This window comes from Kosakonia sp., assembly GCF_032104925.1.
GTDB lineage: Bacteria > Pseudomonadota > Gammaproteobacteria > Enterobacterales > Enterobacteriaceae > Kosakonia.
Window position 1 is genome coordinate 1 of sequence record NZ_DAMCGF010000017.1, and the last position, 83,714, is coordinate 83,714.

Annotated in this window: 70 protein-coding genes, 2 tRNA genes and 2 pseudogenes; 28 read left to right on the forward strand and 46 right to left on the reverse strand. The window is 55.2% G+C overall.

From position 1 onward, the window contains the following. Nucleotides 1–110 precede the first annotated feature (110 nt). Nucleotides 111–1,061 (forward strand): annotated as a pseudogene (locus RT644_RS22155) (site-specific integrase); the annotation flags it as partial. Nucleotides 1,062–1,075: 14 nt separating this feature from the next. On the opposite strand, the gene RT644_RS22160 reads toward RT644_RS22155, so the two are convergent. From RT644_RS22160 to proB, 3 genes are all read right to left on the reverse strand, one after another. Next, nucleotides 1,076–1,151, reverse strand: a tRNA-Thr gene (locus RT644_RS22160). A gap of 111 nt (nt 1,152–1,262) precedes the next feature. After that, nucleotides 1,263–2,516: a glutamate-5-semialdehyde dehydrogenase gene (gene proA, locus RT644_RS22165; RefSeq protein WP_097406347.1), complete on the reverse strand. Its 1,254-nt coding sequence runs from the start codon at nt 2,514–2,516 to the stop codon at nt 1,263–1,265. Nucleotides 2,517–2,527: 11 nt separating this feature from the next. Then, entirely contained in the window at nt 2,528–3,631 is a 1,104-nt protein-coding gene (proB, locus tag RT644_RS22170) for a glutamate 5-kinase (protein ID WP_020456691.1), read from the reverse strand. Between the two features lie 297 nt (nt 3,632–3,928). On the opposite strand from proB, the gene phoE reads away from it, so the two are divergent. Continuing rightward, entirely contained in the window at nt 3,929–5,029 is a 1,101-nt protein-coding gene (gene phoE / locus RT644_RS22175; RefSeq protein ID WP_097406348.1) for a phosphoporin PhoE, read from the forward strand. Nucleotides 5,030–5,172: 143 nt separating this feature from the next. On the opposite strand, the gene crl is transcribed toward phoE, so the two are convergent. The 3 genes from crl to gpt all read right to left on the reverse strand — a co-directional run bounded on the left by crl (nt 5,173) and on the right by gpt (nt 7,440). Beyond that, a complete protein-coding gene (crl, locus tag RT644_RS22180) occupies nt 5,173–5,571 on the reverse strand; it encodes a sigma factor-binding protein Crl (RefSeq protein ID WP_045509415.1) in 399 nt (132 codons plus the stop codon). 57 nt (nt 5,572–5,628) lie between these two features. Next, nucleotides 5,629–6,873 (reverse strand): esterase FrsA, encoded by a 1,245-nt coding sequence (gene frsA, locus RT644_RS22185; RefSeq protein WP_097406349.1) that lies wholly within the window; start codon nt 6,871–6,873, stop codon nt 5,629–5,631. 108 nt (nt 6,874–6,981) lie between these two features. Then, nucleotides 6,982–7,440, reverse strand: a complete 459-nt coding sequence (gene gpt, locus RT644_RS22190) for a xanthine phosphoribosyltransferase (RefSeq protein ID WP_003863205.1) — start codon at nt 7,438–7,440, stop codon at nt 6,982–6,984. A gap of 261 nt (nt 7,441–7,701) precedes the next feature. On the opposite strand from gpt, the gene pepD reads away from it, so the two are divergent. Then, a complete protein-coding gene (gene pepD / locus RT644_RS22195) occupies nt 7,702–9,159 on the forward strand; it encodes a cytosol nonspecific dipeptidase (protein WP_313628138.1) in 1,458 nt (485 codons plus the stop codon). Between the two features lie 42 nt (nt 9,160–9,201). On the opposite strand, the pseudogene prfH reads toward pepD, so the two are convergent. Further along, nucleotides 9,202–9,365 (reverse strand): annotated as a pseudogene (gene prfH / locus RT644_RS22200) (peptide chain release factor H); the annotation flags it as partial. Between the two features lie 195 nt (nt 9,366–9,560). After that, nucleotides 9,561–10,616, reverse strand: a complete 1,056-nt coding sequence (gene dinB, locus RT644_RS22205) for a DNA polymerase IV (RefSeq protein ID WP_020456687.1) — start codon at nt 10,614–10,616, stop codon at nt 9,561–9,563. Nucleotides 10,617–10,965: 349 nt separating this feature from the next. Here dinB and dpaA point away from each other — a divergent pair, with 349 nt between their 5' ends. Then, the gene (gene dpaA, locus RT644_RS22210) at nt 10,966–11,703 is read left to right on the forward strand and encodes a peptidoglycan meso-diaminopimelic acid protein amidase (RefSeq protein ID WP_020456686.1); all 738 of its coding nucleotides are present in this window, start codon (nt 10,966–10,968) and stop codon (nt 11,701–11,703) included. Here dpaA and RT644_RS22215 read toward each other — a convergent pair. Together RT644_RS22215 and lpcA are read right to left on the reverse strand one after the other, a co-directional pair. Continuing rightward, nucleotides 11,674–12,441: a class II glutamine amidotransferase gene (locus RT644_RS22215; protein WP_045513248.1), complete on the reverse strand. Its 768-nt coding sequence runs from the start codon at nt 12,439–12,441 to the stop codon at nt 11,674–11,676. The two genes, dpaA and RT644_RS22215, sit on opposite strands and share 30 nt — an antisense overlap. Before the next feature lie 136 nt (nt 12,442–12,577). Continuing rightward, entirely contained in the window at nt 12,578–13,159 is a 582-nt protein-coding gene (gene lpcA, locus RT644_RS22220) for a D-sedoheptulose 7-phosphate isomerase (RefSeq protein ID WP_017458774.1), read from the reverse strand. A 236-nt stretch (nt 13,160–13,395) separates the two neighbouring features. On the opposite strand from lpcA, the gene fadE reads away from it, so the two are divergent. Together fadE and RT644_RS22230 are read left to right on the forward strand one after the other, a co-directional pair. Continuing rightward, on the forward strand, nt 13,396–15,843 hold the full coding sequence (fadE, locus tag RT644_RS22225) for an acyl-CoA dehydrogenase FadE (RefSeq protein WP_313628140.1): 2,448 nt from the start codon (nt 13,396–13,398) through the stop codon (nt 15,841–15,843). Nucleotides 15,844–15,955: 112 nt separating this feature from the next. Further along, on the forward strand, nt 15,956–16,726 hold the full coding sequence (locus RT644_RS22230) for an amidohydrolase (protein ID WP_020456683.1): 771 nt from the start codon (nt 15,956–15,958) through the stop codon (nt 16,724–16,726). Nucleotides 16,727–16,761: 35 nt separating this feature from the next. On the opposite strand, the gene RT644_RS22235 is transcribed toward RT644_RS22230, so the two are convergent. The 10 genes from RT644_RS22235 to RT644_RS22280 form a co-directional block, all read right to left on the reverse strand. Then, nucleotides 16,762–18,363: a gamma-glutamyltransferase family protein gene (locus tag RT644_RS22235; protein WP_097406353.1), complete on the reverse strand. Its 1,602-nt coding sequence runs from the start codon at nt 18,361–18,363 to the stop codon at nt 16,762–16,764. Nucleotides 18,364–18,372: 9 nt separating this feature from the next. Then, a complete protein-coding gene (locus RT644_RS22240; RefSeq protein WP_313628194.1) occupies nt 18,373–19,248 on the reverse strand; it encodes an ABC transporter permease in 876 nt (291 codons plus the stop codon). Further along, nucleotides 19,248–20,192: an ABC transporter permease gene (locus RT644_RS22245; RefSeq protein WP_313628143.1), complete on the reverse strand. Its 945-nt coding sequence runs from the start codon at nt 20,190–20,192 to the stop codon at nt 19,248–19,250. The genes RT644_RS22240 and RT644_RS22245 overlap by 1 nt, the downstream gene beginning before the upstream one ends. Before the next feature lie 21 nt (nt 20,193–20,213). Beyond that, entirely contained in the window at nt 20,214–21,728 is a 1,515-nt protein-coding gene (locus RT644_RS22250) for an ABC transporter substrate-binding protein (RefSeq protein ID WP_313628145.1), read from the reverse strand. Between the two features lie 11 nt (nt 21,729–21,739). Further along, nucleotides 21,740–22,807 (reverse strand): ABC transporter ATP-binding protein, encoded by a 1,068-nt coding sequence (locus RT644_RS22255; protein ID WP_097406356.1) that lies wholly within the window; start codon nt 22,805–22,807, stop codon nt 21,740–21,742. Continuing rightward, entirely contained in the window at nt 22,804–23,817 is a 1,014-nt protein-coding gene (locus tag RT644_RS22260; RefSeq protein WP_045513264.1) for an ABC transporter ATP-binding protein, read from the reverse strand. The genes RT644_RS22255 and RT644_RS22260 overlap by 4 nt, the downstream gene beginning before the upstream one ends. Beyond that, nucleotides 23,814–24,530, reverse strand: coding sequence for a FadR/GntR family transcriptional regulator (locus tag RT644_RS22265; protein WP_017458765.1), 717 nt, complete (start codon nt 24,528–24,530; stop codon nt 23,814–23,816). The genes RT644_RS22260 and RT644_RS22265 overlap by 4 nt, the downstream gene beginning before the upstream one ends. A 503-nt stretch (nt 24,531–25,033) precedes the next feature. Further along, a complete protein-coding gene (hpxK, locus tag RT644_RS22270) occupies nt 25,034–26,284 on the reverse strand; it encodes an allantoate amidohydrolase (protein WP_313628149.1) in 1,251 nt (416 codons plus the stop codon). After that, on the reverse strand, nt 26,284–27,522 hold the full coding sequence (locus RT644_RS22275; RefSeq protein ID WP_313628151.1) for an alanine--glyoxylate aminotransferase family protein: 1,239 nt from the start codon (nt 27,520–27,522) through the stop codon (nt 26,284–26,286). Before RT644_RS22275 ends, hpxK begins: the two co-directional genes overlap by 1 nt. A 202-nt stretch (nt 27,523–27,724) precedes the next feature. Continuing rightward, nucleotides 27,725–28,564, reverse strand: coding sequence for a MurR/RpiR family transcriptional regulator (locus RT644_RS22280; RefSeq protein ID WP_020456674.1), 840 nt, complete (start codon nt 28,562–28,564; stop codon nt 27,725–27,727). Nucleotides 28,565–28,681: 117 nt separating this feature from the next. On the opposite strand from RT644_RS22280, the gene ggt reads away from it, so the two are divergent. The 4 genes from ggt (at nt 28,682) to hpxZ (ending at nt 32,415) form a co-directional block, all read left to right on the forward strand. Further along, on the forward strand, nt 28,682–30,265 hold the full coding sequence (ggt, locus tag RT644_RS22285; protein ID WP_313628153.1) for a gamma-glutamyltransferase: 1,584 nt from the start codon (nt 28,682–28,684) through the stop codon (nt 30,263–30,265). Nucleotides 30,266–30,274: 9 nt separating this feature from the next. Continuing rightward, nucleotides 30,275–30,460 carry an oxalurate catabolism protein HpxX gene (hpxX, locus tag RT644_RS22290; protein ID WP_020456672.1) on the forward strand — a complete coding sequence of 62 codons (186 nt, stop codon included), beginning with the start codon at nt 30,275–30,277 and terminating at the stop codon, nt 30,458–30,460. Nucleotides 30,461–30,658: 198 nt separating this feature from the next. Further along, a complete protein-coding gene (locus tag RT644_RS22295; protein WP_313628155.1) occupies nt 30,659–32,035 on the forward strand; it encodes an AtzE family amidohydrolase in 1,377 nt (458 codons plus the stop codon). Then, nucleotides 32,032–32,415, forward strand: a complete 384-nt coding sequence (gene hpxZ, locus RT644_RS22300) for an oxalurate catabolism protein HpxZ (RefSeq protein WP_269231627.1) — start codon at nt 32,032–32,034, stop codon at nt 32,413–32,415. The genes RT644_RS22295 and hpxZ overlap by 4 nt, the downstream gene beginning before the upstream one ends. Before the next feature lie 34 nt (nt 32,416–32,449). Here hpxZ and cysH read toward each other — a convergent pair whose 3' ends face one another. From cysH to cysJ, 3 genes are read right to left on the reverse strand one after another with little or no spacing between them, the layout of a single operon-like run. Further along, complete coding sequence (cysH, locus tag RT644_RS22305) at nt 32,450–33,184, reverse strand: phosphoadenosine phosphosulfate reductase (RefSeq protein ID WP_313628157.1); 735 nt, start codon at nt 33,182–33,184, stop codon at nt 32,450–32,452. Between the two features lie 54 nt (nt 33,185–33,238). Then, on the reverse strand, nt 33,239–34,951 hold the full coding sequence (gene cysI / locus RT644_RS22310; RefSeq protein ID WP_313628158.1) for an assimilatory sulfite reductase (NADPH) hemoprotein subunit: 1,713 nt from the start codon (nt 34,949–34,951) through the stop codon (nt 33,239–33,241). Then, nucleotides 34,951–36,756: an NADPH-dependent assimilatory sulfite reductase flavoprotein subunit gene (cysJ, locus tag RT644_RS22315; protein ID WP_313628160.1), complete on the reverse strand. Its 1,806-nt coding sequence runs from the start codon at nt 36,754–36,756 to the stop codon at nt 34,951–34,953. The genes cysI and cysJ overlap by 1 nt, the downstream gene beginning before the upstream one ends. Before the next feature lie 358 nt (nt 36,757–37,114). Here cysJ and queD point away from each other — a divergent pair, with 358 nt between their 5' ends. Continuing rightward, nucleotides 37,115–37,477 (forward strand): 6-carboxytetrahydropterin synthase QueD, encoded by a 363-nt coding sequence (queD, locus tag RT644_RS22320; protein ID WP_017458754.1) that lies wholly within the window; start codon nt 37,115–37,117, stop codon nt 37,475–37,477. 98 nt (nt 37,478–37,575) lie between these two features. Here queD and RT644_RS22325 read toward each other — a convergent pair whose 3' ends face one another. Together RT644_RS22325 and queE are read right to left on the reverse strand one after the other, a co-directional pair. After that, nucleotides 37,576–38,361: an SDR family oxidoreductase gene (locus RT644_RS22325; protein WP_045513288.1), complete on the reverse strand. Its 786-nt coding sequence runs from the start codon at nt 38,359–38,361 to the stop codon at nt 37,576–37,578. 214 nt (nt 38,362–38,575) lie between these two features. Beyond that, nucleotides 38,576–39,247, reverse strand: coding sequence for a 7-carboxy-7-deazaguanine synthase QueE (gene queE / locus RT644_RS22330; RefSeq protein ID WP_045513290.1), 672 nt, complete (start codon nt 39,245–39,247; stop codon nt 38,576–38,578). Between the two features lie 198 nt (nt 39,248–39,445). Between queE and RT644_RS22335 the strand changes: the two genes are divergently transcribed. Together RT644_RS22335 and RT644_RS22340 are read left to right on the forward strand one after the other, a co-directional pair. Further along, the gene (locus tag RT644_RS22335; RefSeq protein WP_313628162.1) at nt 39,446–40,384 is read left to right on the forward strand and encodes a TPM domain-containing protein; all 939 of its coding nucleotides are present in this window, start codon (nt 39,446–39,448) and stop codon (nt 40,382–40,384) included. Nucleotides 40,385–40,683: 299 nt separating this feature from the next. After that, complete coding sequence (locus tag RT644_RS22340; protein ID WP_097406364.1) at nt 40,684–41,793, forward strand: SDR family oxidoreductase; 1,110 nt, start codon at nt 40,684–40,686, stop codon at nt 41,791–41,793. Between the two features lie 63 nt (nt 41,794–41,856). Here the strand turns inward: RT644_RS22340 and eno are convergent, their stop codons facing one another. The 5 genes from eno to rlmD form a co-directional block, all read right to left on the reverse strand. Continuing rightward, on the reverse strand, nt 41,857–43,155 hold the full coding sequence (gene eno / locus RT644_RS22345) for a phosphopyruvate hydratase (protein WP_045513298.1): 1,299 nt from the start codon (nt 43,153–43,155) through the stop codon (nt 41,857–41,859). A gap of 81 nt (nt 43,156–43,236) precedes the next feature. Beyond that, complete coding sequence (gene pyrG, locus RT644_RS22350; protein WP_017458748.1) at nt 43,237–44,874, reverse strand: glutamine hydrolyzing CTP synthase; 1,638 nt, start codon at nt 44,872–44,874, stop codon at nt 43,237–43,239. A 352-nt stretch (nt 44,875–45,226) separates the two neighbouring features. Beyond that, nucleotides 45,227–46,018 (reverse strand): nucleoside triphosphate pyrophosphohydrolase, encoded by a 792-nt coding sequence (mazG, locus tag RT644_RS22355; RefSeq protein ID WP_045513302.1) that lies wholly within the window; start codon nt 46,016–46,018, stop codon nt 45,227–45,229. A 64-nt stretch (nt 46,019–46,082) separates the two neighbouring features. Beyond that, nucleotides 46,083–48,320 (reverse strand): GTP diphosphokinase, encoded by a 2,238-nt coding sequence (gene relA / locus RT644_RS22360; protein ID WP_017458746.1) that lies wholly within the window; start codon nt 48,318–48,320, stop codon nt 46,083–46,085. Between the two features lie 52 nt (nt 48,321–48,372). Next, a complete protein-coding gene (gene rlmD, locus RT644_RS22365; protein ID WP_313628166.1) occupies nt 48,373–49,674 on the reverse strand; it encodes a 23S rRNA (uracil(1939)-C(5))-methyltransferase RlmD in 1,302 nt (433 codons plus the stop codon). Between the two features lie 57 nt (nt 49,675–49,731). Between rlmD and barA the strand changes: the two genes are divergently transcribed. Further along, nucleotides 49,732–52,500, forward strand: coding sequence for a two-component sensor histidine kinase BarA (gene barA / locus RT644_RS22370; RefSeq protein WP_313628168.1), 2,769 nt, complete (start codon nt 49,732–49,734; stop codon nt 52,498–52,500). A 159-nt stretch (nt 52,501–52,659) separates the two neighbouring features. On the opposite strand, the gene RT644_RS22375 is transcribed toward barA, so the two are convergent. The 8 genes from RT644_RS22375 to syd all read right to left on the reverse strand — a co-directional run bounded on the left by RT644_RS22375 (nt 52,660) and on the right by syd (nt 61,081). Then, entirely contained in the window at nt 52,660–53,799 is a 1,140-nt protein-coding gene (locus RT644_RS22375; protein WP_313628170.1) for a glycerate kinase, read from the reverse strand. Between the two features lie 87 nt (nt 53,800–53,886). Continuing rightward, nucleotides 53,887–55,227, reverse strand: coding sequence for a glucarate dehydratase (gudD, locus tag RT644_RS22380; RefSeq protein WP_160271143.1), 1,341 nt, complete (start codon nt 55,225–55,227; stop codon nt 53,887–53,889). Between the two features lie 22 nt (nt 55,228–55,249). Further along, complete coding sequence (locus RT644_RS22385; protein ID WP_313628197.1) at nt 55,250–56,590, reverse strand: enolase C-terminal domain-like protein; 1,341 nt, start codon at nt 56,588–56,590, stop codon at nt 55,250–55,252. Continuing rightward, nucleotides 56,590–57,945: an MFS transporter gene (locus RT644_RS22390; RefSeq protein WP_020456655.1), complete on the reverse strand. Its 1,356-nt coding sequence runs from the start codon at nt 57,943–57,945 to the stop codon at nt 56,590–56,592. Before RT644_RS22390 ends, RT644_RS22385 begins: the two co-directional genes overlap by 1 nt. 379 nt (nt 57,946–58,324) lie before the next feature. Beyond that, the gene (locus tag RT644_RS22395; protein WP_020456654.1) at nt 58,325–58,774 is read right to left on the reverse strand and encodes a flavodoxin; all 450 of its coding nucleotides are present in this window, start codon (nt 58,772–58,774) and stop codon (nt 58,325–58,327) included. Nucleotides 58,775–58,780: 6 nt separating this feature from the next. Further along, entirely contained in the window at nt 58,781–59,575 is a 795-nt protein-coding gene (gene truC / locus RT644_RS22400) for a tRNA pseudouridine(65) synthase TruC (protein WP_097406373.1), read from the reverse strand. Next, nucleotides 59,575–59,904: a YqcC family protein gene (locus RT644_RS22405; protein ID WP_045513360.1), complete on the reverse strand. Its 330-nt coding sequence runs from the start codon at nt 59,902–59,904 to the stop codon at nt 59,575–59,577. Before RT644_RS22405 ends, truC begins: the two co-directional genes overlap by 1 nt. 631 nt (nt 59,905–60,535) lie before the next feature. Then, nucleotides 60,536–61,081 carry a SecY-interacting protein gene (gene syd / locus RT644_RS22410; protein ID WP_020456651.1) on the reverse strand — a complete coding sequence of 182 codons (546 nt, stop codon included), beginning with the start codon at nt 61,079–61,081 and terminating at the stop codon, nt 60,536–60,538. 69 nt (nt 61,082–61,150) lie between these two features. On the opposite strand from syd, the gene queF reads away from it, so the two are divergent. The 5 genes from queF (at nt 61,151) to xni (ending at nt 67,508) form a co-directional block, all read left to right on the forward strand. Next, the gene (queF, locus tag RT644_RS22415; RefSeq protein WP_160271144.1) at nt 61,151–61,996 is read left to right on the forward strand and encodes an NADPH-dependent 7-cyano-7-deazaguanine reductase QueF; all 846 of its coding nucleotides are present in this window, start codon (nt 61,151–61,153) and stop codon (nt 61,994–61,996) included. 117 nt (nt 61,997–62,113) lie between these two features. After that, entirely contained in the window at nt 62,114–63,478 is a 1,365-nt protein-coding gene (ppnN, locus tag RT644_RS22420; protein ID WP_017458733.1) for a nucleotide 5'-monophosphate nucleosidase PpnN, read from the forward strand. Between the two features lie 452 nt (nt 63,479–63,930). After that, on the forward strand, nt 63,931–65,220 hold the full coding sequence (locus RT644_RS22425; protein ID WP_020456649.1) for an HAAAP family serine/threonine permease: 1,290 nt from the start codon (nt 63,931–63,933) through the stop codon (nt 65,218–65,220). A gap of 58 nt (nt 65,221–65,278) precedes the next feature. Beyond that, a complete protein-coding gene (locus tag RT644_RS22430) occupies nt 65,279–66,646 on the forward strand; it encodes an L-serine ammonia-lyase (protein WP_020456648.1) in 1,368 nt (455 codons plus the stop codon). A gap of 73 nt (nt 66,647–66,719) precedes the next feature. Further along, nucleotides 66,720–67,508: a flap endonuclease Xni gene (gene xni, locus RT644_RS22435; RefSeq protein WP_313628175.1), complete on the forward strand. Its 789-nt coding sequence runs from the start codon at nt 66,720–66,722 to the stop codon at nt 67,506–67,508. Between the two features lie 48 nt (nt 67,509–67,556). Here the strand turns inward: xni and puuE are convergent, their stop codons facing one another. From puuE to RT644_RS22450, 3 genes are read right to left on the reverse strand one after another with little or no spacing between them, the layout of a single operon-like run. Beyond that, on the reverse strand, nt 67,557–68,498 hold the full coding sequence (gene puuE, locus RT644_RS22440; protein WP_269231637.1) for an allantoinase PuuE: 942 nt from the start codon (nt 68,496–68,498) through the stop codon (nt 67,557–67,559). Nucleotides 68,499–68,527: 29 nt separating this feature from the next. Beyond that, nucleotides 68,528–69,265, reverse strand: coding sequence for an aspartate/glutamate racemase family protein (locus tag RT644_RS22445; RefSeq protein ID WP_313628178.1), 738 nt, complete (start codon nt 69,263–69,265; stop codon nt 68,528–68,530). Next, nucleotides 69,265–69,981, reverse strand: a complete 717-nt coding sequence (locus RT644_RS22450; protein ID WP_313628180.1) for a GntR family transcriptional regulator — start codon at nt 69,979–69,981, stop codon at nt 69,265–69,267. Before RT644_RS22450 ends, RT644_RS22445 begins: the two co-directional genes overlap by 1 nt. A gap of 146 nt (nt 69,982–70,127) precedes the next feature. On the opposite strand from RT644_RS22450, the gene RT644_RS22455 reads away from it, so the two are divergent. Continuing rightward, on the forward strand, nt 70,128–71,600 hold the full coding sequence (locus tag RT644_RS22455) for an NCS1 family nucleobase:cation symporter-1 (protein WP_020456643.1): 1,473 nt from the start codon (nt 70,128–70,130) through the stop codon (nt 71,598–71,600). A 46-nt stretch (nt 71,601–71,646) separates the two neighbouring features. Here RT644_RS22455 and RT644_RS22460 read toward each other — a convergent pair. Both RT644_RS22460 and dnaQ read right to left on the reverse strand, forming a co-directional pair. Continuing rightward, nucleotides 71,647–71,723, reverse strand: a tRNA-Asp gene (locus tag RT644_RS22460). A gap of 135 nt (nt 71,724–71,858) precedes the next feature. Then, complete coding sequence (dnaQ, locus tag RT644_RS22465; RefSeq protein WP_313628182.1) at nt 71,859–72,590, reverse strand: DNA polymerase III subunit epsilon; 732 nt, start codon at nt 72,588–72,590, stop codon at nt 71,859–71,861. Between dnaQ and rnhA the strand changes: the two genes are divergently transcribed. Beyond that, a complete protein-coding gene (gene rnhA, locus RT644_RS22470; protein WP_161796289.1) occupies nt 72,544–73,110 on the forward strand; it encodes a ribonuclease HI in 567 nt (188 codons plus the stop codon). The two genes, dnaQ and rnhA, sit on opposite strands and share 47 nt — an antisense overlap. Here the strand turns inward: rnhA and RT644_RS22475 are convergent. Then, nucleotides 73,107–73,814 (reverse strand): class I SAM-dependent methyltransferase, encoded by a 708-nt coding sequence (locus tag RT644_RS22475; RefSeq protein ID WP_044489570.1) that lies wholly within the window; start codon nt 73,812–73,814, stop codon nt 73,107–73,109. The two genes, rnhA and RT644_RS22475, sit on opposite strands and share 4 nt — an antisense overlap. 33 nt (nt 73,815–73,847) lie before the next feature. On the opposite strand from RT644_RS22475, the gene gloB reads away from it, so the two are divergent. Together gloB and mltD are read left to right on the forward strand one after the other, a co-directional pair. Then, nucleotides 73,848–74,603: a hydroxyacylglutathione hydrolase gene (gene gloB / locus RT644_RS22480; protein ID WP_313628185.1), complete on the forward strand. Its 756-nt coding sequence runs from the start codon at nt 73,848–73,850 to the stop codon at nt 74,601–74,603. 74 nt (nt 74,604–74,677) lie between these two features. Then, on the forward strand, nt 74,678–76,048 hold the full coding sequence (gene mltD / locus RT644_RS22485; RefSeq protein WP_045513344.1) for a murein transglycosylase D: 1,371 nt from the start codon (nt 74,678–74,680) through the stop codon (nt 76,046–76,048). A gap of 125 nt (nt 76,049–76,173) precedes the next feature. On the opposite strand, the gene RT644_RS22490 is transcribed toward mltD, so the two are convergent. After that, nucleotides 76,174–76,971 carry an endonuclease/exonuclease/phosphatase family protein gene (locus RT644_RS22490; protein ID WP_045513363.1) on the reverse strand — a complete coding sequence of 266 codons (798 nt, stop codon included), beginning with the start codon at nt 76,969–76,971 and terminating at the stop codon, nt 76,174–76,176. 230 nt (nt 76,972–77,201) lie between these two features. On the opposite strand from RT644_RS22490, the gene yafC reads away from it, so the two are divergent. Then, nucleotides 77,202–78,089, forward strand: a complete 888-nt coding sequence (gene yafC / locus RT644_RS22495) for a DNA-binding transcriptional regulator YafC (RefSeq protein ID WP_313628187.1) — start codon at nt 77,202–77,204, stop codon at nt 78,087–78,089. Between the two features lie 37 nt (nt 78,090–78,126). Here the strand turns inward: yafC and dkgB are convergent, their stop codons facing one another. Continuing rightward, nucleotides 78,127–78,930 (reverse strand): 2,5-didehydrogluconate reductase DkgB, encoded by an 804-nt coding sequence (gene dkgB, locus RT644_RS22500; protein WP_020456636.1) that lies wholly within the window; start codon nt 78,928–78,930, stop codon nt 78,127–78,129. 202 nt (nt 78,931–79,132) lie between these two features. On the opposite strand from dkgB, the gene RT644_RS22505 reads away from it, so the two are divergent. From RT644_RS22505 to fabF, 4 genes are read left to right on the forward strand one after another with little or no spacing between them, the layout of a single operon-like run. Then, complete coding sequence (locus RT644_RS22505; protein ID WP_313628188.1) at nt 79,133–79,687, forward strand: helix-turn-helix domain-containing protein; 555 nt, start codon at nt 79,133–79,135, stop codon at nt 79,685–79,687. After that, on the forward strand, nt 79,674–80,717 hold the full coding sequence (locus RT644_RS22510; protein WP_313628190.1) for an HlyD family secretion protein: 1,044 nt from the start codon (nt 79,674–79,676) through the stop codon (nt 80,715–80,717). The genes RT644_RS22505 and RT644_RS22510 overlap by 14 nt, the downstream gene beginning before the upstream one ends. Next, nucleotides 80,714–82,276 carry a DHA2 family efflux MFS transporter permease subunit gene (locus RT644_RS22515; RefSeq protein ID WP_313628192.1) on the forward strand — a complete coding sequence of 521 codons (1,563 nt, stop codon included), beginning with the start codon at nt 80,714–80,716 and terminating at the stop codon, nt 82,274–82,276. The genes RT644_RS22510 and RT644_RS22515 overlap by 4 nt, the downstream gene beginning before the upstream one ends. Before the next feature lie 19 nt (nt 82,277–82,295). Beyond that, the gene (gene fabF / locus RT644_RS22520; RefSeq protein ID WP_313628199.1) at nt 82,296–83,570 is read left to right on the forward strand and encodes a beta-ketoacyl-ACP synthase II; all 1,275 of its coding nucleotides are present in this window, start codon (nt 82,296–82,298) and stop codon (nt 83,568–83,570) included. Nucleotides 83,571–83,714 lie beyond the last annotated feature (144 nt).

The window sequence follows — 83,714 nt, forward strand, 5'->3', positions numbered from 1 at the left end:
TCGCGTTTAAACTCTGCGCTGAAATTTCTTTTTTTCATTGAGGCACCTGTAATGTCCTGAGGTGAGCATATCACCTCTGTTCAGGTGGCCAAATTCAGTAAACCACTACACACAAGAAATCACTGGATGACGACAAAAGCCGGATCGGATTCTGGCTTCAGCATTTTTCAGGGATGCAACTGAAGGATATCACGGAGGCTAGAATTTACTCTGCCATCCAGAAAATGACGAACAGGCGGCACGAGGAAAACTGGAAGCTAATGGATGAGGCTTGCAGGAAAAAAGGGAAACCTTCGCCGGCATACAAGCCTAAGCCAGCAGCAGTGGCGACAAAGGCCACACACCTGTCTTTCATTAAGGCTTTACTAAGGGCGGCCGAGCGTGAATGGAAGATGCTTGATAAAGCTCCGATTATCAAAGTGCCTCAGCCGAAGAACAAGCGGATCAGATGGCTGGAGCCGCACGAAGCGAGAAGGTTGATTGATGAATGTCCGGAGCCGCTAAAGTCAGTCGTTGAGTTTGCGCTTTCAACTGGCCTCAGGCGTTCGAACATCATCAATCTGGAATGGCAGCAGATAGACATGCAGCGAAAGGTGGCATGGATACACCCTGAGCAGAGCAAATCAAATCAGGCCATTGGCGTGGCGCTGAATGATACTGCGTGTCGTGTGCTGAAAAAGCAAATTGGCAATCATCACAAATGGGTGTTTATATACCGTGAAAGCAGTACGAAACCAGACGGAACAAAATCACCTGTAGTCAGAAATATGCGCTATGACGCTAACACGGCATGGCGGGCAGCACTTAAACGGGCTGGGATAGAGGATTTCCGTTTCCATGATCTGAGGCATACCTGGGCAAGCTGGTTAGTTCAGGCTGGAGTTCCGATTTCGGTATTGCAGGAAATGGGGGGGTGGGAGTCTATCGAAATGGTTCGCCGTTATGCGCACCTTGCACCAAATCATCTGACCGAACATGCGCGGCAAATTGACTCGATTTTTGGGCTTTCCGTCCCAAATCTGTCCTACAGTGAAAATAAGGAAGGTACGAATGATTTGTAACTTATTGAAAGTGTTGGTGCCGATAATAGGAGTCGAACCTACGACCTTCGCATTACGAATGCGCTGCTCTACCAACTGAGCTATATCGGCCCTGCGATGTGTTCACGAGCGTGAATCACGGAGTAGAAGGTTAAAACTAAGCGGGTGATGCGTCAATGCCCTTGGGAATCAACCGGCTACTTTTGCATCACCCTTTTTCAATTAAGCACGAATCGTGTCGTCGCCGAAGCCAATCCACTTATAGGTTGTCAACGCTTCCAGCCCCATAGGGCCACGCGCGTGCAGCTTCTGCGTGCTGACAGCGACTTCTGCTCCCAGGCCAAACTGTCCGCCGTCGGTAAAACGCGTAGACGCATTCACATACACTGCGGAGGAGTCCACCTCGTTAATAAAGCGGTCTGCATTGCGCAGTGTACGGGTGAGGATGGCATCAGAGTGCTGAGTACCGTGCTGGCGAATATGATCGATGGCGTCATCCAGACCCGTCACGATTTTCACATTCAAATCCAGTGATAAAAACTCGTCGTCATACTGCTCCGCTTTTACCGCTTCCACTTTTGCCGGGCCGTTTTGCAGCAGCGCCAACGCCTGTTCATCAGCATGCAATGTCACGCCACTTTCCGCCATCTGCTTACTCAGCGCGGGCAGGAATCGCTGCGCGATACCCTGATGCACCAGCAGTGTTTCCACCGTGTTGCAGGTACTGGGGCGTTGGGTTTTCGCGTTAACGATGATTTTTAACGCCGGATCGATTTCCGCAGAGTCATCAACCACGATATGACACACGCCGATACCTCCGGTGATCACCGGGATGGTCGACTGTTCGCGGCACAGCTTATGTAAACCAGCGCCACCGCGCGGGATCAGCATGTCGATGTATTTATCCATGCGCAGCATTTCATTCACCAACGCGCGATCCGGGCTTTCGATAGCTTGCACCGCGCCGGCCGGTAAGCCGCACTCTTCCAGCGCCTGCTGGATAACTTTTACCGTGGCGGCGTTGGTGCGCCAGGTCTCTTTACCACCGCGCAGGATCGCGGCATTACCGGTTTTCAGGCACAAAGAAGCGACATCCACAGTGACGTTAGGACGCGCTTCATAAATCACACCAATCACGCCCAGCGGCACGCGCCGGCGCTCAATGCGCAATCCGCTGTCCAACAGACCACCGTCAATCACCTGGCCTACCGGATCCGCCAGTTTGCAAACCTGGCGCACATCATTGGCGATCGCGGTTAAGCGCGCCGGGTTGAGCGCCAGCCGGTCAAGCATCGCGTCACTCAGCCCGTTGCGGCGAGCTTCCAGCAGATCCTGTTCGTTCGCGAGCAGGATCTCTTGCGCCTGCGCTTCGAGATAATCAGCGATTTTTTCCAGCACGCGGTTTTTCTCGCGGCTGGAGAGCAATGCCAGCTTGTATGACGCTGCTTTGGCAGCGATGCCCATTTGTTCCAGCATACTTCTGCTCCTTAACGGGTAATCATGTCGTCGCGGTGCACCGCGACAGGGCCATATTCGTAGCCCAGAATGGCGTCAATCTGCTGCGAATGTTGCCCGGCAATGCGACGCAGCGCATCGCTGTTATAACGGCTTACACCGTGGGCGATATCGCGACCTTGCAGATTACGAATGCGGATCACTTCACCACGGGAAAAGTTGCCTGTCACGCTTTTAATGCCTTTGGGCAACAAGGAGCTGCCGCGTTCCAGAATGGCCGCCGTTGCGCCTTCATCAACGGTAATTTCACCGGCAGGCGGTGCGCCAAAGATCCAGCGTTTACGGTTTTCCAGCGGCGACTCCTGGGCGTGAAAGCGCGTGCCGACGGAAATCCCTTCCACAACATCGCCAATCACGCCTGGCTTGCTGCCCGCAGCGATAATGGTGTCGATCCCCGCGCGGCAGGCAACGTCAGCCGCTTGCAGCTTGGTGCCCATCCCGCCCGTACCGAGGCCGGAAACGCTGTCCCCGGCAATCGCGCGCAGCGCATCGTCGATGCCGTAAACGTCTTTAATCAGTTCCGCGTCCGGGTTGCTACGCGGATCGGCGGTAAACAGGCCTTGCTGATCGGTCAGCAGTAGCAGTTTGTCGGCACCGGCAAGGATAGCGGCGAGCGCGGAGAGGTTATCATTATCGCCGACTTTGATTTCCGTGGTGGCTACGGCGTCGTTTTCGTTAATCACCGGCACGATATTGTTGTCGAGCAGCGCACGCAGCGTGTCGCGCGCATTGAGGAAACGCTCCCGATCTTCCATATCGGCGCGCGTCAGCAGCATCTGCCCAATATGAATCCCGTAAATGGAAAACAGTTGTTCCCACAGTTGAATCAAACGGCTCTGCCCTACCGCCGCCAGCAGCTGTTTCGACGCGATAGTCGCGGGGAGTTCCGGGTAGCCCAGATGCTCGCGTCCGGCGGCAATCGCGCCAGACGTCACAATTACAATTCTATGCCCGGCGGCGTGTTGCTGTGCGCACTGGCGCACCAGTTCAACAATATGGGCGCGGTTCAGGCGACGGGATCCGCCCGTTAAAACACTGGTACCGAGTTTTACCACCAGCGTCTGGCTGTCACTCATGATTCTCTGCCGTTTTTTTAAGGAAATATAAGGAAAGTAAATCGTCGTCAGACGTTGTAACAGGAGTGAGAGCGATTGCCAACTGCCAGAGCTGTCAGCCCACTTTTTTGTTGCGCGGGATCAGCAAGCGTAGCGGCAGGATTTGACACTTTTATGGCAAATACAAAAAAACATAACTTTTTAAAAATATTCTTAATTTGTCATAAATCTTTAATTTCGCAGCGTTAAAACCCTTCCTGTTTTTCACGGGGCGTATGCCCAGCGAATATTAGCGCGTTAGTCAAATCAGGAATCAAAATGAAAAAGAGCACTCTGGCATTAATGGTGATGAGCGTTGTCGCTTCTGCTTCTTCTGTTCACGCAGCCGAAGTTTATAACAAGAACGGCAACAAACTGGACGTGTACGGCAAAGTAAAAGCCATGCACTACTTCAGTGACGATACCACCAACGACGGTGACAAAACTTACGTGCGTTTCGGCTTCAAAGGCGAAACACAGATTAACGATCAGCTGACCGGTTTCGGCCGTTGGGAAGCTGAATTTGCTGGTAACAACGACGAAACCAACAACAACAACTCAGCGACCAGCCAGAAAACCCGTCTGGCGTTTGCTGGTTTGAAAATCAAAGATTTTGGTTCTATCGACTACGGTCGTAACCTGGGCGTGCTGTACGACGTGGCTTCCGTAACGGATATGTTCCCGGAATTCGGTGGCGACGGCCTGACTCGTACCGATAACTTCATGACCAAGCGTACCTCTGGTGTTGCAACTTACCGCAACACCGACTTCTTCGGCATGATCGACGGTCTGAATATGACCCTGCAGTACCAGGGTAAAAACGAAAGCAACCGCGCTGTCAGCAAACAAAACGGCGACGGCTGGGGTACTTCTCTCTCCTATAACTTCGGCGGCAGCGCATTCAGCCTGATTGGCGCGTATGCGAACTCTGATCGTACCAACGCACAGAACACCGCAGCGTTTGGTCGCGGCGAGAAAGCCGAAGCCTGGGCAACCGGCGCGAAATACGATGCGAACAACCTGTATATCGCCACCATGTACGGCGTCGCTTACAACATGACACCAGTATCTGCCGCAGCGAGCACCGGGCTGGGTTCGGGTTTTGCTAACAAAACCGAGAACTTCGAAGCGGTTGTCCAGTACCAGTTCGACTTCGGTCTGCGTCCGTCTCTGGGTTATGTCCTGACTAAAGGCAAGGATCTGGAAAAAGGTGTTGGCGACGAAGATCTGGTTAACTACATCGACGTTGGAGCAACTTACTACTTCAACAAAAACTTCTCTGCGATGGTTGACTACAAAATCAACCAGTTGAAAGACGACAACAAACTGGGTCTGGCGAACGACGACGTTGTTGCGGTTGGCGTGACTTACCAGTTCTAAGTTGTAGCACCGGTAATACCCCTCGTTATATCGAATGCCCTCGCAAGAGGGCATTTATTTAACCTGATTCAGGTGGAAGGCCGGAAAACTGCGGCCAGGCCCGATAAGCGCGAGCTATCGGGCTTTTTTTTTTATGCGGGGAGTTACGCGGTGAGCTTCAACTGTTCTTTGAAGTCTTCGGCAGGTTCCAGCTTCAGCTCAAGTGAAGCCAGCAAGGTTTTAGCACGTTCGTGAAAATCGCGCAGCGTGTGCTCTAAACGATCGGTCACTTCCTGATCTTTTATCGCCGTAGGTTTCCATTGCCCTTCTTTATCAAAAAGGCCGAACTGATAACGGTAGGTAAAACGTGTCTCCTGCGCTTCCATTTCCATCCACCAGCCCCAGAACTCTCGTTTTTCCGGCGCGGGTTTAACATTCACGCAAACTGCCAGGCAATCAAAGAAAAAACGGTTCTCTTCGCATTGCTCTTCGCGGATATAAGGCCCCAGCGCAGTAAACTTTTTAATCAACCTGCTTCTCGGATGTCCACTCGGTAACGTCATTGCGATCTCCTTTTGTGAAGCAACTGTTTTACCAAACCGATAGAATTTATCAATCTATTAACGAAAATGATGGTTGATCCATCCGGTTATTTGTTGCAACGCCTTATCAAAATTTCGATAAACCGGGTTAAACGGGATTTCCAGCAGTTTGCCGTTGCCAGATGACGAGGTGATTAAACGCGACTCCTCCTCCGGGCTGAAGGGATCGTTTTGCCAGTAACCGGAAAGCATCGGCGTGGGGCAACGTCTGCCGAGCAAACCCTGGATTTTCAGCGAATAGCGATTCAGCTCCACGCGCAGCGCCTCGTCGGAAGCGTCATGCATCCCCAGACGGCTGGCGAGCACATCCAGATACATCTCCGGCACGCGTCCCTGGCGCTGCGGATCGCTTAACAGTGCATGCACCACCGGCCCAAGGCAAGCCACCGCTTTCAGGCGCGAAGATTCAAGGTATGCCAGGCGCACCGCCACATTCGCGCCAAAGCGAAAGCCAAACGCCGCCACCCGCGTGTGATCGATCCAGGGAATGTTCGGCAGCGCCTGCAGCGCATGCTGGTGTAGCAGGCTGGAATCCTGTGTCAGTTTCCACTTCGAAGAGAAGCCAACCGACGGCATATCCAGCGTCAGCATCGCGATGCCTTGCGGCGCGAAATAGCGTTCAAACAGGGTGTAATAGTCGCTTTGCAGGCTATCCAGCCCGCCGCACATTAATACCGTCGGAAACGGGCCATTGCCAGGCGGCATATGCAAAAATCCGGTGACCGGCGTACCGCCGGGAATGGCGAACTGCAGCTCTTTGATCTCGCCCGGCAGACGCTGCACCGCCTCTTCATACGCGCGGTTCGCCAGCGCTTGCGCCTGCTCAGCGAGCGAATCACCTTTAATATGAGGATAAGCGGCAATGCTGAACAAACTGGACGCATGCAGCCAGTGTTTGCCACTGATTTCTGGCGCGGGTTCCTGCATCGCTTTTTGCTGCCACGACATAGCCTGCACGGACCATTCATAGATCCAGTTGCCGTTACGGTAACCCACCACCGTGTCATACAATTCCGGGTCAGTGCGTTCAGCCTGGCTCATCACAATGCGCGCCTGTACTTCGAGGATCTCTCGCGGATCCACGCCGCGCCAAACCCACATCAGCCGGTTGAGCATGCGATACCAGTGCGGCACATTTTTGCCATCAAGGGTCGACAGGATCGGCGATTGCGCGCCACGATTAAACCGGCGTACCAGCGTGGAAGTTTCAGGGTGCTTGAAGCGGGGTTTGAATAACGTTTCGCTAAGATTGGGCTGTGACATTGCGCGCAGGCTCCATGTATCTATCACCGGCGGTTATTGTAACCTGTTGCGCACTAAAAAGAACAACGCCCGGCAAAACCGGGCGTGAGCAAATGTTTCAAAGCAGAATTAACGGCCGCTGATTGGCGGCACAAACACCACGCCCATATCCCACGGCTGTTCAATCCAGGTGTCCTGCGGGATATCGATCACGTAATCGTCAACCAGCGGGCGACCTGCCGGTTTGGCGAAAATAGTGACGAAATGCGCTTTGGGATACATTTCACGAATGGCGACAGCGGTACCACCGGTGTCCACCAGATCGTCGATCACGATAAAACCTTCGCCGTCACCTTCTGCGCGTTTCAGGACTTTCAGCTCGCGCTGGTTGTCGTGGTCGTAGCTGGAGATACATACGGTATCAACATGACGAATGCCCAGCTCACGCGCCAGCAATGCGCCTGGCACCAGACCGCCACGGCTGACGGCAATAATGCCTTTCCATTGTTCTGAAGGCATCAATCGGGCGGCCAGTTTGCGTGCGTGAATCTGCAACATGTCCCAGGTGACGACGTATTTTTCGCTCATGTGAAGTGTCCCAGCCTGTGTTTTACGGCTTAAAAATTATTCGAGGGGGAAATAGGTTGCGCGAGATTATAGAGATCTGAAGCGCTAAAAACCAGTATTACCCGGCATTACCGGCGCTTTTTCCGCGCACTGGTGCTCGCAGCGCGGCAATAAAGTGTTATTCTCAACGCCATCTCGCAAGCTGACGGCTTGCGATGTTCGTTTATTTAACCCTGTGACCTGCAAGGTATGTTGCGCAGGCTCTTCGTAAGGAGACTCATCGTGTCTGAACTGTCTCACCTATCGCCACAGCCGCTGTGGGATATTTTTGCCAAAATTTGTTCTATTCCGCACCCGTCTTACCATGAAGAACAACTCGCCGGTCACATTATGGACTGGGCGAAAGAAAAGGGGTTGCATGCGGAACGCGACCAGGTTGGCAACATTCTGATCCGTAAACCAGCCACCGCTGGCATGGAAAACCGCAAGCCGGTAGTTCTGCAAGCACACCTTGATATGGTGCCGCAGAAAAATAACGACACAGTACACGATTTCACCACCGATCCGATTCGCCCGTATGTAGACGGTGAATGGGTTAAAGCGCGCGGCACCACGCTCGGCGCGGATAACGGCATCGGCATGGCTTCCGCGCTGGCGGTGCTGGCAGATGACAGCGTTGAACACGGTCCGCTGGAAGTGCTGCTGACCATGACCGAAGAAGCAGGCATGGATGGCGCGTTTGGTCTGCAAGCGAACTGGCTGCAGGCGGACATTCTGATTAACACCGACTCTGAAGAAGAGGGTGAAATCTACATGGGGTGCGCAGGTGGTATCGATTTTATCACCACCCTGCCACTCACCCGCGAAGCCGTACCGGCCGGGTATGAAACCTTCAAGCTGACGCTGAAAGGGCTGAAAGGCGGCCACTCTGGTGCCGAAATTCATGTCGGTTTAGGTAACGCCAACAAACTGCTGGCGCGCTTCCTGGCCGGTCACGCGGCGGAGCTGGATCTGCGTCTGCTGGATTTCACTGGCGGTACGTTGCGTAACGCGATTCCGCGCGAAGCGATTGCTGTTTTCGCCATTCCGGCAGATAAAGCCGCGCAGCTGAAAACGCTGGCCAGCGAATATCAGGCAATCCTGAAAAACGAGCTGGAAGCCAAAGAGAAGAATCTGGTGGTACTGCTGGACAGCGCAAGCAGCGATAAAGCGGCGCTGACCACCGCCTCGCGCGATACGTTTGTGCGCCTGCTGAACGCGACGCCGAACGGGGTTATTCGCAACTCTGACGTCGCCAAAGGCGTGGTAGAAACCTCGCTGAACGTGGGCGTGGTAACGCTGCAAGACGACAACGCCGAGATCATCTGCCTGATCCGCTCGCTGGTAGATAGCGGGAAAGATTATGTGGTGAGCATGCTGGAGTCACTGGGTGCGCTGGCGGGAGCGAAAACCGCACCGAAAGGCGGCTACCCTGGCTGGCAGCCGGACGCGCGTTCACCGGTGATGGCGCTGGTGCGTGAAACTTATCAGCGTCTGTTCAACAAAACGCCGAACATTCAGGTGATCCACGCGGGTCTGGAGTGCGGTCTGTTCAAAAAACCGTACCCGGATATGGATATGGTATCGATTGGGCCAACCATCACCGGCCCGCACTCACCGGATGAGCAAGTGCATATCGAAAGCGTGGGCCATTACTGGACCCTGCTGACCGAATTGCTGAAAGCGATTCCGGCGAAATAAGCCTGTTGTCCGCGCCGCCCGGCGCGGACATTATCCCCGACTCTACACTGCCTTAAATGCCATCCCTTTAAACGCGCGCAGCGGGTTTCTCCCCGTTCAATCTGCGGGTGAAACAATCGACGTTCCAATTTCAGCGTCACGCGTTCAGCATCCTTTATTTGTTGCAGACGATGAGCAATCAGCAAGGTTGCCAGCCGTTTAGTAGAAATATTTTCCGAAACGAGATGGCAAAGAGAATTGCCCGTATCTCCTTTTATATATGAACAAATAAAAGGGACCGGCAGACGAAACCGGGGTTACAGGAACGACAAAGAGACATCAGGGCACGGTGAAATTCTTGTGCAGTAATGTGAAATAAACGTCGGGGATAAAGAAGCGTGTAATAGATCCGTAGCGTAATTTTATAGCCCTAACACCAGTTGCCGTTCCAGTTGAGGATCAAGCAGCGTGACATGCAACCCAACCAGCCGGACACCGCGCCCGCTGCGGCGGTCGTTCCAGGTTTTTTGCGCCGTCGCCAGTAAATCCTCTTTATTTAACCGCGGCCAGACATGCTCCTGAGTCGTAAGCTGGAAATCATTAAATTTCAGTTTTACCCCCTGGCGAGCAATTAACAGATCCGGTTTTACTTTTGCCAACCGCCGCTCAAGCTCAGGGTAGAGATGTTCGATAATCGCTTCGCACTCTTCCCAGCTGTGAATATCTTCCGCCAGCGTCCGCTCCACGCCCACCGATTTACGCAACCGTTCGCTGTTAATTTCCCGCTCGTCAATGCCCTGACTGCGCTCCCATAAAATACGGCCGAATTTACCAAAGCGTTTAAGCAGCATGGCCAGGTCGCTCTTTTGCACATCTTCACAGGTGCGCAGCCCCAGCGTTTCCAGTTTTGCCGCTGATACCTTCCCCACACCGGGGATTTTGCCGAGCGGTAGCGTGCGCAGAAACGCCGGGACATCAGCGGGAGTAATCACATATTGCCCGTTGGGTTTGTTGAGATCGGAGGCAATTTTGGCGAGAAACTTCACCGGTGCAACGCCCGCCGACGCAGTCAGTTGGGTTTCATTAAAAATGGTCTGGCGAATCTCCTGCGCCATTAGGGTCGCCGAACCGTGGCAGTGCGGGCTATCGGTAACATCAAGATAGGCTTCATCCAGCGAGAGCGGTTCAATACGCGAGGTGTAACGAGAGAAGATATCGCGGATCTGGTTAGACGCTTCTTTATAAGCGTCAAAACGGCCGGGCAATAGCGTGAGGTGCGGGCAGAGTTTAAGCGCCATCGCTGTTGGCATCGCGCTGCGTACGCCAAATTTGCGTGCCGGATAGTTCGCCGTGCTGATCACGCCGCGTTGTACCCGGCTGCCGCCGATAGCGATGGGAATATCGCGCAGGGCCGGGTTATCGCGCATCTCAACCGCCGCGAAAAAGCAGTCCATATCAACATGTATGATTTTGCGCATGCGTACGCCCTCACAGAACACTGGATAAGTATACAGCACACTTACAGCAATTGAGAAGCCAGTACGTAAATCCGACGAAAAGAGAGGAATATAAGCGGTAATTCAGGCTTTTTACTCGCATAATAGTCGCCAGCTTTCGGCCAAGCGTTTGATACATAATCCTCAATCTTATTCGCGCGAGACAAAAGCGAAGCCAATAAAGAGGCAGCGTGAAAGACGACGTAGATTGGGGCTTGCGAAAAAATGCCGTAATGCTAATGTGGGCGCTCCAAAACAGAATAGTCTGAATTTTGGGCTTCTTTTGCCGTCCTGGCAATGTGGTATTAGCTTTATCAAGGAAACAAGTAGTATGCGCAAAATCGCATTATTTATTGCGATGCTTCTGCTTCCGTGCGTCTCTTTTGCTGGCCTGGTGAGCAGCAACGGTTCAGTAACGCCGGTCAGCAAAGAATATAAGCAGCAGTTGATGGGGTCGCCGGTTTATATCCAGATCTTCAAAGAAGAGCGCACCCTTGATCTTTACGTCAAGATGGGCGAGCAATATCAGTTGCTCGACAGCTACAAGATTTGTAATTACTCCGGCGGGTTAGGCCCCAAGCAGCGCCAGGGTGATTTTAAAAGCCCGGAGGGTTTCTACTCCGTGCAGCGCAGCCAGTTGAAGCCGGATAGCCGCTTCTATAAAGCCATTAATATTGGGTTTCCGAATAACTACGATCGCGCCCACGGCTATGAAGGCAAATACCTGATGATCCACGGCGCTTGCGTGTCGATTGGTTGCTACGCAATGACGGATTCCGGTATTGATGAGATCTTCCAGTTTGTTACCGCCGCGCTGGTTTTCGGACAGCCGAACGTGCAGGTGAGTATCTATCCGTTCCGCATGACCGACGCCAATATGCAGCGCCATAAGTATTCAACGTATGCGGATTTCTGGAAGCAATTGAAGCCGGGTTATGACTACTTCGCCACCACCCACCAGCCGCCGGTTGTCTCGGTCGTGGATGGTCGCTATGTGGTTAGTAAGCCGCTGAACACCGCTGTTCAGCCGCAGCTGGCGTCAAACTACACGCTCCCCCAGGCAAAATAATGCCCATTCGCCTGGCATAATCTTTTGCCAGGTTTCATTACCGGTTAACGGCTGGGTAGCAATCACGGTAACCACATCGTTTGGTGTGGTTTCCCGCTGAAAATCAATTTCCACATCCTGATCCAGCAGCTTCGCTACGCCAAACGGCGCACGACGGGTGATCCAGAACAGGTTGGTCGAACAAAACGCCATTACATAACGCCCGTCTGACAGCAGCATATTAAAAACGCCCTTCTCGCGCAGTTCCGTTGCCAGTGCCGCAATATATTTAAACACCGCCGCCATATTGCCCGGTGTGCGCGGGTAGCGTTCGGTCAGCTTGTGCAATAGCCAGCAAAAGGCTTTCTCGCTGTCGGTTTCGCCAATTGGGCGGAAATTACCGGTCTCCAGCGATTTATAACCTGTGAGCTGCCCGTTGTGCGCATATGTCCAGTTGCGCCCCCAAAGTTCGCGGGTAAACGGATGGGTATTTTCCAGCGCCACTTCGCCACGATTCGCCTGGCGAATATGGGCAATCACCGAACGGGATTTGATCGGATAGTCCTGTACTAATTTCGCAATAGGGGAATTAAAACTCGGTTGCGGATCTTTGAACGTGCGACAGCCCTTGCCTTCGTAAAAGGTAATGCCCCAGCCATCTTTATGCGGCCCGGTTCCGCCGCCACGCTGGACGAGACCGGTAAAACTAAAGCAGATATCGGTTGGCACATTTGCGCTCATACCGAGCAGTTCGCACATACACACCCCCACACAGCGCCCTTATCAGAGAAGGCGTAATTGGTGCAGCCAGTTGGCATACGGACAGTGCGCCGATTCACTGCACGCAGACAGGATCTCGGGCACTGCCGGAGTCAAAAAGGCAAAATCGCCTTCCTTAAGCCTTAACCATCTCTTTTTCAATCAACTGAATCAGGATATGGATCACTTTAATGTGAATTTCCTGAATACGGTCAGCATAACCAAAATGCGGCACGCGAATTTCAACATCTGCGCTGCCCGCCATTTTGCCGCCGTCTTTACCGGTCAGGGTGATCACTTTCATTCCCTTCTCACGCGCCGCCGCAACCGCTTTGATCACGTTGCCGGAGTTACCGGAAGTGGAGATCCCCAGCAGCACGTCGCCTTCGCGGCCAACGGCTTCCACATAACGGGAGAAAACATAGTCGTAACCGAAGTCGTTGCTGACGCAGGAGAGATGGCTCACGTCAGAGATGGCAATCGCCGGGTAACCCGGACGGTTTTCACGGTAGCGCCCGGTTAACTCTTCTGCGAAATGCATCGCATCACAATGCGAGCCGCCGTTACCACAGGACAACACTTTGCCGCCAGCTTTAAAGCTGTCGGCCAGCAATACCGCCGCGCGCTGAATAGCGTGAATATTGGCATCATCTTTCAAGAAGTTCGCCAGCGTTTCGGCCGCTTCGTTCAGTTCGTTACGAATAAGATCCTGGTACATGAGGATATCCTTCAGCATAAATGTAAATAACACTGCGCAGTGTACCGGATACTATTCCAGGCGAGAAGTTAAAGCCGTAGCGCCCCGTCGTTTTCATTTTCCGTGCGCAAAAAGCCCTCAACAATGTGAACCAGGTTGTAATTATTTTGTAAACACATTGCTAAAAGAAATCACATCCACTACAACCAATACATCACAAGTGGTCAGACCTCCTACAAGCAAGGGAGCTTTTCTTTATGATGATTTTGAGCATTATCGCAACGGTTGTTCTGCTCGGCGCGCTGTTTTACCACCGCGTTAACCTGCTGCTCAGCAGCGTGATCCTGCTGGCGTGGACCGCCGCGCTCGGCGTTGCGGGCCTGTGGTCTATCTGGGTGCTGCTGCCGCTCGCGATTATTCTGGTGCCGTTTAACCTGCCGCCGATGCGTAAAGCGTTGATTTCCGCACCGGCATTCCGTGGTTTCCGTAAAGTGATGCCGCCAATGTCGCGTACCGAAAAAGAGGCCATCGACGCCGGGACAACCTGGTGGGAAGGCGATCTGTTTCGCGGTAACCCGGACTGGAAAAAACTGCATAACTACCCGCAGCCGCGCCTGACCGCCGAAGAGCAGGCGTTTATCGACGGCCCGGTGGAAGAAGCCTGTCGCATGGCGAATGACTTCGAGATCACCCACGAAATGGCCGATCTGCCGCCGGAACTGTGGGCGTTCTTAAAAGAGCACCGCTTCTTTGCGATGATCATCAAAAAAGAGTACGGCGGGCTGGAATTCTCTGCTTATGCCCAGTCCCGTGTGCTGCAAAAACTCGCGGGAGTCTCCGGTATTCTGGCGATCACCGTCGGCGTACCGAACTCCTTAGGCCCGGGTGAATTGCTGCAACACTACGGCACCCAGGAGCAAAAAGATCACTATTTGCCGCGCCTGGCGCGCGGTGTAGAAATCCCCTGCTTCGCACTGACCAGCCCAGAAGCTGGCTCCGATGCGGGCGCCATTCCGGATACCGGCATCGTTTGCATGGGTGACTGGCAGGGCGAACAGGTGCTCGGTATGCGCCTGACCTGGAACAAACGCTACATTACGCTCGCGCCAATCGCTACGGTTCTGGGGCTGGCGTTCAAACTCTCTGACCCGGATAAACTGCTGGGTGGCGAGGAAGAATTAGGCATTACCTGTGCGCTGATCCCCACCTCTACGCCGGGCGTGGAAATTGGCCGCCGTCACTTCCCGCTGAACGTGCCGTTCCAGAATGGCCCGACCCGCGGCGACGATATTTTTGTGCCGATTGATTACATTATTGGCGGGCCGAAGATGGCCGGTCAGGGCTGGCGTATGCTGGTGGAATGTCTGTCGGTAGGTCGCGGTATTACGCTGCCGTCCAACTCCACTGGCGGCGTTAAATCCGTCGCGATGGGGATTGGCGCGTACGCTCATATCCGCCGCCAGTTCAAAGTGTCGATTGGTAAAATGGAAGGCATCGAAGAGCCGCTGGCGCGCATTGGCGGTAACGCCTACGCCATGGATGCAGCCGCATCGCTGGTGACCTACGGCATTATGCTCGGTGAAAAACCGGCGGTGCTTTCGGCAATCGTTAAGTATCACTGTACCCACCGTGGTCAGCAGTCAATCATTGATGCGATGGATATTGCCGGCGGTAAAGGCATCATGCTCGGCGAGGGCAACTTCCTGGCGCGGAGCTACCAGGGTGCGCCGATCGCCATTACCGTTGAAGGCGCGAATATCCTCACCCGTACCATGATGATCTTCGGCCAGGGCGCTATCCGCTGCCATCCGTATGTGCTGGAAGAGATGGCCGCCACGCAGAATAACGACGTGGACGCCTTCGATAAACTGCTGTTCAAACATATCGGTCATGTCGGCAGCAATATGATGCGCAGTTTCTGGCTCGGCCTGACACGCGGTTTAACCAGCGCCACGCCAACCCGTGACGCCACCAAACGTTACTACCAGCATCTGAACCGTGTGAGTGCCAACCTCGCGCTGCTCTCGGATGTGTCTATGGCGGTGCTTGGCGGCAGCCTGAAACGCCGCGAACGCATCTCGGCACGTCTCGGCGATGTGTTAAGCCAGCTCTATCTCGCCTCGGCGGTGCTGAAACGCTATGACGACGAAGGCCGTCAGGAAGCGGATCTGCCGCTGGTACACTGGGGCGTGCAGGATGCGCTCTACCAGGCGGAACAGGCAATGCATGATTTACTGGAGAACTTCCCGAACCGCTTTGTGGCTGGCGCCCTGAGCCTGGTGATTTTCCCGACCGGTCGTCACTACCGCGCGCCGTCCGACAAACTGGATCACAAAATAGCGAAGATCCTGCAAACCCCGAGCGCAACGCGTTCACGTATTGGTCGCGGCCAGTACCTGACGCCGAGCGAGCATAACCCGGTCGGCTTGCTGGAAGAGGCGCTGGTTGATGTGATGGCAGCGGATCCGATTCATCAGCGCATCTGCAAAGAGTTAGGCAAAAACCTGCCGTTCACCCGTCTGGACGTGCTGGCTCAGCAGGCGCTGGCAAGCGGGCTGATTAATCAGGAAGAGGCCGCGCTGTTGAACAAAGCCGAGGTCAGCCGCCTGCGCAGTATCAACGTTGACGACTTTGAACCGGAGGCACTGGCGACTCAGCCGGTGGTAAAAACGCCGGAGAAAGTGCGTAAACCGGAAGCTGCCTGACGCAGCAAGCCGCTGAAAACCCTCTCCTCTTATCGAAACCCGCATCATGCGGGTTTTTTTATTTATCCTCATGCTACAGTGTGCAGATGCTGTCTTAAGGGGAGTTGCTATTGTGCCTGGTTTAAAAATTACGCTGTTACAACAACCGTTAGTCTGGATGGATGGCCCCGCTAACCTGCGCCATTTCGATATCCAGTTAGAAGACGTCACCGGGCGTGATGTGATTGTGCTGCCGGAAATGTTCACCACCGGTTTTGCCATGGAGGCGGCGAAACAATCCATGCCGCAAGATGAGGTCATCGCCTGGATGCGGGATAAAGCCCAACAGACCAAGGCGCTGATCGCCGGTAGCGCTGCGCTGCAAACCGAACGCGGGCCGGTCAACCGCTTTCTGCTCGTCGAACCGGAAGGCAAAGTGCACTTCTACGATAAACGCCATCTGTTCCGCATGGCCGATGAGCACCACCATTACGAAGCGGGTAACGAGCGCGTGGTGTTTGAGTGGCGCGGCTGGCGTATTCTGCCGCTGGTCTGTTACGACCTGCGCTTTCCGGTGTGGTCGCGCAACCGCAATGATTACGATCTGCTGCTTTATGTTGCCAACTGGCCAGCGCCGCGCTCGCTGCACTGGCAATCACTGCTGGTGGCCCGCGCGATTGAGAACCTCGCCTGGGTGGCGGGCTGCAACCGCGTCGGCACCGATGGCAACGGTCATCACTATCGTGGCGACAGCCGGGTTATCAGCCCACAGGGCGAAATCATCGCCACCGCCGAGCCGCACCAGGCGACGCGCATTGACGCCGAGCTGTCACTCAGCGCGTTACGGGAGTACCGCGAGAAGTTTCCCGCCTGGCAGGATGCCGATCCCTTTACGCTGGGGTAAGACGATCCCCTCTCCCCGCCGGGAGAGGGGGCTCATCAACTCACTAACGCCTGTCCGTCTTTGCGGCTTTCGGTCGCTGCGACATAGTGGCCTTCCGGCATCCGGTAAATGACCTGCGCGCCGCCAAAGTTATAGCCAGCCAGCGGATCTTCTACCGTTATCACATGCCCGCGCTCACGCAGCGCCGCGATCACGTTGCGATCAAAGCTTGATTCCAGCGCCACTTCGCGCCCCTGAATCACGCGCCAGCGCGGCGCATCAATCGCCGCCTGCGGGTTTTGCCCATGCAACATAATGCGCAGCGCCATCTGCATATGTCCCTGCGCCTGCATCGGCCCGCCCATCACGCCAAACGACATTAGCGGTTTACCGTCTGCCCCCATCGCAAAACCGGGAATAATGGTGTGGAACGGGCGCTTGCTGCCCGCCAGTGCATTCGGGTGTTTTGGATCAAGCACAAAACCGCAGCCCCGATTTTGCAGGCTGATGCCGGTGTCCGGCACCACAACGCCGGAGCCAAAACCCATAAAGTTGGACTGAATAAACGACACCATCATGCCGCTGGCATCAGCGGTAGAAAGATAAACCGTGCCGCTTTGCGTCGGTGCGCCATAGACAAAATCAGACGCCTTATCGGGGTCGATCAGCGCCGCACGCGACTTCAGATAGTCGTCACTGAGCAGCAGTTCGGCGGCAAACTCCAGGTGTGCGTCATCGGCAACATAGCGGTCAAGGTCGGCCAAAGCCAGCTTCATGGCTTCAATGGCAAGGTGCAGCGACTGCACAGAATCCGGGTGATAACGCCCCATATCGCACTGCTCAAGAATGCCGAGCGCAATCAGCGTGGCGATCCCCTGCCCGTTCGGCGGTAACTCCTGCACGGAACCGCCGGCGAACTCACGCGACAGCAACGTGACCCAATCGGCTTTATGGTTCGCCAGGTCAGCCTCGCTGAGGTGCGCACCGTGTGCTTTGGCGAATGCGGCAATCTTCTGGGCCAGCTCACCGCGATAGAAGGCTTCACCGTTAGTCTGCGCAATCAACTCCAGCGTGCGCGCCTGCGCCGGATTACGGAAAATTTCACCGATCTTCGGCGCGCGCCCTTCAGGTGCAAAGCAGGCGCTAAAGCCTGGCTGATCTTTGAGTTTGTTATAGCCGCGCTGCCACAAGTGACCAATCAGCGGCGAGACGGGAAAACCGTGGCGCGCATACTCAATGGCCGGTTGCGCCAGCGTGGTCAGCGGCAGTGTGGCAAAACGTTCCGCCAGCGCCACCCAACCTGATACCGCACCCGGCACGGTGACGGCATCCCAGCCCAGTTCTGGCACTGCCGTTTTCCCGGCGAACATATCCGCATGCCAGCTCGCGGGCGAACGCCCGGAAGCATTCAATCCGTGTAATTGCGTGCCATCCCAGACAATAGCAAAGGCATCGCTGCCGATCCCGCAGCCGGTCGGTTCAACGACGGTGAGCGCCATCGCGGTGGCAATCGCCGCATCCACCGCGTTACCACCGAGTGCGAGCATACGCATCCCGGCCTGCGCCGCCAGCGGCTGTGAGGTGGCAACCGCGTTGCGGCCAATCATCGGCGCGCGATGTGAGGCGTAATTTACATTGAAATCAATCGCTTTTGTCATCAGAACTCCTTAGTCGTGGCGCGGATCAAGCGCGTCGCGCAGCCCGTCGCCGAGTAAATTAAATCCCTGCACGGTCAGAAAGATGGTTACGCCGGGGAAAATAGACATCCAGGGAGCCTGTTCCAGAAAGCCTTTCGCGGTGTTCAGCATTGCCCCCCACGACGGATAGGGCGGCTGCTGGCCAAGGCCGAGAAACGACAGGCTCGCTTCGGTAATGATCGCCGAAGCGATCGCCAGCGTGGCCTGCACGAGGATCGGCGACATCACATTCGGCAACACGTAGCGCAGGATGATCCAGCGATCCGGCAGACCAATCGCCCGCGCGCCGTCGATATACTCTTCGTTGCGAATCGCGATCACCTGGCCGCGCGTCAGGCGGGCAAAGATGGGCATCGCCGACAAGCCAATGGCGATCATCGCATTGGTCAGGCTGGGGCCAAGAAACGCCCCCAGTGCAATGGCCATAATCAGAAACGGACAGGCGAGCAGCGCTTCGATAACGCGGGAAATCACCCCATCCCAGACGCCCTGGAAGTAACCTGCCAGCAAACCGAGGGGTACGCCAATCACCACGGCGATCACCACCGACACACACCCCGCCAGCAGTGAAGTGCGCGCCCCCCAGATCATGCGCGAGAAAATATCGCGCCCCAGCTCATCGGTGCCGAACCAGTAAAGCTCCGACGGCGGTTTGCGTACTGCCAGAAAGTTCGCTTTGACCGGGTCAAACGGCGCGATCCACGGCGCGAACAGCGCAATCAGCACAAACACGCCGACAATCATCGCGCCAATCACCGCGCTACGGTTAGCGAGGAATTTTTTCAGTACCCGGTTTTCCGTACGCGGCAGCGATGCCGCCACGCCGGTGGTGGACAGTTCTGCCATCATTCACTCCGCATTTTCGGGTTGATTAACACATACAGCACATCCGCCAGCTGGTTCAGCGCGAGAAAACCGATTGCCACCACCAGCACGACACCCTGCACCACCGCGTAGTCACGGTTGAACACCGAATCGACAATCATCTTGCCGAAACCGGGAATGGTAAACACCTGCTCAGTCAGCACCGCGCCCCCCAGCAGCTCGCCAAACAGCAGCGTGGTCAGGGTGATCACCGGCACCAGCGCATTACGAAACGCATGCTTCATGATCACCGCTTTTGGCAGCAACCCCTTCGCGCGTGCGGTGCGAATATAATCCGCTTTCAGCACCGCAATCATCGACGCGCGAGTATGGCGCATTAACGTCGCCGCCAGCCCCGTTCCCAGCACCAGCGCGGGCAACAACAGCGTGCGCAAGTTCTGCAATGGATCTTCACTAAATGGCACAAAACCAGACGCCGGCAGCCATTGCAGGTTGACGGAAAAGATGAGGATCAACAGGATCCCCAGCCAGAAATGCGGCACCGAAATGCCGGATATCGCCACAAAATTAGCGCCGTGATCGATCCAGCTATTCCTGTTCACCGCCGCCAGAATGCCCATGCTGATGCCGAACAGCAGCGCAATAACCATCGCCAGTAGCGACATCTCAAGCGTCACCGGCAGCTTGGTGGCAATCAGGTGCGTGACCGGCTCCTGCGTACGCAGTGAGACGCCAAGATCGCCCTGCAATGCGCGGGTTAGCCAGTGAAAATATTGCACCGGAATCGGCGCATCCAGGTTCAGCTCCGCGCGCAACTGGGCGATGACCGCCGGATCGCGCTCCTCGCCCAGCATCGCGGTGAGCGGATCGCCGGGTAGCAGCTTTTGCAGCCCGAACACCATCATGCTGACCAGCAGCAAGGTCGGAACGGCGAGCAGCAGGCGTTTGCAAATCAATTCCAGCATGGTTTCTCCAGGCGACGCCGTTTAGTTGGCGAGCGACAGACCCGCCAGACGCACAATGCCGTCCGGGTAAGGTTTAAAGCCCTGCACTTTTTTGTTCATACCAAACAGGCGCGGTTCAAAGTAGAGGTAGGCAATCGGCATATCGGTTTGCAACTGCTTCACGACCTTTTCATACAACGCCTGACGAGTTGCCGGATCGTTGTGCAAACGCGCCTGCGTCAGCCACTCATCGACCTGCGGGTTGCTGTAACGACCATCGTTAAGCGTCCCTTTGCTATTAATGAAGCCGAAGATGCTGCCATCGGGATCGGGGCGACCAGACCAGCCGGAGTAGCTAAGCTGAAAATTGCCGCTTTGCTGCCTGTCCAGCAGGGTGGCGAATTCCGTCATCTGCAGATTGACATTGAAACCGGCTTCGGCGGTCATCGCCTGCAACACCTGGCCCACTTGTTGTGACGTCGGGTTGTTCGGCACCAGCAGTGAGACGGTGATCGGCGTCTTCACCCCTGCGGCTTGCAGCAGCGCTTTGGCTTTTTCCACATCGCGCGGGGGCACCGGCAATTTGACGTGATACGGGCTGACTGGCGAAAACGCCTGGTTCGCCGGGGCGTATAACCCTTCGAATACCACCTGGTTGAGTGCATCGCGATCTATCGCCAGCGAGAACGCCTCACGCACGCGCGCATCTTTGAACGGATCGTTGGCCGGGACGTTGCCGTTATTGATATTAAACGTGATGCCCTGATACCCCAGCCCTGTCACTTTCGCCAGGTGAAGTTTGTTGTCGGCCTCTACGGTTTTCACATCGCTGGCGGCGATCCCTTCGGTCAGATCGAGATCACCCGCACGCAGGTTCGCCAGTCGCACCGAGGCATCCGGGATCGGCAGGTAGATAACTTTGTCGAAGTGGTACGCACCTTTGTTCCAGTAGTTATCAAAACGCGACAACACAATGCGGTCTTGTGAGACGCGGCTGTCGAATTTATACGGACCGGAACAGACCGGGTGGGCGGCAAAATCCGCTTTCTTCGCCGCCACGGGGGCCAGAATCGCGCCGGCGCGATCGGTTAACTGCATCAGCAACGCCGAGTCCGGCGTTTTCAAATGCAACTTAATTTGCAGCGGTCCGCTGACCTCCACCGACTCGATAGAGGAGATTTCACTTTTTCGCAGCGAACCAGGCAGCGTCAGCGCACGATCGAGACTGAATTTCGCCGCAGCGGCGTCAAACTTCTCGCCATCGTGGAAGGTCACGCCCTCACGCAGATCCATGGTCAGGGTTTTGCCATCCTCGCTCCACGACCAGGCCTTCGCCAGCCCGGGCACCACTTTCAGGTTTTCATCCACGTCCACCAGCCGATCGCACAGTGAAGCGAAGACAAAACGGCCATAGTAAGTACGCGCCAGGTGCGGATCGAGCATATCAGGATCCGCGCCAAGACCCACGCGCAGCACACTTTCAGCCTGGGCAGGTAGTGCCGCGCCCAGCAACATGACACTTCCCAGAACGGTCAAAAGCGAATTTCGCATCATCATTATTGTTTCCTTTAAGGGGAGGAGTGAGAGGCCGCGTGTTCAAACAGCGCGCGACGGCGCAAGAACGCGGCTGAGGGGGGAGCAATCTGAATCACGCTGCGGTCGCGGTTAATCTCCTGCCAGCGATGACAAGAGACCTGGCGACCGCCGTCGAGTACCTGTGTGATGGGCTCACGTTGCTGGCACTCGTCTGTCGCAAACGGGCAGCGGGTATGAAAACGGCAGCCCTGCGGCGGGCTTGCGGGATTGGGTAAATCACCCTGCAACAGCGGCGTTTCGCGCACAATGCCGGGCTGCGGTTGCGGAGCAGACGCCATCAGCGCCTGGGTGTAGGGATGCAACGGCGCATCGAAGATCTCATCCACCGTTGCCATTTCCACAATTTGCCCAAGGTACATCACCGCCACGCGGTCGCTCATATGGCGGATCACCGCCAGCCCGTGCGCGACGATGATCATGGTTAAACCAAGCTGCTGTTTCAGCGTCTCCAGCAGATTGACCACCTGCGCTTGCACCGACACATCCAGTGCGGAAACGGGTTCATCGCCAAGCAGCAATTTCGGCCCGGAAGCCAGCGCGCGGGCAATGCCAATACGCTGGCGCTGGCCGCCGGAAAACTCATGCGGGTAGCGTCTGGCCCACGCCGCAGGCAGACCCACGGTGCCAAGCAGCTCGGCAACGCGTGCCTGTCGTTCCGCTTTACCGATTTTCTGGTGCAACCACAACGGCTCACCAACAATCTGCTCTACCGTCATACGCGGGTTGAGCGAAGCAAACGGATCCTGAAAGATAATTTGCAGCTCGCGCCGAAGCTGGTTTAATCGCGCGCCGCTGGCATGGGTGATCTCCTCTCCCTGGTAGTAAACGCGCCCTTCGGACGCTGCCAGCAAACGCAATAGCAGGCGACCAAGCGTCGATTTTCCTGAACCGGACTCCCCCACAATCGCCAGCGTTTCGCCGGGATAAACCGCCAGGGAAATACGATCCACCGCCGTGACATAACGTTTTGGCGCGAACAAGCGGGTTGGCCCGGCAAAACGTTTGCTCAGGTCGAAAGCTTCGAGGATCGGCGTGCTCATGCGGTTTCTCCCAGCGCGATGTGCTGTTCAAGTGGCACACGGAAACAGGCCACCAGATGGCCTTTCCCTTGCGGTGTCAGTGGGGGTTTTTGCTGCTGGCAGCGTGCCTGGGCAAACGGGCAACGGGTGGCGAAACGGCAGCCTTGCGGCATCGCTTCCGGTAACGGCACCGCGCCGGGAATGGTCGACAGTTGCCCTTTGCGCGCCCCCAGCGAGGGAATCGATCCCATAAGACCAATAGTGTACGGGTGCTGTGGGTCGGCAAAAATCGCCTCCACGCTGCCCTGCTCCACTACTTGTCCGGCGTACATCACCGCCACCTGCTGCGCCACTTCCGCCACCACACCGAGATCGTGGGTGATCATCAATACCGCCGTGCCGGTTTCGGCTTTCAGGGTGTTGAGCAGCGCGAGGATCTGCGCCTGAATTGTTACATCCAGTGCGGTTGTCGGTTCGTCGGCAATTAACAGGCGCGGCTTGTTGATGAGTGCCATCGCGATCATCACGCGCTGGCGCATACCGCCGGAAAGCTGGTGCGGATACGCTTTCAGGCGCATTTCCGCTGCCGGGATCTGCACTTTTTCCAGAATGTGGAGCGCCGCCTCGCGCGCCGCATTCGCCGACACGTTCTGGTGGCGTATAACCGCTTCGCTGAGCTGGTCGCCGAGCGTAAATGCCGGGTTGAGCGAGGTCATCGGTTCCTGAAAAATCATCGCCAGTTCGTTACCGCGCAGGTCGGCATATTCGCGCGCAGTGAGCTGGCGCAAGTTACGCCCGCGAAACTGCATCTCACCGCCAAGGATCTGCGCACTGGCGGGCAGCAGCCCCATCAGTGCCAGCGAGGTAATGCTTTTGCCGCAGCCGGACTCACCGACCAGCGCCAGCGTTTCTCCACTTTTGACAGAGAGCGAAATCCTGTCCAGTACGCTCACCGGGCTGCCAGCAAACTGCACTTCCAGGTTATGCAGACGCAGCACCGGCGCAGCCTCTTTAAACGGGATCGTCGTCATGGGGTATCGTCCTCAAGATGAATGGCCTGGATCAGCGCATGTTGCAGATCGAGCAGGTGTTCGCGCATCGCCGTCGCCGCCTCATGCGGCTGGCGCTGGCGAATGGCAATCATGATGCGGTGGTGGTGATCGTTGTAGCGATCCACTTTCGCTGGCGTTCGCGCCAGTTCCCGCAGATGGTGCCAGGCAGGTTCGCGCCGCACCGCGTCAAGCGTGTCAAAAAGACCGAGCATCAGACGGTTTCCTGCCGCCTCGGCGATAGCCCGGTGAAAAGCGCTGTCCCACAGCTCATTCAGATCCGGATCATCCGGGTTAACGTTGTCGATGCGTTCCAGCATGCGCTGCATCAGCGCCAGATTTTCCGGGCTGGCGCGAAGTGCCGCCAGCCGCGCAAGACCGGGCTCAATTTGCAGTCGGGCTTCCATCACTTCCAGCATATTGGTTTGTTGCACCAGTCCCTGTAGTGCAAGAGGTGCAACCGGTGCCGCAGGGCCAATAAAGGTGCCTTTGCCCTGTTTGCGCCAGATCCGCCCCTCCTCTTCCAGCACGTCCAGCGCGCGCCGCACTTCGCGTCGCCCGACGCCTAAGTTTTCCGCCAGTTCACGTTCCGTGGGCAGAGGAGTCCCTGGTGTTGACTCATGCTGGTGAATTAGCCCACGAAGTTGTTCCAGCGCCGTACTGGAATTTGCCAGATAGCGTGACGGTTTTTCCATATTGGTTCATCCGCGTTTCGCGTTATCTTTTTATTTAATTACAGACAGTTAGTTATCATGTCGTCTGTACGCCTCGTTATTTACTAAGCAATTCGCGAACCAATACGGCATTGGTTCGATAAATTTTTGTTAATACTTTGATTTATTAATGTTTATTTTTTGGCTAACGCACAGGAGGTAGCAGGCACCTGCGGATGCAGGCGATGAAATGCACAGTTAGCGTGCAAACCATGCACTAAAAGGGAAGAAAGAAACCAAAGGGGGAACGACCTGAACACGACAGGGACGTAGTGATGAGGAGGCGAAATGACCCGTTCTCAATCACTACGTCGAAGACAGAAACCAGCACAACCTGCCGCGCCTGCCAGCCCGGCCTGTTATCAGCATGGCGAATTCACTATCACAACGGCCACGGTTCAGGTGCGCCCGAACAGAATGGCAGGCTGATATTTTTACCGTTAACCCCGATAACCGCACGCTGACACGGTGGTAACAGCTTGACGCTACGCCGCGTGAATAAGCCTTCCTACCGCAAGGCTCAGGGCGCGCAGCGCCTGGGCGACATCGCTACAGGCCACGCTTTCCGCCGGGTGATGGCTGATGCCTTTATAACAACGCACAAACAGCATGGCGGAAGGCCAGCGCTCCGCAATGGCGATAGCATCATGTCCTGCCCCACTCGGCAGAGATAAAACCTTCCCCTGCACGGTGTGTACCGCATCGGCCAGCTCTTCACGCAGTGGCATATCACACGGCGTGGCGGCGATGGTGTAAAAAATGTCGTGGCGGAACTCAAGCCTGCGTTGCCGGGCGATGCGGGTGGCTTCATCCAGCAAGTGGTTGAGCAACGCTTCGCGCTTATCATCGTGCGGGCTACGGATATCGAGCGTAAGCCCAACTGCGCCGGGGATCACATTCACCGCGCCGGGTTCGCATTGCAATGTGCCAACGGTGGCAACCATCTCCGGGCCAGCCTCGATCGTTGCCTGTTCGATAACCTGTATCCATTCGGCGGCAGCGGTCAGCGCATCACGGCGATGACGCATCGGCACCGTACCGGCGTGCCCGGCCTCACCGGTAAAACGGCAGCTAAGACGCCGCGCACCATTGATGGCCGTGACCACGCCGAGCGCCAGATCCGCGTCTTCCAGCACCGGTCCCTGTTCAATATGCAGCTCCAGATAGGCGGAAAAATCCCCGACCGGGCGCTGCGCCGTAGCAATCTGCGCCGCATCCAACCCGGCCTGTTCCAGCGCCTGTGCCACGCTGATACCCTGCGCATCTTCACAGGCCAGCCACGCTTGTGGCCAGCTGCCGGTCAGCCCACGGCTACCCAGCAGCGCGATGTTAAATCTTGTGCCCTCTTCGTCCGCAAAACCGACAATCTCGATCGCCTGCCTGCCGCGCAGGTTAGCCCGATTCAGGCCATCAACAACTTCAATCGCCGCCAGTACACCAAGCATACCGTCGTAACGCCCGGCATCGCGCACAGTATCAAGATGCGAACCGAGCAGCAGCGCCTGGCCTCCCGCTTCGATACCTTCGTAACGGCCAAAAATGTTGCCGACCGCATCCTGCCAGGTGCGCATCCCCGCCTGCTGCATCCACCCGGCAACCAGCGCATTTGCCTGCAAATGCTGGGGCGAGAGATAAACACGGGTAAGCTGACCCGGCGTTTCGCTGATTTGCGCCAGCGCGTCACAGCGCTGCATAACCCGGCTGGCGGCTTGTGCGGCATCGAAAGGTGTCATCATTAACTGACTCCTTCGTAAATATCCCATGCCGCCTGCATACCCGCTCCCTGGATGGTGCGAAAACCCAGCCGGTTCAACACCGCTTCCAGCGCGGTCAGCGTTTGCAGCACGCAATCTTTGCGCGCGTTATAGCCCATGGTGCCGATACGCCAGATCTTGCCCTGCAGCGGGCCAAACGAGGTGCCAATTTCAATATGGAAATCATCCAGCAGACGTTTACGCACCTCTTCGCCATGCACTTCCCGCGGGATTTGTACGCCGAGGACGTTGTTCATCTTGTGCCGGATATCGCCAAACACCTCCAGCCCCATGCCCTGGATGCCCGCCAGCAGCGCGCGCCCGTGCAGTTCGTGGCGCGCAATCAGCTTATCCATCCCCTCTTCGAGCATAATGCGCGCGCATTCGCGGGCGGCGAACAGCATGCTGGTCGCTTCCGTGTGGTGATTCAGACGTTCCGGCCCCCAGTAATCCATCACCATGCCGAGATCGAAATAGTTGGAGTAGATCATCTCCTGTGCGCCGTCCTGATGCGCCTCGGTGCGAATGCCCTGTTCTACGCATTTGCGCGCCCGCACGGCGGCTTCCATTCGTGGGCTGAGGGTAATGGGCGAACTCCCGGACGGGCCACCAAGGCACTTCTGCAACCCGGCGGAAACGGCATCCAGGCCCCACGCATCGCTTTCTAACTGGTTACCGCCGAGCGAAGCGGTGGCGTCGGTATAAAACAGCACATCGTGGCGGCGGCAAATCTCACCTAATTGCTCCAGCGGTTGCAGCATGGTGGTCGAGGTATCGCCATGTACCGTTAGCAGCAGGCGCGGCTTGATGCGAACAATAGCATCTTCAATCCGATCCGGGCTAAACACCTCGCCCCACGGCACCTCGATGGTGTGGACTTCAGCGCGGCAGCGGCGGGCAATTTCACACAGCAGATGACCAAAACGGCCAAACACCGGCACCAGCACCTTATCACCAGGGCGAATGGCGGAAACGAGGATCGCCTCAATACCCGCGCGAGAGGTGCCATCCACCAGCATCGTCCAGCGGTTTTCCGTGCGAAACACCTCGCGGTAAAGCGCCATCACTTCGTTCATGTAGCCGGTCATCACCGGATCGTATTGCCCTATCAACTGGCTCGCCATCGCCCGCAGAACACGCGGGTCGGCGTTGATTGGCCCCGGCCCCATCAACAGGCGCGAAGGTGGATTAATTTGCGGGAACTGCTGGAAATCAAACATGGGCGCGTCCTTTAGTCTGCGACAGCGTGAAATATGAAACAAAAGATTCTTTGAATTAATTTCTGCAACTAATGTGCCACAGACAAAAAAACGACACCAGCGCTGGATAGCCGCTATTTCATGCCAAAAACCATAAGAAAACGGAGCGCTTAACGCCCCGTCATAACACATCAGGATGGTGCAAAAGCACCTTTATGGTGCATTAACGGTGTTCAAGCTCATCCAGTTCATCGTACAGGGAAGCGATGTGGTGAATGCGCTGACGCCCTTCGCTCAGCGCGGTGTGCAGCACGGCATTGGACAGCAAATTAACCAGGCTCATGGCGCTGCTGTAGCTGTCGAACGCGGAGACGCTCTCCAGCGGCAAACCGATGTGCCAGCGGCACAGCGGCTTAATGCTGGCCGCCTGCGGCTCACTGATTGCCAGCAGCGGAATGCCCTGCTGATGCAACACCGCCAACAGCGGGCGCACCACGCGCGGGCGGCGGCGAAACGCCACCACCACCACCATATCCTGCGGAGTGATATCGACCACTTCTTCCGCCAGCGTCTGCCCCGGCTGCGGCATCAGCAGCACCTGACCACGGCTTTGCAGCAGCTGCTGGCGCAGGTGTAACGCCACAGGGGCGCTGTTACGCAGCCCCAAAATAAAAACCCGCTTCGCGGTATTAAGCGCGGTGACGATTTCGGCGAATTGCCCGGCATCCAGCGTATTGACCCACAGCGTCAGGTTCGCCATCTCCTGCTTGTAATGGCGCGCCAGCAGTGTGTTGCCCTGCACCGCGTCGCGGTTCTCGGTCAACGGCATACCACTCTGGCGCAGCGTGCGCAGTTCATCGCGCATCTCTTTGAAACGATCGTAGCCGAGGCGCTTAAACAAGCGGCTGACAGTCGCTTTCGATACCCCGCTCAAGCGCGCCAACTCGGCGCTGTTATAGCTCACCAGATCGTCGAAATGATCGATGATAAACGAGGCAACCCGTTGTTCCTGCGGGGATAGCTCGTCAAAGCTCGCCCGTAAACGCTCATCCAGCTGCTGCATAGCTTCTCCTGCAACTTTTGTTTCAGGCTAAGCTGACACAGTGAAACGCCTGTCGTCAATCTGGAACAGCTCTTGCTTAGTGTTCTGCACTTACCCGCAAAAACAGGAAGCGTGACGATGCAAAGTAATATGGCCCCCTCCGGCATGGCGGTGACACCGCACCATCTCGCCAGCGAATCGGCGTTGTCGGTGTTGCGCCACGGCGGCGACGCGATTGAAGCGATGGTGGCGGCAGCGGCAACCATTGCAGTGGCCTACCCGCACATGAACGGCATCGGTGGCGATGGCTTCTGGTTGATTGTGCCGCCAGAAGGCGAACCGCTCGCCATCGACGCCAGCGGCGCGGCCGGACAACACGCAACGCGCGAATTTTATGCCGGTCACGCACATATTCCCCATCGCGGTACGCTTGCTGCGCTGACTGTACCCGGCACGCTCAGCGGCTGGGATGAGGCGCTGAAGGTCTCCGCCACGCTCGGTGGCGGGCAGCTTCCGCTCTCACGGTTACTGGCCGATGCGATCCGCTACGCCGCCGACGGCATCCCGGTGACCCAGTCGCAGGCCAGCGCTACGCAAAGTAAATATGCGGAACTGGTGGATATCCCCGGTTTTGCAGACACCTTTTTACCGCAAGGCAACGCCCCACTGGCCGGCAGCCGCTTTTGCCAGCCTAAACTCGCCCGCACGCTGACCCAGCTTGCCACCGAAGGGCTGGAGAGCTTTTACCGTGGCTCGCTGGCGCAGGTGATCGCCCGTGAAATGCAGGTGTTGGGTTTGCCCGTGACCGCCCAGGATCTGGCGAACCATCGCGCCCAGCGCCGCGTGCCGTTGAAGCTCAGCCATAGCCAGGGCGAAATTTTCAATATGACGCCGCCGACGCAGGGGCTGGTATCGCTGGCCATCCTCGGCATTACCGACCATCTGGAGATGGCGCAGGCCAGCGACGTGCAGACCATTCACCGCATTGTGGAAGCGACCAAGAAAGCCTTCGCCCTGCGCGATCGCTACATCACCGATCCGCGCCACGTCACGCTGCCGGTACAGAGCCTGCTGGAACAAGCGCCGCTGGAGCAACTGGCGGCCAGCATTGATGAGCAACGCGCCGCGCCCTGGGGTCAGGGGAAAGGGCCAGGCGATACCGTGTGGATGGGAGTTATCGACAAAAACGGGCTGGCGGTGTCGTTTATCCAGAGTATTTATCACGAATTTGGCAGCGGCGTGGTGCTACCGGAAAGTGGCGTGCTGCTGCAAAACCGTGGCGCGGCCTTTAGCCTCGATCCGGCGCATCTGCTGGCGCTGATGCCTGGCAAACAGCCGTTCCATACCTTAAACCCCGCCGCCGCGCGGCTGAAAGACGGGCGCACGCTGGTTTACGGCACCATGGGCGGCGACGGGCAGCCGCAAACGCAGGCCGCTATTTTTACCCGCCATGTCATGCAGGGCATGCCGTTGCAGGAGGCGGTTTGCGCCCCGCGCTGGTTGCTGGGCCGCACGTGGGGGCAGCTTTCCGATAGCCTGAAACTGGAAGGACGCTTTAGCGAAGAGACATTTCAGGCGCTGCGCGCGCTGGGCCATGACGTTGAGTGGTTGCCGGGAATGAGCGAGGCCACCGGGCACGCAGGGGCGATTGTGCGCCACCCCAGCGGCATGCTGGAAGGGGCTTACGATCCGCGCAGTAACGGCAGCGCAGCAGGGTTTTAAGGAGCAATGATGAATACACCATTTGACTGGCCGACCTATATCCGACTGATGGAACAACTGCTTGATGTCCCGCTGGATGATGCACGCCGCGCCGAACTGGAAATCCAGCTCGCCAGAATCGCCGCGATGGCGCAACCGCTGATGGCCTTTACGCTGCCGCACCGCCAGGAAGGCGCAGGAGAGTACCGGTTATGAATTTATCGATTGCTGATATCCAACGCGGTCTGCGGGAGAAAAACTTTAGCGTCGGAGAACTGGCGCATCGCCAGCAAGGTACAGGAGAGTGCCGGTTATGAATTTATCGATTGCTGATATCCGACGCGACCTGCGGGAGAAAAACTTTAGCGTCGGAGAACTGGCGCATCGCCAGCAAGGTACAGGAGAGTGCCGGTTATGAATTTATCGATTGCTGATATCCGGCGCGGTCTGCGGGAAAAAACCTTCAGCGCCTGCGAGCTGGCGCAGCAGACGCTGGCGCACGTTGAGCGCGACAATCCGCGCATCAACGCCTTCACCGCCATCACTGCTATGCGAATGCTGGCTGAGGCCGCGCAAATCGACCGGCAAATCGCGAAGGGCGAAGCATTGCCCGCGCTAGCAGGCGTGCCGTATGGAGTAAAAAACCTCTTTGATGTAGAAGGTGTCACCACGCTTGCCGGGGCGAAACTCTTCAGCCAGCAGGCACCAGCTACGGAAGATGCCTTCGCACTTCGCCAGTTGACGCGCGCGGGCGCGATGCTCGCCGGGGCGCTGAATATGGATGCCTACGCCTATGGTTTTACCACCGAAAACAGCCACTACGGCGCAACGCGCAACCCACGCGATCCAGAGCGTATCGCGGGCGGCTCGTCCGGCGGTTCGGCGGCGGCTGTCGCCGCGGGGATGGTCAATTTTTCGCTCGGTAGTGACACCAACGGATCAATCCGCGTACCCGCCTCCCTGTGCGGTATTAACGGGCTGAAACCGACATTTGGCCGTCTGTCGCGTAGCGGTAGCCATCCGTTTGTCGCCAGCCTCGATCATATCGGCCCGCTGGCGCGTAGCGTTGAGGATTTAACGCAGGTGTATGACGCTTTGCAGGGGCCCGATCCCGACGATCGCTGGCAGTCCGATCGCGCCAGTGATGCCGCCTTGCCGCAGTTGCATGGGGAAAGCAGGCTGCGCTGCGCCGTGCTGGAGGGGTATTTCACCACCTGGTGCGATGATGATGCGCGCAAGGCCGTTGCCCGTGTCGCGCGAGCGCTGAATGCTGACAATGCGATAACGCTGCCGGAAGCGGAACTGGCGCGAACGGCGGCCTTTTTGCTGTCGGCAGCGGAAGGCGGCAACCACTATTTACCCGCCCTGCGCACCGACGCTGACGCGTTCGAACCCAACTCGCGCGAACGCCTGCTGGCGGGCGCGATGACGCCCTCGGCCTGGTACACGCAGGCACAGCGGTTTCGCGCCTGGTTTCGCGACAAAACATTGCCGCTATTCGATGACGTCGATCTGCTGTTAGCCCCGGCAACGCCTTGCTGTGCCACGCCGATTGGCGCACAGACCATGCATATCAATGGTGTCGATTTACCCATAAAAGCAAGCATGGGGATGCTGACGCAGCCAATCTCCTTTCTTGGCTTGCCGGTGGTCACCGTGGCGCTGAAAACCGCCTGCGGTTTACCGACAGGCGTACAGATTATTGGCGCGCCCTGGCAGGAAGCGCGCTGTTTACAGGCGGCATGGCGGCTGGAGCAGGCCGGTCTTCTTTTTCCACAGGATGCAGCATGAACCGAGATAATGTTGATCGCCCGGCGATCCTCAATGAAGTGACCACCGCGTTTTACCGCTATGAGCAGGCGCTTATCAGCAACGATATCAATGTGCTGGACGAGTTGTTCTGGGATGACGCACGCACCGTGCGTTACGGCGCCACCGAAAACCTGTACGGCATTGCCGCGATCCGCGATTTTCGCAACGCTCGCCCCTCAAGCGGGCTTGAGCGCGTGCTACGCAATACCACTATCACCACTTTTGGCGATGATATGGCGGTAGCGAGCACCGAGTTTACGCGGGAAAACAGCGAGAAAATTGGCCGCCAGATGCAGACCTGGGTGAAGTTCCCGTGGGGCTGGCGCATTGTGGCGGCGCATGTGAGTGTGATGGGGTAACAACAGCCCTCTCCGGTAAAGGAGAGGGAGAACATTAACCTTCATGCAGCCCGCATTCGCGTTTCAGGCCAAAGAAGCGGGTCTCTTCTTCTGCCATGCCTGGCTCCCATTTGCGGGTGGTATGCGTGTCGCCCACCGAAAGGTAGCCCTGATCCCACAGCGGGTGGTAGTTCAGCCCGTGTTTTTGCAGGTACTGGTAGACCGTGCGGTTATCCCAGTCGATGATCGGCAGCACTTTGAACACGCCGCGCTGAATTGCCAGCACCGGCAATGTGGCGCGGCTGCCGGATTGCTCGCGGCGCAGCCCGGCGAACCAGGTTTTCGCGTTCAGTTCGGCCAGCGCGCGGTTCATCGGCTCAACTTTGTTGATGTGATTGTATTTTTCAATCCCTTCAACGCCCTGCTCCCACAGCTTGCCGTAGCGCGCCTCCTGCCAGGCCGGGCTCTGCTCGGCGCGGTAGATTTTCAGGTTCAGCTTGAGCTTGTCCGTGAGCTCGTCGATAAACTGGTAGGTTTCCGGAAACAGGTAGCCGGTATCGGTGAGGATCACCGGGATATCCGGACGCACCTGGTTTACCAGATGCAGGCTCACCGCCGCCTGAATACCAAAACTTGAGGAGAGCACATATTCACCCGGCAGGTTTTCCAGCGCCCAGGCGACACGCTCTTCAGCGCTGAGTTTCTCAAGCTGCGTGTTGGTTTCAGAAAGCTGCAGTATGCGGTCTACTTTGGGCAGCTCGTTTAGCGCGTTCAGATCGAGTACGGACATATTGACCTCTCTTATCACCTCTTCCTCCCCGATCGGGGAGGAAGGAATCAGGCGTTATTCCCAGAAATCCCGCGCCGGATCGAGCACCGGGCGGATAATTCCAGCGCGGATGGTGAAGGCGCCAAAACCTTCGCCCTCTTCACGCTCGTGCGCCCAGCGTGCGACCAGTTCGTCGATAGCACCAAGGATTTCGGGTTCAGTAATGTTTTCGCGGTACATGCGCGGAATGCGTGTACCACTGCGATTACCGCCGATATGCAAGTTATAGCGTCCCGGCGCTTTACCCACCAGGCCGATCTCCGCCAGCATCGCACGACCGCAGCCGTTCGGGCAGCCGGTCACACGCAGCACAATATGGTCATCGCCCACGCCGTGTTTTTCCATCAGCGCTTCGACTTTATCGACAAACGAAGGCAGGAAACGCTCGGCTTCCGCCATCGCCAGCGGGCAGGTCGGGAATGACACACAGGCCATGGAGTTTTCGCGCTGCGGTTTTACCGCGTCCATCAGCCCGTGGCTGCGCGCCAGTTTTTCGATCTTCGCTTTCTGGCTTTCCGGCACACCGGCGATGATCAGGTTCTGGTTAGCGGTAATGCGGAACTCGCCTTTGTGGATCTTCGCAATTTCCAGCAAGCCGGTTTTCAGCGGTCGTCCCGGGTAATCCAGAATACGGCCGTTTTCAATAAACAGCGTCAGGTGCCATTTATTATCGATGCCTTTCACCCAACCGATGCGATCGCCACGACCGGTAAACTCATACGGACGGATCGGTTCAAATTTGATCCCGGCGCGGCGTTCAACTTCCGCTTTGAAGGTTTCAACGCCCACGCGCTCAAGGGTGTATTTGGTTTTGGCGTTTTTACGATCGGTACGGTTGCCCCAGTCGCGCTGCGTCGTAACCACCGCTTCCGCGACCGCCAGCGTGTGCTCCAGCGGCAGATAACCGAATTCGCTCGCCGTGCGGGCGTAAGTTTTCTTGTTACCATGCTCGATCGACAAACCGCCGCCAACCAGCAGGTTAAAGCCCACCAGCTTGCCGTTTTCCGCAATCGCCACGAAATTCATGTCGTTGGCGTGCAGATCGATGTCGTTCTGCGGCGGAATAACCACCGTAGTTTTAAACTTACGCGGCAAGTAAGTCTGGCCTAAGATCGGCTCTTCATCCGTGGTGGCCACTTTTTCCTGATCGAGCCAGATCTCGGCATAAGCTCGGGTGCGCGGCAGCAAATGTTCGGAGATCTTTTTCGCCCATTCGTAGGCTTCAGCGTGCAGTTCAGATTCGTACGGGTTCGAAGTACAAAGCACGTTACGGTTCATGTCGTTAGCGGTCGCCAGTGCGTCCAGCCCAACGGAGTGCAGCATCTGGTGCGCCGGTTTCACATTTTTCTTCAAAATGCCGTGAAACTGGAACGTCTGACGGTTGGTCAGGCGGATGCTGCCGTAAATGGTGTTGTCATGGGCGAATTGATCAATCGCCTGCCACTGTTTGGTGGTGATAACGCCGCCCGGCAGGCGGCAACGCAGCATCATCGCGTGGCGCGGCTCCAGCTTTTGCTCAGCACGCTCGGCGCGGATATCGCGATCGTCTTGCTGATACATGCCGTGAAAACGGATCAGCAGAAAGTTGTCGCCTTTGAAGCCGCCGGTCAGACCGTCATGCAAATCTTCCGCAATCGTACCGCGCAGGTAGTTGCTTTCGCGTTTCATGCGTTCGGCGTCGGTCAGTTTGCCTTCGACCACCAGTGGGCCGGGGTGTTTTTCGCTCATTAGTAGACATCTCGCTGATAACGGCGCTCAACGCGCAGCTCACTTAAAAATTCATCCGCCGCTTCGGTGTCCATGCCACCAAATTCGGCAATCACATCCAGTAAAGCCTGCTCAACGTCTTTCGCCATGCGATTGGCGTCGCCGCAGACATAAATGTGCGCGCCGTCGTTGATCCAGCGCCACAGTTCCGCGCCCTGTTCGCGCAGTTTGTCTTGTACGTAAACTTTTTCTTTTTGATCTCTGGACCAGGCCAAATCGATGCGGTTCAGCACGCCCTCTTTCACATAGCGCTGCCACTCAACCTGGTAGAGGAAATCTTCGGTAAAGTGCGGGTTGCCAAAGAACAGCCAGTTTTTGCCTGGCGCTTCATCGGCGGCGCGCTGCTGCATAAAGGCGCGGAACGGCGCAATACCGGTGCCCGGCCCAATCATAATCACCGGCGTTTGCGGGTTCGCCGGCAGACGGAAGTTATCGTTATGCTCGATAAATACGCGAACTTCGCCCTCTTCTTCTACGCGATCGGCGAGGAAGCTAGAAGCACCGCCCGCGCGGGCACGGCCTTCGACGTCATAACGCACCACGCCAACGGTGATATGTACTTCACTCTCCACTTCTGCCTGCGAAGAGGCAATAGAGTAAAGGCGCGGCGTCAGCGGGCGCAGCAGGCCAATCAGCGCGTCCGCATCCAGCTGCGCCGGAGAGAAACGCACCATGTCGACAATCGGCGTGGTCGCGGCGTAGTGCTGCAACTGCGCTTTATCACCGACCAGCGGCAGCAACGATTCGCTGCGCGTCAGGGTGGCGTAATTTTCCACGATATTGGCGGTGTTGACCGTCAACTCGAAATGCCACTGCAACGCTTCGGCAAGCGGCAGGGTTTTGCCATCGACCGTGACGGGCTCATCACCTTTCAGCCACAGCAGTTCAACCAGCTCTTTGACTAACGCAGGATCGTTCTGATACCAGACGCCGAGCGCATCGCCCGGCTGGTAACGCAGACCGGAGTCGCCCAAATCGATCTCGATGTGACGCACATCTTTTTCTGAATTACGCCCGGTGATTTTCTGGTTAACCGACAGGCTTGCACTCAGCGGTGCTTCTTTGGTGTACGGGCTGGAGACGATTTCATTCACCGCACCGCTGGCGGCAACAGCAGCTTGCACAGGCGAAGAGGCTGGCGCACGGGCTTTCAGCACTTCAACCACACGGGCGCGCCACTCTGCGGCGGCGGCCTGGTACTCCACATCGGCATCGACGCGATCCAGCAGACGTTCAGCACCCAGCTCAGCCAGTTTGCTGTCAAAATCTTTCCCGGCCTGGCAGAAAAACTCATACGAGGTGTCACCCAGACCGAAGACCGCAAAAGCGGTGCCATCCAGTTTTGGCGCTTTTTTCGAGAACAGGAACTTATGCAGCGCAACAGCTTCTTCCGGCGCTTCGCCTTCACCCTGCGTTGAAGCAACGACGATCAGCAGTTTTTCATTGGCGATCTGTTTGAATTTGTAGTCGCCTGCGTTGACCAGCGTAACATTGAGTTTCGCGGCCAATAAATCATCGCGCAGCGCTTCGGCTACACGGCGGGCGTTACCGGTCTGCGAGGCGGAAATCAGCGTAATAGAGGACGCTTCTGCGACCGACGTCGCAGCGGCAACCGCGCCAGCTGGCTGCTGATTCAGCACGCCCCAAAAATAGCCGGAAACCCAGGCGAGCTGGGTGGGTGTTAAATCAGTGGTGGCCGCCTGGAGGCGCGCCAGTTGCTCCGGGTTAAGCGGAAGCAACGCGGAAGGTGGGACCTGGGTCGTCATGCGTCGTATTGTTCCAGTAGCAATTCCCTTTCGTCTTTCGCGCAGCCTGTGAACGCGCCAACGCCGCGAAATCCATGGGGATATAATTTTAAAAAAGTGAAGTGAAACTAAGGTTAACGGTGGGGATAATAACAATTAAAGAAAGGTTGGAAATAATAAATAACCAAATGGACTAACCTGTTTTAGTTATAGTTGATAACACTAAAACAGGTTAAATAACTCATTGAATTACATTAATAAAACGAATGTATTGCGGTTCGGCTTCTGTCGTAACCGCTTTTAGTGATTTTAATTAATGCTAAAAAAGGTCATTTCCGCTACCATGCGGCGGTTTTTTTGGGAAGCCTGAGAGTTCATTATGTCGACCACGTTGTTTAAAGATTTCACTTTCGAAGCCGCGCATCACCTGCCGCATGTCCCGCAGGGGCACAAATGCGGTCGTCTGCATGGCCACTCGTTTATGGTGCGCCTGGAGATCACCGGCGAGGTGGATCCTTATACCGGCTGGATTATGGACTTCGCCGAGCTGAAAGCCGCGTTTAAACCGCTTTACGAGCGCCTGGATCACTACTATTTGAATGAGATCCCAGGGCTGGAAAACCCCACCAGCGAAGTGCTGGCGAAATGGATTTGGGATCAGATGAAACCGGTGGTGCCGCTGCTGAGCGCGGTGATGGTAAAAGAGACCTGCACGGCGGGTTGCGTTTATCGCGGCGAATAAACGACTTTCGTACCGTCAACCTGCGAGCCGGCCAGCCCTGCGGGTTGACAGCACATTTGCCCACGCTTTATCTGCTCCGCTCACCCTCTCCTGTCTATTTAACGCACCAGATAACCGCCATCAACGACCAGTAAATGACCATTTACATAATCTGAGGCGCGGCTGGCGAGAAAAATGACTGCGCCCATTAAATCCTGCGTATCTCCCCAGCGCATAGCCGGTGTGTGATCAATTCCCCATTTATATTGTTTGCGATCGTTACGAATGATCTGCGTGATATCCGTGGAGAAATATCCCGGCGCAATACCGTTTACCTGAATATTAAATTGCGCTAATTCGTCGCAATAGGCTTTTGTTAAACCGGCCAGCGCATGTTTTGTCGCGGAATAGGCGGGAGATCCCTGTTGACCTAAAAATGAACGCACCGAACAAATATTGATAATTTTTCCGCGAAGGTTTTTCGCCATCACTTTTGCCGCTTCATGACATAATTCAAAGGCGGCCGTCAAATTCACGTTAATCATCGGATCCCAATCAGTGCGATTAAACTCCCAGACATTATTCATTTTGCAGATGCCCGCGTTATTTACCAGGATATCAACCGTACCAAAACGTTCGCAGCAGGCGGCAATAATTTTTTTTGGCGCATCTTTTTCAGTGATATCAATCGCCATGAATTCAGCTTCTGCCCCCTGCTGCTTAATGGCTTCTTCTGTTTCCCCACTGTCAGCACTGATAGCGGGAATAAAAACATTTGCCCCCGCTTTCGCCAGTGCGACAGAAAATGCCTGCCCTAACCCACTATTACCACCGGTGACAATCGCAGTTTTACCCTGCAAGGAAAAAAAACTCATTGAGAAATTATTAATTGATCTTATTGACATTACTTGTTCCAAAATCCTTTTAGAAAAAGCGAAATCTCATAATAATGAGACAAACTTATTTTGAGAGATAAAACAACGAATGACTTCTATCACAGTAAAACAATGTTACATTTGATAAAGGTCAAATTTAAATTACCACCACAATTTACTTCGGAATAATCATCAATATTTAGCTTGCGTATTAATAAAAAACCCGCCAGCGGCGGGTTTTTTATTAAGCAATATTGAGATATTTGTGCGTCTGCATTGACAGCCGCCAGTTGCGGGCGATACAGGTTTCAATACACAAGCGTGTCGCATCCTCTTTCTGGCTTATCGGCTGCAAGGCGATTACCCGCTGCTTATCATCGTGCAGCTGCGCCAAAAGCTCGTCCAGCGCTTCAATATCGCGCACGCGGCCAACAGGGTGCTTAATCTCATCGGCGCGTTCCAGCGCCTGCTGGAGGACATCATAACCGCCGCGCATATTTACTTTCGGTGATACGGTGACCCAGGTGGCGTGCGACGTGCGAACGTCGTGCGTGCCGCTGGTTTCAATCTGACAGCTAAAGCCGTTGTGCTCCAGCAACGTGGTCAACGGGGTGAGATCGTGAATGCAGGGTTCACCGCCGGTAATCACCACATGGCGCGCAGTCCAGCCCTGGCGCTGGATAATGGCGAGTAGATCTTCACTGCTTGCCGCGCCCCATTTATCGCTCTCTTTGGTCTTCGCGAGAATGCTGTACAGCGAAACCTCCCGATCCGCGAGCTTATCCCAGGTGTGTTTGGTATCGCACCAGGCGCAACCAACCGGGCATCCCTGTAAACGAATAAAAATGGCGGGAACGCCGGTGAAGTAACCCTCGCCTTGCAGGGTCTGGAACATCTCGTTAATCGGGTACTGCATCGTCGCTCTTATTAGCAGGGAAAAACGCCATTATTGCAGATAACCCGCAGGGGATCATGTGCCATTTGCGCCGCGCACGGCGGGCTATTTAACCTGCTGATAATGAAAACTATCAGTTATGGCAAATTGTCATTACCTGCTATCAGCCGCTATCCTATGGCGGTTCTTTCTCTGGTTTGCCCCGCAAGGATGATGCAAATGGCGCGCATATTGGCCCTGTTGCTGGTGCTGAGTTTTACCCTTCCGGCGCTGGCTGTGCCTGTTCCACCGATGAATGGCGTGGTTAACGATCCCGAAAATCAGTTAAGCCTCTGGCAGCGTAAGGCGCTTATCCAGCAGGTGAGCGATCTCAACGCCCGCACGGGTACGCAAACCGCCGTACTGCTGATATCCACGACAAATGGCGAAACCATTGAACACTTTGCTAACGCGGTTTTTAACCGCTGGCGGCCTGGCGATGCCCGGCGTAATGATGGCGTGATGGTGCTGGTCGCCTGGCAGGACAGAAAAGTGCGTATCGAGGTAGGAAGCGGCCTTGAGGGCATGTTAACCAACGCGCTGGCGAAGCAAATCATTGATGAATATATGATTCCAGCCTTCCGGCAGAATGACCTGAATACCGGAATTGTGCGCGGCGTTGAGGGGATCAGCACCGTGCTTGCCAGCCAGCCACTGCCCAAAGCTCAACCCCCGTCATTTTTCGAGCAAATGGCTGCCTGGTTTTCCCTGTGGAAGAGTTTAATTATATTGGCGGTGGTTATCATTGCCCTGACGGTCAAAGGCAAAATCCTCACGCTGACAGGACTGTTTCTTATCGCCTGCCCTCTGGCCGTGATTTTGTTCGCTTACAGTGAACAACACCCTTTGCTGCTGCCTTTTACGATATTCTGCGCTGCCGTGCCCGCCTTTATTTTACTGATGATTTTGTGCGTATGGTTAATTTACCCGCAGCGGCTTACCGTCGCAGGCCGGCAAAAATATCGTGAGAGCAGGCAACTTACTTATTCGCGTGGAGGCGAGACCAGCACCGACACAACCACTTATACCAGCAGCGAGAGTTCCAGCCATAGCAGTAGCGACAGTTCCAGTGGTGGTGGCGGTTCGAGTGACGGCGGCGGCGCTTCGGGAAACTGGTGAGCCATAAAGCGCAAAAGAAATGGTGTAACCAGATATTATTTATTTTACATTTTGAATTGAATTTATAAATAATTTGCAGGCTAACAAAATAAAAATAATCCATTAAATATCATCGATATAAATATTTAACACAGCGTGAAGGAATCTTTTTATTTTATTGGTTGTCGTAGACAAATCCCCTGTGTTTTCTTCCTTAAAACCAGCTTAAGAAACCCCGTTTTTGTACGCCATTTTATTGATATGGCGTTTAGCTTTCTGTGCCTACAATCCGCCAGAACAACCATGATGAGAAAGCGTTGATGAATACATTATTGATTACGGGTGTCACTGGGTTTCTTGGCGGGGCGGTATTAGAAAAAATTCTTCACGACAATCTACCAATGAATTTATTGCTGCTGGTTCGTGCCGAAGATAACGAAGCCGGGCTTGCGCGCGTTAAAAGCAATATGCGCAAGTTCAACCTCAGTGATGAGGTACTGAACTCACTTTCAACGTCGCAGATCCTGCTCGGTGATTTGGGCGAACCAGAAGGTTTTATTACCGATCCACGGCTGGAAAATGTCACCCACGTACTGAACTGCGCAGCGGTGGCCTCTTTTGGTAATAATCCGCTGGTCTGGAAAGTCAACGTGGAAGGCACGCTGACATTTGCACGCCGGATGTCGCAAGTTGCCGGGTTACAGCGTTTTCTGCACGTGGGCACCGCGATGTCATGCACCCCGGAGCCGGATTCACTGGTACCGGAAAGCAGCGAGTTTCGCGAGAATGCCGAGCATCTGGTGACCTACACGCACTCCAAATCCACTATCGAACAACTGATGCGCAAAGAGTGCCCGCAGTTGCCGCTGGTGATCGCACGTCCGTCGATTGTTGTCGGCCATACCAGCCATGGCTGCACCCCGTCTACCAGTATCTTCTGGGTGTTCAGCATGGGGCTGATGCTGCAAAAATTTATGTGTTCACTGGAAGATCGCGTGGATGTGATCCCGGTGGATTACTGCGCCGACGCGCTGCTGATGCTGCTTAGCGGAGAGATTGCACAGGGTGAAGTGGTGCATATCTCGGCCGGGGAAGAGAATAGCGTCCGCTTTGCCGATATCGACCGGGCAATGGCGAAGGCACTGGAAAAAGCCCCGGTTGGCGATAAATACGCGCAGGTGAGCTATGAAACGCTGGTGAAAATGCGCCGCGAGCTGAAGGATATCTTCGGGCCGTGCAACGAGCGCCTGATGTTGAAAGCGATGCGTCTTTACGGAGCGTTTGCCACGCTTAACGTGCGTTTCAGCAATGACAAGCTGCTCAGCATGGGTATGCCGAAGCCGCCACGCTTTACCGATTATATCGCCCGCTGCGTGCAGACAACGCGCGGCCTGACGATTCCGCAGCAGATGGAAGTCGACTTTAAGTAGTCAAAAGCCCAAAAAAAATGCCAGTCAACTGACTGGCATTTTTATTTGATCAACGCTTAGCGATTACGCCTGGCCTTTGATCTCTTTACGACCGTTGAACGGCGCTTGTTCACCCAGCGCTTCTTCGATACGAATCAGCTGGTTGTATTTAGCAACGCGGTCAGAGCGGCTCATAGAACCAGTTTTGATCTGGCCTGCAGCGGTACCAACAGCCAGGTCAGCGATGGTCGCGTCTTCAGTTTCGCCAGAACGGTGAGAGATGACAGCGGTGTAGCCAGCGTCTTTCGCCATTTTGATCGCAGCCAGCGTTTCGGTCAGAGAACCGATCTGGTTGAATTTGATCAGGATGGAGTTAACGATGCCTTTTTCGATGCCTTCTTTCAGGATCTTGGTGTTGGTTACGAACAGGTCGTCGCCAACCAGCTGGATTTTGTCGCCCAGCACTTTGGTCTGGTAAGCAAAGCCAGTCCAGTCAGATTCGTCCAGTCCATCTTCGATGGAAACGATCGGATACTGTTTGGTCAGATCTTCCAGGAAGTGAGTGAACTCTTCAGAGGTGAACGCTTTGTTGCCTTCGCCAGCCAGAACGTATTTACCGTCTTTGTAGAACTCAGATGCTGCACAGTCCATCGCCAGAGTGATGTCTTTGCCCAGCTCGTAGCCCGCAGCTTTAACCGCTTCAGCGATAACAGCCAGTGCTTCTGCGTTGGAACCCAGGTTCGGCGCGTAGCCACCTTCGTCACCCACAGCGGTGTTCATGCCTTTGGATTTCAGTACTTTCGCCAGGTTATGGAACACTTCAGAACCCATACGTACAGCTTCTTTCAGGGTTTTCGCGCCAACTGGCTGAATCATGAATTCCTGAATGTCGACGTTGTTATCAGCGTGCTCACCACCGTTGATGATGTTCATCATCGGAACCGGCATGGAGTATTTACCCGGGGTGCCGTTCAGTTCAGCGATGTGTGCGTACAGCGGCAGGCCTTTAGAAGCAGCAGCAGCTTTAGCGGTAGCCAGAGAAACAGCCAGGATTGCGTTCGCGCCGAAGTTGGATTTGTTTTCGGTACCATCCAGATCGATCATGATTTTGTCGATGCCGGCCTGGTCTTTCGCGTCTTTACCCAGGATTGCCTGAGCGATCGGGCCGTTAACCGCGCCAACCGCTTTCAGTACGCCTTTACCCATGAAGCGGGATTTGTCGCCATCGCGCAGTTCCAGCGCTTCGCGGGAACCAGTGGAAGCACCTGACGGCGCAGCAGCCAGACCTACGAAACCACCTTCCAGGTGTACTTCGGCTTCAACAGTCGGGTTACCACGGGAGTCGATGATTTCACGACCGATGACTTTAACGATTTTGGACATTAGGTTTTCCTCAGTACAAGTTAAACTAAAACTCCAGACAAACAACGCGTACCGATGGTACGCGTTGCTGTTGTAACTTTTTTACTTCGCCTGGCGCTTCTGATACTCGCTGGCGGCTTTCACAAAACCGGCAAACAGCGGATGTCCATCACGCGGCGTAGAAGTAAATTCCGGGTGGAACTGACAAGCAACGAACCACGGATGATTCGGCACTTCGATGATCTCGACCAACTGATCATCCCCGGAACGGCCCGCAACACGCAGACCCGCAGCTTCGATTTGTTTCAACAGCATGTTGTTGACTTCGTAACGATGGCGATGGCGTTCAATAATGGTTGGCGCGCCATACAGCTGGCGAACCAGGCTGTCATCACCAAGCTGGCACTGCTGTGCGCCGAGGCGCATGGTGCCACCGAGATCGCTCTTCTCCGAACGCTGCTCAACGTTGCCGTCTTCGTCACGCCATTCGGTAATAAGCGCCACAACCGGGTATTTACAGTCTGGCACAAATTCCGTGGAGTTGGCGTTCTCCATTCCGACTACGTTACGAGCAAATTCAATCAACGCAACCTGCATACCCAGGCAAATACCCAGGTAAGGAATATTGTTTTCACGCGCATAGCGTGCGGTGGCGATCTTGCCTTCCACACCGCGGTAGCCGAAGCCGCCAGGGATAAGAATGGCATCAAGACCTTTCAGGATCTCTACGCCACGCGTTTCAACATCCTGCGAGTCAATCAGCTTGATGTTGACGGTTACGCGGTTTTTCAGGCCACCGTGTTTCAGTGCTTCAATAACCGATTTATATGCGTCCGGAAGTTCAATGTACTTACCGACCATACCAATGGTGACTTCGCCTGACGGATTCGCTTCTTCGTAAATAACCTGTTCCCATTCGGCCAGGTTTGCTTCCGGACAGTTCAAGCTGAATCGTTTACAAATATAATCGTCCAGCCCCTGGGATTTCAACAGGCCCGGGATTTTATAAATGGAATCGACGTCTTTCAGAGAAATCACAGCTTTTTCTGGAACGTTACAGAACAAAGCAATTTTTGCGCGTTCATTAGCAGGAACCGCGCGATCGGAACGGCAAATCAGAATATCTGGCTGAATACCGATAGAGAGCAGCTCTTTAACAGAGTGCTGCGTCGGCTTGGTTTTCACCTCACCGGAAGCCGCCATATAAGGCACCAACGTCAGGTGCATGTAGAGAGTGCGCTCGCGGCCCACTTCTACCGCCATCTGACGGATAGCTTCAAGGAACGGCAGGGATTCGATGTCACCCACCGTACCGCCGATTTCTACCAGCGCAACGTCATGGCCTTCGCCACCGGCAATAATGCGCTCTTTAATCGCGTTAGTGATGTGCGGAATAACCTGTACGGTTGCACCCAGATAGTCGCCACGACGCTCTTTACGCAAAACCTCGGAGTAGATACGACCAGTGGTGAAGTTGTTGCGACGGGTCATTTTGGTGCGGATAAAACGCTCGTAGTGACCCAAATCCAGATCGGTTTCAGCGCCGTCTTCGGTAACGAACACTTCACCATGCTGGATTGGACTCATAGTCCCTGGATCGACGTTAATGTACGGATCCAATTTCATCATGGTGACGTTGAGGCCACGGGCTTCAAGAATGGCTGCCAGGGAGGCTGCGGCAATGCCTTTACCCAGAGAGGATACGACCCCGCCGGTCACAAAAATATAGTTCGTTGTCATGCTGAACCTGAGAAGTTAGGTTTAAAAGACGATGGAATAACCAGGACGGGAAAGCAGTATACCCGATCATGGTCTACGCCACAAACTTTCATTGCCCCTCTCCTCTGTTCTTCAGGCCGCATCTGCATTGGCTTCTGTCACTCACCCCAGACGCGGCGCGTTTCGCTGCGTCTGAAGATTCGCTCGGTTGCCGCCTTGCTGCGACCCGAATTACTCGAAGAGGCGATTCTCAAGGCATTTCAACAAACTTAAGGAGTGTGAAAATAGCCACTTTTGGGTAAATGTTTTTGACGCAAATCAAGCGCTTGTTATTTAAAAAATCACACAAATCGCGCTTACTGGAACAAATGCTTTAAAGATCATGTTCCTGCCGTTTTACCTGTTGCCAGACATTTTCCATTGTTTCCAGATCTACACCGGTCATTTCCAGACCGCGTTCGCGCACAATACGCTCAACTTCGCGAAAACGCCGCTCAAATTTCAGGTTGGCTTTTTGCAACGCCACTTCCGCTTTGACGCCAAGATGACGCGAAAGGTTGACGGTCGCGAAGAGCAAATCGCCGACTTCCTCCTCCAGTTTCGCTTCATCAACCACCGCTTGTTTGGCTTCGTCCATGACTTCGTCGATCTCTTCGTACACTTTATCGAGCACCGGGCCAAGCGACGTCCAGTCAAAGCCGACGGTCGAGCAGCGTTTCTGGATTTTGTGCGCGCGCATCAGCGCAGGCAGGCTGTGGGGAATGTCGTCCAGCGCTGAGTGCTGAGATTTCTCTGCACGCTCTTCGCTTTTAATTTGCTCCCAACGCGCCAGCACTTCCGTGCTGTTTCCCGCATGTGCATCACCGAAAATATGTGGGTGACGACGCTCCAGTTTGTCGCTGATAGCGGCGCAAATGTCGTTGAAATCGAAACGCCCTTCTTCCTGCGCCATCTGCGCATAAAAAACCACCTGGAACAGCAGGTCACCGAGCTCACCGCGTAAGTCGTCAAAATCTTCGCGCGAAATAGCGTCCAGCACTTCGTACGTCTCTTCCAGCGTGTAAGGCGCAATGGTGGCGTAAGTCTGCTCTTTGTCCCACGGGCAGCCGTTTTCCGGGTCGCGCAGGCGTTGCATAATCCCGAGCAGACGATCGATTTGAGTCATGAGAAATTCCTGGTAATAAGTGTTAAGCCTCGCCCATCAAGGCGAGGCTCGGATGAGGAGAAAATCAGCCACCATGCAGGCGGCGAGCGTCGATGACGTCCGGCACCTGGTTGAGTTTGCCGAGCACGCGGCCCAGCACTTGCAGGTTGTAGATTTCGATATTCATATCGATGGTGGCCAGCTGTTCTTTGGTGTCGCTGCGACTGGCGACGCCGAGCACGTTCACCTTCTCATTGGCGAGAATTGTGGTGATGTCGCGCAGCAGACCGCTACGGTCGTTCGCCGTGACGCGCACCACCAGCGAGTAACCCGCCGAGTAGCTTTCGCCCCAGACGGCATCAACGATACGTTCCGGCGCCACGTTACGCAGCTCTTCCAGTTGATCGCAGTCGGCGCGGTGAATAGAGATCCCGCGCCCCTGAGTAATAAACCCGACGATTTCGTCACCCGGGATCGGCTGGCAGCAACGCGCAATATGGTGCATCAGATTGCCTACGCCTTCGACAACGACGCGGCCATTGTCTTTGCTGCGGCTTTGCGGCGTATACGTTTTCTGTTGCAGCTGCTTCAGCGCGGCGGCGTCCTGCTCCTCAGCACTCGGTTTATTGAACTGCGACTGCAGGAAATTCACCATCTGATTGAGACGGATATCCCCACCGCCAATCGCCGCCAGCAACTCGTCCAGTTCGTTAAAGTTGTAGCGCGGCAGCAGGAATTTTTCCGCCTCTTTCAGGCTGATACCAAGATGCGCCAGTTCGTCGTCGAGGATCTGACGCCCCGCAAGAATATTTTTGTCGCGATCCTGTTTGCGGAACCAGGCGTGGATCTTCGAGCGTCCACGGCTGGTGGTCACATAGCCCAGGTTCGGGTTCAGCCAGTCGCGACTTGGGTTCGGTTGCTTCTGGGTGATAATTTCGATCTGATCGCCCATCTGCAATTGGTAAGTGAACGGTACGATGCGCCCGCCGATCTTCGCGCCGATGCAACGGTGCCCGACATCGCTGTGAATATGGTAAGCAAAATCCAGCGGCGTCGAACCTGCAGGCAAGTCCACCACATCGCCTTTCGGGGTAAAGACATACACACGGTCGTCGAACACCTGGCTGCGAACTTCGTCGAGCATCTCGCCGGAATCGGCCATCTCTTCCTGCCAGGCGATCAGTTTACGCAGCCATGCAATGCGGTCTTCGTGCGCCGAACGCGGACCGCCAACGGTAGCGGTGCCCTCTTTGTACTTCCAGTGCGCAGCGACGCCAAGCTCTGCATCTTCATGCATCTGCCGGGTACGAATCTGGATTTCAACGGTTTTCCCGCCCGGCCCAAGCACTACCGTGTGGATAGACTGGTAACCATTCGGCTTTGGGTTAGCAACATAGTCGTCAAACTCATCCGGCAGATGGCGGTAATGGGTGTGGACAATCCCGAGCGCAGCGTAGCAGTCCTGTAAACGCTCGGCGACGATACGCACGGCGCGCACATCAAACAGCTCATCAAAGGCGAGGTGTTTTTTCTGCATTTTGCGCCAGATGCTGTAGATGTGTTTCGGGCGGCCATACACTTCCGCTTTGACGCCTTCGGTCTTCATTTCGGCACGCAAATGCCCGACAAATTCGTCGATGTAGTGTTCGCGATCGATACGGCGTTCGTGCAGCAGCTTGGCGATGCGTTTGTACTCCGCCGGATGCAGATAACGGAAGCAGTAATCTTCCAGTTCCCATTTGAGCTGCCCGATGCCCAGCCGGTTCGCCAGCGGGGCGTAGATATTAGTACACTCTTTCGCCGCCAGTACGCGCTCATCTTCCGGCGCATCTTTCACTTCGCGCAGATGGGCGATACGTTCCGCCAGCTTGATAACTACGCAGCGGAAATCATCCACCATCGCCAGCAGCATACGACGAACGTTATCGACTTGTTCGGAGGAGACGGAATCGGTGTGGGTGGCTTTCAGCTGGCGGATAGCCGCCATATCGCGTACGCCATGGATCAGGTTGACCACCGACGTGCCGACGCTTTCGCGCAGCACCTCTTCGCTGACCACTTCCGCATCGGCCAGCGGGAACAGCAGCGCCGCGCGCAGCGTGTCGGTATCCATGCTCAGCATGGAGAGGATCTCCACCATCTCGACGCCGCGCCACAGCAGTAATTCCGCGTTCGGATGTCCCTGTGTTTGTCGCAGACAATATGCCCAGGTTTCGGTTAAGCGTTCACACGACGGCTGACTGGTGATGCCCAGACTCGCGATCCATTTGGCCGGATCGAATTCACCCGCTTTGTTCAAATGCGCACTGCGTACCGCAACCATTGTCCTCTCCTTTCAGGGACCGGGCCTGCCGAACTCGACAAGCCGAAATTAATCATTTGTGATTCACAAACAACACCATCGATTCCAGGTGGCCAGTGTGCGGGAACATGTCCAGCATCGCCAGCCGCTGGATCTGGTAACCCGCATCCAATAGCGCTTCACTGTCGCGGGCAAGGGTGGCGGGGTTACAGGAAACGTACACCACTCTGCCCGGCGACAATTTTAGAATATGTTTCATCACTCCGGCAGCGCCTGCGCGTGCCGGGTCGAGTAAAACCTTGTCAAATCCACGGCTTGCCCAGGGCTGTTTCGTGACATCTTCCTCCAGATTTTCATGAAAGAATGTCACATTCTGCAAGCCATTCTGTTGCGCGTTATCCTGTGCTTTCGCCACCAAATCGGCGACGCCCTCCACACCGACCACGCTGGCCGCGCGTTTCGCCAGCGGTAGCGTGAAATTGCCCATGCCGCAGAACAGATCCAGCACCCGGTCGCCGGGCTGCACATCAAGCCACTCCAGCGCTCGCGCCACCATCTGCTGGTTAACACCATCGTTGACCTGAATAAAGTCCCGCGGGCTGAACGTTAAGCGTAGCCCGTCCGAGCTGTACCAGGGAGATTCTCCGCTAACCTGTTCCAGTATCTCGCTTTGTGGCGCGAGATACAGCGAGAGTTCCTGAGAATGCGAAAACTGTTCCAGTTTTTCTCTGTCTGTTGCACTTAATGCAACAGTGTGACGCAAAACCATTAATGGGCCATTATCGGCTTCCACCAGCTCAACATGTCCAAGCTGACGCACGGCCTGCAACCCGCTCAGGCATTCACGCAGCGGCGCCAGTAATGCCTCAAGACGGGGCACCAACACCGGGCAGCGGGTGACATTAATAATGTCGTTGCCGCCCGCTTTGCGAAAACCCATCTCCAGACACTGGCTTTTGGGCTGCCAGCTCAGGCTGAGCCGCGCGCGGCGGCGATAGCCCCAGGGTTCGCCTGCAATCACTTCATCGACGTCCCGTTTCATCAAACGCGCCAGCGCCGCACTTTTGCTGCGCTGTTGCAGGGCAATACTGGCATGCTGCTGCTGGCAGCCACCGCAGACGCCAAAATGCGGGCACAGCGGCGTAACGCGCTCGTCGCTATCATTCAGGCGACGTTTCACCTCACCGCGTGAAAACTGCCGCTTCTCCTCTTTCAGTACAATGTCCGCCGTTTCGCCAGGTAACAGCCCGGGGATGAACAGCGCTTTCCCGTTATGGCGCGCAACCCCCTGCCCAAAGGGATCAAGATCAGTTACGGTTACGGTTACTTTTTGACTAGTCGTCATACGTCGTTTTGCAGAGTAGAATTGCGCCATTGCAGGGATTTATCTCATTTACAGATTAATGGCCTAATTCTCCCATAACGGAACTCCATGACCAACTACAGCTTGCGCGCACGCATGATGATCCTGATTCTGGCGCCCACCGTGCTTATCGGTGTGCTGCTCAGCATCTTCTTTGTCGTTCACCGCTATAACGATTTGCAGCGTCAACTGGAAGACGCCGGTACCAGCATCATTGAGCCGCTGGCGGTCTCGAGCGAATACAGCATGACGTTGCAGGACAAAGATGCGATAGGCCAACTGGTGAGCGTTTTGCATCGCCGCCATTCCGATATTGTGCGGGCAATTTCCATTTACGATGGGCAGAATAACGTATTCGTTTCCTCTAATTTCCAGCTTGATGGCGATAATCTCCGGCTGTCGGAAGGGCAACCTTTTCCGCGCAGGCTCAGCGTCTCCCGGCGCGGCGATGTGATGATCCTGCGCACGCCCATTCTTTCCGAAGGATTTACGCAAACCAACACCGCGCTACCAGCGGATAAAATTACCGGCAACATGCTCGGCTATGTGGCGCTGGAGCTGGATCTCAAATCGGTTCGTTTGCAGCAGTACAAAGAGATTTTTATCTCCAGCCTGATGATTTTGTTCTGTATAGGCATTGCGCTGATTTTCGGCTGGCGCTTAATGCGCGACGTAACCAGCCCGATCCGTAATATGGTCAACACCGTTGATCGCATTCGTCGCGGGCAGCTCGACAGCCGCGTGGAAGGTTTTATGCTCGGCGAGCTGGATATGTTGAAAAACGGCATCAACTCAATGGCGATGTCGCTGGCGGCCTACCACGAAGAGATGCAGCACAACATTGACCAGTCCACTTCCGATCTGCGCGAAACGCTGGAGCAGATGGAGATCCAGAACGTCGAGTTGGATCTGGCGAAAAAACGCGCCCAGGAAGCGGCGCGCATCAAATCTGAGTTCCTCGCCAATATGTCCCATGAGCTGCGCACGCCACTGAACGGCGTGATTGGCTTTACCCGCCTGACACTGAAATCTGAGCTTAACCCCACGCAGCGCGATCACCTGCTGACGATTGAACGTTCGGCGAACAACCTGCTGGCGATCATTAACGACGTGCTGGATTTCTCCAAGCTGGAGGCGGGCAAGTTAATTCTGGAAAGCATCCCGTTCCCGCTGCGTAATACGCTCGATGAGGTCGTCATCCTGCTGGCACACTCGGCGCACGACAAGGGGCTGGAACTGACGCTGAATATCAAAAACGATGTGCCGGATAACGTAATTGGTGACCCGCTGCGTCTGCAACAGGTGATCACCAATCTTGTCGGTAACGCCATCAAATTCACCGAACATGGCAATATCGACATTGTGGTTGAGAAGCGCGCCATCAGTAACAACAAAGTGCAGGTTGAGATGCAGATCCGCGATACCGGCATCGGCATCCCCGAGCGCGATCAGTCGCGGTTGTTCCAGGCGTTTCGTCAGGCCGATGCCAGCATCTCTCGCCGCCACGGCGGCACCGGCCTGGGGCTGGTGATAACCCAAAGGCTGGTCAATGAAATGGGCGGCGATATCTCCTTCCATAGCCAGCCGAATCGCGGATCCACCTTCTGGTTCCACATTAATCTCGATCTCAATCCAAATGCCATCAGCGAAGCGCCTGCCACAGGCTGTCTGGCGGGCAAACGCCTTGCCTATGTCGAGCCCAATGCGACAGCCGCGCAAAGCACGCTGGACGTGTTGCACGAAACGCCGCTGGAGGTGATTTACAGCCCGTCGTTCTCGGCGCTGCCGCAGGCGCATTACGACATTCTGCTGATGGCGATTCCGGTGACGGTGCGTGAGCCGCTCAACATGCAGCACGACCGCCTCGCACGGGCCGCCGCCATGACCGACTACCTGCTGTTAGCGCTGCCTTGCCATGCGCAGGTAAACGCCGAGGAGCTGAAGCAAGATGGCGCGGCGGCCTGTCTGCTGAAACCGCTGACCACCACCCGCCTGCTGCCCGCGCTCACAGAATATTGCCGTGCGACCCGGCTCACGCAGGCTCAGCCGGTAGATGAAACAAAACTGCCGATGACGGTAATGGCGGTGGACGATAACCCGGCCAACCTGAAACTCATCGGCGCGTTGCTGGAAGATCAGGTGCAGCATGTCGAGCTGTGTGAAAGCGGTATACAGGCCATTGAGCGCGCCCGCCAGCTACAGTTCGATCTGATCCTGATGGATATTCAGATGCCGGACATGGATGGCATTCGCGCCTGCGAGCTGATTCGCCAGTTGCCACACCAGCAGCAAACGCCGGTCATCGCCGTTACGGCCCATGCGATGGCCGGACAAAAAGAGAAACTGCTCAGCGCCGGGATGAACGATTATCTGGCAAAGCCCATTGAAGAAGATAAGCTGCGCAGCCTGCTGCGCCGTTATAAGCCCGGCCCGGATATCGGCAGTTGGCTGATGCCACCGGAACAGGCAGTAGCACCGGCGGACATCGTAGTTGACGCCGACACCACGCTCGACTGGCAACTGGCGCTGCGCCAGGCTGCCGGGAAATCGGATCTGGCGCGCGAGATGCTGCATATGCTGGTCGAGTTCCTGCCGGAGATCCGCAATATGGTGGAAGAACAGCTGGTTGGCGAAGCGCCGCAAGGGCTTTCTGAAGGGATCCATAAGTTACACGGCAGTTGCGGTTACAGCGGCGTACCGCGGCTGAAAAACCTCTGCCAGCTGATTGAACAGCAGCTACGCAGCGGCGTTGCGGCCGAAGAGCTGGAACCGGAGTTTCTGGAATTGCTCGATGAGATGGATAACGTCACCCGCGAAGCACATAAATTGCTGGGGTAACCTGCCGCATAACCATTAGCGGGAGTTGAGGTTGGACACGTTGTGTATCCGCAAGTGGATAACCAACGCATTGATTATCCACTCAGCGTACCAGCGCCAGGCCAGTGAGGATGCGCTGATACAAGCCCGGTAAGCCTGCATGCTACCGGGCGGTTTGCGTTACAGCTTCTGCCCTGCTTTCAGCACTGCCGCCACGTTGCGCGCGGTCATGCGGACATTTTCGCCGGCATTTTCCAGCGCGTCTTCCAGCGAACAGACCTTGTAGATCACACTGAACACCGCATCGATACCGTGATGGTGTACCACGCCAACATCGGCGGTCAGGCTGCCGGCAATGCCGATCACCGGAATATTATGGCGCTTCGCCACTTTCGCCACGCCCACCGGCACTTTGCCGTGCACCGTCTGGCTATCGATACGCCCTTCGCCGGTGATCACCAGGTCAGCGCCAATCACGTACTCATCCAGCGCCAGCGCATCGGTGACAATCTCGATACCCTGGCGCAACTCTGCGCCGCAAAACGCATACAGCGCGGCACCCATCCCCCCTGCCGCGCCGCCGCCCGCCAGGTGCAGCACGTCCAAATCCAGGTCGCGGGCAATGATCCGCGCATAATGCCCGAGCGCTTTATCGAGCCTGTCGATCATCTTCGACGTCGCCCCTTTCTGCGGGCCAAACACCGCCGACGCGCCCTCTTTTCCGGTGAGTGGATTGGTCACATCGCAGGCCACTTCGATACGGCACTCGGCAAGGCGTTTATCCAGTTGCGCGGTATCAATTCGCGCCAGCGTTTCCAGCGCCGCACCACCCAGCGCAATCTGCTGGCCATTCTCATCCAGCAGCTTTGCGCCCAGCGCCTGCACCATGCCAGCACCACCGTCATTGGTCGCACTGCCGCCAATGCCAATGATGATATGTTTAACGCCCGCGTCCAGCGCATGGCGAATCAACTCGCCGGTGCCCCACGACGTGGTGATGAGCGGGTCGCGTTTGGCCGGGGGTACCATTTCCAGCCCGCTGGCGGCGGCCATTTCGATAAAAGCGGATTGCTCGTCGCCAGAAATCCCGTAGAACCCTTCAGCCTGCTCGCCGAGCGGGCCTTTTACCGCAACCTTAACGATACGCCCGTCGGTAGCGGCGACCATGGCTTCAACCGTCCCTTCGCCACCGTCCGCCACCGGTATTTTGACGTATTCCGCCGTGGGGAAAATTTCACGAAAACCGCTCTCAATCGCGGTCGCCACATCCAGGGCACTTAAACTTTCTTTGTAAGAGTCTGGTGCGATCACAATTTTCATAAGCCATCCTTACGCATATTCACGGCTTTAAGCATACACCCAGCAAAGATGAGGAAATGCCAGCCCCCGCAAGGACTGGCAATTTCATCAACGCACCATGCACGGACGTTTGTTATCAAATTTCCAGTTCGGGATCAGGTATTGCATTCCCATTGCATCGTCACGCGCGCCGAGGCCATGTTTTTGATACAGCTCGTTGGCTTTCATCACCTGGTCCATATCCAGCTCTACGCCAAGACCCGGTTTGTTTGGCACCTGCACCATCCCGCCTTTAATTTCGAACGGTTGTTTAGTCAGGCGCTGGTTGCCCTCCTGCCAGATCCAGTGCGTATCGATAGCGGTGATATTGCCCGGTGCCGCAGCGGCAACATGGGTGAACATCGCCAGCGAAATATCAAAGTGGTTATTCGAGTGCGAGCCCCAGGTCAGACCGAACTCGTGGCACATTTGCGCCACACGTACCGACCCCTGCATGGTCCAGAAGTGCGGGTCAGCCAGCGGGATATCCACCGATTGCAGTGACAGCGTATGGCCCATTTGACGCCAGTCGGTGGCGATCATATTGGTGGCGGTCGGCAGGCCGGTCGCGCGGCGGAACTCCGCCATCACTTCACGACCGGAGAAGCCCTGTTCCGCGCCGCACGGATCTTCTGCGTACGCCAGCACGCCTTTCAGGTGCTTACCAATTTTTATCGCTTCATCCAGCGACCAGGCACCGTTCGGATCGAGCGTGACGCGCGCCTGCGGGAAGCGTTTTGCCAGCGCGGAAATCGCTTCGGCTTCTTCCATTCCCGCCAGCACGCCGCCTTTCAGTTTGAAATCGTTAAAACCATATTTCTCATACGCGGCTTCTGCCAGACGCACTACGCGATCCGGCGTCATCGCCTCTTCGTGACGCACGCGATACCAGTCGCACTTGTCATCCGGCTGGCTCTGGTACGGCAGCGGCGTTTTTTTGCTGTCGCCAACGAAGAACAGGTAACCGAGCATCTCTACTTCGCTGCGCTGCTGGCCCTCGCCAAGCAGGGAAGCGACGTTCACACCGAGGTGCTGACCGAGCAGATCAAGCATCGCCGCTTCAATGCCGGTCACCACGTGGATCGTAGTACGCAGATCGAAAGTTTGCAGGCCACGGCCACCGGCGTCGCGGTCGGCAAAGTTATTGCGCACGGTGTTGAGGATATTTTTGTACTCACCCAGCGTCTTACCGACCACCAGCGGAATAGCGTCTTCCAGCGTTTGACGGATTTTCTCGCCGCCGGGGATTTCCCCCACACCGGTGTGGCCGGCGTTGTCTTTAATCACCACGATATTGCGGGTGAAGAACGGGGCGTGCGCGCCGCTCAGGTTCATCAACATGCTGTCGTGGCCCGCAACCGGGATAACCTGCATGGAGGAGACAACGGGTGTCGAACTGTATGTGCTCATTTTTTTTAATCCTTTTGGTCTATCAATGACGTCCAAAAACGGGGCGTTTTTTGTCAAACGTCCAGCCTGGGATGAGGTACTGCATCGGGCCTGCGTCATTGCGCGCGCCGCCGGGCAGCGTTTTGTATGCCGCGTGCGCTTTTTCGATTTGCGTCCAGTCGATCTCTACACCAAGGCCTGGCGCATCGGGTACGGCGATTTTCCCCTGGCGGATCTCCAGCGGCTGTTTGGTCAGGCGTGCGTCTCCCTCCTGCCAGATCCAGTGCGTGTCGATGGCGGTCGGCGTTCCCGGTGCTGCCGCGCCAACGTGGGTGAACATCGCCAGCGAGATATCGAAATGGTTGTTGGAGTGGCAGCCCCAGGTTAATCCCCAGTCGTCGCACAGTTGCGCCACGCGTACCGCGCCGGAAAGCGTCCAGAAGTGCGGATCCGCCAGCGGGATATCCACCGCGTTTAACATCACCGCATGGCCCATTTCACGCCAGTTGGTGGCAATCATATTGGTCGCTACCGGCAAGCCGGTGGTGCGGCGGAACTCCGCCATCACTTCACGCCCGGAAAAGCCCTGTTCCGCGCCGCACGGATCTTCCGCGTAGGTCAACACATCATTAAGGCCTTTGCACAGGCTGATAGCTTCGTCGAGCAGCCAGGCGCCGTTGGGATCAACCGTGATGCGTGCCTCCGGGAAGCGTTTTTTCAGCGCCCGCACGGTGTCGATCTCTTTTTCGCCCGGCAGTACGCCGCCCTTGAGTTTGAAATCTTTAAAGCCGTAGCGATCCTGCGACGCTTCTGCCAGGCGCACGACCGCATCGCTGTTCATCGCTTCCTGATGACGCAGGTGATACCACTCATGGCTGCCAGGCGTCGCGGCCAGGTATGGCAGATCGGTTTTGGTACGATCGCCGACATAAAACAGATAACCGAGCACCGTTACCGCATCGCGCTGTTTACCGGGGCCAAGCAGTTCGCACACCGGGACATTCAGCGCTTTGCCTAACAGATCCAGCAGAGCGGCTTCCAGTGCCGCCACCGCATTCACGCGCAGCTCAAACGTCCAGGCACCTTTTCCGAAAGTGTCGAAATCCGCCGCCTGGTTGCCTTTGTGTACGCGCTGCACCACTTTATTCAATCGCGCCACTTCCTGCCCCACCACCATCGGCGTGGCGTCAACCAATGTTTTGTAGATCACGTCGCCGCCCGGCGCTTCACCGACGCCAGTGTTGCCGGCGTTGTCGGTGAGCACCACGATGTTGCGGGTGAAGTAAGCGTTATGCGCGCCACCGATGTTCATCAGCATGCTGTCATGCCCGGCCACCGGAATGACCTTCATGTCGGTGATAATGGGACTTGCTTGTGTGTTCATCATTCACGTCCTGTCACAGGTTTCAGCACGATACGCTTGATATCCCCCACCAGAACCAGGTAACTCAGTACCGCCACCAGCGCATGGATACCGACATAAATCAGCGCGCCGTTAAACGAGCCGGTCGTGCCGACGATGTAGCCAATGGCAATCGGCGTCACGATGCCGGAGATATTGCCGAACATGTTGAACAGACCGCCGCTCAGGCCGCTGATCTCTTTCGGCGCGGTATCTGCCATCACCGCCCAGCCCAGCGCACCGATACCTTTACCGAAGAAAGCCAGCGCCATGAAAGCAATAATCAGCGTTTCGGAGTTGGTGTAGTTACAGAACACCATGCTCATGGAGAGCAGCATTCCCAATACAATTGGCGTCTTACGCGCCACGTTCAGCGAGCCGTAACGGCGCATTAACCAGTCGGAAATAATCCCGCCCAGTACGCCCCCCACAAAGCCGCAGATCGCCGGGATTGAAGCAACAAAACCTGCTTTCAAAATCGACATGCCGCGTGCCTGCACCAGATAAACCGGGAACCAGGTGATAAAGAAATAGGTCAGGGCGTTAATACAGTACTGGCCCAGATAGACGCCGATCATCATGCGGGAACCCAGCAGCTGTTTGATCTGTCCCCATTTTTCTGAGAATGGAACATGGTGCGCGCTTTTCGCCTGATCCATATTGATCAGTGCGCCACCTTCAGCAATGTACTCCAGCTCTTTTTTGTTTACGCCCGGATGCTGGTTCGGCTCGTGGATCATTTTCTGCCACAGGAAGCTGATGAAAATGCCAAGACCGCCCATAAAGAAGAACACATGTGACCAGCCCACGGCGTGCGTCAGCCAGCCCATGATCGGCGCGAAGATCACCGTCGCGAAGTATTGCGCGGAGTTAAAAATCGCCACCGCCGTGCCCCTCTCCTGCGCCGGGAACCAGGCTGCAACGATGCGGCTGTTGCCCGGGAAGGAAGGAGATTCGGCCAGACCGACCATAAAGCGCAGGGTGAAGAGCGCAACGATGATGCCGAAGCCGCTAAAGATATCGACGAAACCTTGCAGCAAGGTAAACAGCGACCAGGTGAAGATAGACCAGAAATAGACGCGTTTTGATCCGAAGCGGTCAAGCAACCAGCCGCCCGGTATCTGGCCAATCACATAAGCCCAGGAAAACGCGGAGAAAACATAACCCATACCGACCGGATCCAGGCCTATCGCTTTGGACATCTCTGAACCGGCAATCGACAACGTGGCGCGATCGCCATAGTTGAAGGATGTGACGATAAACAGCATCACCACTATCCAGTAGCGGGCGTTGGTACGCTTTTCAGCGCCGCTCGCCGCCTGGCTAAATGTACTCATGGTTGTACTCCCGAAGCATAAATGTTCTTTTGTCCATTCATCCTGTACGGCGCAACCTGTAGGGGAAGACAGGATGATGTCATTGTGTTTTTGCTGCTCCTGCCGGGTTTGCCACACCCGGCGGGCCGCGTTTTTTTTACTGGCGAGAAAAAGTATATGGAGCGCCTTTTCAACTCTCACCGTGCAACAACACAACATTCGCCGGGCGCGGCTATGCCCTTTAAGGCATTAGCCCAGGCGGATGGGGAGTACTTCACGGAAATGAAAATGGAGCAGACCGAAGGTGGTCAAAAGAGAGGCAGCGTTAAAGAGTGTGAAATGCGTCGCTTGACGCGGCAAAAAGAGAGGTTTCCTCCCCGCGTACGGAGAGGAAGACAGCTTATTTCAGCAGGGTCGCCCAGTGCTCAACCCACGGATTAGAGACGGTTTCAGGTTCCGGGTCTTCGCTGGCGTCAATCAGCAACATCTCGCCGATACGCTGTGCACCTTGCTCTTGCAGCAGGGCATCAAACTGCTTACCCCCGCCGCAGAAATGGGCGTATGTGCTATCGCCCAGGGCAATCACGCCATAGTGCAGATCAGGCTGATACCCCACGGTATCGCGCAGATAATGGAACAGCGGCGCAATACTTTCCGGCAAATCGCCCTGACCGGTCGTGGAGGTCACTATCAGCGCGTAATTGCCTTTGTTGTTTTCCCAGTCGCTGGCTTCGGGATCTTCAAATACCGTCGCCTTGTGGCCCTGCGCCTGTAAGATCTCCTGCGCTTCTTCCGCCACCAGCAGCGAATTGCCGTACATGGTGCCAACAAAAATTCCGACCTTCGCCATAGCTCATCACTCCTTGCGTGATTCCAGATTGCCCTCATCCTGGCGGCTCACTGGCAAGAACTCAACCCTTTCATTTTCAGGGAGAAGCCCGCGCCAGCCAAAGTGCGACAGCGCGCCCATCCAGGTTTCATCCAGCCCGGCGCGGATCGTTAACGGCTCGCCGGTAAAAGGGTGAGTGAGCGTTAACTGGCTGGCATGCAGCATCAAGCGGTTGCAGCCAAAGTGTTCCGCCGCGCTACGATTTTGCCGCAAATCGCCGTGTTTACTGTCGCCAATAATCGGATGGCGCAAATGCGCCAGATGGCGACGCAATTGGTGCTTGCGGCCCGTTTTCGGTTCCAGTTCAACCAGACCATAGCGCGTGGTGGGAAATTTGCTCGTCGCCACTGGCATTTCGCACGTAGCCAGCCCGCGATAGTACGTTACGGCTGGCTGCGCCTCTTTATCGGCACGGGCGAACTTGTCGGCCACTTTATCCAGCTCTTCGGCCAGCGGATAATCCAGCAACGCCTCTTCCATTAGCCAGCCACGCACAATGGCGTGATAGCGTTTTTGCATCTGATGTTGCTCAAATTGCTGTGCTAAGCGGCGACCGGCCTCGCTGGATAAGCCCATTAACAACACGCCGGAAGTGGGCCTGTCGAGGCGATGGGCAGTAAAAACGTGCTGGCCGATTTGGTCACGCACCGTTTGCATGACCACCACTTTTTCATCGCGATCTAACCAGCTACGGTGAACCAGCCAGCCGGAAGGTTTATTCACCGCCACCAGCCACTCATCCTGGTAAATAATCTCCAGCATCAGGCGTTTTCGTCGCTGAACAGCGCATCGAGCTGCTGTAAATGCACCAGCATCACTTCACGGGACGGATGGGTCGCCTCAAGGGCAATTTCATAGTATGGCGCGATGGCGAATGCCTGCGGCAAAGGCTGTTGACTATCCAGCAGAGCGTGCATACGCGGAATAAGCACCCATTGCAGCCATTCGAATGGCTCAAGGGTATCCATGCAAAAAGGCTGCGTGCTTTCAAAGGCGCTTGCCGCTGGCGCGTTGGTTTGCCAAAGATTCTGTTCGCGCAGTTGCGCTTCGAGAAGATGAAGTTGCTCACGCACACGTTGATGTTGAGTCATATAAACCCCCGGAATAATCAGACTGGCGCGCAGCATACCAAAGAGCGGAACAAATAAAAAAAGGGAGCACTGTAAAAACAGTGCTCCCGGTTCGTTTCGCAGCAGTCCCGCTACTCGTATGCTCCCTGCTCATCCATGAAAACTTTTCCTGCGGTCTCCTGACCCGTTCATCCTTAAACAGCGCATCTTGCTCACACCACCCCGATGTGACTTGGCCTCATCCGTAAAGCGTGTCCTGGATCTTCCTGATCTGCCGGGTATCCTTACCGGCTCTCATTCTCCGTCCTGGAGGTGTCCGTTAACGCATTCCAGCGATGTCCCTTTGCTTCGTCCTGAAGCCTTTCCTTGCAGCACCGTCCTGGTGAGTCCTCGAAACAACATCATCCTGATGTACGCTTCGTTGTCAGACTCCGTGTCGACACAGATAGAATCACCGATTCCGTGACGTCTTACAAGAAGACTTAACACAAATTCAGCTTTGAATGAAACCACAACAGGAAAAGGGTTTTAGATTAACCTCATGATTTATATTAATTATGAATGAGAAGGCGCATCAGAATTATGGAAAAAGACCTGGCGATCTCTTACAGGTCGTGTAAGAGATCTCTCACAAGATGAGTAGTATTGAGGATTACACAACGGGTTCGAGCTGGTCGAGGAATGCCGCGAGGCTTGGGGCGAGAACGGTGCGCTGACGCGTACCCAGCGTCTCTTTCACCACTTCGCCGCTCAGGTTACACAGCGAAATCACATCCAGTTCGCTGTCGAGCGTAGCAATAAAAAGTGTAGGCGATAACTTCAGTCTTTTTTGCGTAACCAGGTGACCAATCAGATTTTCCTGCATACGCACGAAGTCATCCTCACTCCACGTTTGCAGCAGCGTCAGCGTCAGTTCGCCAAAACGCGCGGTCATATCACCGGCAAATTGTGTGGTGTAAAAGGTATGGAGCGGCGTTTGTACCACAATTTCCATGGCCTGTTCAATTGGGTTTACATTTCGTTCTGGTACGAACGGTTTTGGCTGCCAGATAACGTATTTGTCGGTGGAAGAAATAATGCACGGCGAGGGAATACCGTAAAGCGCTTCGCTTTGCGGCCAGCTGTCTCGCTGTGTGTGCCACGCATTACAGTAACGTTCCGTAAAGGCTTTCAGGGCATGCGCCGTCTCTTTTTCCACCGATTTCTCTCTTCACATAAGCCAGGATAAACTCTGCGTCATAGTTTACCTGCAAAATGGCGATGAAACATGTCCTCTTATGATAACCATCAGGCGCTGGCTGGCCTGACGCTTGGCAAAACCACCGATTACCGCGACACCTATGACGCCAGCTTGCTGCAAGGCGTTCCCCGTTCGTTAAACCGCGATCCGTTAGGCTTAAAAGCCGACAGCTTGCCTTTTCGCGGCGCGGATATCTGGACGTTGTATGAGCTCTCCTGGCTCAATGCGAAGGGTTTGCCGCAGGTGGCGGTTGGCCACGTTGAGCTGGATCACGCCAGCGTCAATTTGGTGGAATCGAAAAGCTTCAAGCTCTATCTCAACAGTTTTAACCAGACACGTTTTGCCAGCTGGCAAGAGGTACACGACACGTTGCAACGTGATTTAAGCGCCTGCGCGCAAGGCGCCGTGAACGTGGTGCTTTATCGCATTGATGAGCTGGAAGGGCAGCCGATTGCGCATTTCCCTGGGGTCTGTATCGACGACCAGGATATTGAGATCGCAAATTACGAATTTGACGCCGCGCTGTTAACCGATGCCGCCAGCGGAAAGGTTGTGGAAGAGACGCTGGTCAGCCATTTATTAAAATCGAACTGCCTGATCACCCACCAGCCAGATTGGGGCTCAGTGCAAATCCAGTATCGCGGCGCGCAAATCGACCGTGAAAAATTGCTGCGCTACCTGGTCTCTTTCCGTCATCACAATGAATTTCATGAACAATGTGTCGAGCGCATCTTCTCGGATATTCTGCGTTTCTGCCAGCCTGAAAGCCTGAGCGTGTACGCGCGCTATACCCGACGCGGCGGGCTGGATATCAATCCGTGGCGCACCAATACCGATTTTGTCCCTGCAACCGGTCGGTTAGTACGCCAGTAAATCACAACTTTTTATCGCTCTGCGTGGAAGATCCCACGCGACAGGTTGTTAAACGTCATAAGCCAGGGCTATTGTAATCACGGGAAAGATAAAATTTTCGTCCCGTAAGGAGTTCACTTGATTACACATATTAGCCCGCTTGGCTCAATGGATATGCTGTCGCAGCTGGAAGTCGATATGCTTAAACGCACGGCCAGCAGTGACCTGTATCAACTGTTTCGCAACTGCTCGCTCGCTGTACTGAACTCAGGGAGCCAGACCGACAGCAGCAAAGAGCTGCTCTCCCGTAACGAAAGTTTTGATATCAACGTGTTACGCCGTGAACGCGGCGTAAAGCTGGAGTTGATCAACCCACCGGAAGAGGCCTTTGTCGACGGGCGCATTATCCGCTCGCTGCAGGCCAACCTGTTTGCTGTTCTGCGCGACATTCTCTTCGTTAATGGACAGATACATAACGCCGGACGCGTTCAGCATTTAAATCTGGAAAGCTCCATTCATATCACCAACCTGGTGTTTTCCATTTTGCGTAACGCCCGCGCGCTGCATGTCGGCGAAGCGCCGAGCATGGTGGTCTGCTGGGGCGGCCACTCGATTAACGAAACCGAGTACCTCTACGCGCGCCGCGTGGGAACCCAGCTTGGCCTGCGTGAGCTGAACATCTGTACGGGCTGTGGCCCAGGCGCGATGGAAGCGCCCATGAAAGGTGCCGCCGTCGGTCACGCGCAGCAACGTTATAAAGAGGGCCGTTTTATTGGCATGACCGAACCGTCGATCATTGCCGCTGAACCGCCAAACCCGCTGGTCAACGAACTGATCATCATGCCGGATATTGAAAAACGTCTGGAAGCGTTTGTCCGTATCGCGCACGGCATCATCATCTTCCCGGGTGGCGTAGGCACGGCGGAAGAGTTGTTGTATCTGCTGGGGATTTTGATGAACCCGGCCAACAAAAACCAGGTACTACCGCTGATCCTGACCGGGCCAAAAGAGAGTGCGGACTATTTCCGTGTGCTGGACGAATTTATCGTTAACACGCTGGGCGAAGCCGCGCGACAACACTACACCATCATCATTAATGATGCGGCTGAAGTGGCGCGGCAGATGAAAAAAGCGATGCCGCGCGTGAAAGAGAACCGTCGTGAAACCGGGGATGCCTATAGTTTCAACTGGTCTATCCGTATCGCGCCGGATCTGCAGGTGCCGTTTGAACCGACGCACGAAAATATGGCTAACCTGAAACTTTATCCGGATCAGCCGGTGGAAACGTTAGCGGCGGATCTGCGCCGGGCGTTCTCAGGCATCGTGGCGGGTAACGTGAAAGAGCACGGCATTCGGGCGATTGAGGAGTTCGGCCCGTATAAAATTCATGGCGATAGCGACATGATGCGCCGTATGGATGACCTGCTACAGGGCTTTGTCGCCCAGCATCGTATGAAACTGCCAGGCAGCGCGTACATTCCTTGCTACGAAATCTGCGCCTGATCTTCCAGGGCGACGCATAAGTCGCCCTTATACCTCGGATTTTTTCCCTGTATAACTCGCACTCCTATCACCAGCATATTCATATGTTACAGCGCTCCTCAAACGCCGATAAATCACTGCGATAGCGGTTTTTTACAGGGCATTTATCGTCTTTCAGCGGTGTGCGTTTGATCGCAAATCTTGCTGGTGATAGCCTTCGCGCCCATAAATTTCATCTCTCGATCATTAAGCAGAGAGATGGTCTAAATATATCCACATAAAAAGTGATTTATTGCAATTGCGATCCCGATCACTGATAGAGTCATAACATAAATGTATCTTTCCGCCGCAAATAATTGCGGAAAGAAATTATAAAAAAACCGTGATTGACCGAATTTAATATTACCGCCAGCCTGTCAGGCATTTTATTCGCCCGTCATGCCAGCATTTTGCTTTTCCCAGGAGATTTATAAATGGAAACCACTCAAACCAGTACGCTGGCCACATCGGCTACACGAAGTTCATGGCGCAAAACGGATACCATGTGGATGCTGGGCCTGTACGGTACTGCCATCGGCGCTGGTGTACTGTTCCTGCCAATTAACGCCGGCGTTGGCGGTTTAATTCCGCTGATCATCATGGCCATCCTCGCTTTCCCAATGACTTACTTCGCACACCGCGGTCTGACTCGCTTTGTGCTGTCGGGTAAAAACCCGGGTGAAGACATCACTGAGGTGGTTGAAGAGCACTTCGGTATCGGCGCGGGTAAACTGATTACCCTGCTCTACTTCTTCGCTATCTACCCGATCCTGCTGGTCTACAGCGTGGCGATCACCAACACCGTTGACAGCTTTATGACCCACCAGTTGGGTATGACGCCGCCGCCGCGCGCCATTCTGTCGCTGATCCTGATTGTCGGCATGATGACCATCGTGCGTTTTGGCGAGCAGATGATTGTAAAAGCGATGAGTATTCTGGTGTTCCCGTTTGTTATCGCCCTGATGTTGCTGGCGGTTTACCTGATCCCGCAGTGGAACGGCGCAGCACTCGACACGCTGTCTTTGAACAGCACTTCCGCGACCGGTAACGGCCTGTGGATGACCTTGTGGCTGGCTATTCCGGTGATGGTGTTCTCCTTTAACCACTCGCCGATCATCTCCTCGTTTGCGGTAGCAAAACGTGAAGAGTACGGCAACGAAGCAGAGAGCAAATGTTCACGTATTCTGGCGTTCGCACACATCATGATGGTGTTGACGGTAATGTTCTTCGTGTTCAGCTGCGTACTGAGCCTTTCTCCGGCTGACCTGGCATCGGCGAAACAGCAGAACATCTCGATTCTTTCTTACCTGGCAAACCACTTTAATGCACCGATCATCGCCTGGATGGCACCGATCATTGCGATGATCGCCATCACCAAATCTTTCCTCGGCCACTATCTGGGTGCGCGTGAAGGTTTCAACGGTATGGTGATCAAGTCCCTGCGTGGCAAAGGTAAAAGCATCGAAATCAACAAGCTGAACCGCATTACCGCGCTGTTTATGCTGCTGACCACCTGGGCTGTAGCAACCTGGAACCCGAGCATCCTCGGAATGATTGAAACTCTGGGCGGCCCGATTATCGCGATGATCCTGTTCCTGATGCCGATGTACGCCATCGCCAAAGTACCGGCAATGCGTAAATACAGCGGTAAAATCAGCAACATCTTCATTGTTATCATGGGTCTTATCGCTATCTCCGCGATCTTCTACTCTCTGTTCAGCTAATCTCTTTCGCGCCGCTCTCCACGGGCGGCGCGACTCTCATTGCAATGGATAATGCGTCATGATCAGCGTATTCGATATTTTTAAAATCGGCATTGGCCCTTCCAGCTCGCATACCGTTGGCCCAATGAAAGCCGGTAAACAATTCACTGATGATCTGATTGCTCGCCGCATGCTGCACGACGTGACCCGTGTAGTGGTAGACGTTTACGGTTCCCTCTCTCTGACCGGTAAAGGGCACCATACCGATATCGCTATCATTATGGGTCTGGCGGGTAACCTGCCGGATAGCGTTGATATCGATGCTATTCCAGGATTTATTCAGGACGTAAACACGCACGGCCGCCTGCTGCTGGCTAACGGCGAGCACGAAGTCGAGTTTCCGGTCGATCAATGCATGAACTTCCATGCCGATAATCTCTCGCTGCATGAGAACGGCATGCGTATTACCGCGCTCGCGGGCGACAGGGTTCTCTATAGCCAGACCTATTACTCCATCGGCGGCGGTTTTATTGTCGACGAAGAACATTTTGGCCAGACCAACAACGCGCCTGTCGCCGTACCTTATCCGTACAAAAATGCGGCGGATCTGCAACGTCACTGTCAGGAAACCGGGCTTTCACTCTCTGGTCTGATGATGAAGAACGAACTGGCGCTGCACAGCAAAGAGGAGCTGGAACAGCACCTCGCGCGCGTCTGGGAAGTGATGCAGGGCGGTATTGAGCGCGGAATTACCACCGAAGGCGTGTTGCCGGGCAAATTACGCGTGCCGCGCCGCGCCGCGGCGCTGCGCCGTATGCTGGTCAGCAGTGATAACACCAGTAAAGATCCGATGCAGGTCGTCGACTGGATCAACATGTTTGCGCTGGCGGTTAACGAAGAGAACGCCGCCGGTGGTCGCGTGGTGACTGCGCCAACCAATGGCGCGTGTGGCATTGTGCCGGCAGTACTGGCTTATTACGACAAGTTTATTCGTCAGGTAAACGCGAATTCACTGGCTCGCTATCTGCTGGTCGCCAGCGCGATTGGCTCGCTCTATAAAATGAACGCCTCCATCTCCGGCGCGGAAGTAGGCTGCCAGGGCGAAGTGGGTGTTGCCTGTTCGATGGCCGCCGCAGGCCTGGCGGAACTGCTCGGCGCAAGCCCGGCGCAGGTCTGCATCGCGGCGGAAATCGGTATGGAACACAACCTCGGTCTGACTTGCGATCCGGTCGCAGGCCAGGTACAGGTTCCGTGCATCGAGCGCAACGCCATTGCGTCAGTAAAAGCAGTAAACGCCGCACGTATGGCGCTGCGCCGTACCAGCGAGCCGCGCGTCTGCCTGGATAAAGTCATCGAAACCATGTACGAAACCGGGAAAGATATGAACGCCAAGTACCGCGAAACCTCACGCGGTGGGCTGGCGATGAAGATCGTGACCTGCGATTAAGCCCTGCCAGATGCCTCGTTTTGCGAGGCATCTTCCTGATTATCCCCCGCTTCATAGCCTCACGCCGCACGCGATGTTACCCTTAGGCACGATTTCAAGGAGGGTATCTGTGGCTCATCTGTTAATTGTCGACGCGCTTAATCTTATCCGCCGGATCCACGCGGTACAGGGATCGCCCTGTGTAGACACCTGCCTGCTCGCGCTGGAACAGCTCGTTGTTCACAGCCAGCCGACGCACGCTGTGGCGGTATTTGATGATGAGGCTCGCAGCCAGGGCTGGCGTCACCAGTTATTACCCGACTATAAAGCCGGGCGACCGCCCATGCCGGAGACGCTGCATGCCGAGATGCCCGCTTTGCGCAGCGCTTTTGAACAGCGCGGCATTCGTTGCTGGGCCACGCCGGGTAACGAAGCGGACGATCTCGCCGCGACGCTGGCGGTAAAAATGGCGCAGGCCGGGCAGCAGGCGACAATTGTTTCCACGGATAAAGGCTATTGCCAGTTGCTTTCCCCAACCATTCGTATCCGCGACTATTTTCAGAAACGCTGGCTGGATGCGCCCTTTATCGCGCAGGAATATGGTGTCACGCCGCAACAATTGCCGGATTACTGGGGGCTGGCGGGGATCAGCAGTTCTAAAGTGCCAGGCGTTGCCGGTATTGGCCCGAAAAGCGCCACCCAACTGTTAAACACCTTCCCGACGCTGGAAGTATTGTACGAGAATCTTGCGGACGTGCCGGAAAAGTGGCGGCAAAAACTGGAAGCGCATAAAGCAATGGCCTTTACCTGTCGCGATGTGGCGCGACTGCAAACGGATCTGCAACTGGACGGCAATTTACAACAGCTGCGGCTGACACGCTAAGTAAAGCCCGCTCGGTGGCGGGCTATTCGCTTTGCTTCAGTCCTTATTTCAGCCCTTATAAGGATGGTGCTTTAGCCAATGTTCGGCGATATCCTGGCGACGGCAGATCCAGACATCGCTGTGGCTTTGCACGTAATCAAGAAAACGCTGCAGTGCGCGAAAGCGCCCGGGCCGCCCGAGCAGGCGGCAGTGCATGCCAATCGACATCATCTTTGGCGCATACGCCCCTTCTTCGTACAGCACATCAAAACTGTCTTTCAGATAGGTATAAAACTGTTCAGCGGTGTTAAAACCCTGAGCCGTGGCAAAGCGCATATCGTTGGCATCAAGCGTATACGGCACAATCAAATGCGGCTTCCCTTCCACCGTGGTCCAGAAGGGTAAATCATCGCCGTAATAGTCGCTGTCGTAGAGAAAATCGCCCTGCTCGACCACCAGCTTACGGGTGTTTGGGCTGTCGCGCCCGGTGTACCAGCCAAGCGGCTTTTTGCCAAACAGCGTTTGCAGGATCTCAATCGCCTGCTGCATGTGCTGGCGTTCGGTTTGAATATCAAGATCCTGATAATGGATCCAGCGCCAGCCGTGGCTTACCACGTCGTAGTCTGCCGCTTTGATCGCCTCGACGATTTCCGGGTTACGCGCCAGCGCCATTGCCACGCCAAAAACCGTGAGCGGCAGACCACGTTGCTGAAAAGCCTGATGAATACGCCAGAACCCTGCTCGCGATCCATACTCATACAGCGAGTCCATCGACATATGCCGCGCGGGATAGCTGGCAGCGCCAATAATATCTGACAAAAATTGCTCTGAACCCGCGTCACCATGCAGCACATGGTTCTCGCCGCCCTCTTCAAAATTAAGGACAAACTGGACGGCAATGCGCGCGCCGCCCGGCCAGCGGGCATGCGGCGGTTTTCCCGCATAACCCGCCATATCTCGGGGGTAGTTGGCGGTGAAATGCCAGAAAGGTTTGTCCGTTGCTGATTGCATGCTGATTCGACCTCTTTACGGGGCCGCTTTCAGCAAAGCTGTTCGAAACATCCTGAAAGCGGCTTTTTATTGGGATACGCGAGATCGCCGTATTTGCTGGTGCCAAGCCCCAGCGCGAGAAGGGATTCCACCATCTTCACCGCGGCCGTAACGCCGTCGATCACTGGCATGCCAAGCTCTTGCGTCAACTCGCTGGCAAGGTTCGCCATGCCGCCGCAGCCCAGCACTATGGCACCGCTATGATCTTCCCGTTTAGCTTGTATACAACGTTCGCGTACCTTTTGCTGAGCAAGACCCGTGCCATCTTCCAGCGCCAGTACCGGTAAATCGATAGCATGCAGCGCGGCGCAGTGATGTTCGAAGCCATACTGGCGCAATAAATGACGGGCGATAATCACCGTGCGTGGCAGCGTGGTAACAATCGAGAACCGCGTCGCCACAAGCGTTGCCACGTGCATAGCCGCTTCAGCAATACCGATAACCGGCCCGCGCGCCAGCTCGCGCGCCGCCAGTAATCCGGGGTCGCCAAAACAGGCAATCACGTGTCCCTGTGCGCCCTGGGTTTTACCCTGTTTGATTTGCTCCAGCACGCCAATCGCCGCAATAGCTTCATCAAAATGTCCTTCGATTGATTCCACTCCCTGCGAGGGGCAACTGGCGAGAATGGTGGTGCCAGGCGACGCCACGCTGCGCGCCGCGCTGGCGATGGTGGCGGTCATTTCCGGGCTGGTATTGGGATTGATAACTTGTATACAAAACTGGCTCATCAGTGTTCTCCTGGCGCACCAAACAGGCGGGCGAAGTCCGGCACTGTCTCGCCGCTGCGCTCAAAGCGCAGGCTGGAAACAATGTGATCAAAATGGTGGGCCATCGCATCACTGAGCCCCGGCAGATCCTTTTTACGCAGCAGCGTAACCAGTTGGTCATGATCGTCACAGCGGCAACCGCGCTGCCAGGGCGTGCCCCAGGCGGCTATCACCAGCGACGAACGCTGCGCCAGCGTGGTAATAATGTCAGTCACCACCGCATTACCGGAAATGGCCTGCAGCTGGATATGGAAAGCCGCAGAGTGGCGGATAGCCGCCGCGCCATCATGGTTTTGATGCGCCTCTTCTTCCTGCGCGATGATGTTTTCCAGCCCGGCAAGGTGTGGCGGCTGAAGATGTTCCAGCACCAGCGGCAGGTTGGCGCATTCGATCATTTTACGGGTAGTAAAGATAGCTTTTGACTCTTCAACGCCGGGGTTGGCGACAAATGCACCACGTCTGGGCGTCATGGTGATCATTTGCACCGTCGCAAGGCGGGTTAAGACTTTGCGAATCCCGGTACGGCTGACGCCAAAAACTTCCGCCAGCGCCTCTTCCGGCAGTTTACTTCCCGGTGGCAATTGATGTTCAACGATGGCGGTCATTAACGATTGCCAAATGACATGCTCTTTATCTTCCAGATCTGCAGGGGTTCGCAGCCCTATTTGCTGGTTCATAGCGCAATTCCTTTGTTACTCAATTCATCTATTTTTGTATACACCGTTAATTTATTTTGTATACAAAAAATTAAAACCTGGCCTGGTTAATGCAATGAGGGATAGCAGACAACACGTCACTATCTGTATTCAGAGGAGCAGAATCCATGCCAAACCTTGAACCAAATTACGATGCCCGCTACAGCCCGCGCCTGACCAATGAAGATTTAGCGCCGACCCGCCATCAGACCTGGAGCTGGTACAATATTTTCTCTTTCTGGATGTCCGATGTGCATAGCATGGGCGGCTATGTGGTCGCCGCCAGCTTCTTCGCCTTAGGGCTTGCCAGCTGGCAGGTGCTACTTTGCCTGCTGTTGGGGATCTGTATTGTGCAGCTGTGCGCAAACCTGGTGGCGAAACCGAGCCAAATGGCCGGTGTGCCATATGCGGTGATCTGCCGTCAGGCATTTGGCGTGTTCGGCGCGAATATCCCGGCGGTGATCCGCGGGTTGATTGCGTTTGCGTGGTACGGCATTCAGACCTATCTGGCCGCCAACGCGTTGATGCTGGTGATCCTGAAGTTTTGGCCCGCCCTTACTCCCCTGACCAACGGTCATTTCCTTGGCCTGTCACATTTGGGCTGGCTCTGTTTCGGTATTATGTGGGTGCTGCAAGCGCTGGTGTTCTGGCACGGGATGAGTGCGATTAAACGCTTTATCGATATCGCCGGTCCGGCGGTATACGTGGTGATGATGGCGCTGGCGGGATGGATCCTCTGGCAAACGGGTTTCGATGGCATCTCTTTTACCCTCGCCAGCAAACAACTGACGGCCGGTGAGCAAACCTGGCAGATGATCACCGCAACGGCGTTAGTGGTTTCTTACTTCTCCGGCCCGCTGCTCAATTTTGGCGATTTTTCCCGCTACGGTAAAAGCATGCAGGAGATCCGCCGCGGCAACCGCTGGGGACTGCCGTTTAACTTCCTGCTGTTTTCCATTGTCACAGTGGTGATTGTTTCCGGGACCCAATCGCTGTTTGGCAAGATGATCACCGATCCTATCGAAACAGTGAGCCATGTTGGTAGCAGCCTGGCGATGGCAATTGGCCTGCTGACGATGATCACCGCCACCATCGGCATCAATATTGTGGCGAACTTCGTCTCCCCGGCCTTCGATTTTTCTAACTGTTCCCCGCAAAAAATCAGTTTTCGTACCGGCGGGATGATCGCGGCGGTCGGCTCGGTACTGCTGACGCCGTGGAATTTGTTCCAGTCTCCGGAGTTGATCCACTACACGCTGGATGTGCTCGGCGCGTTTATTGGCCCGTTGTTCGGTATTTTACTGACCGATTTTTATCTGATTAAACGCGGAAATGTGTTTGTCGACGATCTGTTTACCGACTCGCCAAACGGGCGTTACTGGTACAAAAACGGCTTTAACCCGAAAGCGATTGCTGCGCTGGCGCCATCAGTGGCGGTTGGGCTGATTATTAGCTTTATTCCGGCACTGCATGAAGTGGCCAACTTTAGCTGGTTTATTGGCGCGTTCCTCGGGGCGGGATGCTACCGCTTTCTGGCGCGTAACGAACGCGAAGGTGTGAGCAGCACATTTACCGCTCAGCGCGTGGCGGCAAAGGAGTAGAAACGACGAAGGCCTGAATCATTGCTGATTCAGGCCTTCTGAATAGTGGCGGAACGGACGGGACTCGAACCCGCGACCCCCTGCGTGACAGGCAGGTATTCTAACCGACTGAACTACCGCTCCGCGTTGTGTTCCTGTTAGGGAACGAGGCGCATATTACGGATTGCACCTGGTGTCGTCAACGCTTTTTCCATCGTTTTGAATTGTTTGCTGCAAAAATCACCCGTGCGGCGATTATCCTGCGTTAACAAAACGGTTTTACCCGCGCCACAGGCAGCTTCCGCCCTTCTTCTGCACTAAATCGAGCCGTGATTCATGGGCCATCAGCTCCTCATCACTGGCTAAAACCACGCGCAAGCGGTTTGCCTGACGAACAACACGCTGGATCCCCGCATCGCCTGTTTGCGTTTGCCCTTCGCCTTCCATCGCAAATTTCATCGATGTCTGGCCGCCGGTCATCATCAGATAGACATCAGCAAGGATTTGGGAGTCGAGTAATGCGCCGTGCAGCGTACGTTTGCTGTTGTCTATTTCGTAACGCGCGCAGAGCGCATCAAGGCTGTTACGCTTGCCGGGGAACATTTTACGCGCCAGCGCCAGGCTGTCGGTAATTTTGCAAAACGTTTCGGTTTTTGGAATATCGCGGTTCAGCTTGCTGAACTCGTAGTCCATAAAGCCGATATCAAACGACGCGTTGTGAATGACCAGCTCCGCACCGCGGATATACTCAATAAACTCATCGGCGATGTCGGCAAAGGTCGGTTTATCGAGCAGGAATTCGTCGGCGATACCGTGAACGCCAAACGCTTCCGGATCCACCAGCCGGTCAGGCTTGAGATAAATATGGAAGTTGTTACCGGTCAGGCGGCGGTTGATCACCTCCACCGCACCGATCTCAATAATCTTGTGCCCTTCATAGTGGGCGCCAATCTGGTTCATACCGGTGGTTTCGGTATCGAGGACGATCTGTCGTGTAATTGCTGTGCTCATAGCGGCCATTTATGTCAGACTTGTCGTTTTAAACACAGGAAGTCTACCAGAGATGCTTAAACAGGTAGAAATTTTCACCGACGGATCTTGTCTTGGCAACCCGGGTCCGGGCGGTTACGGGGCGATTTTACGCTATCGTCAGCATGAAAGATTGTTTAGCGAAGGCTACCGTCTCACCACCAATAACCGGATGGAACTGATGGCGGCTATTGTCGCACTGGAAGCGTTAAAAGAGCATTGCGAAGTGGTGCTCAGTACCGATAGCCAGTATGTGCGCCAGGGGATCACGCAGTGGATCCATAACTGGAAAAAGCGTGGCTGGAAAACAGCGGAAAAAAAACCGGTCAAGAATGTCGATCTCTGGAAGCGACTCGATGCGGCGTTGAGCCAACATCAAATCCGCTGGGAATGGGTTAAAGGCCACGCAGGTCACCCGGAAAACGAACGTTGCGATGAACTGGCGCGCGCCGCCGCGATGAACCCAACGCAGGAAGATGTGGGCTATCAGCCCGAGAGTTAAGACTGGCGGGTCGCCCCCACGGGCTGGCGAACCCGGGGTTTGCTGAGGCTCGACTTCATGGGGTTTAGCGTAAGCGGAATGGTGCGTTTGCGCGCAACAATAAGCTGCATACAACCCAAAGCCGGTAAATGCGTGCTAAGCAGTTTCCCGCCCTGTTTCGTCCAGGGCAGGACGCGAAAGCGGCTATAATGTAACACCTCGAAATTGAGCAACGACAGCCAGTCAAACTGGCGCATCAGGGTGAACATCCGGCTTTTTACCGCGGGTGATCGGCGCGCAAAAGGAACCGCTTTGCAAAGCCCAAGCAGGCTAATCGGGTTGAAACCGCTCATTACCAGCCAGCCGTCGTCAATTAACACGCGATCTACTTCCTGCAATAGCCGATGCGGATCGGTACACCAGGGAAGCGTATGTGCCAGCAAGCAGGCATCCACCGATTTCTCTGCGAACGGTAAATGCAGCGGATCGGCTCTGACCTGCGCTGGTTCGCCGCTAAGGGAAACATTGACCTGGTGGGAAATAGCGCAGCTTTCGGCATTGATTTCCGCGCTCAGATTGCCGATCTTAAGCAAATGAAATCCATACATTTTTGCAAACCACGGCTTAAGTTCTCCTTCCAGCGCTTCGCGGTAATACGCGCCTTTAGGTAAATCGCCCCAGCTTGCCGGTGCGACCAATGTCTTAGGAGTCCTTGCCGGTTTCATCACAACCTTCCGCTACGCTTTGAGAGGTAATTTATGAATCTTAACAGTATTCCGGCATTCCAGGATAACTACATCTGGGTGCTGAACAATGATGATGGCCGCTGCCTGATTGTCGATCCAGGCGAAGCCGCACCGGTATTACGCGCATTAGAAGAAAACCAGTGGCAACCGGAAGCTATCTTGCTTACTCATCATCACAACGACCATGTTGGCGGTGTGAAAGCGTTGCGTCAACATTTCCCTGATGTGGTGGTTTATGGGCCGGAGGAAACGCAAGATAAAGGAACCACACAGATCGTTAAAGAGGGGGACGTTATCTCCGTTTTAGGACATGATTTTTCCGTCTTTGCCACGCCAGGTCACACTTTAGGACATATCTGTTTCTTCAGTTCTCCTTATCTATTTTGCGGCGACACACTCTTTTCGGGTGGCTGTGGGAGATTATTTGAAGGGACGGCAAGCCAGATGTATCAATCCTTTTGTAAGATTAATGCGCTTCCGGATGATACGGTGATTTGCTGTGCACACGAATATACTTTAGGGAATATGAAGTTTGCGATCAGCATCTTACCGAAGGATCCTGCACTTAACGAATATTATCGAAAAGTTAATGAGTTACGTGCGAAAAATCAAAAAACACTCCCCGTAATTCTGAAAAATGAACGACAAATTAATTTATTTTTACGCACGGAAGACACTGATTTAATTGATGTAATTAACCAAGAAACAAAGTTGCAACACCCAGAGGAGCGTTTCGCATGGTTAAGGTCAAAGAAAGATAACTTCTGATATTTCCGGGTTGCCTTTTAAAGACGACGCCGTTATTATCGCTCGTCTTTTAAGCAACTACTATTGACACACACATGAAGGCAAAAGCGATCTTATTCGCCTCTGTCTTGCTTGCTGGGTGCCAGGCGTCTAACCATGACGGTACGGTACAACAGCATGCACAGAGCCTTTCTGCAGCTGGTCAAGGGGAAGCAGGGAAGTTTACTAGTCAGGCGCGGTGGATGGACGATGGAACATTCGCCGCCCAGAATAACAGTGACTTGTGGACCTCCATTAGCGACGAGCTAAAGATGGGAATTCCGGAAAATACCCGGATTCGCGAACAAAAACTCAAGTATTTAAGCAATAAGAGCTATCTCCACGATGTAACTTTACGGGCAGAGCCGTATATGTACTGGATAGCAGGGCAAGTTAAAAAACGTAACATGCCCATGGAACTGGTACTACTACCCATAGTGGAGAGCGCTTTTGACCCACACGCGACGTCTGGCGCCAATGCCGCAGGCATTTGGCAGATCATACCGAGCACCGGGCGAAATTATGGTTTAAAGCAGACTCGCAGCTACGATGCGCGTCGTGACATTGTGGCCTCTACCACGGCCGCGCTTGACATGATGCAGCGTCTTAACCGCATGTTTGACGGCGACTGGTTACTGACAGTCGCTGCTTATAACAGCGGTGAAGGTCGCGTGTTGAAAGCGATGAAAGCCAATAAATCGCGGGGTAAACCCACCGATTTCTGGTCGCTTTCATTGCCGCAGGAAACCAAGATTTACGTGCCTAAAATGCTGGCTTTGAGCGATATTCTCAAAAACAGTAAGCGCTATGGCGTGAGTCTGCCAACACCAGACGAAAGCCGTGCGCTGGCGCGAGTCAGACTGAGCAGCCCGGTTGAGGTCGATCAGTTGGCGGAAATGGCCGGGATTTCGGTGAACAAACTGAAAACGTTTAACGCTGGCGTTAAAGGTTCGACGTTAGGTTCAGCGGGTCCGCAGTACGTGATGGTGCCGAAGAAACACGCCGATCAACTGCGTGAATCGCTGGCATCAGGCGAAATCGCCGCCGTACAGCCAACCCAGCTGGCGGATAACACCCCGCTGACAGGCCGGAGCTACAAGGTTCGCTCAGGCGATACGCTTTCCGCCATCGCGGCGCGTCTCGGCGTTAGCGCAAAGGATATCCAGCAGTGGAATAACCTGCGCGGTTCGAACCTGAAAGTGGGCCAGAGTCTGACGGTAGGCGCAGGTAGCAGCGCGCAGCGTCTCGCCAGCAACAGCGATAGTATTACTTATCGCGTACGCAAAGGTGATTCGTTATCGAGTATTGCGAAACGTCACGGCGTGAACATCCAGGATGTGATGCGCTGGAATAACGATACCGATAATCTGCAGCCAGGCGATCAGCTGACCCTGTTTGTTAAGAACAGCGCCACACCGGATTCCTGATACAAACCGATAAAAAAGCACCGTTTCCCCACGGTGCTTTTTTTTGTCCATAGAAGGCCCCCAGCCAGGCTGGGCGTTCCGGAAAGCTTTCAGCTTTAAGCCAGTTATTGCCTGCTTGTCACCCCTCAAGCCGGTTTACCTGGGGTAAATTCCACCAGCAGCGGGTTGTGATCCGATGCGCGCGTGACCAGCACTGACGCTTCCTGCACATTCAAACCACGATAGAAAACAAAATCCAGCGGACGACCAAAGGCGCGGCGGCGATTGTCATCGGTAAAACGAACCTGTCGCAACGACATATCACGCGTAAAGCGATAGAGCGCATTCATCCTCGGCCGGCTCCAGGCGTTGAAATCCCCTGCCATAATCACAGGTCCGGCGTGGCGCATAATCTGATCGCCAATCGGCAACAACTGCTTGCTGTAGACATCCACGCCCAGACTGAAATTCACCGCATGGACATTCACTACCATCAGGTTACGTAAATCAGGCAGCGGGTACACGGTGACCAACGCTGATTTCGCCAGCCGTAAAATCGGTTCCCGCTCACGTAATGGGCAGCAATAGACCGGGTGAGCGGACGAAAGCGTCATGACGCCAGAGGGATGTTGCGGCAGCACAAACGCGGGAACCTGATCGGCAGCAAGATAGTTAGTGGTCGCAAACCTGACGAGTTCCGGTGTGGTTTGCGCTTCCTGTAACAGCACGAGATGCGCGTCTTTGCCAAAACTCTGCAGCACCGATAACCATTCGGCGCGCTGCTGCTTAAAGATATTCCATACCAGCACACGGATTTTTTCGTCGCTGCTTAAAGGCACACCTGCAGGCAACGCTTTGCCGATGCTCGCGAAAGACCCCGGCGGTAAAATTCGCTCCGCTGGCTGTCCGGCAACATATCGCATGGCATAGGTATTTTTTGGCACTTTCGGCTTCAAACCTCATTGATTTCCACACCCGGTTACCGGGTGGTCATTCAGTTATAGGGATTTTAGCGCACACTTTCAACGCACAATCGGCAGAAAAACCACCGGTTATAGTTAGTGAGCGCTTATTAATGCCGCCAGCGCCGCGCGTGCGTGGCATCGCAGGCTTCAACATGGTTAAATAGCGTATGGATGAATAATATCGTTGCAGTGTTGCTACAGAGGCAATAATGAAAACCACCTCAGAAGAACTCGCGATTTTTGTGGCTGTTGTCGAAAGCGGCAGCTTCAGCCGGGCAGCGGAACGCCTGGGACAGGCGAACTCGGCGATCAGCCGTGCAGTAAAAAAGCTGGAGAACAAGCTGGGTGTCAATTTGCTTAATCGCACCACGCGCCAGCTCAGTTTAACCGAAGAAGGTGAGCGCTATTTCCGCCGCGTACAAAGCGTATTGCAGGAGATGGCGGCCGCAGAAACAGAGGTGATGGAAACCAAATCCACGCCGCGCGGTACGCTGCGCGTTGATGCGGCAACGCCGGTGGTGCTGCATTTCCTGATGCCGCTGATTAAACCGTTTCGTGAACGCTACCCGGAAATCAACCTTTCTCTGGTCTCAAGCGAGACGTTTATCAATTTGATTGAGCGTAAAGTGGATGTGGCTATCCGCGTGGGGAAACTGACGGACTCCAGCCTGCGCGCCCGCCCGCTGTTCAAGAGCTATCGAAAAATTATCGCCTCACCGGATTACATTGCTCGCTATGGCAAGCCTGAAACAGTTGAAGAGCTGCGTAATCATGTGTTACTCGGGTTTACCGAACCGGTCTCCCTTAACACCTGGCCGATTGCTTCTGCCGATGGTCAATTATTTGAAGCCACGCCGGATATCTCCTCAAATAGCGGAGAAACGCTTAAATACTTGTGTCTGAGTGGCAACGGTATCGCCAGTTTATCGGACTATATGATTGATAAAGAGCTGGCAAGTGGGGAACTGGTGGATTTGCTGGCGGATAAGCGCCTGCCGGTAGAGATGCCTTTTAGCGCCGTCTACTACAGCGACCGGGCAGTGAGTACGCGTATTCGCGCCTTTATCGATTTTATCAGCGAACATCTGCCGCAATAACAACAACGGGAGCATGACGCTCCCGTTAAACTCTTGATTAATCCCACTTCGGTGCGAGGCCTTCCGGGCTGACCAGACGGTCATTGCAATCAAGCTTCGCGATTTCCGCTTTATCTTCTGCATCCAGTTTCAGCGACTGTGCCAGCAGGTTGCTTGCCAGATTCTCACGCTTGGTCGAAGACGGGATTACCGCATAACCTTCGCCCATCGCCCACGCCAGGATAACCTGCGCGGGTGTAGCATTATGTTTCTTCGCGATACGGCCAATCACTTCATCTTTCAATGCCTTACCATACGCCAGCGTCATGTAAGAGGTGATATGGATACCGTGCTGTTTCGCCCAGTCAACGACTTTGCGGTTTTGCAGATACGGTGACAATTCAATCTGGTTAGTAGCGATGTTTTCCGCGCCCACAGCGGCAATGGCCTGCTCCATCAGTGGGATGGTGAAGTTTGACACCCCAATCTGGCGCGTCAGGCCCTGCGCTTTTGCCTTCATCAACTCATGCATAGAGACATCAACCGCCACAGCTGCGCCCGGAGACGGCCAGTGAATCAGGGTCAGATCAACATAATCCGTACCTAATTTTTTCAGACTCTCTTTCAGGCTGGGGATCAGTTTGTCTGCGCCCAGATTTTCGGTCCAGATTTTGGTAGTGATAAACAACTCTTCACGCGCAACGCCGCTCTGTGCCAGCGCTTCGCCAATGGCAGCTTCGTTACCGTAGATCTGCGCGGTATCAATCACGCGATAACCCAGTTCAAGGGCATTTTTCACAGAAGCGATAACCGCTTCGTCAGTCAAACGGAAGGTGCCAAGACCAAATGCAGGGATAGCCATAAGAATTCCTCTTTCTGATTTCGTATTGTTTCGTTGCGCTGATTATTCCCCGCTTCAGTGAGGGGAAAAAGAGGCGAAAACGCATAGGTTTTTTGCCGAAGAAGCAAAAGTAAGGAATTCAGGGCGCAAAGATAGTCACTTGCATTTTGAAAGTCACTATGTCACCGTAAGCGCAGAATCTAACCAGTAACCGGGTCAGACCATGAAAAATGAACCGCTTTGCAACGCTCCCTGCCCCATCGCCCGCAGCTTAGGCCGCATTGGTGACAGCTGGAGCATAATAATCCTGCGTGACGCTTTAGCCGGTTTCACACGTTTTGATGAGTTCCAGAAAAGCGCGAATGTCGCCCCCAACATTCTCTCTCGTCGTCTGAAAGAGTTGGTTGATGACGGGCTGCTGGAAAAAGTGAGCTACAGCACAACACCGCCGCGCTATGAATATCACCTGACGGCTCTCGGGCGCGATTTTCGCCCGGTGATCCTTGCTCTGGTGGAATGGGGGAATCGCCACTTCTCGCCAGAAGGCGCGCAAATAGAGTTAGTCGAGCGTGAAACACAGCGCCCGGTCGAGACCATTCTCATTGATAAAGCAACCGGCGATCCCATTACACCGGAGAAATATGCCCTGGTGCCTGGTCCTGCGGCTGCACCGGTTATCCATTACCGCCACGATTATTTGCAACGCAAACGCACGGGCGATAACACGCAAAAATTCGCCCCGCTTCACCATGTGAGCCGCGATCATGACGCGCAGTAACAAGAAAAAGGCACTCACCCTGCTGCTGTTAGCCGCAGCGCTGGTAGCCGCTGCGGGTTATGGCGTGTACTGGTGGCAAAGCGGGCGATTTATTCAGTCCACCGACGATGCCTACGTGGGTGGTGATATCAGCGCCATCTCCAGTAAAGTGTCCGGTTATGTCCAGCAGATTGCCGTTCAGGACAATATGCTGGTCAAAAAAGGCGACCTTTTAGTCCGCCTTGATGACAGGGATTACCAGGCTGCACTGGCGAAAGCCGCGGGCGAAGTCGCCGCGCAACGGGCGGCGCTGGCTGATATCGCCGCGACGCGTCAGTTACAGCTGGCAACCATTGAAGGCGCAACAGCATCGCTGGCTGCTGCTAAAGCGGTGAGTGATAAGTCAGCCAATGACAACCGCCGTTACAGCGCGCTGGTCATGTCCAGTGCCGTTTCTGCGCAGGTGCGGGAAAACGCGGCTGCGGATTATCGCCAGGCACGTGCACAGGAGAGCAAAGCGCAGGCGGATAACGCTGTCGCCACGCGCCAGCTGGCCGTGCTTGATGCACGGGAAAAACAGACGCAAGCCGCGCTGCAGCAGGCCCAGGCGAATCTTGAAATCGCGAAATTAAACCTGAACTATACCGAGATCCGCGCCCCATTCGATGGCGTTATAGGCAATCGCCGGGCCTGGTCCGGCTCCTTCGTCGGCGGCGGCACGCAGCTGCTTTCACTGGTTCCCGCGGAAGGCTTATGGGTCGACGCCAATTTCAAAGAGAGCCAGCTAGCCCATATGCGCCCAGGGCAACGTGCGACCATTGTGGCGGATGTTATGCCGGGTCGAACGTTCTACGGCCATGTTCTCAGCGTTTCCCCCGCGACCGGTTCACGATTTAGTCTTCTCCCGGCAGAAAATGCCACCGGAAATTTCACCAAGATTGTCCAGCGTGTACCCGTGCGTATCGCGCTGGAGGGTGAAGCGGCAAAACTCGGCGTATTGCGCCCCGGTTTTTCTGTCATCGTTACCGTTGACGAAAAGAGCGCGCAATGAGCACCACCGATGCGGTAACGCTGCAACCGGGCGTTTCAATGCCGGTGAGTCAGAAAGTATTTGCCTTCGCGACAATGTGTGTGGGCATGTTTATCGCCCTGATTGATATCCAGATCGTGTCGGCGTCGCTACGGGATATCGGCGGAGGGCTTTCTGCCGGCGATGATGAAACAGTATGGGTACAAACCAGTTATCTGATTGCCGAAATCATCATTATTCCCCTCTCCGGCTGGCTGGCGAGGGTGATGTCCACGCGCTGGCTGTTTGCCGCCTCCGCCGCCGGGTTTACGGTGATGAGCCTGCTCTGCGGCTGGGCGTGGAATATCCAAAGTATGATCGCTTTTCGCGCATTACAAGGGCTGGCGGGTGGCTCGATGATCCCGCTGGTTTTCACCACCGCCTTTGCCTTTTTCCAGGGAAAACAACGCGTCATCGCTGCTGCGACGATTGGCGGGCTGGCATCGCTGGCACCAACGCTCGGCCCCACCGTCGGTGGCTGGATAACCGAGAACTTCAGCTGGCACTGGCTGTTTTATATCAACATCGTACCGGGGATTTACATCACCCTCGCCGTACCACTGCTGGTAAAAATTGATACGCCAAATCCGTCGCTATTGCGCGGCGCGGACTATCTGAGCATCCTGCTGCTCGCGGTATCGCTGGGGTGTCTGGAATATACCCTCGAAGAAGGCCCACGCTGGGGCTGGTTTGACGACAACACATTAGCGATGACTGGCTGGGTGGCGTTGCTGTGCGGCATCTTTTTTGTTGTTCGCACGCTACGCCATACGCAGCCGGTGATGGATCTGCGTGCGCTGAAGGACAGAACGTTCACGCTGGGCTGCTACTTCTCGTTTATGGCAGGGGTTGGCATCTTTGCTACGATCTATCTAACGCCATTATTTCTTGGCACGGTGCGCGGCTTTAGCGCACTGGAAATTGGTCTGGCGGTGTTTTCCACTGGCCTTTTTCAGGTGCTGTCGATCCCGTTCTATGCGTGGCTTGCGAATCGGGTCGATCTACGCTGGCTACTGATGGCAGGGCTGCTTGGATTTGCGTTGTCGATGTACAGTTTTATTCCGCTCACCCATGAATGGGGAGCACAAGAACTACTGTTACCGCAAGCATTTCGCGGCCTGGCGCAACAATTTGCGGTTGCCCCGACGGTCACGTTGACGCTTGGCAGCCTGCCGCCGGCGCGGCTAAAGCTGGCATCAGGTCTGTTCAATTTGATGCGCAATCTGGGCGGCGCGATTGGCATCGCCTTGTGCGGTACCGTGATTAATGACCGAACCAATTTGCACTACAGCCGCCTCGCGGATCATCTCAATAATGCCTCTCTTTCCGTCACGGAATTCGTTCAGAGCAACATCAGCAGATTGGTTAGCCAGGGGATTTCATCAGATATCGCCAGCAGTGCTGCGCTAAAGAATCTTTCGGCCATCACGTTGCGTGAGGCCCGGACACAAGCGTTTTCAGATGCTTTTTATCTGATCATGTTAGGTTTTTTAATCGCTGCGCTGCTGGTTCCCTTAATGAAAAAACCGCAAACAGCGTGAAATTTCAGGAGAATTGATGATGAGCGTTTCAACAAAACGCATCGTGGTAACAGGTATGGGAATTGTCAGCCCGCTGGGTTGTGGTGTCTCGCACGTATGGCAATCGCTATTACAGGGAAAATCCGGGATTTCCCGGCTTGCAGATGAGGTTGTCGACGATATTCCCTGCAAAGTGGCAGGTCAGGTTCCGTCTATTGAAGAGGATCCGCAGTACGGTTTTGATCCACTGGTGGCTATTCCCGCCAAAGAACGCAAAAAAATGGATCGTTTTATTGAGTTCGCGCTGGTAGCGGCAAAAGAAGCTCTGACGCAGGCGAACTGGTTTCCACAGGATCAAGCGAAAAAAGATCGTACTGCCACGGTAATTGCGACTGGCATCGGTGGGTTTAACGAAATCGCCAATGCTGTGCGCACAACGGATGATCGTGGGCCGCGTCGACTCTCCCCTTTTACCATCCCCTCTTTCCTCGCCAACCTCGCTGCCGGGCATGTTTCCATTGCACATGGCTTTCGCGGCCCCATTGGCGCACCGGTTACCGCCTGTGCTGCCGGTGCGCAGGCCATCGGCGATGCCGCACGCATGATCCGTAGCGGTGAAGCGGATATTGCATTATGTGGTGGCAGTGAAGCGGCAATACACCGGGTTAGTCTTGCCGGTTTCGCGGCTGCAAGAGCACTTTCAAACAGTTTTAACGACGATCCAACAGCAGCATCGCGGCCATTTGATCGCGATCGTGATGGTTTTGTAATGGGAGAAGGCGCCGGATTGCTCGTTATCGAATCGCTGGAACATGCCCAGGCACGCGGTGCGACACCGCTGGCAGAACTGGTAGGATATGGAACCAGCGCGGATGCATATCATCTGACGGCAGGCCCGGAAGATGGTAACGGTGCGCGTCGCGCCATGGAAGCAGCCATTCGCCAGGCTGAGATTACCACTGCGGATATTCAGCATATCAATGCGCATGCGACCTCAACACAGGTGGGGGATAAAGGAGAGCTGGCGGCGATTAAGGGGCTTTTTGGTGACGCTCCGGTTGCAATTACCTCAACTAAATCCGCAACGGGCCACTTGTTGGGCGCAGCAGGCGGTATCGAAGCTATTTTCACTATCCAGGCTTTACGTGATCAGGTTGTACCGCCAACGCTGAATTTGCATCACCCTGATACCGAGGCAGAAGGGCTGCATTTAGTTGCGCTGACTGCGCAGCCGCTGGAGATACGTTATGCCTTATCAAATGGCTTTGGATTTGGTGGCGTGAACGCCAGCCTGCTGCTGAAACGCTGGGAGTGACATACGGCAAAAAGGGCGCGATTGCCCTTTTTTATAGAAATAACAGACGAAAAAAAACCGCATCTCGTTAGAGATGCGGCTCTTAAATGAGTGGCGGAACGGACGGGACTCGAACCCGCGACCCCCTGCGTGACAGGCAGGTAT

Coding starts and splice junctions, on each gene's coding strand:
- proA (WP_097406347.1), bottom strand. CDS start 2,516: ATGCTGGAACAAATGGGCATCGCTGCCAAAGCAGCGTCATACAAGCTG.
- proB (WP_020456691.1), bottom strand. CDS start 3,631: ATGAGTGACAGCCAGACGCTGGTGGTAAAACTCGGTACCAGTGTTTTA.
- phoE (WP_097406348.1), top strand. CDS start 3,929: ATGAAAAAGAGCACTCTGGCATTAATGGTGATGAGCGTTGTCGCTTCT.
- crl (WP_045509415.1), bottom strand. CDS start 5,571: ATGACGTTACCGAGTGGACATCCGAGAAGCAGGTTGATTAAAAAGTTT.
- frsA (WP_097406349.1), bottom strand. CDS start 6,873: ATGTCACAGCCCAATCTTAGCGAAACGTTATTCAAACCCCGCTTCAAG.
- gpt (WP_003863205.1), bottom strand. CDS start 7,440: ATGAGCGAAAAATACGTCGTCACCTGGGACATGTTGCAGATTCACGCA.
- dinB (WP_020456687.1), bottom strand. CDS start 10,616: ATGCGCAAAATCATACATGTTGATATGGACTGCTTTTTCGCGGCGGTT.
- dpaA (WP_020456686.1), top strand. CDS start 10,966: ATGCGCAAAATCGCATTATTTATTGCGATGCTTCTGCTTCCGTGCGTC.
- RT644_RS22215 (WP_045513248.1), bottom strand. CDS start 12,441: ATGTGCGAACTGCTCGGTATGAGCGCAAATGTGCCAACCGATATCTGC.
- lpcA (WP_017458774.1), bottom strand. CDS start 13,159: ATGTACCAGGATCTTATTCGTAACGAACTGAACGAAGCGGCCGAAACG.
- fadE (WP_313628140.1), top strand. CDS start 13,396: ATGATGATTTTGAGCATTATCGCAACGGTTGTTCTGCTCGGCGCGCTG.
- RT644_RS22235 (WP_097406353.1), bottom strand. CDS start 18,363: ATGACAAAAGCGATTGATTTCAATGTAAATTACGCCTCACATCGCGCG.
- RT644_RS22240 (WP_313628194.1), bottom strand. CDS start 19,248: ATGGCAGAACTGTCCACCACCGGCGTGGCGGCATCGCTGCCGCGTACG.
- RT644_RS22245 (WP_313628143.1), bottom strand. CDS start 20,192: ATGCTGGAATTGATTTGCAAACGCCTGCTGCTCGCCGTTCCGACCTTG.
- RT644_RS22250 (WP_313628145.1), bottom strand. CDS start 21,728: ATGATGATGCGAAATTCGCTTTTGACCGTTCTGGGAAGTGTCATGTTG.
- RT644_RS22255 (WP_097406356.1), bottom strand. CDS start 22,807: ATGAGCACGCCGATCCTCGAAGCTTTCGACCTGAGCAAACGTTTTGCC.
- RT644_RS22260 (WP_045513264.1), bottom strand. CDS start 23,817: ATGACGACGATCCCGTTTAAAGAGGCTGCGCCGGTGCTGCGTCTGCAT.
- RT644_RS22265 (WP_017458765.1), bottom strand. CDS start 24,530: ATGGAAAAACCGTCACGCTATCTGGCAAATTCCAGTACGGCGCTGGAA.
- hpxK (WP_313628149.1), bottom strand. CDS start 26,284: ATGATGACACCTTTCGATGCCGCACAAGCCGCCAGCCGGGTTATGCAG.
- RT644_RS22275 (WP_313628151.1), bottom strand. CDS start 27,522: ATGTTTGATTTCCAGCAGTTCCCGCAAATTAATCCACCTTCGCGCCTG.
- RT644_RS22280 (WP_020456674.1), bottom strand. CDS start 28,564: ATGCAGCAGCTGGATGAGCGTTTACGGGCGAGCTTTGACGAGCTATCC.
- ggt (WP_313628153.1), top strand. CDS start 28,682: ATGCAAAGTAATATGGCCCCCTCCGGCATGGCGGTGACACCGCACCAT.
- hpxX (WP_020456672.1), top strand. CDS start 30,275: ATGAATACACCATTTGACTGGCCGACCTATATCCGACTGATGGAACAA.
- RT644_RS22295 (WP_313628155.1), top strand. CDS start 30,659: ATGAATTTATCGATTGCTGATATCCGGCGCGGTCTGCGGGAAAAAACC.
- hpxZ (WP_269231627.1), top strand. CDS start 32,032: ATGAACCGAGATAATGTTGATCGCCCGGCGATCCTCAATGAAGTGACC.
- cysH (WP_313628157.1), bottom strand. CDS start 33,184: ATGTCCGTACTCGATCTGAACGCGCTAAACGAGCTGCCCAAAGTAGAC.
- cysI (WP_313628158.1), bottom strand. CDS start 34,951: ATGAGCGAAAAACACCCCGGCCCACTGGTGGTCGAAGGCAAACTGACC.
- cysJ (WP_313628160.1), bottom strand. CDS start 36,756: ATGACGACCCAGGTCCCACCTTCCGCGTTGCTTCCGCTTAACCCGGAG.
- queD (WP_017458754.1), top strand. CDS start 37,115: ATGTCGACCACGTTGTTTAAAGATTTCACTTTCGAAGCCGCGCATCAC.
- RT644_RS22325 (WP_045513288.1), bottom strand. CDS start 38,361: ATGTCAATAAGATCAATTAATAATTTCTCAATGAGTTTTTTTTCCTTG.
- queE (WP_045513290.1), bottom strand. CDS start 39,247: ATGCAGTACCCGATTAACGAGATGTTCCAGACCCTGCAAGGCGAGGGT.
- RT644_RS22335 (WP_313628162.1), top strand. CDS start 39,446: ATGGCGCGCATATTGGCCCTGTTGCTGGTGCTGAGTTTTACCCTTCCG.
- RT644_RS22340 (WP_097406364.1), top strand. CDS start 40,684: ATGAATACATTATTGATTACGGGTGTCACTGGGTTTCTTGGCGGGGCG.
- eno (WP_045513298.1), bottom strand. CDS start 43,155: ATGTCCAAAATCGTTAAAGTCATCGGTCGTGAAATCATCGACTCCCGT.
- pyrG (WP_017458748.1), bottom strand. CDS start 44,874: ATGACAACGAACTATATTTTTGTGACCGGCGGGGTCGTATCCTCTCTG.
- mazG (WP_045513302.1), bottom strand. CDS start 46,018: ATGACTCAAATCGATCGTCTGCTCGGGATTATGCAACGCCTGCGCGAC.
- relA (WP_017458746.1), bottom strand. CDS start 48,320: ATGGTTGCGGTACGCAGTGCGCATTTGAACAAAGCGGGTGAATTCGAT.
- rlmD (WP_313628166.1), bottom strand. CDS start 49,674: ATGGCGCAATTCTACTCTGCAAAACGACGTATGACGACTAGTCAAAAA.
- barA (WP_313628168.1), top strand. CDS start 49,732: ATGACCAACTACAGCTTGCGCGCACGCATGATGATCCTGATTCTGGCG.
- RT644_RS22375 (WP_313628170.1), bottom strand. CDS start 53,799: ATGAAAATTGTGATCGCACCAGACTCTTACAAAGAAAGTTTAAGTGCC.
- gudD (WP_160271143.1), bottom strand. CDS start 55,227: ATGAGCACATACAGTTCGACACCCGTTGTCTCCTCCATGCAGGTTATC.
- RT644_RS22385 (WP_313628197.1), bottom strand. CDS start 56,590: ATGAACACACAAGCAAGTCCCATTATCACCGACATGAAGGTCATTCCG.
- RT644_RS22390 (WP_020456655.1), bottom strand. CDS start 57,945: ATGAGTACATTTAGCCAGGCGGCGAGCGGCGCTGAAAAGCGTACCAAC.
- RT644_RS22395 (WP_020456654.1), bottom strand. CDS start 58,774: ATGGCGAAGGTCGGAATTTTTGTTGGCACCATGTACGGCAATTCGCTG.
- truC (WP_097406373.1), bottom strand. CDS start 59,575: ATGCTGGAGATTATTTACCAGGATGAGTGGCTGGTGGCGGTGAATAAA.
- RT644_RS22405 (WP_045513360.1), bottom strand. CDS start 59,904: ATGACTCAACATCAACGTGTGCGTGAGCAACTTCATCTTCTCGAAGCG.
- queF (WP_160271144.1), top strand. CDS start 61,151: ATGTCCTCTTATGATAACCATCAGGCGCTGGCTGGCCTGACGCTTGGC.
- RT644_RS22425 (WP_020456649.1), top strand. CDS start 63,931: ATGGAAACCACTCAAACCAGTACGCTGGCCACATCGGCTACACGAAGT.
- RT644_RS22430 (WP_020456648.1), top strand. CDS start 65,279: ATGATCAGCGTATTCGATATTTTTAAAATCGGCATTGGCCCTTCCAGC.
- xni (WP_313628175.1), top strand. CDS start 66,720: ATGTTACCCTTAGGCACGATTTCAAGGAGGGTATCTGTGGCTCATCTG.
- puuE (WP_269231637.1), bottom strand. CDS start 68,498: ATGCAATCAGCAACGGACAAACCTTTCTGGCATTTCACCGCCAACTAC.
- RT644_RS22445 (WP_313628178.1), bottom strand. CDS start 69,265: ATGAGCCAGTTTTGTATACAAGTTATCAATCCCAATACCAGCCCGGAA.
- RT644_RS22450 (WP_313628180.1), bottom strand. CDS start 69,981: ATGAACCAGCAAATAGGGCTGCGAACCCCTGCAGATCTGGAAGATAAA.
- RT644_RS22455 (WP_020456643.1), top strand. CDS start 70,128: ATGCCAAACCTTGAACCAAATTACGATGCCCGCTACAGCCCGCGCCTG.
- dnaQ (WP_313628182.1), bottom strand. CDS start 72,590: ATGAGCACAGCAATTACACGACAGATCGTCCTCGATACCGAAACCACC.
- RT644_RS22475 (WP_044489570.1), bottom strand. CDS start 73,814: ATGAAACCGGCAAGGACTCCTAAGACATTGGTCGCACCGGCAAGCTGG.
- gloB (WP_313628185.1), top strand. CDS start 73,848: ATGAATCTTAACAGTATTCCGGCATTCCAGGATAACTACATCTGGGTG.
- mltD (WP_045513344.1), top strand. CDS start 74,678: ATGAAGGCAAAAGCGATCTTATTCGCCTCTGTCTTGCTTGCTGGGTGC.
- yafC (WP_313628187.1), top strand. CDS start 77,202: ATGAAAACCACCTCAGAAGAACTCGCGATTTTTGTGGCTGTTGTCGAA.
- dkgB (WP_020456636.1), bottom strand. CDS start 78,930: ATGGCTATCCCTGCATTTGGTCTTGGCACCTTCCGTTTGACTGACGAA.
- RT644_RS22505 (WP_313628188.1), top strand. CDS start 79,133: ATGAAAAATGAACCGCTTTGCAACGCTCCCTGCCCCATCGCCCGCAGC.
- RT644_RS22510 (WP_313628190.1), top strand. CDS start 79,674: ATGACGCGCAGTAACAAGAAAAAGGCACTCACCCTGCTGCTGTTAGCC.
- RT644_RS22515 (WP_313628192.1), top strand. CDS start 80,714: ATGAGCACCACCGATGCGGTAACGCTGCAACCGGGCGTTTCAATGCCG.
- fabF (WP_313628199.1), top strand. CDS start 82,296: ATGAGCGTTTCAACAAAACGCATCGTGGTAACAGGTATGGGAATTGTC.